We start from the raw sequence: 115,343 nt of genomic DNA, 5'->3' as shown, positions 1-115,343 counted from the left end.
TGATCCAGCAGATCCTCAAGTTCAGGCACCCTTCCACCGTCACACCTAGCCCGTTCCCCCGAATCCTCACCTTCATGCCGTGTCATCGGTCTCCTCCTGATATTCGAAGTTGTTCTTGCTGCGGTATAAACCCCGATCTGCCGGTGTGGGCGAGAGTGTCCTATTCGGCTTCAACAGAACAATCGAAGCAGATCCGCGTATACTCGGCTTCAAGCATTACCCGGAGATTCTCCCGGCGGGTGTTAGTCTCTAAGTCGGTGCTGTCGGTATCGAACTCCAGCTTTTCAGCCGCATACTCCCCAATAGGTTCGCCACAACAGTCACAGATCCCATCATGACGGAACCGTCCCAGGCGTAGCTTTGGTTCGCATATTGCGGTTGAGAGGATCCTCGCGAAAAGCACTCTTACTGCTGCTCTCACACCGTTTCTCTGAAGAACGTCTCTTGTGGTGGGGGCCTTCACAGACCATCACCTTGGTCGACTCCTGACGTTTCCCCGTCAGTGGGGTCGACGATCTTGTCGATAGAGATGTCGTGGTGTCGGGTGTCGCTCACGTGTTCGTCGACGTGCTGCATCCCTGTTCGCTCAGCTGATCCGTAGGCTGAATCGTGATCGAGAAGCCCACACTCGCTACAAACTACCACCCACCAAGGGCCATCGTCCTTCTGTCGCAACCGTTCGCGCAACTCTTCGACTCTTGTCTGATCAAGAGCAAGGTCATCCGGCATCGGTAATTCCACCTGTAGAACCATCTCTCGGCCACGTCTGGGACTCTGCTTTTTCGATCACCTCGCAAGTCCCTTCGATAGCGCCGGCCGCGTAGAGCGTGAGCTCGGCGTTTTCCTTCTCGAGAAGGTAGCAACGCTCGCCGTCCCCCTCGCGACGAACCCGGTACTTCACTTTGTACTCGGACTTTCCGATCGGGACGCCACCGGGTGCGTGCATCTCGTGCTCTTCCCGGATGACTTCTCCTTCCTCGAAAGCCCACTCTTCAGCCTCCCCATCCAGAGCCCGATCAAGGTACTCCTGAAACGCTTGCTTGTACGCCCGGTGTTTCCCGAGTTGGATGTCCGTCTGCCGAGGATCGGCCGACCGGGGACCTCCGCTTTTGTACTGTTTTCTTGCCTCCTCTTTTCGCTCCCGAAGCCATTTTCCGAAGTCTCCTTGCCCGCCACTATGGCCGGCGAGATAGGCGGCTTTGCAGGGTCGACAGAGCGCCTTCGGACCTGGGCCGAGATCGACGACGTCCACCGGCTCACGCTCACATCCACCCGTCGCACACTGATCGTCGACAGCTGAGTCTTGACCCCTCTTCTCGCGGTCGCTGTCGGCTTCTGTCATACAGTCTCACCAGTTGCGCTTGTTTGCCCGGTCTCTCGCCGCATGATCTCGTCGACGATAGCTGAAAGCCGGGCCTGGTTCTCTTCCCAATCCGCCTGTTCGTCCCACTCGATATCTGCCAGTGCTTCCGTCGGGCCGACTCGTAGGAGTCGGCGATCGCTGTAGTCCTTGAGCGGGATCATCTGCTCAGTCGGGATGTCCGTACTCCCACAGTGGCAACACTCCCCCGTGTACCCCACTCCCGGGCGGTCGATGGCCTCGACCCAGCGACAGACTCCACCACATCCTTGATGGATCTTGACGCACCCCTGCCAGATGTTCGGCATCGTCATTTCCCTCCCGTACTGTTCTCTCTCGAATCGGGTGTCTGTTCCTTGGCTTCGTGGGCCAGGATATCTTCTTCCGTGATGAATAGCAGTTGAGACCCCAGCCGAGAGCGGATCTCGTTGATTCGTCCTGCTGTTTGCTCACTACCCCACTCTGGATGTCTCTCGGCAGGATCGGTGGTCACGAACCTGATTGCGTCGCCCTCATCAAATGGCAGATCGTCTTCGTGTATCCAAATACTGGTGGGTGTGTGGGTCCCGATCTTCGCCTGGTACGGTCCATCCACATCGGATTCTTGGAGAATGTCATCCGGGATGTCCTCGTCTGGCCTCCCGTCTGGTGAAGATTGGGCCCGTTCAGTACTGTTCTCAGGCATCCTTACCCCCATCCGACTGCTCTTTTTCCGTGTAGACTTCCCACTCGCCTCTGTCGGGTTCCCACTCGACTGGACTCTGGTCTACTGCCTCGAGCGGTGAATCTGACTCTTTCACGCGCTCTAACTCCTCATCAGTCAACTCGAAGCGGAAGCGGGTCGGGCCGATCAGGTCAACCGTTCGCGTTTCCTCGCGGTCAGTGCCGCTTTTGCAGTTATCGCTCATGTTGTTCACTTTCGTTAGACTGTTCGTCGGCCCATTCCGGCGTTTCATCCCAGATTCGATACCACTCGCTACAGTCTCGACAGTGCCAAACTCCGGGCGCACCGGTCCAACACCGGTCATGATCTCGGTTGTGATCGGAAGGGTCGGCTATGTCGAAACCACGCCAGTCCTCAACCTGCTGTTGAGAGAATCCCAGAAGGTCGTCGTCGGGGTCCACCTGCTTTGCGACCTTTTCTTGGACAAACTCGACGATCGCGTTCAAACCTTCACTCCCCCGTGATGACCGCTTTCCTCTGTCCTAGCTGGCGTTTGCTCAGCATTGTCAGTCATCTCCTATCTGTTATATCTACCCCTCTCTCATAAAGTTGCGAGAGGGGCAGACGGTCCTCGAATTCACACCAGTTCACGTGTTTGTTTCTTCTTCGGCCGGCTCGACGATCGGGCCCGGGGTATGCCGATCAAATTCGCTTTCCTCTTCGATCATGCCGACGACCATCTCGACGGTATCTCTCAAGAGCTCGCGTTCGAGAACTCGCCCTTCGACGACATATCCCTCGATACCGTCGACGTCGGCATCTTCGCCATCAGTGTATTTCGCAACGACAGCGTCGGTCGCTTCCTTGACGGCCTCGTCGAACGCACTGTACCGTTGCTCACCCCGTCGCGCTCGAGATCTCTCCCCCACCGGTCGATCGCTAGCGTCGCCGCAAGAATACCAAGTCTGAGTCGTGGATCTTGGTCTTTCTCGGTCATCGACTGGCCGAGTGAAAGCGCTGCTTGATCCTGATTGCTGAGTGTCATGTGGACATTACCCCGACGATCCGATAAGTGGCGTCTTTGCAGCTATCGCTCATGCGTCGATCCCTCCCCGGTATCGCCAATGACGAGCTCTGAATCGTCGCGAAGGACGGGCGCAACACCCTGAATGTCGTGCTCGTCGACGAGGGCGCTATAAACCGTGTTGGCCACTTCCCGTGCTTCCTCGTCTTCGACATCAATCCCCAGAACCCGAAGGTCGAGGACGCCCTCACTATCCTGATCTGCTTCCTCTGCTTCTGGGGGTGCGACGTGCGCTGGCCGATCGCCTTCGGAATCCCCGTACTGGCTCCCATCGAGCCGTGACATCGCGCTCCCGTCCCGACCGACACCTCTCTCACACATGTTGATCACTCCCCAATCGGCTGGTGGTCGGATGGAAAGAACAGTACTCGCGGTGGTCTGTAGGGGTCGTATAGTAGGCACCGCACTCCCAGCATTGCCGCTGTGACTGTTCGATCTTGGCCTTAAGGTGGCTGCCCCCATCGGTACTTCTCCGCCCCATCATCGGTCAGCCACCTCCGTTTCCCAGACCGAACACAGCTTCGTATGCAAGACGTCGATCACCTCTTCCGGCGGTTTGTTCGACTCCTGGACTACCTCCGGGTCAATGACGCGCTGAGTGGCTGACTGAATCCCCTCATCACCGTTCCGAATGGCGACCAAACCGAACGCGACGATATCGTCGTCTTCTAGCTTCTCAACGGCTGATGAAACCTCTTCGTCTATCGACTCTCCAAGCTGTTCGGCCAGTTGCCGCCCGATCTCGGTGAAGACTTCCTCGTGATTGTCTCCGGTTTCACTCCCACTCATGCTTACTACCTATTTGGTCGGATATAGCTTAATACTTACGGGTTAAAATAGTTTACACGGGCTTTCGCGGTCACCATAGCGACCCAACTCAACACAGAGCGCTATCCGTTCTCTTCAGCGCTGTCGATTGTTTCAAGAATTTTTCGTCCCAGTCCCCGGCCACTACCCGCTTAATCTCGCTAATCGACCGATTCGAGCTCGGATGGGCGGTACTGCTCGAGTTCGTACTCTTCGGTTCTGTCGGAATCGATGGCGACAGTCCGACCGATGATCGACTCGACCGTCCCCACCACTCCAGTTTCCGTCACCTGAACCTGTTCTCCGCGTTCGAAGTGACGCTCGGCGTCGATGGCTGGCTCTTCGACACCAAAGTCCCACGTCTGAATGGTGAGTGATGGGACCGGCTCGTTCTGTTTGGATACCAGTCGAAACAGGTGTTCTTCCCCTTCTACAGGCTGAGGGCGAAGATAAACCGATGCTGTGGTCTCGTCAGCACGCTCGTATTGAAGACCCGGGATTAAGCCCCGCTCTCCCCCTCCCTTGTTCGCATAGATGCTTGCCCGTTCATCACAACGTTTCTCTGGGCTCGGAGTCGCGACGAACATGTCTCGATATTCGGCTACGACGCGTAGTGGCGCCTGATCCCACCAGATCACGAATGCTCGATCCCACGGGTCGTGGGTGTGGATATACTCTTGGTACGGTGTGTCCAGGTCTTCGTGGAGGTCCTGGGCGTCTTCTGGCCCGTGTGAGAGGATGCGGAAGTCCTCAGCTGCATCGTTAATCGCGTCGACGACCGCTGGTATTCCTTCCGGCATCGATCCACCTTCTTCACTCACGGCTACTCACCCTTGTTCTGTCTGCCGCCTTTCGAATATCAACCATCGTGATACTGAATTGCCGGTGCTGCTACAAAAAGTATCAGCGCAGGCCTGTTATAGGAAGGAACTGCTCGATATTCCAATGGCAACTTATGAGAAGGGGATTGAGACAGACATTCGCCACCTTCGGCCAGGTAATGTGACCAAGGAAGGCGTGGAATTCCTGAATGGCCTTGTCGAATTTTTCGATGAATCAGAGAAGGATGTCTACCGACTTCCAGAGGAATGGTCTCATCTTAAAATCTCACCAAGAGGCGGGCGGTCCATTATTGCACTCCCAGATGAATTCGTGAACGAACACTATATCGACTCTCTCCACGACACTCACTATGTTGCTAAAATCTCATACGCACCTGAAACCGAAATATTTCACGAGATCCGTGCTTGGCAGTCTCTTCATGACCATTCCACGTTAGCTTGCCATCTAGCACCGGTAGACGCGTGGGGAGAAGACTTCACATGGTTGGTGATGCGGAGAATAGAAGACTGCCATCCATATCGCATCCCACACATCAATCTCTCTCAAACACTCGAGCCAAACGATTTCAGAGACCTTTTCGAGCAACACGGATGGACGTTGGATGACGCGGATGAGAATACGGGCTATGACCACCTTACCCAGCGGAGTTGTTTATTCGATTATGGAGGGCTGGCCCCGATAGACCCCAAACCAGATTACGATCAAGCGTTCCAGGACGCTATGCGCGAGTCTGAATCAGTCACACTAGCACAGATGGAAGAGCGTGGTGAGGACCGGTCTGATACCTCCTCGTGAAATGAAAAACGGTTGAATCCAAGAGGACTATTCGTCACTGAGTGACTTCGAGAGGCGATCGACTCGTTCTTGGATGTCTTCACGGCGCCGTGTTGTCTCTTCGTCGCGACGGTCAATATTGATCAACTCTCCATCCTCGAGGACGGCCTCGCACACGACACCCTCCTCGTTGCATCCGTCCGGTAGGCTACCGACGTCGACATCGAGTTGCTTGATGATCTCGTCACCGCCCTGGTCCTCGACAAGTAGCACTGCCGTCTCACCGTCGACGATCTCATCGACGACTGCTGTGTAGGTCCCGTTCATGCTGGTGCGACTGCGGCAGCTGGTGAGCTCGCCGGCCCAAGGCTCGGCCCGGGATCGATACCAACAGTGGGATCGAGCGAGTTTGACCCCGACCCATCAGTCGGTTTTTCGTCCAGGATGTCCATCGGGTCAGTCGAGAACTCTTCTTCAGTCGTGACGGTGAAACTACTCCCATCAGATTCGAGGACTACGTTACCGTGGACACCCGTCCAGTACGTCTCGATATCCATCTCAGCAAACCGTTCGAGCGTTTCGGAGTGTGGGTGTCCGTACTGGCTATCATACGCGCTTGAGATCACGGCGATCTCGGGGTCGACCACATTCATGAATTGGGACGAGGACGATGTTGAGGAGCCGGCGTGGCCAGCCTGGTAGACTTCTGAGTCAAGTTTCTCCGGGAACGCTTGGACCATCCGTTGCTCGGAATCACTCTCAGCATCGCCCGTAGTCACGTAACTTGTCTCGCCGTATTCAACCAGGAGGCTGACGGAGTTTTCGTGGATACCATCACCCGCTTCCGGGGTCGGATTCAGGACAGTCGCACTTACTGACTCCCCTTCGAGGGAAAGGGAATCACCGCTTTCCACGCGATACAAGTCGACTCCGTGGTTCTCGACGGCATCGATGTACTCTTCATACGTGTTGGATGTCGAGGTAACTCCGGAACCGTATGCTGCACCGATTCCTTCTCCCTCGGTTTCGAAGTGGTTGATCACCGCTTCGTGACCGCCGATATGGTCTGCGTGCGGGTGGGTTTCAACGAGGTGGTCGATCCGGTCGACACCTTGGGAATCGAGATACTGTAGTACTGTTTCGCCGTCGTCTCGCCACCCACCTGTATCAATGAGAATCGTCTCCCCATCCGGCGTAACGATCAACGTTGAGTCTGCTTGCCCAACATCGATATGATGTATCTCAAGAGTCCCGTCAGTTCTGGGGGTATCGCTCGAATCACCCTCGTTAGCGGTGGTATCTCCCGCTGTCGCTGTCTCACTGATAGCTGCTGAACTTTCTGCTGGTTCACTTGTATCGGTTGTACTGTCGACGAGGGGGGTGTCTTGCGGAGTCGTTTCTAACTCCGCCGATTCTGATCCGAGATCGTCAGTAATGTCGGAACAACCGGCGAACGCAACCAAACACCCCACCAGAAGGATGAGCGCTATGCGCTTTACCATAGTCTGACTCTCTGAAATCTAATTCCTGTCGTCATAAAAGTGGAGAGTATCGCTCAGAGTGGCTCAAGACGACGGTTCCAAGAGGTTCTGGCCGGCCTGAATGACGGCATCCAAGGTAGGTGGATTGATTACTGACGTGTGGAACATCAGGAAGAGCGTCACTACCGCGCCGATAGTGAAGATAGCATTCGTGCCAAAAGCCCGGAAACGGCTAATCAAATACAGCACAATGATCATCGGAAGCGAGATGAGGAACATCGGATGAAGATAGCCCAAGAGTGAGTACGGGATCAGGCTCTCCATATCGATTTCACTTGGGAGAGATGCAGCTATGATGATCGTCCCGAGGATCATTGCTGCAACACCCGAAACGACATCCGCTGAGGCACTCCAGGCAAAGAGTAGCGTCCCGAGACTCAGATTCAGCAGTAGGGGGGCTATGGCGATCACGATGCGTTTCGTGTAGCTTCTCGGGACATCGTGCTCAACGTACCCTGGCGGACTCCCGAACCGGAAAAGAACGACCTTGTTGACTGAAACCCCGGTGAACACGCAGGCGAAGAAGTGCGCGAGCTCGTGAACGATCACTCCGGGAGCCATCACGATAGGCAGCAGGTACCGACGAACGCTAAGCATGAGCCGTCACCTCATTTGAATCGGGGCGGTAGGCCGGTGGTAGATCATCGACCTGAATTGCGGCGTCGACGTCACCTGCTGCTATACAGTCGGCTATTGTTCGTGCGACCCGTAGCTGAACCTCACGTTCGAGACGTTCGATCGGGCCTGGAACGTGATTTGTTTCGACGGGGTCGGTGAGGTGTTTCGCGAGACTGTACCGGTCGATGTGCGAGTAGTCAAGGTGCGTTGCGACCTCGTGTGGTCCGTGCTTTTTGATTTCGTTGGCGTGCTCCGGAATGACGGTTTCCCGGATCCACATCGTTGCCTCTTCTTCACTCTCGAAGGCTGCTGTCTGTTTCATATCCCCCAATTGATTCGGATTTAACTTAAATCTTACGGGTTAAAATAGTATTAGCCGTATTGGCCGCTGAGCGGTGACCCTTCATCAGCGGCCCTGAGACTCGAGCCGACGCTGTCGATAGCATGCTCGAAGTGTGCCTGCTCAACCTTGACCCCTGACGGAACTTCTTCGATTGACGATGGGTCCTTTTTCCCGAAGGTTTCCCTGGCTGTGATCATCGCAGCTTCGCGGCAGACGGCCTCGATATCGGCTCCCGAGTAGTCTTCAGTCTCTTCAGCCAGCTTCTCGAAGCTGACATCTCCGAGAGGCATACCTCGGGTGTGCGCCTCGAAAACTTGCTTTCGAGCCTCGTGGTCCGGAAGCCCGACCCGGACGTGTTCATCGAAGCGGCCAGGCCGGAGAAGCGCATCATCGATCGCTTCCGGCCGGTTCGTCGCTCCGATCACGACCACGTTCTCAAGTTGGTCGAGACCGTCCATCTCGGTGAGTAGCTGAGAGACGATGTTCGTCGACACCTCCGAAGAGTGTGGAGAAGCGCCCCGTTGCGGAGCGAGCGCGTCAATCTCGTCGAAAAAGATCACAGACGGAGCATTCTCTCGGGCCTTGGCGAAGATCTCCCTGACGCGCTCTTCGCTTTCGCCCATCCACTTGCTGTGAAGTTCGGGCCCCTTGATCGAGATAAAGTTGCTCTGCGTTTGGTTTGCGACGGCCTTTGCGAGCAACGTCTTCCCGGTCCCAGGCGGTCCGTAGAGTAGCACACCCTTCGTCGGATCGGTGGAGAGCTCTTCGAACATCTGGGGACACTCTAACGGCCATTCGACCATCTCCCGGAGTCGTTGAATCTGCCCCTCGAGGCCTCCAATGTCTTCCCACGTTACATCCGGGACTTCGGTGAACACCTCCCGCATCCCCGAGGGTTCGATTCCTTTGAGGGCCTCTTCGAAGTCTTTTTGCTTGACTTCGAGATTCTGAAGCACCTGAGCATCGATTTCGTCTGTCTCAGGATCGATATCGGGCCGCACCCGGCTCAAGGAATTCATGGCTGTCTCTTTCACGAGCTCAGCCAGGTCCGCACCGACGAACCCGTGGGTCCGATCGGCGAAGGCCTCGATATCAACGTTGTCTGCCAGCGGCATTTCTCGGGTGTGAACCTGGAGGATCTCCTTCCGACCGTTTTTGTCAGGGACGCCGATCTCGATCTCACGATCGAACCGGCCGCCCCGGCGCAAAGCGTCGTCAATAGCGTCTGGCCGGTTCGTCGCCCCGATCACGATGACGTCACCGCGACCTTCGAGGCCGTCCATGAGGGTAAGCATCTGCGAGACAATCCGCTTCTCGAATTCATCGCTATCGCCATTCGCCCGGTCAGACGCGATCGAGTCCACTTCGTCGATAAAGATGATGGCAGGCTCATGCTGCTGAGCCTTCTCGAACACTTCGCGGAGCCGCTCTTCACTCTCCCCGTAGTACTTGGACATGATCTCCGGGCCAGAGATGGGGTAGTAGTGAGCGTTCACCTCGTTTGCGACGGCCTTCGCGAGCAACGTTTTGCCCGTCCCAGGCGGGCCGTGGAGAAGGAGCCCTCGGGGCGGTTCGACCCCCAGCTTGGTGAAGAGTTCCGGATGCCGCATTGGCACCTCGATCATCTCCCGGATTTGCGTGATCTCATCGTTGAGGCCACCAATATCCTCGTAGTTAACGTCCGGGAGCGCCTCTCCTTCCTGGTTGGCAGTCTCCTTTGCAGTCGGGTCGCCTTGTTTGATCTCGATCTTCGTGTTCTCCCTAACAACGACGAGAGAATCAGTGGGCTGAGTCGCTTCAATAGAGACCGGAATCGACTCGTTTTCCTGCCGAGGTCCAAGTCCCAGAACTACGCTGATTTTCTGTCCAGCCTGGACGACACGATCCTGGAATTCGTCTCGCAGCGAGGGCTCTAAATTCCCCTTGACCGGGAGGTCCTCCGGAATGATCACCCCGATCGCTTGGGCAGGCTCAACGTCTGCGACATCCACCCGGACAGAGTCGTCGATATTGATACCGAGCTCGCTCCGAATTTCTCCGTCAATCCGGATAATGCCCTGCCCTTCATCGTCCGCATATCCGGACCACGCCTGAGCGGTGGTCGCGGTTCCGTTCGGCCCTTGAATGAGGATATACTCCCCGTTGAGCTCGTGGTTTTGGACAAGTTGGGTGTCGATAAGTGCCATCCGCTGCCCAGCATCCTTCTGCTTAATGGGCTTGACAGTTAGATTGAAACTCATAATATATCACTCCATTTAAACTTTTATATAATGATGGGTTGACTCGCCCTCGAGTTTACTTCAGGTCCATCGGCGACCCAGCCGGATCGGGAACGAACACGATGCGGTCTTCCTCCGGGATGAGACCGACCGGACTGTCGTACCATCCGAGAGCATCGACAAGTCCGATCGGCGGGAACACGGCGATCTGTTCCATCTGGTGGCCGGACTCTCCTGAGATCTTCGTCCGACGCTTCGAAACCAGCATGTTCTCCTCGTCGACATCGTCTTCGTCGATGAACGTCATCGCGAGTGCCGGCTGACCCCCTGCGATAGCCAGGGACCACCGAGTCGTTCTCGGCAGATCCTCGTAGTGTCGGTTGTACTGCGTCGGGAGGAACAGCCGGTATTTCTCATATTCCCGTCCAGGGCCCATACGCTTCGTCGGGATTTTCTCCTTCGAGGCGACGTTATCGACCGGGTGGAACTCGTGGATGTGTTCGAATGGTTCCGGGAGGACGATCTGGACTCGTCCCTCTTCAGGGGACAACAGGGTCACCGACGTCTCCCCACCCAGGAGCCCCCGCTCCCGGAGTAGGGTTTTCGGGAACCGGATCGTGAACTTCTCGCCGTTTTTCAGGACGCTTCGAGTGTTCCCCTTCCGACCTTCTCCCGGACGCGCCTCGTAAACGAGATTCGTCTCACGGCCTGCGTCAGCCCACTTCGGGACGATCGAGTAGTTGACCCGCCCTGAGAAGTCGTGGGACTGGGAGAGCTCTCCCAGAGGGAGGTCGTACTGGTCATTCTTTCGGCGCCGAATCTTGCTCTGTGTGGGTTCCAGCTGATCAGCACTCATAGTTAGAGCTCCTTCAAGTACTTCGTGTGGGCGTTTTCGACGTTCATGCCCTTGTCCTCGAGAGTGTCCTCTACCTGTTCAGCGATTCCCTCTCGATCTCCTGGCACGTCGGCCAGTTCCACGACGACCGTCGCGTGGTTGTGTTGACTCATATCTGATTATTCTGGCCCCGGGTATATAAAGTTACGGGTTAGAATAGTATTTAGAGAATTAAAGCGTGGACTGCAAGTCCCGGGCCAACTAGCCGGAAGATATCGGTTTTAGCACTCTCCCACCGACTAGGTGTCATTGATTTATACCGGAGGGATTGATATATTCGTCTGGATGAGTCAAACAGAACACCGCTCACAATGGGGTAAAGGGGCCGTCAAAAGCACGTTCGACCTTGCTGACCAACCAGCAAAAGCGATCGCCGATGCGTTCGACAGCAGAGAGGACCTCTTAGAACACTATCGGCACGCTGTTGACTTCATGGATATAGACGGCGTGGGGAAACAGACAGCCAGCGCCATTCGATCGTGGGTGGAGGAGAACCGGCCCGAAGTGGCTCGAGAACGGAAGGTCAACGACGAAGGGGTGTGTACTGAATTCACGACTGGTCATGGTCTCGATCTCTCTGACCCCGATGACGGTACTTTCCGATTCGCGTTCGTCTGTCCCCGCTGCGCGTCGAAGAACGCTCTAAAAGGAGACCCAGACGAGTTCGCGGGCCGAACGCTCGACTGTCAGGAGTGTCGTTGGGTTTCGCTCCTTGATCCGGAGTTCATCGCCGAATTTCGGGAGGAACACTACGATGGATGATACAACCCCGAGCGAGGACGGAGAAGGGCCGGAGCGGCCGACTTCGTCGGCAAAAGTGAAGGAGAAGGTGGACTGGATTCTCTATGCAGGGGATCGTGAATACGTCGATGCGTCAGAAATCCTCGAGACACCATACGAACGCGAAAGAGGTGAAAGGATCCTCCGAGATCACGCTGAGCACCCTAATGGGGACGAAACCATCCAAAAGCGAGCAAACGCAGCGCTGGACGATCTCGAAGCTGCTAAAGCCTGAAACAAAGATGGAGCCTAGTACCTTCTTCTCGATCGAAGGTGGAGAAGAACCCGTTGTATGGCAGGGAAGCGTCTTCGATGAATCTCTTGGCCACCACACAGATGAATTGTTGTTCTCAAACCCGGAAGCCGCTCTAAACCATGCTGTCGGGGCCCTATCTAAGTACGGCTTCAACGCTACCATCGAGGACTTTGAACGCCAAAATGAACGACTATGGGAAGCATCGTTCGAAGGCGTGAAGGGACAAGTTCTGTGTCCGAAGGTCTTCGACTCGGCGCAGCAAGCGACGGAAGAGTAACTAACCGAACGGTAGTCCTCTCCAGCTAGCACTTCTCGGCCATCCAGTCGATCGCTATCTGCTTGGCCTCGTCCTCAGAACCGGCAGCGGCGATATGTTCAGACCCATCGATATCAGTGATCTCCTCTCCTGGTTGCACACGATCCGTCCGAACACCGTACTTTCCCATCCCAAGTGGGCTCTCGAGGATCCACACGGTGATCGGTGCGGGACAGTCAGCGTCTCCATGTTCTTCCGGCCAGATATCTCGCCACACGTAAATCCGGTCGCCATGTTCGAGCTCTGCCCGGCGAGAGAAGTGTCGGGGATGCTCGCTGCTGGCACCACCGTTCGATTCACTGATTCCGGAAGACATGATTCGAGGATTACTCGTCAGCGAAGGAGCTCAGGAACGCGCGATCGTGGTCACGCTTACATTGTTCGTGAACCCACCGGTACTCTCCCTCGCGTGGCTCGTCCGCGATTGAGACATCCATTGTCGGCTTGTATCCCCGCCCACAGAGCGAGCAGTAGGGCGCAAGTGGCGCTGCTTGGGTCAACTTCGTCCCGGCGTCCCTGCCTCCATTGCCACCCTGGCTACCACTCAAAGGGAACACCTCGATCGTGGGGGAGTTTCTCGAGGACGCCCTGGTCTTGCTCTTGGTCCGGACGTAGATACCGGAAGTTCTGCGGCGCCGTGAGGTCCGGATCGGCTTCTTGTAGCGTCGTGATCGGGACGGGGTCGTCATATGGAAGGTAGCTATCCACGCTGATCGCTGAACCCGTCTCCATACCCTCGAAGTAGTTCCGGATGTCTTCCGGATCGTGCGGCGTCTGTGATACTGTTTGTTCGACGAGCTCGTCGATCGAGGCTTCGAGGACGCGGTGGGTCTCGAAGCCGCCCACGACGGCCTTGGGACCGCCGCTGGCGTATACGACGACGCGATACGGGGCATCGATCGACGGTGGCTGGCGACGATACTCGTACAGCTTCTCGCCCTCGAGAATTGCCTCTGCCCATTGCTCGTCGATGCTCATGAAGACGACTGGCTTGTCTCGAAGCGGGTCGCCCCTCGGTGGAATGGAACCTGGTCGTGACATGTCCGGGTATTCAAATATTGGTCGTTCTCTCGTTTAAATCGGCGCTACGCGGGGCACGCCTCGGGTTCTTCGCCGGGCATCGGAACGTCGCGATCGGCATACGTCTCGGGATCCAGATCGTCGACATACCGACGCTTCGGCCAGACGTTTCCGTTTCCGTCGACGTACTGGGACACCTTCTCTTCGAGCTCGAAGCCAGCAGCCGGGTAGCAGTGACCGCGGTTGCCATCGACGCCGGCGAGCGCTGCGATCCGACTGTACCCGGCGCGTTCGGCCCAATCGCGGGCCTTCGAAATCAGCCACGAAGACATGTTTGGCGGTCGAACCGGGTGGCTGGCGATCCGAGAGATGACTATTTCTTCACGTTCGGCAGCCAAGACACCGTTCTGCGGTGGGGCAAGGACGATCGCCCCGATGATGTGGCCCTCGTAGCGGGCGACGAACGCGGCCTTCCAGTGGTGGACACCCCCGCAAGCGTGATCGACAGCGCCATCCTCATATCCTTCCAGGAACGCATGACCGTCTTCCGCGATCCACGGCCAGACATACGCTCGAAGGTGAGGTCGTCGATGCCGTCCGGTTCCGGGATGCCCGTCTCTTCCAGAAGATCGATCCACCGCATCTGGCGGCGATCGTCGAAGTCCATCATCTCCGGGGGTTCCAGCGCCCACTCGGTCGTGGCGACCATCTTGCTGTCGCCCTCGCCGGTCGCGATGGACACGGCGATCTCGCGGGCGTCAATCCGGGCGATCCCCTCGCCGAAGTCCACGAGAGCGAGATATTCGCCATCCCGGCACTCTTCCATCTCGGCGATGCGTCCACGGCGGGTTTCCAGCTGGCGCATCCCCGCCTTAGACGTGCGATCTTGAGTGTGCCAGACGTAGTTCCCGACTGAGAGCCTGACCATCTGGTCGTCCGGGCCCACCGCCGCCAGCGTTCGCGTCGACGGCGACGGGCCACCGAGACGAAAGCCCCACCCATCGAATCGATTCGTTGTGTCGTGACCGAGGTAGTCCCGGCCGTCAGTGTACGATAGCATGGGTACTCACTCCGGCTTGATCCGGTACTCCGTGACGGTCGTTTCCAGATCCTCCGAGCCGTCAGAGACCTCCGAGCGGGTACCATCCGGGCCGACGACGAACACACCGACACGATCGACCGTCGCCTGATGCCTGTCGCGGAGTTCAGTGAAATGACGCTGGACGCGGGTATCATCCGGGTCGGAAACTTCCACCCGGAGCTCGTGGTGATGCTTCAGAACCTCGTCGACGCCGTTCGACTCGCACCAGGACTCGTGGACTGGTTCGACCCGATCAGTCGCCGACAGACGGCGGAATTGATGCTCGTATTCGTCGACGACTTGGGACGGCGGCGGTGAAGTGCAAGAGGTTGCAGCCATCATGTGACCTCCCTGTACTACCACGTTGGAGCGGCTTTAACTTAATACTTACGGGTTAGAATAGTATCCACATTCGGATCGGCTTCAGCTCGCCCCCAGGCTTCACTCGCCGAGGCGGCCCTGGATTTCGTCGATAGCTTCGGCGATCTCGTCTTCCACGGTGCCGTCTTCTTGGGCGTCTTCTAGGAGCGAATTCACGTAGTTCCGGTTCACAGCAACACGGTCGATTCCGAACGTGTGAAGCCGATGCTTGACCTCCCGGAGTTGTTTTGGCTCGTGAACAGCCGACTCGTCATCATCCTCCACCCCCTCGACGACAGTTTCCAGGGGTTCCCGGGGGAGAGCGACAATTCGGTCGTAGAGAGCCGTCTCTGCTTCTATAAGGGCTTCTGCGAAGTCACCGACCCACCCGACACCGTCCCGAGGATGGTTGTTCCAGGCGAATTCCAGGAGGCCCTGAACGTGATCGCCATCGAGCTCGACCCGGTCGGCCGACCCGGAAACGTACTGATCGTAGTTCCAGAAATCAAGCTGTTCCACCATCGAGGTGACCGTTTCAGGCGAGAGGGCCACATTCGATTCCGAGTTTTCGATGACGACCGTTTCGGGCCCTTCCATGCCAACAGCTGCCTCACGGCCTAGATCGTCCTCGCCAAGATACAGCGAGTCCCCCTCTTCGATCGGCCACTGCCGAGTGATCGTCGCCAGCTGCGAGGGTGAGAGAACGATCTGCTCCTGGACATCATACGATCCACTACCGCCATTCTCGTGAATCAGAATGTCGCCATCCTCGTATCGGATGATCTCTGCATCGTTGATATCGCGCTCGTTGATTCGTGCTGCTTCGCCAGATGCCGGACTGGAATTCGTTGCCATGTCTTCGTGACCCCCTGTGTACTACCACGTTGGTCCGATTCTAACTTAATTCTTACGGGTTAAATTAGTATTCGGGTATTTGGTAAACCACGCCGAATGTCAACATTGGCTGTTTTGAGGTTTATCCGCTCTACTTACTGGAAAGAGGATCTGAAAAGCTCACATCGAGAGTCTGACCACGCGATAGCTGTTCGGCGAGATCAGCGTCTTCAAGCCGAAACAGTACGGTCCCCTCGTTTGTATCGATCACAGTTGCCCGAGCCTCTGTTCCCTGTAATGCGTCCTCGATATCATCGAGACGTGTGAGGATCTCTTCGACGGGGCCCTGATCGTCTCCGGTCTCAGACCCGCCGGCATCAGCGCTACCTCCCTGGGCTTCTACGATTGGCTCGCCCATCTCCAGAGCCCGTACATCAATCCCGGTCTCTGTCGAGAGGCGATCGAGATTAAGTCCTTCTGCTGCCAGATCGATGTCTTCGTGACGCTCGACTGTGGGGAGTGGCATCTCAGTCGTGTCGAGAGTGCCATTCGCTCGATACTCGGTAGAGAAACGGGGTTTGACCCGCTCGATTGTGGAACGTGTCACCCACGGCGGCCCTTCCCACCCATCGTCGAAAAGAGTGTACGGGTCGCCATCCTCAATTGCCCAGACGAAGCTGTTGTATCGGTCTTTGAACCGCCGACCGCCTTGCCCCTGCTGATGCGTAATAATGACGTGAACGGGCTCAAACTCGTGTACGACGTCGTCGATCGTCTCCTCAGTCGGGTGGTTCCGAAGGGTGTAATCGTGGATGGTACAACTCGCCGACTGAATGGGGTCAGACCCTCCGTCTGTGACTTGAACTAGTGTCGCCTCTCCTCGATCACCTATCACATCGAAGATTTCCTTGCTGCTGCCAGCGACGGGAGAGGCCGGACCAGCTATCGTGATCCGCTCGGGGCCGAGAAGGTCGACAGGGTCGTCGAATTCTGGGACAGCTTCGACCTCAGGGTGATCGTAGCCAAATTCTTTCCATAACTGAGCGACGCGGCCCGCAACAGTGATCGGATTCGCCACCCTGCTCACTTTGGACACTTGAGCGAGCAGATACGCGAGTTGGATGCCATTCGTCCCGCTAGCCGTCACAAGAACAGGAGAGCCGGCGTCCGCTCGGTTCTTGATCGTGGAAACTGCTTCCGTGAGCGTATCTTCGTAGTCATGTGAAGTTGCGCCGGTTATAAAGACCGCATCAGCGGGAATGTCCGTCCGAAACCCAGGGTAGCCGGCGGCCCGCCGAGTCGTGAAGTCGCCAGTGGCCAGTAAGTGGTAGTTCTCCCCATCCTCTCGGAATTGTATGTTGAACCCGCACGCCCCGGGAGCATGGCCGGCGGGGACCGGATGCACACGGGCGTCTTCCGTGACCAGCCTCCAGCCGGTCGTCGGCTCTAGTGACTGACGGATTTCGTCGGAATGTGAAAGGTCTTGAGACGAGAGATCCAGCCGCGTCTGGAGAGCCTTGACTGTCTCAGGTGTCGCGAACACCGGGGCACCATCACGGAGATTCGAACCGAGGGAACAGTAGTGATCGAAATGCGCGTGAGTCAAGAGTACTGCATGAAGATACTCTCCATCGTCCAAGAGAGAATCGACGTCCACCCCCTCGCCAGAATCCACGAGGATACACGTCGGCTGATCGAGCCCGTTATCACCGTGTAACCTGATGAGATAGGACTCCCGTCCGTGGCGGGGATTAGCTATCTGGAACGAGACGTTCATACTTACGCACCCCCATCTGGATGGATTACAGGACTGGTTTCGAAATTACCGTTCCAAAATCCGGGTTTTTGTAGATAAAAGCGGTCGAATACAGTTACAACTCGCATATCTCTGTTTCTCCCCCCTCGAATAAGTATTTCAGCTACCGTCAAGTCAGCGGGGTCACGAACGCCTCGAAACCGTCGGCAGACCAATACTGGACATGGGCGTCTTCGATCTCGTCCGTAAGGGGAGCTACATTCTGGTGGGATTCCCCTAATCCTCTTTAACGTAGTTCAGGCCAACGGTACGGTTAACTACCTTCATACACCGGGAAGAATAGGTGATAGATATGACGGCAAGGAATGTCAACACGGAGTTCGTCGACTTGTTCGATGAGTTCTATCGGGATTACTATCGCAACGAGGTCGGTGAACTTGCCAAAAAATATCCGAATCGCCAGAAGTCACTGGTCATTGACTGGAAAGATCTCCACCAGTTCGACCCGGATCTCGCAGAAGACTTCCGGACCAAACCGGACCAACTCCAAGAGTACGCCGAAGAAGCGCTACGGTGTTTCGAGTTCCCAGTCGACGTGAGGCTCGGACAGGCTCACGTTCGGGTGAAAAACCTTCCAGAAAAGACGCCTATCGATGAGATACGGGCCGAACACCGGGGGCAACTCATCAGCGTTCCGGGGACTGTTCGGTCTGTCAGTTCGGTAGTTTCCTACACAACAGAAGCCGCATTCGAGTGTCAGCGGTGTGGGGCGCTCACGCGGATACCACAAGGAATTACGGCAGGAGATTTCTCAATCTCAGAGCCCATCGAATGCCGTGGATGTGAGAGAGACGGGCCGTTTCGCGTAAACTTGGATCAGTCGGAAATGGAAGACCGTCAACTGGTTCGCCTCGAAGCTGCTTTCACGGATAATGCTCGGGAGTCGCCTGAAAGCATTGTCCTGGTTGCGAGTGACGACACGGTTGGGGACGTCCAGCCTGGCGATACCGTACTGGCCAATGGGGTCCTCAAGGTGGTCGATCCCAGCGAAGACAGCTACTTCGACGCGACCATCTCTGATAAATACGTTTCACTATTGAGTTATGAACACGTCGAACCAGAAGATCTCATCTACCTTTCGGAGGACGACAAAGATGCGATTCTTGATCTCTCGGAAGCTGACGACATCTACGATCAGTTCACAGAAAGTGTAGCCCCTCACGCCCCCATCTCAGATGAAATTAAGCTGGGTGTGGTCCTCCAGATGTTCGGCGGTGTAGAGAAGACTCTCGAGGACGGGACGACCCTCCCCGGTACGATCAACACTGGAATCGTTACAGATCCCGGAACCTACGTCGACGAAGTTGTGCGGTATGCCGCCAGATTGAACCCGAAAAGCATCCGCGTAGATGGAACGAATACCACGCAAGTCGGACTAACAACAGCCGCATACCGGAGTTCGGGCGGGTCCAAAAACTGGGCTCTTGATGCCGGCGCACTCGTCCTCGCAGACGGGGGGCTTGCTGCCATCACACGGGCCGATGAGCTCAGTTCAGATGCGGCAGCCGGTCTCGAAAGCGCCCTGCGAGAACAAGAGGTGCTTGCCAGCAAAGGAACCGCTACTCGCGCCCTCCCTGCGGATGCCTCCGTTTTGGCGTCAGCCCGCCCCAAACACGGCCGCTTCGGCGAATATGAGCCGATCGGTGAACAGGTGGGCCTCGACCCGGATGTCATCTCTCAGTTCGATCTACTGTTCATACAAACAGACCAGCCCGATGCTGATGGTGACGCCGAGGTAGCCAGCGATATTCTGGACGCCTCACTCGCTGGCGAGGTTCAAGCGCAAGCCAAGAAGGCTGATGCCTCGGCATATACCGACGAACAAGTCGAAAAGATCACGAGCGAAGTTGAACCTGAGATCAACCCCCATCTCTTCCGAAGTTACGTCGCCTATGCCAAACGTAGCTGTTTCCCCTCGTTGACGGAAGATGCCAAAGCAGCCCTCCGGGATTTCTTCGTGGAGTTGCGGTCTCAAGGCAAGCAAGAGGGCGCTCCTGTACCGGTTTCGATGCGAAACCTGGAGTCACTGGTGAAACTCGCCGAAGCCAGCGCGCGAGTGCGACTGTCCGATACCGTGGAAAAAGAAGACGCCGAACGGGTGATCAGACTTCTCCGGTCTTCGATGGAACACCTCGGCATTGATCCGGAAACAGGAGAAGTCGATGCCGAGGGGGCTCTACGTGGCCTGTCGGAAGAAGAGCGTGAACGGCTACAAAATATCCGGGGAGTCATCCACGAGCTCGAAAATAAGTTCGACGAAGGTGCTCCCGTCGATGTAGTGGTCGAAGAGGCCGAAAAGATCGGGATGGAACCCAGTAAAGTCGAGCAGGAAATCGAGAAGCTCAAACAGCAAGGCGATGTCTACGAACCCCGAACCGACCACCTGAGAACGACTTGACATCCACCTCCGCCTGAAGGCGGAGGAATCCCGAGCGTTGGGATATTAGGGTTTGCAGTCTCCCTGTTCTCTCGGTGTGAACCGTCCGCTCTCGCGATCGAACAGGTAGACTCCGGGCTGTGCCAACCAGCCGTTACTCATATCCCCGGTTGGGGGAGTTTGAGTTATCTTTCGTCGGATGTTCACCGCTCCGTTCACGTCTGCGTTCATCGTCGTCTCGCACGACGAACAAACGTACAGACCACGCTCCACACGGTTGCTATCTCGAATCTGCCCGCAACACGAACACGTCTTAGAGGTGTTCTCCTCGTCAACGCGGTCAACGAGGATGCCGTATTCCTCGGCCTTGTATTCAAGTAGACGGGCGAAGCGGTCGAACTCCCAGCCGTGCAACTTCTTGTTCCCCGACGCTCCCCAGTTCCGTGACCCGCCGTCGTCGTCCTCTCGAATCTCACTGAGGTCGCCAACTGCTATCTTCTCCACGCCTTCCTGGACACACCGCTCAACGATGTGTTTCGAGAGCGTGTGGAGGAAGTGGTCTTTGCGCCGGGAGAGTTTCCGACGAGCCTTCCGCGCACGCTTACTTGGGCCGTTCTCGCCTTCGGTCTGGTACTCCTCGCGGGTGAAGTAGTGCTTGTCCTCTTTCAGCACATTCCCCGGATACAACTCCGAGGGACCGTCCTCGTAGTCGATAGCGAGGTAGTTGCTAATGCCGAGGTCGATACCCGCCGTCTTCTCGCCGGGGGCGTCCTCGACGGGAATTTCCTTCTTGCAGACGAGATGGAGTTCCCAGCGGTTGCCGTTCCAGACGGCACGCACTTGCTGGATGTTCTCGACTTCTACGTCGGGGCGAGTTTCGTACTCCGCGAGGATGTAGTCAGACCGATTCTCTTTCAGGTTGAAGCCTTTTGAGAGCCGGAGTTGGCCGTGCTTGTCGTCGTGTTTGATACCCTTCTGTTTCCACGTCACGGTCGAGCGTGGATGGTCGTTGCCACGTTTCCGGTAGCCCGGTGGGTTGTTGCCGTCGTCGGAGTTGTACCAGCCCGTGAACGCTTCAGCAAGTTCTTCAAGAACTCGCTGACTTGACTGAGAATGCAGGTCACTGTAGCGTTCGTGGTCTTTCAACTCCGATTTCAGTTCGGCTTCGTCGGGTATTTCGCCATCGTCATCCCACCGTTGTTGGATATAGTAGCGACCAACGTTCCACAGTTTCGATGCGGCAAACCCGCACTGGTCGAGATCGTCACGAACTTGACTGTGGTTCGTGATGCGTGCGACGTAGGTGCGGGTCGTCTTCAGCATCGTACTGTGTTCATAACCAGTTATGAAACAGAGTGTATTAAAGTATGTGTTTGACGTGGAATATCCGGCCTGTCGGAGTCGGTGGAAAGAGTTACTGAGTGACGGCGCGTATCCACGCCGTGAACGGCGTGGTATTGCGCCTGTTCAGCCTATAAAGCACGATCCACTTACTCACTCTCTGTCTTCTCGTAGCTGATTCTGATGTCGAGGACAGCATTCACCGCTTCCACGAGGTCCTCCGGAGTTTCGACGGGAGACGACGCGTCGTCGCATTCCCCGAACATCCGGGATTCCTCGAAATAGAGGGTCTTCGGAAGGCGAAGGCCATCTTCTCCCCCACTGCCCTTCGGATACACGACGGTCCCCTCAGTATCCGCGAGCGTGGGATGCTCAAGAAGTGATTTGTGCGTCGTCGGTTTGTCAGCGTAGGGTACCCGACCATCACCCATCTTCCGCCGCCCATGAACCGTGATGCCTTCGAATCCGACAGTGATCGAAAACACATCCGCACCGCTGTCCATCTCGATCTCATCATGGTCGAGCGGGTTCTGTTCGACAGTGAGTCGAAGGCCGTCTGCCTCCACTTCGGGAATAGCGTCACTGAACATGATAGTGAGCAACTCCCGAACGAGATCTAGTTCGGGCTGCGTTCCCTTGGATACGCTCATGTGTCACGCCTCCATCTCCGCTACGGCCTCCTCTTCGCCGATCGGGAGATCGTCCAGGCAGCGTTCGAGATCGTCGAGCGCGTAGCTGACGGTCTCCGGGTCATCCGGGCGGTTTTCCCGGATCGTCGACACCGTATCGACGATCGTTTCCAGCAGCTCCCGCTCGACGGGGACAGTATCGGGCGTCGATGCCATCCCATGACCCTCTGACTGAACGTCCGAGTCCGGACGATGAACCTCTTTCTGAACCGTTGCATCGCCGGCGTTGGAATACCACTTGGTCACCGTGCCATCAGGATCAGCACGATACTGGCCGAAAGCGGCCGGGAAGCGGAGTTTCGTATTCGAGACGACCTGGATCACCAGCGCCGACTCGAGGAATTCGGAAAGTCGCTGAAGGAACTCAACCGTGTCGTCTTCTCGACGGCGAGTATCTGAGTGGAAGTCTCGATCGCCCTCTTCGTTGATGATCTCGAATCGATCTTTCCGAACCACGGGTGCGAAATCCGCATACCCGCAAATGCGGAGATGCGGAACACCCCCGTTCGGCTCGCGATCGACTTCAGCCGTCGTTTCGCCGTGGGGACCAGTGCCGTAGACGTACTCGTCGAGTAGTTCATCGAGCTCGTCGACGCGATCCTGGTCGATCTCCGGGTCGTTGCTAACCGTCACGTATTGAGCTGTAGCCATCGTTGTTGACCTCCGGTGTATTACCACGTTGGGACGGGTCTAAGTTAATACTTACGGGTTAGAATAGTATGCTGTGGGGGAATGTTTATCTCCCTCTGATCTTAGTAATGAAGTGAGCGCCCAAGCGCCTGCGTGTTGAGCCCGTCCGACCATGCCCCTCGATGGGCGTGGGGGCGGGAATTGGCGCCGCTCCAAACCGGTGAGCACCCCCTTGGTTGATCTGATATATACTATTCTAACCCGTAAGTATTAAGTTAGACCCGTTCCAACGTGGTAATACACCGGAGGTCACTACGATGAACCACATCAATTCAGCCTGGGGGGATGGCCGATGGGCGTGACACCCGATATTCCGGACGGTACACCCCATGAAGTGAATGGGTGGACGCTCGATCCGGAACCATACAACGGGCTCCCCTGGTTCGGGGACGACGGCCGGGTGTCGGTGCTCGTTTCAGCTAGCATCTCGGGGAACGTCTACGCGAAGGTCAACGACGAGCGCGCAAGTGGCGCTTACGAGTACCTACTCGGTGATGGAGATGAGTCCTACTCGCTGGAACGGGCGGTTTCAGAGGTAGTTGGGTGGATGGAGCGGAATGACCCTGAAGAGTGGCACCACCCCCGGCTTGAACCGTCTGCCTTCGATATTCCAGAGGGATACAGCCTGGATATCTACTCTCTGGGTAAGCAGAAAACGTCGATCCGCTACGAACTTGATGACTGTCCTGAGGCCGTTCGTGTGGTCCGTATCCGGATCGAAGGCTACGATTCGACGGACAATTGGACGGTGGAAATCAATCGGACGCCGATCACCCGTGGCCACGGCGAGGAGATCTGGGACCCGGAGAAGGGGACCGATCTTCTCGACGTACTCGCTAGGGTTCGGCGCGTCGCGACGGCGATCGAGGCCAATCCGTCGACGGTGACGGTTCCGGATCGTGGCGAGCTCGACATCGAACAGTTTACCTCGAACGCTCCGACGCCGTCGCAACCGTCCAGCGGGCAGATGGAACTCGGTCACTTCGGAGGGGAAGCATGAGCCGGCCAGAACAGCTTCCGCCGACCGCTGCATCCCTGTATTGTGGTGCCGGCGGGGATATGTACGGCCTCCAGATGGCAGGGTTCGACGTCCAGGTAGGCGTTGACGTGGCCCCCTCAGCGTTCTATTCGGTCAAAGTCCAGATTCCGGGGGCCGCAGCTAAGAGCCACGACTGCTCTGATGTTGACCCGACTGTAGTGCCTCACAGCGCCGGTGGGGACGGGAATTGGGCACCGGGCGAGATGATGTTCGACCGTCCGGAAGAGCGTGACGAGCTTCACCTGCTTTTTCTAGGGCCGCCCTGCCAGGGCCTCTCTCAGGCCGGCGGAGATATAGACCCCTACGATCCCCGGAACGAGCACATCTTGGCTACGCCGGAGTGGATTCGCGTCCTCGAACCCCAGGTGGCGATTATTGAGAACGTCGACGCTCTCGTCCGGGATCACGGAAACCTCCATTCCATCGTGACGGAACGCCTCGAGGACCTTGGCTATAGACACGAAACGATCTGTCTTGATGCAGCCAGCTACGGCGTTCCGCAGCATCGGTCACGGGCCTTCATCGTGGCTGTTCGCGAGGATATGAACAAACCAGCTACCTGGAAGCCGCCAGAGAGGTATGCAGACGATCCTGGCGTCGATGCCGGCGAGGAAGTCCGGCCTTACGAGACGGCACGTGACGCCCTCGAGGACCTCCCGCCGGCGATGGACCCGCACTCGCCCGTGACGGATAACATCCATACTGGAACACGCTTCGACGGCGACCGACGGGTGACACCCCACGCCTGCGGGGAAGAGATCGAGATGGATGATGAAGCAGTCTGGATGCCGCCGAACCATATCGCTCACGACCACAGTGAGGACCACCGGAAGAAGATCGCGCAATACCCGCTAGGACACTCAGGGTCATCAGTGACCGAGCGTCGGCTTCACCCGGACGAGCCGGCGCCGACCATGACCGTCTCGAACGGGACGCCTCCGGTCCACTACCAGGGGGCGACACCCCCGGTCAAGAGTGAATCCGAAGTTGACGACCGGGTGCGCCGGCTGACCGTCCGTGAAGTGGCCCGTATCCAGACCTTCCCCGATCACTTCTGCTTCCCCGGCCTAAAACGCGACCGCTACCGGCTGGTGGGGAACGCCGTGCCGCCGCTCCTCGCTGCTCACCTGGGAGCCTACTACAGAAAGCAGTGTATCGAAGTGACGGACGGTAAAACGCTGTCAGGCCAGACGAAGCTGAAAGAGTTCGCCTGATCCCTAGGGCCTGTCTATTCGATGTACTGTTCTTCCCACTCCCGCCGTGCTTGAATTTCCCGCCGACCCCGCTTCGTGACCATGTAGTAGTTCGTTCGGCGATCCTTCTCGCCTTTCTCGACGAGTCCTTTGTCGACCAGCGTATCTAAGTTCGGGTAGAGTCGGCCGTGGTGGATCTCTTTCTCGTAGTAGTCCTCGAGCTCTTCTTTGATGGCAAGGCCGTGGGGTTCGTCTTCGCCGGCGATCACGTACAACAGGTCACGCTGGAAGCCTGTGAGGTCGTACATATACGAGAAGGGTTAGTACCAGGTTTAAATATATTCTGAAGCTGATGCATAACCCCTGTCAAGAGATGTTAGCCATCGTCACTCGGGCTCTTCGAATTGCTGCCTTTCCCACTTTTGTCGGGCCTCAAGCTTCTTTACCCCTCGTTCTGTCAAATTGTAGTAGTTCGTCCGCCCATCCTTCTCGCCTTTCTCGACGAGGCCTTTGTCGACAAGGACATCGATCGTCTGGTACAAATTCCCGTGGAGGACATCCTTCTCGTAATACTCATCCAATACTGCCTTGACTGCAACACCGCTCGGCCTGTCTTCGCCCGCAATCGCATACAACAGATCTCGCTGAAGGGTGGTCAGATCGTCCATATCTTAGATAAAGAAATATAGAAGAGTATCATTCTTGTCATTCATTGGTAAAAACTGTAGGCAACTGGTTCAAATTCTCAGCTAGTGGGGGTAGTCGTCGATTGCGTCGTCCCGATATCGAACCGCTCCGTTGTCCGTGGATCAAGCATTGGGCCGATCTCTCGGACGATCCCTGGATTCGGTGGAAGGTCCGGAATTCCAGAGGAACGGGCCTCGGGGACGAACGTCCACGAGTAGTAGTGCGTCCACCCGTCCATATCAGACAGGTCGATATCGTCGACGACGATGTACTCGTCTGCCTCGGGATAGATATCCCGAAGCATGTCCACGCGCTCCCGGCGATCAGGACGGTCATCGAAGCTGAGCTCGTCAGAATCATCAGTCGCGTCCGGGTGGGCTTCGAGGATCTCCGGGATGCCCGGAATTTCCGCCTCGGAAGTGAGCATCTGGTTGCCGGTCGCGTAGACGAGATGCTCCGTATTGTGGGCCAAATGGGCGATCCACGCCAGCGGGACTCCCGGCCAATCGTCATCTGTCGGTGGGTTCGACCCGACAGTATAGTCTCGATCGAACGCGAAGACGATGCTTCCGTCACCCGTTCGCCCCGGCTCGTGGAGATCACATGCCTGGGGCGGTGTATCTCGAATCATATCTCTAAATCCCAGTTACTCCAGTATAAATCCGAAGGCGAAATGGCGTTACTCTTTGCTCTCGTCGGCGATTTCGACCCCGTCACTCGCGACATTGAATGCTGTGTTGACATCCGGATTGACGGTGTCTCCGCAATTTGAGTGTTCAGCTAAGAGGTGCTGGCTGGAGAAAAGAGCTGGGGACGGAAGTCTGAGGATAGGGCGCTTTAAGGGGCCGCCAAAGGTGACGAGTGGGCAGAGGTAGTTCACTGGTACAACGGCGTACTCTTAAACCGGATGGGTGGGTATATTTAGAACGTGCCTCTCGAGGGCATCTGATCTGATAAATTATGAGCAGGTCACCAGATCCGTTTGATGCCGATGATGCTGAAATACCGTGGTCGCCGATCGCGGCAGAACCTAGATCGACAAGCGAAGTTGTAAATCGATGGCAGATACTCTTCGGGCGAGAGCTCTCTGACGGGTGGGAATATGCTCAGAAGGTCATCGACCAAGCTGATCTAGAAAGCCCCAACATCGATCTGGATCGTGAGGGGACGTGGGCCCCTATCGGAGCGACGAATGATAGAAACGGATGGCAAGTTCTCTTTGCTCAGTATACAGCCGATGGGTGGGTGTTCGCTCTCTCAGAAGGGAAAGATCAGCTCCCGCACATGGATTCACGGGGTCAAAAACACGGTGAAGACAGGAATCAATAACATGCTTAGCGGCCGGCCTTCAGGCTAGGATTCTCTCACTAAATAGGTAGGCAGTACGTGCGAGATGGCAACGATGGGCCGAAAACCGGAGTAGGTTCTAGAACTCGTTACAGACCGGCAGCCCGATCGTGTTGAACTCGCTCATGTCCTCAAGCGTGCCGGGGATTTCGTCGAGACTGATTGTCTCGGAGACGAGCTCGGTCGGATCGAGTTTGCCGGTGCGGATCATGTCGAGCATCTCGGGGTAGTGCGACGGCTGAAGACCGAGTGAGCCGTAGAAGTCGATCTCAGTCGCGACGAACAGGTCGACCGGAAGCGGGATCTCGCCACTCTCTTCTTCGGTCGTCAGCCCCAGCTGGACATGACGGCCGTTCTTCGCCAGCGAGTGAACCGCGTTCCGGGTCGTCTCTTCGATGCCCAGAGCGTCGACGGACACGTCGGCACCGCCGTTCGTGATCGCGGTGACCTCGTCGACGGGATCCACTTCGTTGGCGTTGACCGTCTCGACAGCGCCTAGGTCCTCTGCCTTCTCGAGTTTGGCATCGTTGATGTCGACGCCGATGACATTCGCCCCCAGAGCGTCAGCGATCTGGACGCCTGAAAGACCGACTCCACCCAGACCGTAGATGACGACGTCTTCCCCCCGCCCGACATCGGCCCGATGGGCTACGCCGTGGTACGAGGTCATGAACCGGCACCCGATGCCAGCGGCAGTCTTCGGATCGATCGAGTCCGGGAGCGGGACGGCGTTCACGTCAGCGGTTGGGATGTGGACCTTCTCGGCGAACGCCCCCGGAGCCTCGTCCGAGAACCCGAGACCGATGTGGTTCTCGCAGATGTTCTCGTGGCCGGTCCGGCAGAGGTGACAGTGACCACAGCCGAAGTTGAAGGGGATCGCCACCTGCTGACCGACTTCGACTTCTTCGACCTGTGGCCCGGTCTCGATGATCGTCCCCACCGGTTCGTGACCGAGAATGTGCGGCGGTTCGGGTCGGTAGTCGATCCAGTCCCAGTGGCCTTGCCAAGCGTGCCAGTCGGATCGACACACCCCCACGCTGTCGATTCGTGCAACGGCGCCGTCCGGTTCGGGCTCCGGATCGTCTACTTCTTTGACTGTCAGCGACTCTTGGAATGCCTCCATTACTGCTGCCTGCATATCAACTGGATTTGAAAGCTGGAAATAAGTTAAAAATTAGGGGTTAGAATAGTTTCTGGATTCGGGCTCTAAATTTGAACCCGGTAACGAAGAAAGGCGATAGCTACGGCCTCTCGATGGAGAATAAGATCGCCACAATATCTTCAAACTGGGTCCCCGACCTGTATTTATAAGCTTTCGAAAGATGGTATTTAAAAGGAGTTTCAGAGATGGGCGAAATATAGTAGTATGTCTGCATTTTCTCCCCATCGAACATTTATAAGATCGTGAGAAGAACAATATTGTGAACAATGACAGGTTATGTTTGTAGTATCGCCGGGGCAAAGGGCGGGGTAGGGAAGACGACGACCGTGGCGAACGTCGCGACCACACTTGCATCGAACGGTCACGATGTCGTTGCAGTCGATTCCGATCTCCAGATGGCAAATCTGGGGGAGATGGTAGATGTGGACTTCGAGCATAGCATTCACTCGCTGCTAGCGGGTGAAGCGTCGCTCAAAGAGGCTCTCGTTGAGGGTCCTGGTGGGTGCCTGTTCCTTCCGGGAGAGAAAGATCTCGAGGCCTACGCGGATGCAGAACCCGAAAAGCTACAGAACATCGTAGCAGAACTCCAGTCCGAGTTCGACGTCGTGCTCTTGGACACTAGCGCAGGGCTTTCTCACGAGGTTCTGGTCCCATTCGGACTTTCAGATGGAATTCTTGTTCTGTCTACGCCTCGGCAGTACGCCCGATTAGACGGCCAGAAAACCATCGAGATGGCCGAACGTGTTGAGGGGGACATTCTCGGGATCCTCCTCACGCAGGTCGATGGTGATAGCGAGGTGGAAGAGACGATGTCCTCGTTCGATTCGTTCGATGCTCCCCTCATGGGTACTATCCCGCGAGACTGCGAGGCGACAAAAGAAGAACCGCTCGTCCTGAACAGCCCGGGTACGGATATCGCCGAAGCTTATCATATCCTTGGCGAATCGCTGACCAAGATCTTCCTCGAGGGTAGGGACAGTGAAGAGGTCGAGATGACTTTCAACGAAGCTTGGTTCGATTCCAGCATCGATATCCCAAACAAGGACGAAGAGGAGATTGGCGGGTCTTTCGAGATCTTCGGTTGACGGTTTTCGTTTCTTGAGTAGCGCTGTTGGTGCTTGGCTCGAGATCGTGTCTACCGTCTACCCAGTAGACGGTTTTCGATTTATCCACAGAACGCTGAGATCAGACGCGGAAAAGAGATTACTCCGGCAACAACATGACGACCGAGCTCGTATTGTGGTAGCTGGTGTACTCTTCTACGTCCGAACAGATTTCTCCATACGTCTCGAAGCCCGCGAACGGTGACTGAACTTCGTCACTGATTGCGGTGACCGCTTTGTCGAAATCGTTCCCCAGAATCGTGCCACGGCAGATACAGTCGTAGACGAACCCACCAGCGATCTCTTCCCCATCCGAACGAGCGACAGCATCAGATGCAGCCTCACGAACACAGTTGATCTGGTCCTCAGGGCTACTGTGCATCACACGAAGTTCAGTTCCTTCGTGGACTTCGACAGCGAATTCTAGAGCGCCACCCGTTGTTTCGGTCAGGCCAGGCCAGCGGATGTTGTACCCGCTCGTCGAGATCATCTTCTCCTCGATATACTCGCGGAGTCGTGAAACGATCCCTTTGTCGTCGGCTTCTTGATCAGGCTCAGACTCGATCCCGAATTCGTACCGGGTGAGCATCATCGAGAGCTCATCTGAGCCATCCTGAAGCGTATCGACATCGATACCGTAGGTCTCCTGAGCGGACTCGCGAATCGCCTCCTTCCACACCTGATATGCTGGTTCGTCGTTGAGTTTGTAGACGGTGCTGCCCTCCGCTTCCGTGACGGTCATCGGTTCAGAGATGGGTTCATGACCGTGGTTGACCGTCATCGGAATGGGGTTCTTGGAGGCGATCAGCGTGTACCCGACGGCATCGCTCGCGATCTCCCCATCCGCGAAAACAACGGTCTCCTCAAGTTGGAGATCATCCCCAGCTGCTCCGCCGGCGAGTTTCACATCGCCATCGAAGTACTTCAGAGACAGCCGTGAGACCGTGTTCCCGATTCCGGATAGTCCGTCGTGAAGATTGATCGCGGCACGATGCGGGTACTCTTCCAGGCGAGGATCATCCAGACGAGGAAGATCGTTCACGGCCTCGAAGATCGCCTCGTGAGGGTCCTCGGTGAGCCCAGTCGACAGACTCGTGAAGAACTTGAGCGTGTCCGAGGCGACGAGGGATACTGTGACGCTTCCAGCTTCGACACCAGCTTCGGTAAATTCCCCCGCAGCAGAGGCCCCGAAGAGTGTGGCTTCATCACCGACGATATCACGAACACCGTCGAGGACGTTCTCGTAGTCGTATTTGCTCGACGTGAAAATCTGACAGTAATCGACTCTCTCTACTGGTAAGTCATCCAGCGCTTCCGAAGCGGCCTCACGACCGACGAGGCGACCATTTTCACCACTCCCCTGTCCCGTACTGAATTGCGTGCTTAGAGCCATAGTATCTATCGTCAGTTATGGATGAACCGCTTGTTTCCGGTTCTCCACATCCAATATCCACCCTGATGGTATTTATATGAAGTTGTGTTTTTCAAATGTTAGATACCCTTCCAAGTGGCTTCCTCTCGCTTGTTTTCAGGCCGGCGACCGTCGACAGTCTCGGTATGCGTTTCCCGATCGGCCGTGATCATACCCGACTGATCGACCGATAGCTGCAACCTGACATAAACCATCTTGGCCTGTACCTCCGAAGACAGCGATACACGGCTTGAACGACGGGGATCGAACCACGTCCGAGCAAAGCCGACGACACGATCATTCCGAGGCCGGCGATGCACTGGCTTCCCCCGGCGGGCCATCGGCCTGCCAAGATGATACTCCACGTCCGTCACCTCAGCTTCGAACGTTTCCCCCCACGGGTCTTCGTAAGCCATCTGGCCAGTGATCTGACCAGCATCGCGGACGACACCCGAGAGGCGCTTGAGGTGATATCCTTTGATCCGGAGTCGCCGACCGTTGACGGTCTCGAAATGGTGGAAGCCGTCGGAAAGAGTCACGTGCGAAGCGATCTCGATGTCGAATTCCTCGGCGAGTGCCGTCTTGGCGAACGAGATCCCCTTACGGACCTCCTTGACGTCTTCCGGGACAGAAAGGTCAGCCACCTCGTGACGGGGGTGACTATCCAGGTCGAAGCTGTCCGGGCGCTCAAGATCGACAGTCGTGAAGACGAACGCGCCCTGACCGTTCCGAACGATGAACGGATGCTTCCCGCACCCGATCACCTCTGTCTCCGAAGCAGAGAACGAACCGCCACCAGTCGCCGCCCGGACAGCTGCTTCCAAGCGCCGGGGTGTGGCCCCGACACCGAAACTGCCGTTCGCCGCCGTCACGCCGCCAAGGTACCCCTCACCTTCCTCCTCGAAGCGAGAGTAATAGACAGGAATCTCGATCTCCTCGTCGCGGTGCTGCTCGAGATACTCGTCGAGGCCGCCGACTACGTACCCGAATTCGTTTGCCCGGAGGGTTCGATCCCCACCGACAGACACCACTCCAGGATTTCCCCGGTGGCTCACGTCAGGCATGACGACGTCCAGCCCCGCCATCGATGCCGATTCATCCTGCCAGGAATACTCGCGATCTGGGAGATCCGGTTGAAACCCGGTCGGCCCTGTCTGGCCCTCGTACTCGGTGAGAGTGGCTTGGCTCATCGTGTGACCTCCGTGTACTCCCTCGTTGTATCGGTCTAAATATAAATCTTACGGGTTAAAGTAGTATACTATTCGGGTATGTAGTGACCGGTGGGTGCCGATATTTACGGTTCAACGAACAACATTCGCATGAGGGAGAACATGCCTGGACGTCTGAATCGAGTCGACCTTGCCTCTGATCTCGAGCTCGTCATCCTAGATACGGCGATGACTGAACGGCCCGCCCACATGGAAGGCTGGAAGCACCGCAAGAACGGACTCCATATCGGTGAACTTCACAACGTCTTGACCCACGTCGATCTCGATCCCTTCATTTTCGACGAAGTGGCCGTCTATGAGGATCTATTGGACGATCTCAAGATGTTCGATAGTATTGGCTTCTTGGGAAGGTTCGATATCGAATCGCGAATCACACTCACCTCAAAGGGACAGAGGATGGCCAAGATCCTTCGCAGCGAACTCGACGAGGATCAAGCCGAAGCTGTCGCCGAGGCCCTCACGGAAAGTCAAGAAGCCGGCCGTCTACCGGACTCAAGTGATCAAATATTGCTCGATGCCGACGAGATGCCGCCTACGGGTAATAGTGAATAGTCAGTCCGCTCGCCGGTAAGCTGGTCACTGTTGAAAGCCTACTCTCCCACGGCGTGACTGGCAGTCCTGGCCCCTCGAACGCCGCAGCCCGGCGGCGAGCGTGTATCAACACGCCCCTTTACGGTCGAACACTCGAGGAGCGCCCGAATCCTTCCGCGTACCCAACAGGCGGGGTCGCCACCTGCCAGGGGGCTATACGCACCCTCTGAGGGCACGTGGCTTCGAGGCTGGTACCACCGACATCACGCCGTGTTGTCCCGCCGGACCGCTCCCGGGACAGAGATCGTCGACACGCACACGCCATTCGGTCCTGAAGGGGTACCGGGTCTGACGTGTGGCCCTTGCGGGTCCAAGATGCTCTCACAGTTCGGCTATAGAAAATGCAGCTTTGAAAGAGTACGTGGGATTTCCAAGCATGTGCGGAAGATATGTCGGACCCAGCACTTTCATTGACACTAATCGCTCTCAATCGCGACCGGTCACCTTCCGGATGCAAGAAGAGCCAAAGGGCCCGAGTTCCCCAGAATCGAAGCGGATGAAATGCCCCGTGGAAAGGCCGGAGCCGCAGCGACGGCACGTAAACTCTCCCTCTTTGGTGACGACCTGACTTTCGAAGTTGACGTAATTGCCACTTTGAGGTTCAATCGTCGCCTCCTCGCGATCGATGATGCCCCGTCGCTCAGCAGTCTCCAGGATCTCCCTGGTCAGCCGTGGTTCGGTCGTGATCGCCTCGAGTCGGTCGATTGCCTCGGCGACCGACAGTTCGGGCTCCTCACAGTGGGCCAGTAGTTCAACGCCCAGTTCCACGGGATCGTCGTCGGTCACACTCCAATATCGAGCCCTCAGCGATATAAATCGCCACCCGTCCGCAGGGACAAGCGCAATCGATTGCAGTAGCGGTAGAAACAGACAAGTGGCCTCTATCCAACTGAAGTGTAGAGATATTAATCAAATCCGAACGGTACATCACCCCCATTATCTTTGAGGTATTCGACAGCATCCTCAACACTTGTCAGACGAATATTCTCTCGAGCCCCGCCACCGTACTGTTCGACTGGCTCGGACCCGCTCACCATTTCGTCGATAAGGGTCTTTGCCTGCCCTTCAGCATGGGAAGGAACAGCCCATCCGACGACAGTATCTATCTGCTTTTTATGATCTCCCACCACTCGATTTCGGAGCATTTTCCGAACGATTCGATTCTTGATGTCTTGATTGTCCATCCCTTACAGTGTTGTATTAGTGCTACATCTATTTAAATATGTTCATTCAATACTACACCCTTGGTTTACCGATTCAACAGATTTATAGATGGGGAAGCCAATATATCCTATATGGCCGAAATAGCTGACGAACACCAAGGGGAAGATCAAGGCGAAGCCTTCGCTGAGGGGACGCCACTCGTCGAACTCTTTGGAACACCGGCCCGAGCTAAGCTACTCAGCGTATTTGTCGACGAACGACAGCAAGATCTCAACCCTAGTGAGCTTGCCCGACAAGCTGGGGTAGCCAGAAGCACGGTCTACAACCACCTTGAGGACCTAACGGACCTAGGTATTGTCAAAGAAACCAGGGAAACCGGGCCAAGCAAGCGCTACAAGCTAGACACCGACGACGAAATAGCTGAACTGCTCTACAAACTCGATGGGGCCATGCTTAGTCGGTTGCTCTCCTCGTAGAGTAGACATGAAAGGTCACGATGGAAGACAACGACCCTATCCAGGCGCTCATGCGACTCTACGGCGCGACGACAGAGAGGACCTGATCGCCGCAGGGATTGAACATGAGTGAAGTCGAGTGTTGGGTTTGTGGGGAAACGTTCGGCCGTCTACCGCTCCATATGAGAGTACACGATGAGAAGGAGATTAGAGAAGCCCTTCTAAGCGAACTCCGACGAGTCGCTGAGGAGATTGGCCGGACGCCGACGACGCGAATAATGGATGATCCTGAGATAGATTCCCCGTCTTCTGACCCGTACAAGCAGAGATTCGGTTCTTTCAATGGTGCTCTCCGGGAGGCAGGGCTTGAGCCGAATATGGAGGGGAGCTGGGGTGTGAGTGATGCAACTCTGCTGGAGGAGGTCGAAAGGCTCAGCGAGGAATTGGGACATGCCCCACGCCAAGATGATATGGACGAACGTGGAACATTCGCTTCCAAGACGTTAGAGGACCGATTCGGGTCGTGGAGTGAAGCACTGCTGGCGGCTGATGTGGACGTTTCTGACCGAGGGATCGTCGTCTCAGAGAGGGTTCTCATCGAGAGTCTGCGCGATCTTGGCGAAGAAATTGGCCGCGCACCCTCGGCGAACGAGGTCCGAGAACACGGCGAATACGCCCTTACTACCTACCACCGCAGGTTCGAGTCTTGGATAGCAGCCCTCGAGAAGGCCGGTTTCGACGTACACCCTGGCCGGCCAGACGTATTCCCAAGCGGCGAAGACCACCCGGCGTGGGAGGGTGGTTCATTCGACTACGGACCTGGTTGGAACGCAGCAAAACGCCGGGCTGTCCGAGATCGCGACGGCCGGAAGTGTACCCAATGTGGGATGGCTGAAAAAGAGCATCTCGACAAACACGGGACGGTTCTACACGTCCACCATATCGTGAAGGCCCGGAAATTCGACGATGATGAGGCAGAAAAGCGGAACGCAATGGTGAACCTCACTACTCTCTGTCTCGGTTGTCATTCGTCCACTCATAAAGGCGAGACAGTAGTCCCTACTCTCAGTCAGTAGGAGCACTATAGCTGCTCAACCATTCCTAGGGCGTTCCCCATTGTCGGTGTTAAGGTCTGATACACTCTCTTGGGGGCAGGACCGGGGACTGTGGGACAGTGGTGAACTAACCAGTAGACGTACTGCCACGGCATCGCCGACCGGACGCCCTGCTTTCCCCACCCGGCAGGGACGCCCTTGGCCTCTGCAAGCGCGTTTGAAGATTGGTCGTCCCCTTCTCGTGTGCTGACCGCGACTTCCGGCTCTCCATCCAGATACGCATCCGGGCACGGGAAAGTTGTCTCGAAATGGCGAGTGAGATCGAACGGCAAACCAAAGGCTAAGCCATTGATCCGGACATTGGCATCTAAGTCTCCGATTTTCGTTGCTCTCGGGGTACACTCGATGACGTAGTTGGGTGCAATGTCTAAGAGAAACTCCCGGAGTTCGTCGGTGATACGCGGGTTCGCTTCGAGCGCTGCTTCTTGAGAGCCGTAGTAGGTCGGGCTGAGCGACGAATACGCCTGGCAGGGGAACGAGCACCAGACGACGTCGGCAGTGAGCCCACGCAAGACTGGAAGGCCGTACTCGTCGTCGACGACGTTCCGGGGCACCCGGATCGAATCGTATCCGCCCGTGGGCATCCCCACCTTCTCGGCGAGGTCCTCGAAGGACGGATCGTCCAGGAGGTCAGCCTGTGCGAATCGCCCGGGGTACGTGTCGCTGTAATCCTCGATGTCGAAGCCAGCGAACACTCGTGGCTCGATCGGGAGCGGGGCCTTGTCGAACAGCGAGAGACCGACGCCCCCACGCCCACTGAAGAGATCGACGACCTGGAACTGCCACTTCGTCGTCCATTCCTGGGGAACGTCACTTCGGTCGAACCGGGGTGTCTCCCGAAGTTCGTCGGGTCGGCTCATGCGAATCCCTCCAGACTGGCCTGCTCGGCGGCTTTCCCCCCGTCCCCCTCGTCTGTGATGACGTTCTCGTCCATCGCTTTGTCTACCCGCTCACTGTGGGACTGACGCACCCGGTGGCCACTCGGACGCTTGCATTTCTGGCCTGCCTCGGCACCACATTGCGGGCACGGGACCTCACGGGCCTTCTCGTCGGTTTCGTCCGCCCCGCCCCGCTTGTTCCGGTCGTTGTCGTCAGCTATCTCCTTCATCTTCTCCCGGAAGTTGGCCCGCCGCTGGCCGAACGTCCCTTTGTACCCGTCCGGCGAGTCCCACTGGGTTGTGTCATACCAGCCGTCGGCTGCGTCCTCGAGGACGAACCACGCCTCCGGACTGGGGTCGTCGGCGTAGATATTGACGAGATGGTCGGTCGTGGGATGTGGCGCTTCGTCGACGTCGTCGAGTGACTCTTCAGCGCAATTGCAGGCGACGACAAACCCGCCGTCCCCCACCTTCATGATCCGAACTTCCGGGCCAGGGACCGAGTGCTCTTCGCCGGCAAGCGGACACTCGTATCGGACTGGAAGGTTGGTCATGGCGAACCACCCACCCCACTGACGACGCCACGCGTACCGGGACGGTTCGCTTGGTCGGTCGCCGGCGAGGGTGAGACTCGGCCGTACTTCGCGTGCTGTCGAAGCAACTCCTCAACGTAGGCCGGCGGGATCGCCTCGCGAACCTCTTTGGTCGTGAGGTCGACGTCCGACCGGAAGCCGTGGGCTGCCCGGTACCCCTCGACCGGCGTCTCCCGATCGCCGATGCAGTACTCGAACCCACCATCCGGGTGCTCACAGTCCGTCCCGTGAGCGAAGAAATTAGTCTCGAAGAGCCGGTGCTTCTGGACGCCGAGACCGAACGCCCCGCCGCAGAATTGAACCGGGTTCTCGAGATGCTCTTCGGCGCCGGGAACGTTCTCGATGATCTTCACCGGGGCGTCAATCGACGAGAGAAGATCCCGGGCGACCGGGATCAGGTTCTTGCCGTCGCGACGGAACTGAACGTTCGTCGCGAACTGGCAAGGCGGTGACGCCCAGATCACGTCGACGATGCCGGCGGCGACGAGCTCGTCGACGATCTCCGGAAGCCCCTCTTCGAGATTCCACTCGAGAAAGTGACCGGGATACGTGTCGGCCTTCGACCCGTCGATGTCGATCCCAAGCGTCTCCCAGCCTGGGCCTCGGTGGCCGTAGCTGTGGAGGGTGCGAGCAACGCCGCCCACACCGCAGAACAGGTCGATCGCGAGCGGGACTTGGTGTTCATCGTAGTCCGCAAGAATCCGCTCACGAAGCGACTGAGCGTCCGTATGAGTGCGCCCACAGTCGTCGATAGCTACGGCCATGTTGAGACCTCCGATGTACTACAACGTTGGAGCGGTGATAACTTAATACTTACGGGTTAGAATAGTATCCAAGTGCCGGGGGTCGCCTCCCTGCCGGTCTGTCCGGGCACACTTCATTCTAATTTAACCCGTAAGTATTAAGTTATCACCGATCCAACGGAGGTATAGGAGGAACTACGATGGGGAGTCAGACTCAGCTTCCGACCGGCGTTGATGCTCAGCACGTCAGCGAGGGCGGTAGTGGTATTCGCGAAGGCCAGTACGATTACGCTACCCGCCTCGAGGATTTCCAGCCGATCGCCGAGGCTGTCCGTGGGTTCGATCTCGACCCGTGTGCCTCAGACACGTCGACGCTGGCCGAGACCAATATCCGCAACGAGGGCGGCCTACTCCACGACTGGGGACAGTACGGAACGGTCTGGCTCAACCATCCGTTCGCTGACCCTGAACCGTGGCTCAAGAAGGCCGTCGAGTCCGACGCCGACCTCGTCGTTGCACTCTCAAAGGCCGACCCGAGTACTGACTGGTTTCACGAGTACGTGCTTGAAGCCGGTCTGATCTGCTTCCCCGAAGAGCGCTTCAAGTTCGCGGGGTTCGAGAAGGGCGCGGACTTCCCGATCGTCCTGACGGCATTCGGGGAGTTCCCGGCTGCGCTTCGCGAGCATTTCGAATCGCTTGGCTGGGTTGCCGTCGACGGTGACGGGTTCAACGAGATCCGGCCGACATCGAACCCGGTCCTGCCGGACATCAGCCGGGCCGACCGGATTCGTGTTCGCTTCCCCGACCCCGTCGAAGTGGGGGATAAGCACCGCCAGACAGTGACGCTAGTTCCGCTGGTTCGTCGAGAGCGGGATTCAGGTGTGTTCGAACTTACGGCCGTGTTCCAGCACGATGACGGCACAGAGACGTGGTTCTCTCTGAGTCAGTCGGGAGACGGAAGCGAGGTGATCTGCCGGAAGCACGACCGAGAACACGGGTTCGAGCACGTTTTCGTCGATCAGATCGTCGTTCCGACCAACCAGCGAGGGACCCACCCGCCGTCATCGGCCATGCATGTGCGGTGACGACCTGCGTCGATGTTGTTTTTGCAGTATAGTCCGCCGTCTAACTTCATCGGCTCCAAGTTAGACGGTGTAGGGGCGTTCTAAGTTTGGTCAACGGAGGGTTCGATAAAGTTAGAGAACGAAGTGGGTGGCTCAAGCGAATTCCTGGATGCCAGCTTGTCGGATCGTCCGGTTTGCACTCTCGTCGCGATTGCTGCGCTCCCAATTGTCGCGGTTGTTCACCAGCGTTCGCTTCTTCTTGAACCGCTCGTAGTACTCGTTTGCAGCGTCCTCGACCTCTTCGACACCAAGACGTTCCAATATCGGGCGCGTTTCGTAGCCGTAGAGCTCTTCCAGCCAGAGGTAGTCGCCGCTGTCGTCTCGCTTCTTCTGAAGGCCGAGAAGGATCGTCTCGACCTGGACGTCGAACGTTTCCTCCGGGAGGTACATGATCGGGCCGGCGAAGTTCCCCCGGATCACCTCTCTCAGAGGCTTGGTCACACCAGTCGTCAACGCGGAAAACGGTAGAATGAACGTGAGCCAGCCGCCGGGCTTGAGCAACCGAAGCGCTTGCTCGAAGAACGGGGCATACAGCGGGAATTGCCCTCTCGCAAGGTCGAACCGATCACGGTACTCCTCACGCTTCGGCTCAGGAATCCGCTTGTAGCGCGTGTATGGTGGATTTGCCAGCACCCAGTCGAAGCGACCTTCCGGCGGGTCCAGGAGGAAGTCACTCTCTACGAGGGTGATCTCCGCATCTGTATGCCGCTCTCGGAATTCTGCCAGCCGTTCGGGATCGGATTCGACCCCGACGCACTCGGGGACGGGGTAGTCGAATTCCGGGTTCTTCCAGTTCTCCCCCTCCGTACAATACCGGCGGACGGCGTCGTAGAGGTTTCCCTGTCCCAGTCCTGGGAGTAGCAGGCGCCCGCCACCTTCAACCTCGCTCGGCCGCTCAGCACCGAAGGCTACTGAGGCCGCGTAGTCAGCCACCGGCGCCGGCGTCGGGACGAAGCCGTTCTCGACTGGCATGTGTCACCCTCAGTCTGAAAGGTAGAGATCCGCGATCTCCCCGTAACGGTTTTCGAGATCGTCCCAGTCAACGAGATCGTCGTATTCGTCCCGAACGGTCCCATCCTCGGTCAGCATGTCGTCGACGAACGCTTCGACCTTTTCTTCCACGGGCGCATTCTCAAGACCACGTTCCGAAGCGAGGAACTGAACCCCGCAACACCCTTGTCCGTCTGAATTGAGCTCCCAGAGAAGGAGTTTTCGGCGACCGTGCTCGGCGAGAGCCTCTGGGATGGTAGTGAGAACCCCTTCGTCCCACTGTTGGGCTAGTTCCCCTAGGGGAACGCCGCCTTCGCAGACGTCGTCGCTGTCGTAGGCGATCGTGATGGTGTGATACCAGTCAGTCGAGTGGCTTGCCGTCTGTGTCGCCGTGAGGCTATACAGGATCTCGGTGATCTCGCCGACGTAGTTCCCGGCCCCATCGAATAGATCGACGCCACGTTCGAACGTGACCGGCTCTCCCGCACTCGTCTCGAACTGTACGGCTTCGAGCTCGGCTTGCTCTTCACCGTCATCAACAGTGGACCCCGATTCTTCGTCGATCAGCTGCTCGGTAACTTCCGGGTCTGATGTGACGACTTTCGAACGTTCAGCCATCGTATTGACCTCCATTCCCCTATTGAATCGAATATAACTTAAAACTTACGGGTTAAATTAGGTTTCACCGGCCCGCGCCCAGTAGTCTCTCAGCCAGTAACGGGATCCTGAACGACCGTTCTGTATACTATTCTAACCCGTTAATATTAAGTTAATCCCGTACCAAGGTGGTACTACATCGGAGGTCATTGACGATGGAAACCGATCCCCTCGCGACATTTAGCAAACAGACGATGCAGGGTAAATGGATGTGGGAGATTCACGAAAAAGTCGGGGAAGAGAACGTAGTGACTGGGGTCCAAGGCGATGAACCTCAGAAGACGACTACGACGGTCTACCGGGGCCGTGTTTCGTCCCCGATCACCCGCGGCCAGGGTAAGAGCGATTGGGAGCACGGCACGTTCACGGCAGACGAACTTCGAGAGTGCGGGGTTCAGCAAGACAGTGGAGAGGAAAACTTCGAACTATGAGCCAAGAATCCCCGCAGAAGAGTTCTGACTGGCCGGTTTCAGTGAAGTCTGTCGGCATGGTCCCACCCCGCCTTTCCGACGTTCTCCAGGGTGGGGCGAAAGGTACTGTCCGTGAGAAGGGTGCGATCGAGCTCGACGATCTCGATGGCGTCCATCTTGCCCTCAAGAACCCGGAAGCTGTAGCAGAAGGCACCCGTGTTCAGGTGAACAGTCGAGGGAGTGCGTGTACGTCTCTGGAAGAGGTAAAGCGCCGCAAGCGGGAGAAGAAGGCCGAGAAGTTCTTGAAGGCCCGCGAACGGCGGCAGAAGCGGAAAGAGGCCCGCCAAGAGGCAGAAGCGTTCTGGGATCAGTACGATATCCCGTTCGAGTACGACGTCGCGATCAAGGGCCGTCGTTCTGGCTTGCTCCGTGGCAGCAGCGGGACCGGGCGGGATAGCAGCACTGTCGAGCACCTCTACGTCCTGGAAGCGTTCGAAGATGGACGTCTGAGCCGTCCAGAGGGCGTCTACCTCTGTAACAACGAGGCAAACCTCCGTTTCGACGATGGTGAGCGCCGGCAAGACGAGAACGGTGAGTCATTCATTCCGCCGGTGACCTGTCAAACGTGTCTCGACCGGATGGAACGGTGGAAATGGAGGACCAAAAGTGAAGGGCGAGATGAGAAATACTAACGCTTTCTGGGTGGAAGACACATTCACACCTTTGATCGCGACGCTCTAGAGATACCATGTCACTGCTCTTCGATCACGTCATATCAGACTTCGACCCGGACCCGGAGGACCACTATACGATCATAGAGGGGGATCTGGAATCGACCGGTGAAAGGATTCCAGTCAAACCCATCATCGACTTCGCCGGCCAGCGGGGGCTCACACATCCGAATCCCGACGACGATTACGTCTGTATCCCGTTACACGGCGAGAATCGGGCTAAGTTGACGGGTGAGTTTCTCGCATACGGGGACACGAACATCCACGGGGAGGTGATCATCTACCTCGAGGATGGCGACAGAGAGGCAATCGAGATCGACGAGTTTGCCCAGACTCGTCTCGCTCGCCGTATCCGCTTTTGGCATTCAGACTACCAGCCAGCGGAGTTTCCCCCGAGCTTCGATCGGCCGGTGAACGATCGCGAACCGCCGTCGCGACGGATCGACCCCGAAGAGTTCGTCGAGGACCTCGAGACCCACGTCGTCGACGAGCGTGACGCCACCCGGGAAGGGAATCGAAAACAGGCCCAGACGTCGACGCCACGGGAGATCTTCGAAGCGAACGGGGACGCCATTCCGGCTCTTGAGTATCTCGACGATCAAGGGCAGACGATCCGGTTCAAAGCCCAGGCTCTCGATCGAGACTGGCACAGTGATCGTGAGAATTGGGCATACTACGTCCCGTCAACGTTCGGTATCTACCAGGGGAACGAGGTACTCATACACGGGCCGACAGACACCTTCCCCATCTCTGCAACGGTGGCCAATATCCGAGGGTTAGACCTGGAGGTCAAGGTTCAGTGGGTAGACGTCGACTCTCCATCGCAGGTTCGGTCGACACTGATGAACGGTGGGGAGATCGGCATGTCCGCCCTGTTGAACCCTGTCCCGACGGAACGAGAACTGGGGGCGATCGATGATCTTCGACACGATCCCATGCTCGAGGTCCTCACCGGACAGCGGCCACTCACGTTTTCACACGCCGCAGCGTCCAACTCGGAAACTCTGGACCCGGAACTAAATCAGGAGCAAGAGATCGCTGCCGAGCTCGCGATGCTCGCCGACGACGTGTTCTGCATCCACGGTCCGCCGGGCACGGGGAAGACGCGGACCCTGATCGAGATTATCCGCCGAGCGGTCGACGCCGGCGAGCGAGTCCTCGTCTGTGCCGACTCAAATCAGGCGGTCGATAACATCGTCGTCGGAGACTCGACGCCAGATAGCCCGGACGAGTCATCACTACATTCCTATGCTCAGCACGGCGCCGAGGAGCTTACACTCTACCGACCCCGGGGAGGACAGCACTCTTCGTCCGATCTAGTTGAGCAATACAGTGACTTCGAAGGGCTTGCCGACGTCGTCGCGACGACGAACAATGGCGCCGCGGAAGTCGCCGGCACGTTCGATCTGGTCGTTCACGACGAAGCAACCCAGGCGACGGTCCCGTCATCGTGTATCCCGCTCACGAAAGGCGATCGTATCGTCCTGGCCGGCGATCACAAGCAACTCCCACCGTTTCGATCGACCGAATCTCCTCCGGACTCTGAGTTGGGGATGTCTCTGTTCGAGCATCTCTACGCGTCGGGCGGCATCTACGAAGGTGTCGGGATGCAGCTGAAGACGCAGTATCGGATGCACCGGGATATCGCGGCCTTCTCGAATCGGGAATTCTACGACAAAGAGCTCCGAAGCGGCCGCACTGTCGATTTACTCTCATCACGAGACGAAGCGATCGAGGCGTTCAATATCGGCGGATCCGTTGCCGTCGACGAACACTCACGATCGAACGAGAATGAGGCAAAGATGGTCACGCACCTCGTGACCGATCTACTGGACGATCTCCCGCCGGGGGATGTCGGAGTGATCACCCCCTATCGGGCTCAAGTTCGGGAAATCCGGTCGATGCTCGAGGACCACGTTTCGGATGATATGCCCACAGTCGACACGATCGACTCCTTCCAAGGGAGCGAACGCGAAGCTATCATTCTCTCACTCGTCCGATCGAATAGTGAAGGCAAGCTGGGCTTCCTCAGTCGTGATCCCGACGGACCACGACGGTTGAACGTAGCACTCACTCGAGCGAAACGATACTGTGCCGTTGTGGCTGACCTTCACACGTTCCAGTATACGGACTCTGAAGATACACCGGGGCCTATCCGATCGTTCCCCGATCATTTCCAGGATACGAGCCGGGTGCGCGATGTCGACCCTGCCTTTCTGTCCGTGTGATAGTGATCCGAGAACGCGGTTGGTCGTTTAGAGACCATAGCTCCGAATTCGTCGGCACCCCTGAGTCCATTCTATGATACGTTGTATTTAAGATAGATTGTCGGATATCTTGGTTTATGGGTATTGCCACCGCTTCGACGTCTGATCTCTACTCGGAGTACGACATAAACAAGACATATGATGATCCAAACAGCTACTCTCGCGGAAAGTCCTACTACGGTAAGGGGAAGTACCCATCCGATTGGTCGAGGCGTCAAGACGCAGTTTGGGAACGGCAGAATTACCGATGTGGCCGGTGTCAGCGGTACAAAGGAGATACTACCGGCCCGTCGGAAGTCCACCATCTACACCATCTCTCAGACGGTGGGTCAAACGAACTGTCGAATCTTGTCGGACTCTGTGCGGATTGCCATGCTCTGATGCACCCAGATATTCCAGATACATCTGGGCGCTATGAGAACGCTCCCATGTACCCATCTGACGACGGGGACTCTCGAGTGGCAGTGATACGGAAGGCTGGTATAACATATCGAGAGGCAGTAGATATTGGACTTCTGGAAGAGCTGAGTAGCCCTAGCACAAACAAGTATGCTGTAAATGAGGCAACCGCTAATACTAGTTCTAGGTACGCGAGGAATGCTGAAGATCGTCTTTATTACTACTTGAAGGGGAATGGATACGTCCCTCGAAGCAACCCCTTCCACGAGCTTGAGGTTGACGTCAAATTATCCGGCGTGAAAGGATTAGTCCGGCGCTGGTCACCAGAGGTTTCTGTTGAATCTAATGCTGAACTGATAGAGGAAGACCCGGACAAAGATCCGGGTTCTGATGAACTGGAGTCAGACCGGGATGAAGACCTGGTCTCCGGTGATTACCTTTTCACACCCGATGCTAGCTACGCAGATGTAACAATCACTGAAGGCGACGGACAAACTACTACGGAGTCGGTCAGATTCTCGGGGAGATCGTCTCAAAGAGAGGTTTCGGAGACAGTCGCTCCGCCCCCACTAAGGAGAGATGCACCTTCGTATGTGATTGATACGATCATCTACCTCGCTACACGGGGACTCGTTCCCGGTGCTATCCTCACATACGCCGCTCCGCAATACCTTCCAACTTCGCAGTGGTGGACAACGTTGCCAGCCTATATCCTTCTGACTGGACTGTTGTGGCTCATGCTACGGGCCACCTTCCGGCTGTGGCCCTCCTCGTGACGCTACAACAGCTGAATCAACACGGTGAGTGAGGGTCCCTGGAGGGCGAGGTTAACGACCGTCGGCTGAATTTACCAGTCGAATTACCCATCAGACCGGCGTTCTCGGGCCTGCTTCTTACACCGAGTGCATTTCGATGCGAACCCTTTCGGGAATGTCGGAATATCCTTCGGCACTAACTTGCTCTTCCGGGAGATTGAGGTTCCACAAAGCTTCTCTGGATCGTCCCGAGAAGAGCCCTCAGCGGGAAAATGTAGGTCTGAAGAACCGCGGGCACCTTCTGTTCTATCCGCCGCTTGGACTGTGATCCAGAAGGGGAGATGATTTCGATACTCATCCTCATCGAGGGCTGGAAGGGTGGCGTAGAAGCCTTCGGGAACCGTGTCCCCTTCAGGAATCTCAGGTGGGGACTGCCCACCATCGGTAGAGGCCATAGACAGAATCGCTCGTAGCCGTATATAAAGGAGCGCGCACAGTCCGAGGGGAAATGTGATAGGGATTTAGAATATACAAGCAATTGATGAACGATACGACCCATCCACCAAGCTGGTTGGATCTGAACGAAGACGAAAAAGTCGTTCAACAGGATCGTCCATCGATCATCCCGTACCTGTTTCAGTGTGTGGTCGGGATCGTAGTCGCCCTATTTGGGCTGTTGATGCTGGCAGGTATGAACCTATTAGGATTCCCTGGACCGTTCCCTCGAGGGCTAACTGGAGGTCTCCTAGTTCTCCTTGGTGTTCTCAACTTAGGAGCTCAACTTCTGGACTGGTATTCGAGCGAATACGTGGTGACGACAGACGAGATATACGAAAAGAAGGGGATCATCTCGGGACGGTTCGCGGTTTACCCGCTCACCTATTCGAGTGTTCAAATCGACGATATCGCCAATACAAGTGTTGAGAAAGGGTATTTCGGGCAATTCTTTAACTATGGGGACGTTTCAGTAGTTCCCTCGAGCGGGACGTATCTCTTTCTCAATGACGTATGGGATCCTGATCATTTCACAGAAACCATCAGGAAGGCCGCAGACGGCTATAGCGACGCCGATTGAACGTTCAGCGCCTTACGGATTGGATTCGTGCCGCAGCTGAATCTGGATGTTGTCGATAGACATGGAGATGAGCCTGTCATAGAATCTGTCTCATAGCTTCTCACAACCCGGTTCGTTTCCTCGCTCATAGTTGGTGATTGCAACGATAACCCGGAGACAGAGCGCAACGAACACTTCTGTTCGTGCGTGGACGCGGCCTCGGGCGCGAACGTGCCCGAGGCCGCAGTCCTTGACTGCGTCGTTGGTTCGTTCGACGCCTGTCCGGTTGTTGTACGTCTCGTCCAAGATGGATTGTTTCAGCTGCACGTCCTCGCTGTGTTCCTCGATGCGGTCTTCGACCCTGTACTCGATGTCTTTCGGGTCGTCAGTGTTTCGCGGATTGTACGGAGCGATTGGCACGACCCCTGCAGCCAGCAGGTAGTCGTGCCAATCGAGGAGATCGTAAGCGCTGTCTCCAAGCATCCAGATGGGTGTGTCGACGGCGAGCGCGTCACGCGTGACGCGCATCGCCGTCTCCTGATCCGCTTGCTTGGTTTGGGTGAACTCCGCTGCTATCGGGATCTTTGCGCCAGTCGAGACAATCGTACAGCCGAAGCCGTAGTAGTACTCTTCGGCTGTTGGATCGTAGTTCCACGAGGCGGCGTCGTTGTGTTGGATCGCCTCGACGTGTGTCGAATCGATGGAGTACGTGGAGTCGAGCAGGCCGCGGGCAGCGGCCTGCTCGACGAGCCTGTCGAAAATATCGTCGATAACGTGTTCGAGATCGGTGAGAAAGCGATCAATCGTGTCTCTAGATGGCGGTTTGTCGAGCCCGCAGTAGTACCAGACGAGGCCGTGCTGGAGTTCTCGTGTAACTGGACGTGTCCCGTAAACATCCTCGTAGTAGCAGTGGAGAAAGCCGCGAAAGAGGTCTGGTGGTTTGTGAACTCGTGTTCGCCCCCGTTTCGAGGGGGCGAACACGTCGTACTCCAACAGAAATTCGAACTCAAGATGTTCGAACAGTGGTACCGTCTCAGTAGCCGCGACATTCAAGAAGTCGTCTACCGAAGCTACATCTTGCAGGGTTGCGCTGGTGTTGGACACACTTTCCGCACCCTGCTGCTTCGTACGTGACCCTTTCTATGACAGGCTCATGGAGATGGTTAGACGATCGCCAAGACGTCGGATATTAGTTTCGGCTGGCCGGGTCTCGGAAGCCTGGAGTGTCGCATCCTGAGGGGATTCCCCTTGGACGTACAAGTAGGCCTGTCCTCCGGCTTGAATCCGTGGAAGGCGTGTCGAATATGTCGTGGAATAGCCCCGCCGAACCTCAACCTGAGTCGATTGAGGTATATCTCCACCGGCACGGTTCTTGATCCGAAGGACCGTGCCCTCTTCTGAGGTGTCCACGGTATCGACGACTATCTCGGGAATATGATCCATGCTCTCAGGGAGTAGAACATCAACCGAGCCATATTCGTCTAGATTGTACTCGGCGAGGGGGGCATCTCTTCCTGGGACAGTGATCCTCGAGGTGAGAATTAATCCATCGCGGGTAACGTGAAGGGTCGATTCAAGTTTCGTTTGGGACCCATCGAGACTCGCATTCGTCTCACCGCGGAGTCTGATGACTTCCCTATCCTGGTACGTTCCCTCGCCGACCTTGCTGTAGTTGAACAGTTGGTGGGTCTGATTTAGATAAGTCTGCGTGACGTAGCGCCCTGCCCCCTGAGGATACTGCGAGGTCAGACCCCCCTGCGTCCGTAGATATTCGGGTGGACCATCGCCGGCTGGAGATGTGTAGACTTGGACGTAACTGCCGTTCTTGAAGAATTCCATCCTAGATCGAGTACCGTTCTGGAAGTCTTTCCTCAGTCGGAGAAGATACTGATCGGTATCGGGCTCATTCGCCAATTCCAGGTAAGCTACCTCCGACCGGAGTGTGAGATCGACGATCTCGGTATAGTCCGATCGGATCTCGAAGTTGGTGCGATACGAGGAGTCGTTCAGGTGGGAAAAGTGGGAGTGAACCAACTGAGAGGCGTTGGTAACACCTGAATCGGATACGCCAGGCCCCGTTGGCGAAGTTGTCGTAGATGAGGTCCCGGTGGGTGTGCTTGATGACGAATCAGTTGGTTCTGGAGTCGGGGTTCCCGTGGCCGTACTCTGATCAGTAGGTCCAGATGGAGTCCCCGCACCAGTGAGCTCTCCACACCCAGCCACCGTAACGAGGGCCACAACGGCGAGGACGGCTACGATCTTCCGGTTCATGGCAGTCTAAATCCTCCTTGCTCGTTTTGTAGTGATTGTGACTTCGTGTCAGTTGTCTCGCTCCTCGATCAATTGAGTGATGGTTTCCCCCCGAGGTGACGTGATCGTCACCCGATACCGAACCGCCCCACCGGCATCCAGGTGTTCCTTTTCGATTGTCGTCTCATCTGGATCGGGAAGCTGAAGCCACGCCTGCGCTTTGAGTTCCCGAACCCGTTCAGTCACCTCGAACGGGGGAATGGAAGCAGATGGTGGAGCCTGTCTCTCGAAATCACTAGGAGGACCAGGGTGCTCATAGTCCTCCAGATGGCCTCGCTTGAGCTCCTTCCACTTCCGTTGCCCCTGATGCCACCGGTGAATCCGGGATCCTGCCTTCTCTTCGAACGTCTGAAAGTCGCAGTGTTCGGCCACCGAGAAGGCCAAATCCACATGGTCTCGCTCGTCAAGACTCTCGAGAAAAGCCTGGACAGCCTTCATCTCAGCGTGGAACTCTTCCGTCTTCCGTCGTTGTTTCTCCACCTCTTCCGGCCCTGGTACAGCTGCCCTCTGCTGCTCGTTTCGAATATTCTCAGCGACGTCATCCGTGGCTCGCTGATTTCCGTTTGGTGTATGTCCTTGCATGAACCTCACCTCGTATTACCACGTTGAATTGGTTTACACTTTAAGCTTACGGGTTAAAACAGTATACTCCGATTTAAACTTCGATAGGATCAAACCCATGACGAGATATGAGTAGCGACAAAATGGAACGAGATGGGGCCGTCTGGGGAAAAGTGACAGAAAAAGGCCGTATTGGGGCAGGGATTCTCATACTCACGGCGGCTGTACTCCTTATATTCAGTGCCACCTCACCCGCTATCGCCGCTCCTGACACCGAAGTCACAGCCGCTACGTCAGCACCGGCTACGACCGTTCTCGACGGAGAAGGGCCGCCTGCTCAGGGCGGTCTAGAAGACTATCAGACGTCAGCGAACTCGACAACAGTCCACATCGTCTACTTTTACTCCCCTAACTGTCCCCACTGCGAAGATACTGAGGAATTCTTCGCGGCGATGAACGAAACTCACGATCTCCAGATCAGGGAATACCGCGTCCAACTGAATTCGGAAGCTTTCAGAGAGTATCTTGAGGAATACGATGTCCCTGAACAGCTATGGGGTGGCACACCCACTGTCTTCATCGACGACGGATACGCAGTTGGCACCGAGCAAGTGAAATCTCTGGTAAACCAGACGATTGCTGAAGGTGGGACAGACACGTTCCCCACTCTATCAGGATCGCAATCACTTGGTGGGCGATCGCTTTCACTTGGCCTGATCTCTACGCTAGCCACCTTGGCTGCCGGCGACGCTGTCAACCCCTGTGCGCTCGCTGTCCTGTTGATCCTGTTGACCACCGTCCTCACCCGTCATCCAGACAATCAGCGGCGTGTACTCGCCAGCGGCCTGGCGTTTTCTCTTTCTGTGATGCTCACGTACTTCGTGATGGGATATCTCCTTATCAGCGGGCTCAAGACCGTCGCATCGATCTCTGCGATCGATCTCTCCTTCATTCGCTACGCCTTCGGAGGATTGGCTGTTGTCTTTGGCGTATTGAACGTCTACGACTGGATCTCGAGCGGGAGCTCACTCACACCCGAAGTTCCCGAGTCCTGGAAGCCGACGATGCAGCGGTATTTGACCGAACCACTCTGGGAACGACGGAGCGTCATCACCGGCTCAGTGATCGCTGGAATTCTCGTGAGTCTGTTCCTACTACCCTGCACTAGTGGGCCGTATCTCGTCGCTGGTGGCCTGCTTGCATCCGTCCCCTGGATCCAGGCCATCCCGGCCCTGATTTTCTACAACTTGCTATTCATCCTCCCGATGGTGGGGATCACGGTCGCCGTCTCGAGTGGCTTCGCAGCTGTCGAAGATATCTCGTCGTGGCGAGAGGAGAACATTCACCGTCTGAATCTCATCGCCGGCATCATCCTAGTGGTTCTCGGCGCTCTGATCGTCTTTGGTGTTCTCTGATCCAGCGGTACCAAAATCAACCGCTCAACAGCACTGATTTGGAATCAAACCGACGGCAAAAGCAGACTACAGCCGGAGTTCTTCTGGAAGGTCTTCTCGATCAATCGGTACAATTTCGCCCTCACGGACTTGCTGGGCGAAGTCCGTGGACGAAATGGATACCACCTCGTCCGGTTCGTGCTCGTTTCGAACGAGAACAGCGTCCGTCACAAGGTCCTCGATGGCCATCAGGGTGGATACCGTGGAAGACGAGTCCCGCTTTTCTTTCCATGCCCGGTTCTCCGCCTTGGCGACGTTGACTGTGCTACCGTCCGGAAGTGTGTATTCAGTTTTAACCATCGTAGCGCCTCCTACCTACTACCACGTTAGATCGAGTATAACTTAAAACTTACGGGTTAGATTAGAATGCGCGGGAAGTTACCGTTAGAGGTGTATCAGCGTGCTATCCGTAGGTCGAATCCAGCCCTACCCGACCTGCTCTGCCTGGAAATACCTTTGCGGGGCCCCGCTACAGAAGTTCAATTGTCAGCGGTCTTGGATCCCGCTTCTAATGGAACTGTCCGAGACTTATAGTAGTCCCATGTCTGATCGCCTATTTCTACGCCGTTCTGGTCGTCTACCTCGATATCTTCAAACGAAAGGGTGTTTTTCCACCACTTTACATATCCTTCCTGGACACCTGCCTCAATAGACCGAGGTACGCGAAGCTCTCCTGATGTCACCTCGGGCCATCCGTACCTAAACTGGGTGACTGTGCCAGTTGATGAGATAACCAGGAACTCAGATATCTCCCCTTCTCCACCTGTCACAGTAGGACCCATTGCTTCATCTGAGAATACCTGCCCAGTTTCAGGAATCCGGACCTCAGTGATCGATTCTTTTTGAGCGAACTCATTCAATTCAGAAGGTTCGAGCGGCCGAATCGGGAGGGATTCCGCAGCTTCACCCCACACTTCCGCTGATTCGAATTCACTCATTGTCTCGCTGTTGTACTACAGGATTACCTGAAATTCCCCTTCGGACCCCGTCAGTCAGCAATTCTTGACCCATACCAGTCCATTGTGGGTGGACGATATAAATTATTCATACCCCAATGCCTGTTTCGCGATCTTGAGTTGATACACTCGTCCGTCCCAACCCTCGATATCCATATCTTCTCACTCTCGGAAGGCAAGGAACGACCAGAAAGGGGTGGCCAGACGGGGCCTCAGATGGTCGGACAGTGGCGTTCTTTCCTGTGCCTCTGACGTCAACTCGGCGGCGCTACGACGGTCCAGGTGACGTTTCCAGCCTGGCCCTCACCAGGCATCTAAGATTTTCCCGGCTCTCTATTTGAATGCGAGGGGGTCGGTCGAACACTTCGGAGGTCAGAATCTAGGCAGCTACCTCGAGGATAGGCTTCGATCTCTGAGCTACTTTGCCTCGTAGACGGTGACCCAGTTCCCACAATTAGGGCAGATCGTCGATCGCTGAATTTCACCCTCATGAATCGGGTCAGACTTGATCTCTTCGTCACATTCCGGACACGTGAAGGTCTCTAAGGCTGTATTTTTACTCATAGGCCAAGTTCGGTGTGGGGTCGGCGAGTATCCACCTGTCCCGCAGGGACGACCATCTCTGTTGCTCCAATCGAGATCGACCCGATTTCTCCTGCATCCGTTGTATGATTCATCTGTGTTCGTACTTGAAAATCGGTGCCGTTCGATATGATCACTGTATCGCCGTGGGTAGCAGTCCAATACGTTTCGACGCCAGTCGATTCGAGACGCTGCATTACCTCTCTCGAGGGAGAGCCATGCTCGCCGTTCTGACCGCTAGAAATGATCGTGGCTGAAGGGGCGACCATCTCGAAGAACAGATCAGTCGAGCTCGTAGACTCTCCATGATTGCCGACCTGGTACACGTCGGCGTTTATCTGATCGGGGTACTGGTTGGCCATTCGTCGTTCTGCCTGCCGTCCTGCATCACTCGTGATCAGGTACGTGAAGTCGTCGTAGTGGATGGAGAGGGCCACACTATTCGTCTCTGGTCCATTGCTGTCAGTGCCGGTCCTGGGCGGGTTGATTACTGCAACCCGTGTTTCGGCGCCGAAAGGTAGCTGGTAACCTGAAGCAACGTTGTATCGGGCAAGATCGTGTTCCCTGAGGGCGCTGGTGTATTCAGTGTACGTTTCGGAGCTCGTGGAAACACCTGATCCATATGCTTGACCGATGCCGTCATGATTTGTTTCGAAGTGGTGAATCACCGCAGCGTGGCCGCCGATATGGCTGGGATCCGGGTTTGTCGCCACGAGATGATCGATACGACTGACGTTAACCTCCTCTAAGTAGCTGATAACCTCAGATCCGTTTGCCTCTCGGGGACCTGAGTCGATCAACATCGTCTCTCCATTCGGTGCTATCACCAATGTCGACGACCCGTCACCCACATCGATATGATGGATCTGAAGATCTTCGAGTGCTTTGGGAGTGGAGCCAGAATTCTGATCCCCCGACAGTGAGACATTAATGTCCGGGCCAGACATGATATCCTCGAAGGACTTCTCTTCTGTATACGTCCCCGGAACATACTGACCACACCCAGATAGAGTGATTAGAATCGCGACCCCCACCGCAAGGATCACACGCCACTGCCTCCGATGTAGACCTGGACCACCCATCATATGCCTACGTTGCATATCATCGAGTAAAAGTGATCGTCTCTCTGACCTCGAGGGTCCGAGGTGTCAGTGATTGGGTTCTCCAGATGAGTCGTCCTCGACAGGGAGATATGAGGGGCGGGGACGACTGTCCACAGGGCTGAAACCCGTTCGCTTCCTGGCCCGGCCTCGTTCGGCGAGATCATCTAGGAGAGATCTCACACTCCGTTCCGTTCGGCACTCAGGATCGAATTCCGCGACCACAGTCGCATGATATCCAGCGTTTCCTGGATCGGGGTCTGTAGATGGGTCCTCAGCTGCCCGTTTGAGGGCACGTTCTATTGTAATTAGTCGGCGCTCCAAGTCATGTTGCTCTTCTTCTGTGTTGCTACTGGACATGGTGGTCAGAGACGGGATGCTATTCTGTCTTTTTAACGACGAAGGCATCCATTGCGAGAAGCTGAGTAGAAAGATCAGCCTCGACGTCGTCGTCCATCTGGTCAGCCGTGTAGTAGTGGACTTGCCTGACCGCCTCACGTAGACCAGGATCTTCCGGAAGGGCACTCAACGGATCCTCCCCCCAGAACGAAGAGGGGACCACGTAGACGACCTGGTCCTGATGCGCTACTGGTTCCATCGTGCTCTGTTCCTCGAGGAGTTCCGATTTCTGCTCTGCGACCTCTTGAGTCGCCTCAAGGGCATCGACCAGATCGTCTACGGTGACACTCCTCTCGGAGACTGCGTCGACGATGTGTTCTGTCTGGAAGATTTCCATGCCTGCGGGTGCGATGGTATCTTCCTGGGACTCTTCGCTCTCCGTAGATTCCTCCGACCTGTCCGTACCAGATTCGGCTTCACTACCCTCCTCGAATTCGCGACGCATGGCTTCCCATTCGGACTCGAAGGCCACAGCATACAATCGAATCCGGTCTGGCATTGCTTGGGGCCAGAAAATTAGCGAATCAGTTCCATCGTATTTCTCAAGCGGGACAGAAAACTTGGATTCCAATAGCCTCCGTGCGATAGACTCGGGAATATTGATGTGAGCGGCAGTCTCTTGGCCGGAAATGGTCCGAACATTGGGGGTCGAAGAGGTGTCTTCGTCTTCGTCGACGTAGTAGAGATCCAAGACGGGGATACCATGCGGGTCAGTCGTCGCGAGGAACTGGACTTTGTCCCCAGGATCGACTGGTGAGACTCGCAGCGGGCGGGTGATATTCACGTTGAATTGCGGATATCCTTCGGACCGAGATACCGATAACTGATTGAACCGGCGCCGTTTGTGACTACCAGGGTACGGCGGATGGTACATTTCGGAATCGACATCCTCACGAGCCTGCTCCGAAGAGTAACCATCCTCGATGCGTTCCTCTACTTCCCGGAGAGACTCCCACTGTTCAGGCGGTAGCGAGTATAAGAGAGTGTAACCGCATTCCCGACAATACCAATCACCGTGGATGTTGAAGAGGCGAGATTCGGCCTCACCACAAACGACACACTCTTCTTCATCTGTGGAAGCAGGATCAGACTCAGACATTGACTCTACCAAAGGTTGTGAACTATGCATGGGTAACTCCTTTTCTTGACTCGTCGACTGGTTGGGTTTCTGAACGACCACCTGACCACCATCGGCAAGGGGAGTACCTCGAGATGACGTCTGGGACGAAACCAAGATCCTGTTCGAGTCGAGGTCCTCCATCTCCTCTACCGGAGACCGGATGACAGGATCCGCAAACTTCTGGCCTTCGAGCTCGGTCGAGTGGTTTCCATCCTTTTCTTCCTCCCCCTCGGTCGGTCCCTTTTCGCGCTCCTCGATCATCGCCTCGATATCGCGGCGAGACTCCCGAATGGTGTTCGGAGTTGAATTGGAAACCTCCGCGAGTTCGCGCTGAGTCAGCCGATTGGACACCACATAGGCCGCGCTGGCAGCGAACGAAAACGGATTGCGGCCCTGTGAAACCGTTTTTTCCCGCGCCTCTTTGACGAGCGAGAGCACCTCCTTCCGCTCGTCAGCGGTCAACTCGGTGTCGATCTCAGAGAATACTCGGGGAACGAACTCCACCGGGTCCGGAGGGGCTGCCCCAAGGCCGATCTCGCGAGCCATCTTCAGGTAGGCGGTCCGAACGTCGCTGAGACTTTCCGTCGTCTGCTTAGCGACCTCTTCCTGTGTTCGGGGGACATCCATTACACGACACGCCGCGTAGAGAGATGCCGCAGCGTACTGTTCGATAGAACCTCCAATCAGGAGATCGTCCTCATGAGCCTGGGTGAACAGTTCACAGGCGCGATCGCGAACACTCTTGGGGAGATCGATGGTCGAGACGAGACGTCGGATCTCCATGAAGCCAGCAATCCGGTTCTGGCCTCGTTTTTGATCCGTCTGGGCCTGCTTGTGCCAGCGTTTGTAGCGCTTGAAGCGTCGCTTCTTGCTCGACGAAAGCGTCGAGCCCGTACCGTCAGTGGAGGTATCGAACGTCGTCGAGAGCCCCTTGTCGTGCCTGGCGACAGTCATCGGCGCACCGACGCGTTTCTTCTGTTCCGTGTTGGCCTCATCGTCGAACGATCGCCAGTCAGGCCCACGGCGAATCCGTTGATCACCGACAACTAGCCCGCACGCTTCGCAGACGAGCTCGTTCTCAGATTCGCGGAGGTCGCCGCCGCACTCCGGACACCCCGAGCCGTCCATCGAATTGCCCCGATACGCTTCAGTCGGAGCTCCGGAAACCGACGGGCCGCTCAACCCGTCGGCGCTGTTAGGCGCACCATCCGACCGTCCGTAGAGGGACCCCACGCCCTCGTTCTGGCCATCAGTCGACATGTGTATGCGTCGGAACGTCTTATACTTAATTCTTACGGGTTAAATTAGGTTGTGGGGGGGAACGCTGTCTAAGGACAGTCCGAAGCTCACATGAAGAAGGGGCAGCCCGGCAGGGGTAGGAATCTAAGATTACGATTTCCGGTAGTCAGTGTCACCAAGCGCGTTCTCATCGAGTACGTAAGGACCAGACAAGGCTCCGGTTAGCAGGATGAACACCCAAAACACGACGCCGATGTTGAGCTATGCCAAGCTGGAAGCAAACCGAATCGCCTTCACTGTCAGATCCAGGAGAAACGGGCAATTGCCCTCAACTCGTCACGGATCCGCCGGAACAACGACGGGCTGGGATCGGTCTACGACTTCGAAATAGTTCGCCAGCCCGAGTTCAGATACGAGCAGATCGGCCTCTTTGTTGTGAGCCATTTTGGCCGCTGCGACGTGATCCTCCGGCAGATCAAGGTGTCGGGCAATTTCGTCCCAGGTACCACTCGTGGGGAAGAACACAGACCGGCCATCTCCAGTAATCGACGGGTCCTGCTCGCGATCGTCGAAGAACGCTTCATCGAGAGTGGCGATTTCTTCGAGAGTCTCCCAGAGCTCGTCCAATTCGATGGAGCGACTGTCGGCGACCATCTGCACGACGTCTTCACCCAGTCCAACTTCATAGACTGAGCGAGCGCTATCGGTTTCCATCGTCGGAAACCCTTCTTCAGAGGGGTTCCAGCCGCCTTCCTCTCCGTCAGGGTTCCGATCTTCGACGGGAAGGAGACGGCCATCTTCGTCGAGAATCCCACTGGCGAATCCAAGCGGATCGACCTCGACCGCAGACAGGGACCCTTCTTCATCTGGATACGGCTCAAGCCAGAAGACCAAGGGGTCGAACATCGGATCGTACTCGGACGGGTTGATGCCCAGGAGGGAGAGGACTGAAGACGGGAGATTGACACGAGAGTCAGTCATGACGGTATTCGCGTCATCAGGCCATTCACCGTCTTCCTTCTCGGCCTCAATGAGGACTATCGACCCGATTTCCTCATCGAAGTCATAGACGACCTTGTCCTTGTGCTCGAGTCCGGCCTGCTCAGCTACCTTACCCAGATTTAGGTATACCGTCCGATCCTCCTTCTGTAGCTTCCGAAGATTGTTCTGGGTGTTCTCGAGCTTCAGGCGAGCGCCAGGTTCCTCACTTGCAGATTCAGTAGTATCGGTCACAGTCATATTTTGTTCCTCCATGTGTTGAGTGTGTTCTTGCCTTCACTTGAACGTGGAGTGATGGTATAAAAAGTCTTTCGGTAGTGGTTGGGTTGGAGATCGCTAGACCAGACGGTCCCCACTAGCAGCTGTCACCTGAATCAATCACATGTGATATTTTGTTCCGGGAACAAGAACGGAGATGTATGGCTTCCCGGACAGTGAGAGTGGGGACGGGGGTGGGGGTTGTTGTATATGTGCTTCTTGTCAGCCTCTTTTTAACTCAGTCCAATATGGATCCGGTAGCCGTGGTACTTTGGATGGTTCCGATCGTTTTTGGCACCACGTACTCTCTTGGATTCCTGTATGAAGTGGGGAAGAGCGCCCGATCTGGTGTCAAGCAGATCATTGAAGAAGAAGAGTCAATGGGTGATGCTCTCGAACGGATAGTGATCATCGTGATCGGCCTGACGATGATGTTGATGGCCGGCGGGCTAATTGTTCTCGGGAGGTCGTTCACTGAGTACACCGCTGGAGTCCTTCTCATTGGGGGGACCCTGTTAGTATCTGGCTGGATTTTGAAGGGAGTTATGGCGACACGTCCCCTGAATGACGAAGAGATCTCAATGTGCGGAGACGGTTTCGTATCAGATATAAAATATCGGGTCGTTACGGGACAATACGGTCAAAAGCCGAATGGGCTCTCTGCCGGCGTTCTACCCTCCGATAGCTCTGTTCTCCTCACGGAAGAAGCATTCAAAGTTTTTGGTCGCGTCGCAAAGCGATCTAGAGTTTGCCTCTGGTGCTCTCAATTGAGAGGTCACAGCTCATTGCTGTTTTGGTCGATCGCTGGAGCAGTTCGTCAAGGAACGACTGGTAGTACTCTGGATCGGCGTACTTCACCAGCCGAAGCTGGAGTATCGCCTCTAATCCCTCCGTTGTCCAGCGCATCCACTGGTTCTTGCAGCGCTTGCTGACTTCTCCCATCAGCCGTTCGACGGGGTTCGAGGTCCACGGCACCTCGAACCCCTCGACAGCCTGCTCGGCAAACGTCACAATCGACGGCAGCCACCGCCGTAGATACCCCGCAGCCTTCTCTGACCCGTACTGATCCAACTGCCACGCTGTCTTCTCGATACGCTCGGTCGTTCGCGCGATCCGCTCGCGGATCGCCGCGAACTCCTCGTCTGAACGGTGCTTGGCGACCGAATTTTTCAGATGGAACACCTCATCGATCACCTCCGAGACGATCTCGTTCCGTCGATCCAAGGAGAACACGCCATCGTCCCAGAGGTTGTAGTCCAGCGTTCGGCCGACGTGGACAAGATCGAGTTGGTGATCGCTGTATTCGTCGGTAAAGGCCGTAACGATGCCGTCATCAGCGTCACTGACGACTGTCGCGTCGTCAGTGACTGCGTCGATCTCATTGAGGTCAGCTGCTGTCTCGTCCCAATCAGCGTTCACCGAAAGATCCAGCAAGGAGCGTGACTCCTCTGCAGTATCTTCGCCGAGCGTGGCTTGGACGGAGTGGTACGAACGGTCGTCGTCTTGACTGTGACACTTCGTGCCGTCAGGAATAACCGCATCAGCGTCTGTATCAGCGACACAGTCGGGAAGGAACTGCTTGAGCTTACTGCCGTACTTTCTCGCGCGGCGGTTGATAGTGGTCGGCGACGGCATCTCCGAGAGGATGCCGTCGCCGTGGTCAGCAGCATCACGATAGCTGAGCGAGGTAGCGAGATCGACACTCTTGGCGGCTATGTCCTGCTGATAGCGGTTTTGCCCGTCGAAGCTGAGAACATCTTCAACGGGCCGGAAGTAGCTGGCTTCGTCGTGGTCAGCGTCGGTATCCTCGACGTAGTGGAGAGAAAACTCGTGCTCACCGGCGGTTGTGACAGCTGTGCGAGTATCGGTTCCAGCTCGTTGGAATCGCTGATCACCATTGCCGTGAGCGTGTTTCTCGCCACAGAGCGCCTCGACGCGGCTCGCGTCGAGGCTCTCGACCAGTCCTTCGAGAAGAACTGACTCGACGTTCTGGTCAGTGATGAACTCAGCCAGCGCGGCCAGCGGTATCGTTTTGTCGTCGTCGATGCTAACAGTCAACCGCACGTCGATTGTGGCGTGCATGGGTCACCTCTCAGGTTGGACACCAGAGGCGACCCGTTCCTCACGGGAGCCAGTTGCTACTGAACTCTAGAGGACTTTGCGACACGACCAAAAACTTGTGAGACGTGCAGCGACACCGTCTGTACTGAGCACGCCGCCGAGTGCGCGCACTGCGACGGGTGGCACTGTACGGATCACACGGTTGTCTGCGACATCTGTAATGACACAATCGGCTCAGATCACGCCACCGAATGTACTGACTGCGGCGACATTGTCTGTCCAGCCCACGTCGAGACTTGCGTAGACTGCGGCGACCAATTCTGCACCAATCACGCCACTACGTGTGTAGACTGCGGCGAGCAGTTCTGCTACGACGATCTCACGAACTGCGCAGACTGCCACAACTGGACGTGTGACGACCACAGTACCATGTGCAGCGAATGCGGCGAGCAACACTGCTCGTCACACTCAACGACCTGTGCCGAGTGCGGAGACACTCGCTGCGTCACACATGCAACCGAGTGCCCGCACTGCGGGGACGACTACTGTCCATTCCATCTCGACGTCTGCGATCACTGCGACGACCCATTATGCTCGACCCACCGGAACGACTGTACCGCCTGCGACACAACGGTCTGCCCCGACCACGCTCGCGACTGTCCACACTGCGGGGAAACATTCTGTGTTGACGATATCGTTGAATGCGAACACTGTGAACAACCGTGCTGTGACACAGACGCCCAGACTTGTGACACCTGTGGCAGCGCGGTCTGCCCATCACATGCGAGCCAATGTAGCGACTGCGGCTCCGTCACCTGTCCGGATGACATCACGAACTGCACTATCTGTGACGCCACTGGGTATTGCCCCGACCATATCGTGCAGTGCCACGACTGCGGGGACGCCTTCTGTGCTGACCATTTCCTCGATTGCACCGGCTGCGATGACCTTGTCTGTGAAGCAGACGCAGTTCATTGTACTGACTGTGACCAGCCGTTCGCTGCCAGCCATACCCAGGCGTGTACAGCCTGCGGCGAACCAGTCTGTGAATCCGACCAAATCACCTGTTCCGCATGTGGCGAACCCCGGTGTAGCGAACACGCAGTCCCCTGTGCAGAAGACGGCGAGCTGTTCTGCGAGCGCCACCTGGATTACTGTGCACACTGCGCTAGCAAAACGGAGGAACCGTCAGCACAGCTGTGCACGGACCACCTCAACACGTGTGTCGTCGGCGACGAGCAGCTTTGTGACGAACACACCACTACTGCCCCAATCAGCCAGCAACCCATCTGTGACGTGCACGCCGAGACTTGCGAACTTTGTGAACAGCGATACGCGCCGACCTCATTAGAGGACGGCCGTTGCGAGACGTGCATCTCGATCGGAGAGACGACTCACTCCATTCCGGACGAGCTCGTAGACGAGTTCCGATCGGTTCGCGGCGCAGCGAACCGCGCGTATCTCATCGTATACGGGAAACACCTGCTCAAAGCTAACCAGATAGTCGTCGTCGATCGAGCGACTAACGAGGTTGTACATCGGCGAAATGTCGGCGTCATCGATCGACTCCGTGGGGTGTTCACATGAGTCAACAGCAACATCCTCAGTGGTATCAACCAGGATCGATCACCGAGTCCATTCGACGCGCAATCGAAGACAAGGCGATTACAACTGAACAAATCGTCGATGTCTTTGCAACGCACGAACTCGACGCGCCCCGTGACCGGATCACGACCCTCGTCGAGAATGCTCGCGATCAACTCCCCGACAACATTGAGACAGCGTCGTCCCCAACCGACACGGGCCCGCGACGAACCTCGCCATCACGGATTGTGTCTACCGCAGACATAGCATATCTCAACGCTCATGATTTCGCTCGGATCCTTGGAGCCACTCTCTCCCGCTACGAGGGAAGCTTCCAGACACCAGAAACAGTTGACGACGTCGTCGTGGATCTCTTCTGGAACCGCCAGCACACGACCGTCGCAATCAAAACTGCACCCACCGACCCGGGGTCCACCCGCGGCAGTGACATCGTGCACACAGTCGCAGAGGGGAATACCACTCCGGCGACGGGCCGCGGTGCTTCGTCGACCGTGATCGTTTCCAACTCGTCGTTCACCGATGACGCCCACGAGGTAGCAGAGGCCCAAGAGATCACACTCATCGAGCAACCGACACTCGACCAGTGGTTTACTGACGTTCAACTCTCCCACGAAGTTCTCGGCACAATCGTTGAACAACATGACCTAACCCAGGAGGAATACGACGACATCCTCAACGACCTTCCACCACTCCCGTCTACCCTCCAGGAGATCGACCCACTGGATCGGCAGCCCCCGAATATCGAACCAGCAGCGAGCACACTGAACCGAGAATTTACCCACGAAACACCCTCCGAGACGACCGGGTCAAACACGTCTCGCGACGACCAACAATCGGAGTCCGACTCGGCGCCCGAAGACAGTACTGAATCAGTACTAGACACTGCCCCAGAAGAACACGGCAAGCATGGCGTTCTGTACGCGGACCCAGATGAAGACGGTGATGTCGACGCATTCGATCGCTTCGCAGCTAAACTCACGGAGGACTCAGAATGACACTTACATTCGAACAAACCCCAACAAAGGTACCGATCAGCGAGGACCAAGCCGTCTCAGTCGCACCGGGCCAACCGTGGCCGTCCGCGTACCGTGGTTCACAATACAGCCTCGTCAGCGACGACGACTTTGGCGACGACGTTGTTCTGAAATGGGAACAACGCGACCTTTCCATCCACGCGGATCCGCCCACTGACCTCTGGACCGCTATGAACACAGCCGGGAAAGAAGACGGCTACGGGAGTTTCCGCGTCACCGCCCAGGGAGAAGTCCTAACGAAAGTCAAAGCCGACAACTACGCGAACACCGATCAGGCCCCCGTTTCCACCGGCTGGATCCCGGCCTATCTTGGCAAACTCAACGGCACACTTGATTTCGGCTCCGTCGATACCGACCCAGACCCACCGGAAAACGGGATCGCAATCTGGCAGGGCTTCCCGTTCAAACACGGCGAACGGTGGGCAGTCAGCCACGATGATCAACTCATCTGGAAGTGGCGTGACTATCGATTCACCTCAATTTTCGACCACTCCGAACTCATAGCCGCGTACGACGAGTACCGCCCGAATCCCGGCCGGCTCTATGTCACTGAACACGGCCACATCTGGATTAACGTCCCACATAACGACGTCACACAAGCCAAAGGGAACGAAGTCCAACAAGCGATCTCCACCTGGAAACAACGCGCCGAAACCAACGACAATACAAGCACACTCCGCCTCGTCAACCGCCGACTCGTTGCTACAAGCCAATCAGACGACCCCGCAGACGGCCACCTCCCAATCCACCTCGGCCACCTCCGTGACTTCGACGATGGTCTCGTCCCCCGACCAGTCGTTGACGACGACGAATACTTTCTCGAAGTTGGCCAATACGAAGAAGTCTGGGAGTAGGCCTTACGAACGATTGTTGTACCATGAACAACGATCTTCTCACCCATTTCCACGCTTTCAAGCTATCTTTCAGACGACGTCATCAACAAATCCATTGAATTCGAAGACTCAAGCATCGAGCAATCCCTCGAGAAAGTCCGTACCCATTTGATGTGGTTTGGTCAAGGTCCAACAGACAACACAGTAGCCGATTCAGATACACTTCGCTCGCTGTTGTTTCCCCAGCCCATACTCGATGATATCTATCGTGGAACGGGGGGCCTCTGGCACCTCTGTGATGTCTTTCCATCGACGCAGCAATTGTTACTGATATGATATAATATCAGTCTCAGTGAATATATGTTTCTACGGCAATATCGAAGGAACCCGTGTTAATTGCTTCTCTCATTTCAGTGGAACTCCATTCACATCACATATCCATTCGTGATGGATTGGTCCATTCAGATCTTCTCGCCACCAGGGTGTCCGTTAGTGACGAGGACGACCCTTTTTGTTACGTCAGGCAGGACTCAGAGTATGCCAATTCAACGGGCCCGCTCTATCGACGATCTCTTCGAGGCGGTGGCGGGCTACGATCTCGTGTTGACGGTCGACGCGCCGCTCAGTCTCGCGCTCAATCGACGGTTAGACCACCCACGGCTCGGTCGGTTCGCGGCCACGCCACAGATGCTGGCGGCTGACGAATTTCGTCCACAGGATCAACGAGAGCTCTTTCTTGCGGTAATCGAGAAAGCGACCCTTCCCTGGAAGCAGGCCGCCCATCTGGTCGAACTGATCCTCGGTTGCTGGGAGGAGACAGGTGATCGACAGGCGATCCTCGAATTCGAACGCTATGATACACCGGCAACACGTAAAGTACTCGACGTCATCGAGTCTGTCGAGAGTGCGCATCGCGATCTTGAGGAGTACCGGATCGACGACGACCGTGAGGTCGCCGTCATCGGCGAATCCCAGTTCAGCGAGCTGGACCGGTCGATCCTGCCCGCCGAATACGACGTGATCGACCCGCTCACGAGCGAAGCGTTTGACCTGCCGCCGTTCCACAGCTTCGCGTCCCGGACGGCGATCGTCGAGGCGATCGTGGACAACGTGACCAGCGACAACGCCGAGGACGTGGCGATCGTCATGGACCGCGGCGGGCCGTTCCCCGCGCTGATCGAGTCGGCACTCGAAGCGCGAGATATCCCCTTCTACGGCGGGCCAGGCTTCGCCGACGACGAGGGACTGCGGACGTTCCTCGAATTGCTCAGGCTGGCCCACGCCGATTCGAGAGCGCGCGTCGGGGACGTGCGACCGATCGCTCGCGGACTCGGAATCGACCTCCCCGTCGACGACGAGGACAAACTCCTGGCTGAACTCGAGAGTGCGGCGGCCGAACCGATCCAGGCGTTCTGCGAGAATGTCGGCGAATGGACCTTCGGCGAAGCGCTCGCGGAATTCGAGGGGCTGTCGGACCGGTCGCTGGACGCCGTCCGTGACGAACTCGACGTGCTCGGGCTGGCGGACGAACCGGTCACGGACGACCGACTCGACGACCTCGCATTCTATCTGGGTGCGTTCGACGTGCCGATCGACCGCGAGGACAGCGGCGTGCTGCTCGCCGACGCGAACACCTCGACGTACGTCGACCGGCCCGCCGTCTTCTATCTCGGACTGGATGCCGACTGGACCCACCGGGTCATCGATCGGCCGTGGATCGACACCGAACGGAAAGACCGTGAACACCTCCGGCAGTTCCAGTTGCTCCTCCAGAACGGTCGCGAACAGTACTATCTCGTCCAGGCAACCAGCGCCGGCGAGTCGGTCCGGCCGTGTCTGTACTTCCACGACCTGCTGGACGACGACATCGAGACGTTCGACGACTTCGAGACCATCCCGCACACCTATCGGCGAGGGGATGGATCGACCGGTTTCGAGCACGACCCCGTCGCCGCAGCGCCCGAACCGATCGAGACGATCAGCCAGTCGAGTCTGTCGACGTTCGTCAACTGTCCGCGCGAGTACTTCTTCGACCAGCTCGTCGAACAACCCGATCGGGACTACTTCCGGAAAGGGAATTGCTTTCACGACTTCGCCGAGTTCTACGTCAATCATCCCGACGTGATTGCCGACGCGGATCGAGCGGAGCTCACCGATCTTTTTCTCGACGAACTCCGGCCATTCGTCGATCAGGTTGATCGTGACGTCCTCGAAACAGAATTTGCCGTGGGGCTCGAACTCATCCAGCGATTCATCGACGAGAATCCGCCGATCGAGCGTGACTACGCCGGGTACACGGCGCTCCCCTTCGAGAACGTGGTCGCCGAGCACTTCGACCGGCCCGTCGACTCGCCGATCACCGAACAGTGGTTCGAGAACCGCTCGCTCGGTGGGAAGGGCAAGGTCGATCTCGTCCACTCGCCGACGCAACTCCTCGATTACAAGAGCGGGTCGGCGAACTCCGCGTCACAGGTCGTGGATCGCTCGTCGATCGAGGAGATTCACGACAAACCGGACTTCCAGGCGCTCCTCTATCTTGCCCACCAACGACGGGTCCAGCCGGGCGAACCGATCGACTTTGTGTTCTATCACTTCCTGGATCTGGTCGACGACGCCATTACCGGGACCGCAGACATCGAGGACGCGCTCGTCCGCGTGACGTACTATCCCGAGACGTTCGACGAGTGGGCGGGTACGCAGACGGCGTTCGACGCACTCTGTGAGGGCGTCGCGGAGAGTAATGATCGACGGAAGACACTCGAAAAGCTGGGATACGACGCGTATGCCCGGTTTCTCAACGGGCACGCGTTTCCCGACGTCGAGGAGAAGGACGAACTCCTCGATACAGAGTTTGCGGACGCGTTCGTCAGGTACGCTCGCGACCGCGTCGGCGAGTACAAGTACGTCACGTCGGGGATCGAGAGCGCGCTCAAAACGCTGCTCGATCTCCGTGGCGAGAACTACTTCCATGACGACCTGGAGGCGTTCGAGTCGTTCCTCGACGAGCAGATCGATCTCATCAACGACTACCGCGAGTCGTCGTTCCCGGTCGGCGATCCCAACCTGGATCGCGTGACCCATCGCGACCTGCTGTTGACCGAGGAGGGCAGCGATGACTGAACCCACGCCGAACGCCCGGCAGCGCGAGCTGATCGAGGCGACCGAGGGGATTCACGTCGTCGACGCCGGCGCGGGGACGGGCAAGACGTTCGCCATCACGCGCCGGTATGCGAATCTGCTCCGGGAGGGCTACGAGCCCGAGGACGTACTGCTGGTCACGTTCACGAACAATGCCGCCACGGAGATGAAAGAACGCGTCGTCGCGCGGTGTGACTACTCGATGTCCGCACTCCGGGACGCCCCGATCAGCACGTTCCACAGCTTCTGTCACGACCTGCTGCTGGAATACGGGGCCGACGCGCCGTCGTATCTGGGCATCGACGATCAGATTACCGGTTCAACACAGCTGCTCGAGAACGAGGTCATCGAGGCCGACCGCTTCCGGACCTTCCTCTCGCAGTTCGTCGACACGCATCCCGAACACGAGGCCGTGTTCCGCGTGCTCAACGACCCGACATCCCTGCTCGAGCTGATCAGAGAACTCGCCGCAAAGGGTGTCTTCCCCACCGTGGACGGTTGGTATCGCGACGGCGAGGCTTATCTGGACGGGGATTTCGAGGCCTTTGAGGAGGTCTTCGCCGAGACGAACGCGCCGAACGAGGGTGTCAACGGAGCCACGCAATCGGACCTGCGGGACTCCCTAAGCGGCTTCGAGCGCGATCGCTGTTTCCTCCCGGACGCACCCAGCGAGGACGAGTTGCGAGACGGTTATCCCTCGATCGACGCGAAGTGGGCCGAGGAAGCGTTCGCGGAGGATCGCGAGGCACTGAAGGATTTCGTCCACGATGTCTACGTCGAGTACATCCAGTTCGCGCTCCGGCGGAACTACCTCACCTTCAGCTTCCTCCAGCTGTTCGCGTTCGTCCAATTGTGTGAGGATCACGCGCTCCGGGAGTCGATCGCCTTCGAGCAGGTGATGGTCGACGAGTTCCAGGACACCAGCGAGATCCAGTTCAAGCTGGCACTGCTGCTCGCCGGGACCGACAACCTCTGTGTCGTCGGGGACTGGAAACAGTCGATCTACGGCTTTCAGTACGCCTCAGTCGAGAACATTCGCTCGTTCGAACGTCGACTGCGGGCGTACAAACGCGAACTCAACGGCGAGCACGAACGCGTCGGCTTTCCCGTCGAAGAGGTGAACACGATCCCGCTTCGGCGGAACTACCGCTCGACACAGTCGATCCTGGACCTCTCGCGGCACGCGCTGACGGTGCCCGCGACAGGCAGCGAGTCGGTCGATCTGACTGTCGAGGATATTGACGGACTCGAGGCGGCGACTGATCGGGACCACTCGACGATCGAGGCGTTCGCGAGCGCGACCGAACACGAGGCGATCCTCGACCGGATCGAGACGATCGTCGGCAACGACGCCTACGCAGTGGGGGACGAGAACGGTGATCTTCGCCCGCCGAGCTACGACGACATCGCCGTCCTCACCCGGACGCGACGCTTCGGGCGGGAGTTGCAGACCACGGCCGACGAGTTCGACGTGCCAGTCGCCTACGAGGGCGGCGTGAAGCTTTTCGAGACCGATCAGGCGATCCTGTTGCTCGCGTGGCTCCGGATTCTCGCCGACGAACACTCGCGACGTGGCTGGGCGGTCGTCCTCGAGCGGGCAGGGTATACGCTCGCGGAGGTCGAGCAGATTCTCGACGAGCGAGCGTATCCCGACGCGATAGTCACATTCCGAGAGCGACTCGCGGCGATGGAGTCGATCGGGGCGATCGCCCGCCAGGTCTTCGAGCGCTACGGATTTGAGGACGCCTACGCGAGTTCGCTCGTCGCCCTCCTGCAGGACGTCTCGGACGGAACGACGCGGAATCTCGGCGGGATGATCCGCTTCATCGAGCGGAGTCTGGAGGCCGAGGCGACTCACGAGATCGACGACAACCCGGGCGGCGACTCGATCACCGTCCAGACGATCCACGCGGCCAAGGGGCTGGAACATCCGATCGTGATCGTCGCGAACGTCAACCGGTACAGCTTCCCGCCATCGGGTGGCGGCGACGACCGGATTCGCTACGAGGATCCGATCGGCCTGCGCCAGACGAAGATCTCCGCGACGGCACACGGCCGGCCGCACCTCTACGACAACTGGCGGTATCGCGTGCTCTCGGCGTGTCTGGGTCGTGACTACGACGAAGAGCGCCGTCTGCTCTACGTCGCGATGACGCGAGCCCAGGATCACCTGCTCTTTTCGGCGGGCGCGGAGCCGAGTCCACTGTTCGAGAACCTGCCGCTGGAACCGGAGTCTGTCGAGCCGGACCTCGAGGCGGCCGGGATCGACCGGACCGAACAGACGCGATTGCAGGTGTCGATCCCCGAGCCCGACGTGCCGGCGGGCCAGACGCCCCACGCCCTGATGGACGACCGCGTGTTCGAGGAGCGTGCGGACGGTCGCGGGATCGAGTTCGGGAATCAGGTTCACGAGTTTGCCGAGCGGTACGCTGCCGGTGAGGAGATCGAGCCCGCGAGTGATGACGAACGGCAGGTGCGAGAGTTTATCGATGGGCTGGAGGGGGAGTTGTATGTTGAAGAGGACGCGTATCTTCCGGTGTCGGTCGGCGATCAGCAGGTGACGATCTCCGGCGTGATCGACCTCCTCTGTGTTTCTGAGGAGCGTGTCGAGATCGTGGACTACAAGACTGATCTCACGCGGGACGCCCATGGGGAGTATCGCAAACAGCTAAGCGTCTATTATCACGTCGTCCGGCAGTTGTATCCCGATCGGACGGTCTCGGCGAGTCTGTTTTATACGTCACGAGGGGATCGCGTTGAGGTGGAGGCACTATCGACAGCGGAACTCTCGGCATTGATCGATGTCGAACGTGAATCTGCTACGACTGATGACATTGATGACTCGCGGATCAGATAGCTGACGCACCAACAATGACTGTCGCAAAACTCACATCGAGTATGTAGTCCTCGCCCTCTTATCTAATGCAGTTCCCGGCTGTCTCGGAGTGGATACCTAGCGATGACAAATAGTAAAGTGGGTTGGTTGACTTCACCATGCTATGAAGAGGAAGCCAGAGGGCAATGACGGACTGCCGTCTCTTTCCCGTACGTTCTCTCCCGAGGAAGTCAACATGGATTTGACCATGTGCGGCCTCTTCCCTGATCGAACGGAAGAGATTGCTGAGTTGTACCGTGTACATGGGAACTGGAACGATGTCAAAGACATCTGGTTCGAGGAACGACGTTCGAACCGCAGCACGAGAGGGAGTTCCCAGAAAATATATCGTATTCTCTCATCACGACTCAAAAATACACCAGCTCGCCTTCCCAACCCGAGTGACCTCCCAGCTGTGCTGAATACATGTTCGTCTTCACAAGACAAAGCGCAAGTTCTCTACCCCTATCTCGTCGCCGACGACACGCTCGTTAGATATGTCGTTCATGAATACGTCCGACGGCTCTCCGGGGAGTATTCCGAACCACTTGACTTCTCTGATGAGACGCTTAGAACTATCCTGAACCAGTTTGAATACGCTGACGGGACATCGTTTGACTACGCCGACTCGACAACGGAGCGATGGTGCGAAGGATTCCGGTCGGTAATGCGTGAAATCGGCGTCTTGAAGAATCAGCAAACGATCGTCGGCGATCCGCCATCGCTCGGAGAGACGCCACTTCTCGTCGCAATGGGCTATTCGTACGGGGAAGGCGAAGATGAGTGGTTTGAATCACCAATCGGTCTTCAGTACCTCTTCCAGCCGAGTGCTCGTTGGGAAGAACTCTACAACAGGGCAGCGGATACGAAGTCCTGGGAATTCGTTGAACTCCATGGAAATCTGCAACTACGGCCGAATGAGGAGCCGTACTCATCGATTACTAGAGAGGGAGGTGAATGATGGTAGACACAACATGGTTTGAAGATTTACCAGAGGACTTCGAGGAATCGGTACGTATCGACCGCAAGAACCAGTCTGCAGACGAAATGCAGCACAGGAAACAGGCCATCGAGTCATATCACGTCACGGCTGACTCCCAACGCTTCCTTGAGGACTTCGTCAACCGACTTCTCGGCGAAGCCGAAGATATGCGGTCGGGATCGAACTACTGGCTGTATGGTTATTACGGGAGCGGAAAGAGCCATCTGTTAACAGTTTTGGACGGGCTGATGGATACCCACTGGCTCCAAGGCCGCTCCGACGAGGTTTGGAAAAACCTCGTTCCGGATGGGTCAACGAGCGAAGACCTCGATTCGCTCCGTACCCAGTGGAAAGCCGTTCATTCCAAGTATCACGTCATCCCTGTCTCCGTCAACCTACTGAAGTATCAGGGCCAGAAGCAACGCAGCTTTAGTGAGATCGTTCTTCGGCATGCCCATCAGAATCCGGCTCTCACGGGCGTCGAAGACAATATCTCAACTGGCTTGTCCTCCCAGCTTGATGTCGCATACTTCGAAGATTGGTATCAAACGACCGAATCCTGGCCGGAACGACAGGATAGAGCAGCATCAGTCGTCGAAGGAGTGACGCCAGACCAATCACAGTACGAGTGGAGAACTGATGAGCTCTGGACCGACATCCAGCAGTACAGTGCGCTGTCCGATGTGGTGCTCCCGGAGTTGTTCGAGGGCGTAACGGGTACACGTGACGGCTACACCGACCTCCAACCCTCGGATATTGACCCAGAAGAGGTTGTCAGTCGGTTGGAATCATTGCGTCAGGAACGTGAATCGGAGCTTGAGGAGCCAGTCAGGCTCGTTCTCCTGCTCGACGAGGTGAGCCTCTTCATCGGAACCGACTTCGAGCGGCTCACAGAGCTGCAGACGCTCGCGGAAAACGTCGACGACATCGGAGACGGCGACATTCAGCTCGTTGCGACGGCGCAGGCAAAAATCGAAGACGTCCAACCCAAATTCGCGGCCCACGGGGCCGATTTCAGTATCGTCAAAGATCGGTTCCCTCATCGGTATCAGCTCCCAAGCAAGCATGTCGGGGAGATCGCCAAACGTCGGCTCTTCCAGAAGTCTGACGCGGGCGAAGATGAGGTTCGGCGCATCTTGGCTGACGCCGACGTGAAACCGGCTGAGTCGCTCGTGTACAACGAAATCAAACAGAACACGAAGCCGGCACTCGATGTGGTTGATGCTGAGGATCTCGTAGAGTTCTATCCCTTCTTGCCGTATCACGCCCCGCTGTTCCTGGAAATCCTGTTCAACCTCCGCCGAGAGGCAAACGACCCGGCGAAGTCCATCTTCTCGGGGACTGCCCGTGCCATTCTCGCGCTTATGCACGGGTTGCTGGACGACTGGATCGACGAGGGCAAGGAAGACCATATCGTCTCGCTGGTCGATTTCTTCGAGTTGATTGAGCCTGAACTACGTGAGATTTTACCGCAGGATATGCGGGTTGTCGAGGGCGCTGAAGAGACGACCGGCATCGCTGACGAGGTAGGTGACGACGAAAGTGAGCTTCAAGAGTTCGACCTCGATGTAGCGAAGGCGGTCCTCCTACTCCAGCACGTCCACGAAATCGTTCCCCTGAACGAGGGGAATATTGCGGTCGCCGTCATGGACGACCTGAACGGCCAATCGTGGATTAGCACGACCAATCGGGTCGAGGATTCACTGGATCGACTGCAGAAGTTCATTCGACCGACACAAGACGAAAGTGGGGCTCGCTATCGGTTCGCGACACAGGAAGAACGCCTCATCTACGACGAGACCGGGGAGAATGAAGCCGACCCCGACTGGGACGACGTCATCGACACTTTGGACGAACATCTCTGGAATCGCATCACTCAGGACCTATCGCTACCAGAGTCAGTCCCCTACGGAGAGTCCAGTGACGAGTACCCCGTTTCGTATCACTTCGGACTCGACGGGACAACCTTCGAGAGCAGTATTGAAGCTGAAGGTGGGCTGGACATCGACATCGATGTGCAGGGCGTCCGCCCAGACAAAGAACCAGAGCAAACTGACGAGGACACGCTCTATTGGGAGATCGACACGGATGGCCTCCAAGATCTTCGCAAACGAATGATTGAGTGGTGGGCGCTTCGCGACGCAATTGCTACGCGTGACGCCCCACCAGCCGTCGAGCGTGACCTCGAACAGCGTGCCAACACCGTTCGAAGTAAGCTGACGAGCGCAATGATGAGTGGCTCCTATACCGTGAAAGATCGGACGGACATCGGTGGTCTCTCGAAGGCGATCCAAGCCACTGTCGACGTCGCCTATCCCGACGACTTCCACCCGATGATGCTCCAGGTCGACGAAAGTCGGCTGCGAGAATTACGCGAACTCGACAGCGATGCACCGCTCCCGCCGTGGGCACGGACGATTCAAGTCCCCTCGTCGAACCAGAATGGTGCGCAGGGCCAACAAACCATTCAGCGAAACGTTATGTCTCTCACTGGTCGGCAGCTGAAAGACCGCGACGACGGACTCAATATGAACACCGTTCTGGACGGGATCGTCGAGGAGAAGCCATTCTACGACGAGGCCCGGCCTGCACTCTGTGCGATCATTTGGGGATTCTGCCGCGAGGGGAGACTAGTGCCAATCGACGAGGACGGAAACACGCTGGAAGACGAATCCGTCTTGGACCTCGACAGCCTTTCGACGACGAGACTGAAACTCCTTCCACGGACTAACTTGGGCAAGCTACTGGAGGAAGGCGGATTCAAGGAGACGACTGAAACAGTTGCGGATGGTCTCATTCACCTCCAAGAAACTAACCAGCAGATTCGCTCGAAGCTGACCGGACTTCGTGAAGACGTCACGCTAGTGGTCGACACTGACGTGCGAACCAACGAAGTCGCTGGCTTACTCAATGCGTTTGCTGATGAGCTGGCGGAACGAAGCAATGCTACCGAAAACCGGATTTCAGCCGTCAAGTCACAAGATGGCGGTATCGAGGATGTCATCGACGAGACCAACGAGGCCCAAGAGTGGGTCGAAGAGGTAACCGACGTCTGGAACCGGCGTCTTTCGACACTACAACAGCTCGACGCGGTACTGACGGTTCGAAACCGTCAGTTCGACTGGGTTGACGAGGACGCTCAAGCTTCTATCGAGTCCCGCTCATCTGCGGTCTCATCGTTCGATGGTGAGTGGTGGACGACCGATGGGTGGAGTACACTCTCCGGAGAATTCGTTCCCGACCTCGCACCCGAACTTGAGAGGTCGTGGAACGCGTTCGTTGACGAACGAGGCCTGCGTGAACTAGTCCGTCGTATTGAGGAGCATCCATGGATTCTTTCAGCTACTGATCTCCCCGCAGGCGTCCACGTCGCCTTCGAAGGCGAATACATCACTCCGATGCGCCACCTCCAGCAGTGGTACGAAACCATCGAGAGCGCGATCACGGTGTTGTCTACCGATGCTGATTCAGACGCCATCGTCGAGATTACTGACGACGTGGCGCAGTTAGAGCCGCTCGCTGAAACTATCGAGTACAATCCGAGTGAGCTGGATGGCCGGCTCGATGAACTGTCGTCTATCGTTGGGGATCGAACGCCGGACGATGTCGATCAAATCGGCATCGTTCCTGACGATCGGCAGAAACTGAATCGCCGGCTGGAGCGTCTCGTGGAACAGCAAGATCTTGAGATCGAGGAGACTGACGAAGGGGTGATCATTCGATGAGCCAGACGAGTTCGTCGCCGTATCGTGAATTCAAGGAGAAACTACGGACGTTCGCTCAGGGGCAACACGGGATTCGTAATCCGTTCGTTATCGCTGCTGTCGACCCAGCAGTCGAGCATCGGGTCGCAGATAGGCTCGCGACCTGGTCCGATGGACGAACGAAAGCCCCAGAAATCCCAGACAACGTAACCGTCCAGCCGATCTGGCTTGACGAACTCCTTCCACGGACCGATGTGTACAAACTCCTCGTCGACCTGGGTGAACCCCTGGCTGAACTCGAGGGAGATACGTCGCCAGATGAGCGTATCGAAGAGACGATGCAGGACCGGCTTGCTGTAGAACTCGTTCAGCAAATTGTCGACCACGAGCTCAGCGAAGCCCAGCTGGAGACCCAGAGCCATGTGGTTCTCTTGCTCAATCTCGGCAGTCTGTATCCGTTCACCCGTGCATCGGAACTGCTGGACGAGCTTGACCGTCGGAACGTAAAGTCCACCATCGGAATCCCGTTCCCGGGGGACATCGTCGGCGGGAAGCTGAGCTTCTTCGGCGGTGAATCACGCCATTACTACCCCGCTCACCAGATTGACGGCCAGATCCGGGGGGTGCATCTCCAATGAGTATCGACGATCTCTTCCACAGCGATCCGACGCGACAGCTCGAAGAAGTACAGAAAGTCAACGCTCGCGAACGAGCCGAGACTGACGTGAGAGAGTTCTATGAAACTGACAGTGCCGAGCAGGTCCTCGAAACGCTCGGCGAAGGTATCCAGACCCATCCCGGTGAGGCCGCGCGGTTCCTCTACATCCACGCGACGTTCGGTTCCGGGAAGACCCACCTCCTGAAGCTGGTCGGCCTCCTCGCTGACGACGAATCCGAGTTCGCCTACCTGGGTGATCGACTGGCCGAACAGTGGCCGGGGTTCGACGAACTCCAGCAGTCAATCACAGACTCTCACGTGGACCGCCTCAAGCCAGTTTTCCTCAACCTGCTTGACCGCGATGCGTCGAAAGAGCCGCCGCTGCCGTTCCTCATCTTCGAGGCGATTGGTCGGGATCTCGGATATCCGACCGACCCGAACTGGCTGCTCGAGTGGGCCTGGACGCTGGATATGGAGTACGATGGGGTCTGGGAGCCCCTTCAAACGTTCGAGCATGACGGGAAGACATTCGACGACGTTCTCGCCGAACGGGCGTCCCTCCGCAGCTGGCTCTACGAAGCGTTGCCGGCGATGGAAGAAACGTCCGGAACGGAGCTCAACAGTCGTTCGGGCGTGAAAGCCTCCATCGAGGCCGCAGAAGCGGATGTCGATCCAGAAGAATTCGATCCCGAGGACCTCGTCTCACGGGTCGAGACTGCAACGGAGGCTCTCAACGACGGCAGCAAACGGACCGAACTGCTGCTCGGCTTAGACGAGGTGGCACTCTTCGTCGGCGACAGTCGCCATCGCTATCGTGAGTTCGAGGAGACGATGGAGGCACTGCAGCGTGGGCCCAACACGGTCGTGGTCACCACCGGACAGTACTCCCTCCCGGATACTCGGGAGAGTCTCATCGGCGAGCCGCCCGAAGATCACTGGACGTATCAACAGGTACGGCTTGAAGGAGCGGACACCGAGATCATCGTTCGGAAGCGATGGCTCCAGAAGTCGGACCCCGAGGGACGCAAACGTGTCGAGTCGCTGGTGGCGTCGATGCCCGATCTCTCACTCGAGACGTACTCGTCGGTGACGAGCGCGGATCCGGACCCAGTCGAGGCCTATCCGTTCCGCGAGTACGATCTGTCGCTCCTGCGGGCGGTGATGCAGGAACTCATCACGCAGGGTCGCTCGACCGATCGCGACTACATTCAGGGTCGAGCACTGCTCGTCCTCGTTCGGTCGCTGTTCACGAAGTTCGGGTGGGCGTCGAAGGAGGAGGGCTCGCTCGTCACGTGGGACGTCCTGTTCGACCTGTTGGTCGAAGAGACCACGTACCTCCCGCTCTGGGTCCAGGAGATGATCGACAACACGCTCGTTCCGACGTTCGACGGTGAGGAGGATGCGTGGGAAGTCCGCCTCGCGAAAGGACTCTACCTTCTGAACCAGACGCCCGCTGTCCCCTCGACGCCAGCAAACCTCGGTCGGTTGATGGTCGACGACGTCACAGCGTCTGTTGACGATGTCGTCGAGCGAACCGAATCGGGACTGGAGACGCTCGTCGACAAGCAGAAGGCCCTCACCGAGACGAACGACCAGGGCGACGAGGTGTACACGCTCGTCTCCGAGGAACAGGAGAGCATCCTCAGTCGTGCCCAGGACAAGGCCGCAAAGATCTCGCCGCATCAGCTGTCGGCGTGGGTGGAAACGCGGCTACGGGAGAACGATGCGTTCTTCAGGAGTGACGGCAGCCGCCACGAGGTCGATGTTGGCGACGAGCGCCTCGTCCCACTACGGTACGAGTACTCCATCCTCGAACCGGTCGACCGAGCGCCGTCACCCGAGTACGACGCGCTTCGCGTTCGTGTGCTGGCCGATGATCACGATACCGTATCGGAGCAGATCGAGACGTGGCAGGACGTGAACAACGGTCGCGACGGTGGGGAGCACATCCTGATTACCGTCGACGTTCCGGAGACGATGCTGGAGCGGATTCGGAACGTCATCGGTATGGGACAGGTGTTGGACGAGGAGACCGAATCCCACGAGGAACTCGAACGCGAACACCGTGCCGACAAACGCCGCCTCGAATCATCGGTGACGGAGATACTCGAAGATGCGTCGGTGTACACGGTAAACCAACACCGTGGGGCACGCTCGAGCGTGCTTGACACCGTCGTCGAAGACCAGGTCAACGCTGTCTTCGGATCGTCTCGAAAGACGCTCTCGCGGCCGCTCGTCGAAGTCGACGACGCGAAGGCGATGGCAACGTTCTTCCGCGGTAGCGGTGAGTGGCCGCTCTCAAGCGCGGACGCAGCGATGCTCGGCGTCGACACAGCCAGCGGGGAAGTCGCAGATACGGGCTGGTGTCGCGAGTTCATCGAGACGTACGAGGCACAGAAATCCGTCGACGTCGAGACACTCCTCCAGCAGACTCAGACTGCCAACGGCGACTACCGCGGGACGCCACAGGAGTCGATCGCGGCGCTACTCATCACACTTGCGACTTCGAATGAGTCAGTCGCACTCAAACAGGATACCGAGTACGTGTCTGATCCCGCCGCCATCGGTCGACAAGTGCGGACCAAAGGGGGACTGACGTCACTCCAAATCCGCTTCAATGCAAATATTCTCCCGCCAAATAAGGTAAAAGACCTCGTTTCGACGGTGCTCGGTGAGCAGCCGTCGGGTGACGGACCAGACGAATGGTTGGGCGAGCTCGGCCAGTGGGTCAACGAGAACAGTGCGACTGTCAAGCGGACGCTGAAAGGCGCCAGCCGTGAGTTCGATGTGCCGCTCAGCGCCTTCGAGGCAACGGTCGATCCAGCCCTCGACGAGGACGAGCTTTCCACGTCCGACCTCGAAAGTGAGGATGATCTCGAAACGGTACTCGAGGAGGCGAAGATCTTCGCGAACGCTCGTGAACTCTTCGGCGTCAGCGAAGACGGGACGACACTCTGGGAACGCTTCAGCGACGAGCTCGACACGATGACCTCGCTCTATCCGAACGCGTCGATCACTGCCAGTATGCGAGCAACAGCGGAAGGCGAGACTGTCCCCAGCGTTTCGACGGTCGAGTCACGGCTTGAGGACGCGAAGGGACATCGCGTCGACGAAACCTCCGCACAGTTCCGTCGAATCACAGGTGAGACCGTCGCTGACTCTGACCCGGAAGCCATCTGTGACGATTTGAGCGCGTGGCTCCGATCGAACGAGGACGACGTTCGAGGAATCGTCGATGGTGCTACTGATGAGTTCGACGACATCGTACTTGGCGACCTAGAGGACGTCTTCGAAGCTGTGTGGGCCGGTGAGGATCTGTCGGAAGGTGATGTCGTCGACTCCGCTGTCGTCCAACAGGCCGAGACGTACGAGCAGGTTCGCGACCTCTTCGACGACTCTGACGGTTCGGCTCTTTGGTCGCAGCTACGGGCAGCAGGCGAAGAGCTGCGTGAGGAACACCCAGAGTCACCAACGACCGAGTCCGTCGAGACTATACTCGCCGCTTCACGGCCGCCCTCAGAGCGACGAGTGCGCCAGCTCATCGAGCATGCAAAGGACCCTAGGCCGCCAGGTGCGGACGACGATGCGTGGGCCGAACTTCAGATGGTCGCCGAAGAGTTGCGCCAAGAGCTTCCGAACGCCGACGTGACCGATGAAGTTACGTCAGCTGTTGATGCCGAAAGTCGGCCGAGTGAAGAGCACGTGAGTGAACTGCTCTCGGAATCGAAGGCTGTGTTGGAGCGGATGCAGGGTGTGAAGGGTCGTCTTGACGATTTGGAGGAAGGGAATATCGTACTACTTGAGAAATGAACTGAAGAATACTACCCTTCCTACTTCTTTCCGAGGGAGTGGGGTTTAATTTACACAAACTGAATAATATCTGTCAGCGATGGGGCTTCAACTTCACCATGTTGGAAATTGAGAAAAAGCATCTCCCTGAGAGCTGGACTGAGGATGAGATGAGGACCTACTACTGGAGAGTAAGTCGCCTCGCTGGAATCGTATTTGCTGTCGGAATATTCCATTCAGGAATCACGATTCTCCCGTCGATCGTACCGGGAATCTCCCCCATGAATACAGGCAACCAGCTACGGTTGACCGGAATCTGGTCCTCGATCATACTCACATTCGCCCTCTTTACGGTCTACAGGGATATGGCCGAAACTCAGGAAAATCAAGTTGCCGAGCTTCGACAAGAGCGAGAGTTACAGGATGAGCTCGGGGATATACAAGATCAACAGACAGAATTAATGGAGAAACAACAAGAACTGATGGAGAAGAGCCACCAGCCTCTGCTCGAGGTTGTCGGGGCCGAAACATACGATGCTTTTGTTGCTTATAAGCTGAGGAATATCGGTAGAGGTCCAGCTACCGACCTGAAGTTGCGGGTGCACATCAAGGTCCCCGAAGAGAACGTTTCCTTTGCCACAGGCCCGGACAGCCTCACACATATTGAGGGACTGGGTGACATTGAGCCCACTGAATCGATGGCCGAATTCTCTGATACAGAAATGTCTGAAATATCGAGCCTGACCGATGGGCAGACGGGGGTTATGTCGGCAGAAGTGTACACCTACGGTCCGAACCGGACACTGGAACTCCCTCCTGACTCCAGGGCCAGAGGGATTGACGGACTCGTGAGAGACCACGTGCAGAGCGACATAGAAATTATCTACCAGGAAGAGGTGGTTTTCGACCACTTGCTCACAACAATCGGCAAAGGGAGACTCTACCTTCACCCCCGAACCTTCCAGGCCGATGGAGAGACCCCTATCTCCAACCTGCTTGCCCGGGAAGAATCCTCGAAGATGAACATGCGCAGGGCGGCGATGGTCGGGTTCGAGACTCCTGGACTCCGGTTCGATGACTGATTAGCCTCTGTCGCACACGGGACATTACAATTCTATTGGTGATACATTCGATTGGTCGAGGAAAGGACTTTGTAATGCGTACGAATAGTCAGCCAGCATGACGAACCCGCTCTTCTCGACGTATACGCAGGGGGAGAACCGCGTGACGTCGACCTTACTCGCGGTGCTCGAACACGTCAACAGCCGTCTGGGCGAAGACATCCTTGAGGCACTCGTCGACGAATCTGACCTCTCACTCGTGGCATTTGACAACCAGGTGACAGGCGTGGAATCCGTCCCGGACGCGGCTATTCGGGGGTCGACAGCCCTCTGGTTCGAAACCAAGACGAGCCGAAACGCCGTCCGACAAAGCCAGCTCGAAGACCATCTTGAGGCCTTGGATCAAAATCCGTCAGACCTCCAGCGCTTGATTGTGCTCACACCCGACGAGCGTGTCCCCAGCGAAGTCCAGGCGATCGACGATGATCGCCTCGTATGGGCGAGTTTCGATACGCTGGTCGGTACCCTCGAATCGGTGCTCGAACGCGACGTGGGGAGTGCTGAGGCGAGTATGTATGTTCCGACCGAGCGCGAGGCATTCCTGTTGCGGGAACTGATGCGGTTCATCTACGACGAGCAGCTCGTGAGTGGGAAGGAAGACCGTGTCCTCGTCGTAGGTGCACGACGGGCGTGGGACGAATACCACACCTACGACCACTACTTCTGTCAGCCCAACCGCTCGTTCAAACCGGTGTCCCACCTTGCGTTCTACAAGGACGGCGAGATCAAGGCCGAAGTCCCGCGGGTAACCGGAAGCATCGAGAGCATCACCCTGGACGAGGAAACGGTTGAGGACCATCCGGATCTCTCCAACCACCAGGAGCAGTCGTTGCTCGAGTCAGTGGAGAAAATGAGTGAGAACGAGTCAGAGCGGTATGGGGACACGCAGAAGGTCCTGTTTCTCGAACCTGTTCTCGAACTGGATAGAGCAATCCAGAACGATAAGACAGCCAGCGACTCGAACCGAACTGTCGCGTTCGTACAGGGTCACCGGTACGTGTCATTATCGACGCTCCGAGAGAACCCACGTCACACGACTGAACTGGAGGAGTGAGCGCGCCTAAGCGAGAGCTCAAAGGTCTTCGTTGGAGTACGTGTTCCCCTCACTAGCGTAGACGACGTACCCCTCCAGTTCGTGTCTGAAGGAATGCCATCGATCTCATCGAGAGACTCGTGGGTAGCCAGCTTTTCGAGAGCGTCTCCCGGTGGACTGTTGTAGTCAAAACGAACGAGGACGTACCCCTGATTGGGATACATCGCTTCCCATTCGCGTCTGTCGGCAGACAATCCCGATGACTCGTCCTCAGGCATGGCTCAGCATTCGTCAGAAAGCTCTATGATTGTTTTCCCGAAAGGAAACTCGGCACTGACGGTCTCGAATCACAGGAGTTTATCGACCTGATCCTGGAGATGGAGAAAGGCTTCTTCGTCTTCTTCAGCAGTACGTCCGCCCGTGACGACTACTTTTCCGCTGGAGAAGACCAACAAGACACAACGAGTAGAGTCAGGTCGATAAATCAAACCGGGGAATTGCTCAGGTTCGTATTCTGTATCTTCTAACCCTAATGCGATCATCAATGCATTGAGTTCAATATCCTTCTGTAGATTCCCAACCGAGACCACGTTCTTGACCTCGAGCGAGGGGTCGCTGAAGTCCAGTCCCGTCTCTGTGAGATAGGACAAGTACCGATCGTTGACCTGGTGCATTTTGTCGAAGTCATCACCACCTCGGAGAATGTATTTCCCAGACGTATACAGAATTACGAGCTTGCCATCCTCTTCGAATCAAAAAAAAAAACGCAGCGTTGTTCTCGGGATCGTAACGAGCAACGGGCAACTCTGAGTTACTGGCAAGTTGCTCAATGTCTACTTCAACCCCTAAATCGCCTACTGCCGCAATGTTCACAACTTCAACCGCCAGTTCACCCATCGCTCGAATACACCGGTCCAGTAAAGATTACTCTGGTGGATCGGATTGCGTTTAGTTAGGTGAAGAGGAGGTCAGAGTCGTTAAAATACCTTTTCAAAGTCCTGCGACCATCTACTAATGAAGAGCACTTGCCATGGTTCGTGAACTTCAAAGTAATTCTTACCCTTGTGGAATCCCCGGGTTAGTATGAACTACGAGGATAATGGGCGTTAAACTCGCACGGTTGGATGAGGAGGTAACACCAGCCGAGTTAGAGGAATATTCTCTTGAAGTATCCAATATCTCGGCCTCCTTCGAACTTGACGGAGAGTATGATTTAGAACGACTTTCCGAGGACCTAGTAAATAGTGAATACGAACCAGATCACCACCGAAGCCTTATCTACAGATCACCCAACGTCGGTAGTTTCACAGTTCTCCTTCCACCCAGAGGAAGAGTCAGTATAGCTGGAGCAAAGAGCGAACATGAGATTAAAAGAGGTGTTCAAGAATTCGTTTCTGAGTTAGATTCTTTAGGACTTAACGACGATTATAGAGATATTCGAATCGAGAACGTCGTCGCCACTGGAGATGTTGGACAAACCGTCGATCTAAATGCGGCAGTCATTGCTCTGGGACTGGAGTCTACAGAGTACGAGCCAGAGCAATTCCCGGGCGCAACATACCGTACAGAAGAGGGTGTCGTCCTGATATTCTCGTCGGGGAAAGTAGTAATCACCTCAGTTCTTACGTATCGTGAGGTTCGTTCCGCGTTTCTGGGAGTCCAGGAGAAGCTATCTCAGATATAGCGAGCTCCAGCGAGTAGGTGTACCGTCATTTATTAGCCAACATTGAAGACCCTGCTGTTACTCGAAGAGACTACACAGATACCCTATGTCAGGCGATTCTATCTCCCAGCGAAAGGCCCAATTGGACAAGGAAGAGCGCGAACACCTCGAAGACGTCGTCACCGAGATGCGCGAGCGCGTCGAGGACAACGTCGATTTCCAGCTCACGCAGAAAGGTCTCGACGAGAAACCGGACGAGCCTGAAGCACTGGACGAGGACATCCAGGAACTTGTCGAGGCCATTCAACTCGAAGCGGTCGATGGCCACACCTGGGACGAGGCGTTCGCGGAGTACGTCACAGGCGTCGGCTACACGATCGTCAATCGACTCGCCGCCCTCCGGACGATGGAAGTCCGGGACTTCATCGACGAGGAGGTCACCGTCTTCAAGGAGAACGGCCTGACACCTGCCGCCGAGACGCTCGTCCACGAGGAATTTCTGCTGGAGGACGAGGCGATTCTGACGGCTTACCAGAACAAGTGCGAGGAACTGGGAAAGGACATCGAGATCCTGTTCGATACCGACACGCCGTACAGTCTCGTCGATCCGGACGTCGATACCTACGAAGACCTCGCTGGAATGCTCGATGAGATCCCCGACGAAGTCTGGCGGGCGGACGACGTGCTCGGGTGGGTCTACGAATACTACAACCGGCCTGTCGTCGAGGCCCTCGATGCCAAGAACACGCTCGAGCCGGGAGACGTCGGCCCGGCGAACCAGTTCTATACGCCCCACTGGGTCGTCCGGATGCTCACCGACAACTCCCTGGGGAAGCTCTATCTCGAAGCCACGGGCAAGGAAGACACCGTTCCGGAACCCGAGGCGCTCTCTATCGACGAGCGCAAGGAACGAGCCACGACGCCCGACGCCGCCCCGGACGTCCCCAGCATCGCCACGTACCTCATCCCAGACGACGAGGACCAGGCGGCCCCGGAGTTCGACGATCCGTCCGAGCTCCGGGTCATCGACCCGGCCTGTGGCAGCGGGCACTTCCTGCTGTATGCCTTTGACATCTTCGAGCGCATCTGGTGGACCGAACGGCCCGACGTTCCCCGTGAGGAAGTCCCGGCGAAGATCCTCGAGCACAACCTCTACGGCGTCGATATCGACCTCCGGGCAGCACAGCTCGCGGCGTTCAATCTCTATCTGAAGGCCCGCGGGCGTGCCGAAGCCGAGGGTTCTGATGCGTTCCAGATGCCGAACGTCGGGATCGTCACCGCGGATAACCGCGTCGCAGAGATCGAGGAAGCCGAGGCAGTGCTCAACGAGATCACCGGCGAGGGGACCGACCTCTGGGACGCCTTAGAGGACATCATCGAGACGTTCCAGACGACCGAGGCCCTGGGGAGTCTGCTCGACGTGCAGGGAACGCTCGAGGAGGCCTTCGACGCGAGTAAGACCCAGTCCGAACTCACCGACTACCACGATCGCGCTCACCAGTCGCTGCACTCCTTTTTGAAAGCGCTGCAACGGGCCGTCGAAGAGCAGACGTCGGACTCGTTTGGCGAGCAGAACCTCCGGAGTTTCCTGCACCTGCTGGTGGTGTTGACACAGGAATATGACGTTGCGTTGATGAATCCGCCGTACGGGTCTCGGGGAAGGATGCCAAAGCCGGTGCGTGAGTACTCAGAAGACCACTACGACTACACTCAAGAGTACTACATCAACTTCTTCGAGGCGTGTGATCGTCTTGTCTCTACGGACGGCCGGATCGGTATGCTCGTGCCTTGGTCGTTCCTGTTCAATCAAACGTTCGAATCGTTCCGCTCCGACTTTGTGGGTGAGCGCGGTTCATTCGACTTCCTTTCTGAGTTCGGATACGGGGTTTTGGATAATGCGACGGTCGGAACCGTTGGTACAGTCGTCCGAACCGGAAAACGGAGAAGTACGACTGGAACATTCATCCGACTTCATGACCGTAATAAAGAAGAGAAAGAGGCAACTTACCTGAATACTGCCTTCGGAGAGATAGGGGATTCTGTTAACAGGTACTTCGAAGTTGAGCTAAACGAGTTCGATCAGGTCCCAGGAACCCCAATCTGCTACTCGTTGCCGCCTGAGGTCCGAAGCCTCCACGACACAGACCTGAAAATCGATCCGGACGTTCCGGGCATCCCTGGAGAAGGAATCGGCGACGTGAAGCAGGGACTTGCGACAGCCGACAATGATCGGTTCCTTCGAAAACAGTGGGAGGCTAAAAACGACGCTTTCAAACCATTCACGAATGCGGGGGGTGATGTTTGGACGTTGCCTGAGGTTGACGAGGTCATCAACTGGACTAATGGTGGCGCCGAAGTCGATCGAGCTCCGAACTCTGTCCTCCGTAATATGGAATACCAGACTCAGGAGGGATTAACCTGGGCGTACATAAAGCGAACCGGTCGTCGATTCGGATATTACCCCCCTGGAGGACTGTTTGGCCATGCGAGCAATATGCTATTCACAGGTGATATCGACCCGTGGCTCCTCCTCGGAGCAGTGAACTCCGATGTTTTCCACGGGTTGATGCTCTGTTTAACGCCAGAAAGGAAGTGGGAGTCTGGCTACATCGGTATGCTCCCCTGGTTTCCCGATCTGGAAGGTAACGACAAACTCCGCGACAATACAAGGGAACAATACGACCTTTTCGTCAAACAGAACGTGCACAACATGGGAAGTCCCTACTACGTCGGCCCGGAACTCCTCCCCGAGAGTGCCATTTCCGGATTTTTCTACACACACCCACACACCGAGGAAATTTCGTTTGAAGCCTCGGAGTTATTCAACACGGGCGATGCGGACCAGACTCTCACAGAAGTTGCTCAAGAAGCAGAGAAAATTCGTCGCCATCGACAGAATCGAATCCAAACCCTCGCAGAGGAGATTACGAATATTGTCGGTAACGCACTCGGTCTAAGTTCATCGAGCCTTGAGAAAGTCAGAGAAGAGATCTTCCTAAGGACCGTCGAGAAGCCAGAAGATAGGGAAGTTTCAGATCCGGATTCGGTTAGCGGTACCCCGGACGACTTCCCGGAGATGGTGAAAGATCTTCTCCTCCATCTCACACTTAAAACCGTCCACAAGTCCGACGACGGCGTTGTCCCAATCTCCAATGTCGAAGACCAAGCCAACCTCCTCACCCACATCGAGAGCGAGTTCGAACGCATCTGGGGCGAGCACGCCGACGCCCGCCTCGCGGAAGTCGATCAAGTCCTTGGAAATCAGACCGCAGACGAAGAGGCGTATCCGAATCTTCGACAGTGGCTCGAAGACGATCTCTTCGAGTACCACGTCTCAAAGTTCGACCGGACGCCGATCCTCTGGCGGTTCACCACCGAGCGACTCGTCTCCGATCCTGAGGGGGAGGGCTTCGCTTGCCTGGTGGACTACCACCAACTCGATGCGAACGTCTTCGACCGCCTCCAGAACCGGTATCTGGAACCGCGGAAGGCCCTGCTCCGGGAACGCCGGAGTGCGGCCAACCGCCGCCGGAGCGACGACTCCCTGTCGCCCTCCGAACAGTCCGAAGCCGCCGCAGAGTACGCCCGCTGTGAAAGCGGGCTGGAGCAGATCGCCGTCTTCGAAGATCGACTGGCCGACCTCGCCCAACCCGACCCCCGCGAGTGGCCCGCGGCGAATCAGGACCGCGCCGCGGAGGCCGCCGAGTTGGTGGCCGACTTCAGGGAACAGACGACCGAGCGACTCGAGACACTGGATCAACTCGCTGCTCTCGAGGACGTGGACATGGAGGATCTGTTCAGCCCCTCGTTCTACGAGACGGTCGAGGAGAACCGCGAGGAGTGGATCGACGCCCTTGAGGATCTCGAAACCGCCTTCGAGGCCTACGCGAATGATGGCTCCGAGCCAGTCGAGGCCCACCTGTACGACCTCTTCGAGTACTACGAGGATCTGGTCGGCTCGAGTCACTACGCCAGCAACGGCATCCTGTTCATGACCTACTACTTCGACAACTTCGAGGAGGTGGACCAGACGAATCTCGGAGATGGGGGTGCATCCCGTCGTCAGACGTTCAAATCCGAATTGGCGAGCGGGATCGAGGACTACCAGGATCTTGCAGATGAAATCAAGGGCGTCTGTGATTCGATGGCGAGCGATATCTCATCCGAATGGAGTGACCGAGCGCTGTCGGAGATCACGACCGCGGGCTACCAGCCCAACCACAAACACGGCGTCGAGATCAATATCACGCCGCTGGCCGACGCCGAGATCGTTCCGAAAACTGTCGATGATCAGGTCCTGTAGCCGGCCCAAAAATCCGATTTAGCCCTCAGATCTGTTATACACCAAACTTATGCCCATCCCAGTGTGAACTAGCATAGAGAGTAATGTCCACACCAGAATCCTCTACGGATCGTTCTATCGATCTCGATGAGGATGATTGGGCGGAACTGAAGGAGATAATCCTGGAGTTCCTCTCCAAGTACGACGCGCTCTATGAAAAGCGAGTGCAGAAGCTGATCTTCTACGGCGAAATCAAGACTGCCGTCAAAACCGGACAGCGGCTGACGGATGCGACGTTCATGCCGTACGATTATGGCCCCTATTCCAGAACGGTGACCGACGCCCTCGAGGAGTTGTCTGAGGAGGGCCGAATCTCGATTCGGGACAACGGGCAGTACGCGACTGCGCTCGAAGGTGGAGACCTATCTCCGAAAAAGAAGTACCTGATCGAACGCTTCCACGAGGAAACGAAGCGAATGAGTACCGACGAGTTAGTCGAACGTGCGAAGGACACCTGGCTCTGGAAGAACTTCGAATACGCAGAGGAGATGGATTTTGCGACGTATATCGACGAGGTGATCATGTCGCCGGAACTCCGTCACCGTTTGGAAGACCCCGATCGGGACCCTGTTGAGGACCCGGATCCCGAACGACTCCTTTCGTAATCGGATGTGCGAGATTCCAACGGACACTCCGTGGGAGATTAACTGGGATAGAGACTTCGAAGCGACCGTCGAAGAACTCAAACAGAGCGGCTCGTTCGACGCATACCGGAAGCAGATCATCCGGATCATGCGCAATCCAGTTCGCGAAGGATCGTACAAGTCTGAAAACCTGAAAGGACTCAAAACAGCCCACGTCCCAGGGAACCGCCAAGACATAATCTGCTTTGAGATAACCCCCGGCATCAACGACGAGTCACAGCAAAGCGATATCGAGGAGCTGTATTTTCATTTCATTACCCACTGGGACAACTACGATTCAGCACTGACACGTCGGAGTCCCGCAGATCAGGAGAACGAGTTCGAGATTCGAATCCCGTATTACGGCGGCCCCTTCGATGTTGAAAAGGTAATTCACACCGTCCACGAAGCTGCAAAAGAGTACGACAGCATCTGTGTTGCCGAACAGGAGTGGAAAGACGAATACGTACTGATGACTGGTGAGGCCGATCCGGACGACAGAGACGTATTTGATGACATACTCCCGGACGCTGCAACTATCGAATACGACGATAGCACGCTGTTTTGACCCTCGGATCGTGTCCAAAGGCGCAGACCAGCTCTCCCAGAATAGTACGACAGAGCTGCCAGTGGTCCCCTCCTGCAGGACTATTCATTCGACTGCAGAGATGACCCGCCCGATATGCGGGAGACTCTGTTGGCCTCGTTTTTGAGACACATTAAAGGCAATTGTGTGGGTGTGTTTGTATACGAACCCACCAGCCATGGTATGTGCCATTCAAGCGAAACAGTTCTCTCTTTCGACTGAGACGCGATTTGTTTATCAGCTCGTAACGGGCCTGAAGACGGAATATTCTGCGCACAACTGGGACGGATAACAATGCCAGCAACGAAAACTCTTCACCAGGCGGCCCGCGACACCATCGAGAACGCTATCGAGGAGGCTCCCGACGACGATCCGGTCATCATCTGGTGGGACGACGGCGGTGACCTCCGAGAAATCGTTGAACCCATCAGCCGTGACCTCGGCTGTGACTTCCACGCGGCAGAACACACGCCGCTCGAACTCCGTGCCGACGCTCCACGCGAGACGACCGTCTGGTACGTCCCGCAAGCCCGGACCGACGACGTCGATTGGTTCCGCGACGTCGAGAACACCGGCGGTGTCGTTGAGGCGCACATCGGCAAACTCGCGGCCCGCTGTTTCGGGAACGATCGCTTGCAGGCGGGCACGGTTCGGACGGCCTACGGAGACGCTGAAGGCGTCGAACGCGAGCAAGTCGCTGACATCCTTTTCGAAGCCCTCAACGGCGACGGCGGGTTGCCGGACCTCCAGAGCCTCCAGACCCAGATCGTGTTGGATGGTCACGACGATCCCGTGGCGTTCGTCCTGGAACACGGTGTCGAGAACCTCTCCGAGGAAACCGACAAACTGGCCGAGATCCGGGACCTCCTCGTGGACGAAGGCGTCGCAGCCGTCGAGGGCGTCACCGACGAGCAGACGCTCGTCGAGCGCACACGGCGGTGGGCCGTTGCCGAGTGGCTCGTCGACGAAGGGCTTGAGAAGTCACTCCTCGATTCAGCATACCAGCCCAAACAGAGTTCCAGCCTCGGAATTTCCAGACCGAAACTCCAGGCTGTACTGAGCAAGACTGAACGTCCAGCAGAGCTGGCCCTGACGTATCTCGATCCGAACGCTCGCTTTTGGCACGACATCCTGCGCACGTATGACGATCCGTGGGAAATCGCCGACTGTCCGGTCGATGCTTCACTGGAACACGAACTGTGGGACGACTGGACTGGCTCGTTCGGTGCCGGCGACTACGAGACGTGTGCAACTCGTGCCTCCCGCCGTCAGCAACGGCTTGAACAGACCTACGGTGACGTTCCGTGGACGCACGTCTGGGAACAGGCAGTCGAGGTCGCCAAACTCGCACAGGAACTCGAGACGTGGGAAGAACGCGGCGATACGACCGACGTTGTCGACCTCTACGGCGACATCGACGACGGCACCTGGCAGATCGATAATGCCGTCTTCAACCTCATCATCTCGGGTGAGCCGGAGCATGACCTCCCTGAAGAGCATCCTGCGACTGCTACCCTGAACGACCTGCGCACGTCGCTGACTGAGTCGCGATACCTCGATTACCTCAGCGACCTTGGGGATCTCGTCGCCGACCAGATCGAGGCGGGGTCACCGTTCGTCGGTGAAAACCACGTGCATCAGTTTTTCGACCAGGAACAAGATCACCTCCAGAGTGGCCAGAGCGTGGCCTTGTTCGTCGTCGATGCGCTCCGCTTCGATCTCGCGCACGAACTGGCTGAATCCGTCCGTAATCAACTATCCAGCCTCGAGGTCGACGAGACCACCTGGGTCGGTACGCTCCCCTCGGACACCGAGTTCGGTAAAGCAGCACTCACACCCGGCAGTAAGTTCAGTTTCAACATCGAACTCGAGGATGGGGAGCTGAGTCCCGAACGAAACGGTCGGGAGATCACGAACTACCAGCGCGAGAAGATGCTGAAGGACGATGGATGGAGTTACATCATGCAGAGCGAGGACGATGCCTTGGGGTGGAGCAATCCACGTGTCGCGTTCTATTGGAACGATCTCGACAAGGCTGGTGAGGAGGAATTGACCGATTTCGAGGGCGTGTTCAGCGATCGGATCGATGCAATTGCCGGGATCATCTGTGAGAAACTCGGAAACGAGAGCTTCGATCGGGCATACATCCTCGCCGATCACGGCTTCGTTTCTCTCCCGCAGAGCGTCGATATCGATGACATCTATCCGCCGGACGAGGCTGAGGAAGTGACGCGTCGGTGGGTTGCCGGCAGCACCCTCGACGAAGATGCACCTGGTGTCCTCCTCGATGAAAAAGCTCACCTCGGCTATCTCGATGACGACACGAAAATAAGCGCACTCGCGGATCCGATTCAGCGGTTCCGCAATCAGGGACTACCCGATGCCCGGTTCCTCCACGGTGGGGCCCTCCCACAAGAATTCGTGCTCAACTTCGTAACGATCACGCAGGAGTGACTCCTATGGATGACTTCGATCCCGGTGACCGGATTCTGCTCAACGGGGTAACCGCCGAGGTCATCAAGACCTACTCCGTCGGAGATCTGGACTATCTCCGGGCATACGTCGAAGACGAGGGCGTCAAGACCGTCTGTATCGACGACATAGAAGTCGAATCGAAACGCGATCAAATGGGGGAGTTGAGCGCGGCGTCAGCTGACCAGTTGCATCCAGACCACGACGCCGTCTCGGCAGAGTGGTTCGACTTGCGATCACAGGCGCTCCGTCTCCAGATCGCTCACGAACAGGGCCAGTTGCTGAGTATCTCGAACTCGCTGGTCCGCCTCGAACCCTACCAGCTCGACGCGGTCAACTGGGTCATGCAAAAACTTCGCCAGCGTGCACTCATCGCCGACGACGTCGGCCTCGGCAAGACCATCGAGGCCGGCCTCATCCTCAAGGAACTCGCCGCTCGCAACCGCGCGGACCGTGTTCTGTTCGTCGTTCCGGCCCACCTCCAGAAGAAGTGGATCCGAGACATGGACCGCTTCTTTGATCTCGACCTCGTGCCTGCCGACCGGCAGTGGGTCGACGGGGAACGCCGCCGACTCGGCGAGGAAGCCAACATCTGGGACCAGGAACACCAGCAGTTGGTCACGAGCCAGGCTTTCCTCCGACAGGACGAGTTCCAGCCCCCCCTCGAGGAAGCGTTCTGGGACGTCGTAGTGGTCGACGAAGCGCACAAGGCCGCCAAACGAGGCGAGTCCCCCAGTAAGACGTCGAAGATGGTCGAACGAATCGCCGGCAACTCTGACTCCCTGTTACTCCTCAGCGCAACCCCCCATGACGGTAAAGGCGAAGCGTTCCGTTCACTCGTCGAGTATATCGATCCGTTCCTCGTGGCCGAGGATCAAGACCTCTCGACGGATGCCGTCGACCGCGTGATGATTCGTCGCGGGAAGCAAACGTTGTACGACGATCACGGCGAGCGCATTTTCCCAGACCGTGAGGTCAACACTGTGCCCGTGGAGATGACTCACGACGAGCGGCAGTTCTATCAGGCCGTTACTGAATACGTCCAGAACGTCTACAATCGCTCCGAGAAGCTGAACGAGCCAGCGGTCGGATTTGCGATGGCACTAATGCAAAAACGCCTCGTCAGCAGCATCGGCGCCATCCGAGCGACGCTGAGTCGTCGCTTGGCGGACCTCGTCGATGAGCAGTCAACCTCCACTAGTCTCTCGGAAGAAGCCTCCGCATATCTCGACGGTGAAGATCTCGACGAAACGGACAAACAACGAGCCGAAGAAGAACTCTCCGCGCTGACCGTCACCGAGAGCGATGCGCAACTCGAAGAAGAGATCGAAACCCTCCGAGACCTCGTTTCGCTCGCCGAGGGCATCTCCGTCGATTCAAAGGCCCAGAAGGTCCGACGCTACATCCAGCAGCTGCTAGAAGAGCAACCCGACGAGAAACTCCTCCTGTTCACCGAGTACCGGGACACATTGGACTACCTCCTTGACCTCGTGAAGAACGAACCCTGGGCCGACGAGATTCTCGTCATCCACGGTGACGTCGACAAGGAGGAACGTGCTCGCATCGAGGAGGAATTCAACCACGGCCAGTCCCGACTGCTGTTCGCAACCGACGCAGCGAGCGAGGGGATTGACCTCCAGCACAGTTGCCACATCATGGTGAACTACGAGCTGCCGTGGAATCCGAATCGCCTCGAGCAGCGAATCGGCCGGCTTCACCGCTACGGGCAGGACAAGGAGGTCAAAGTCTGGAACTTTACCTTCGAGGACACCCGCGAAGGCGAGATCTTCGAGATGCTCCAGAACAAGGTCGAGAACATTCGCGATAAACTCGGCAACACGGCTGACGTGCTGGGGATGCTCGACGACATCAACGTCGACTCGCTCATCATGGAGTCTATCCAGAACGACGAACCGGCGAGCGCGACCAAGGAAGAACTCGAGGAGCTCATTGACGAGCGTCAACGCACGCTCCAAGAGTGGTACGAACGAAGCCTCATCGATACGAGTACGTTCGATCAAGAGAGCCGAGAGAAGATCCAGGAAGTGATGGACGAGTCCGAGGAAGTCTACGGAACGGAGGCAGATATCCACGAGTTCGTCGAGCGCGGCGTCGAGGCACTCGGTGGTGATGTCGAGAAATCCGGGGACCATCTCTACAGGGCAAAATTGCCTCGCTCCCTTCGACAGGGAACAGACGAGGAGTACGGGCCGTTCACGTTCAGCCGAGACTTCGCGATGGATCACGAGGGTATCGACTACGTCTCGCCGGATGACGATCTGGTCCAGCGACTCATGCAGCAAATCCTGGATAGTGACCACGGCGATGTCGGCCTGAAGCTCCTCCCGTTCGTGGACGAGCCCGGTATTGTCTACAACTACCGGGTTACGTTCGAGGATGGAACGAACGAGCTCATCCGCGAAGAGATGATCCCCGTCTATGTCGATGCTCGCCACCAAGACCCACGACAGCAACTCGGTCAGCGTGTTGTCCAGGGAAACAGTATCAAAGGGTCACCCGACGCTGACCGTGTTCGATCGGTGATTCAAAGTCAGGAGCAGCTGCGAGAAGCGGCCGACCGATACATCAGTCAGCAGGTCGCATCCTTGAAGGAGGAATTATACGAACGCCGTCGAGAGGAAACCCAGCAAGAATTGGATGACCTTGAAGAGTATGCTGAATCCGAACGCCAACGGATTGAGGAGTTTATCGATGAGTACGAGCGGAAAGCAGCGGCTGGATCGGATATGGATATCGCGATCCGATCTCAACAAGAGCGGCTGAACAAACTTGAACAACGTATTGAAGACAGGCACCAAGAACTGCAGCGGAAGGCTCAGGTCATCTCACTCGCGCCTGAAGTCGAAAACGTTTGCTTAGCTTTCCCGGTCTGATCGGCTCCCGGATGGGCTGAGAGCGGTTTCCTTTATCCGCCTCAGACTGACTTCCGTGAGGGCTTCTCATAAACGTCAACGGAGACCACCCGCTCAGGTGGATAGTACGAGACGGGTACGTGACCACCCTCGAGTTCGCTGCCGTGTGACGGGCCGATACATCTGATCCATCCCTCGTCCACAATCTCCCAGTGGTCAAATTTGCGCTCTATCTCGCTTTCGCCGTGCTTGTCCACGAGGTGGACGATCACGCCTTCGGTTTTGTCGTCTACCATATTCGACGTATCGCAGACGTGTCTGATTAGCGTTCTGTAGTCGTTTGACGGAATATTAATTAAATGATAGGATTTTGCATCTCAATGGAGGATATCGAACGCATGGAGATCTAAGACAGCGAGAAGGGAACTACAAAGAATGGAAGAACACACTCGAAAGATCATTAGTCCGACGCCGTTTGGAACCGCTCCCGGAGTACTTCTTCCCGCTCTTCGAATTGTTCGACATCATCCTGCAGATCATCGCTGATGTGTTCGATACTCGCGAGTGCGCGCTCTCCGTCGAGTGACGTCTGTGACTCTCCGTCACTCCCGGCGTCCAACTGATTCTCGTACTCTTGATGGACCCGCTCGATCGTCCGCTCGGGATTGAACAGAATGTCGTTCGCAATGCGGACGTACTGATCGAGAGAGCCGCCTTCCTTCCCCTTGAAGAAGTGCGTCAGCGCGTACGTCGCTCCGGAGTGTAGCGTCCACATATCGATCTCGAGGGGATTCGGAGCATTGGCCTCGGCGTCGCCCGCCGCCCGCTCCGCGAGATACTCCGGGAAGCCGAGCAGCGTGTAGAACTCCGTGGTGGTGAACGGGAGGTCCGAGAAATCGAGATCGATCTCCTGGGCGTCCCGGATGAACTCGAAGAGGTCGTTCGCGACGAGTTCGACCTGTTCGAGTATGCCCTCCCACCAGGTCTGGAAGTTTCCCACGTCGCCGACGTGCTTGACGACCTCCTTGTCGGTGAGCGAGCGCATCGTGTTCGAACAGTAGCCGTCCTGGGCGAACCCTTCCACGTACACCGCATGTTCGCCGAAGAAGTCGTACCCCGACGTCACACCCATCGTGATCGGGTCGCTTTCCCGATCCGGGAGCGTCACTTCGAGGCCGTCGAACATGACGTCCATGTGGACCTCGCCACCGCCACGATACCGACGAATCTCGCCGAACATCACGTCGCCGAGTGACTGCCCGTCGATGGTCTCCTCGCGCAGCACCTCCTCCAGCGGGCCGTACACGTCGACGGGATTGATGATCGCGTAACTGTCCGTCGGGATGTGGAACAGCGGCTCGACATCGTCCCCACCACGCCCCTGCTCTCGAAGCCGCGACGGCTCGACGACCGCGTTGAAGCGTTCGGTTTCGACCCACTCGTCGCTGTAGGGATTCCGGTAGGCCACCGTCGTCTCGATCGCCTGGGGCAGATCACGAATCGCCTCGGTGAACGTCACTGGCTCGTCGACGAGTTTCTGTTCCGCGTACCAGTTGGGAAGCTGTGCATCCGATCGGCCGTCGAGACCCGCGAACACGGTACGGGTTTCTGGGTCTTTCATCTCGTAGTCACCTCGCGAAGGACGCTCGTCGTCGGCCAGCTCATCTCGCGCGCCCTGCGCCCCTCTTGAGGGCACAACAAACGATATCGTGCAGGAGAACACCGAGAAATCCCTCTCAGAATGACGCCCGGATCAGGATCAGACGTTTAAGATCGCTCGAATAGAAGGGGAACTATGAGCCGTGCGGACGATATTGAAGAGGTCCAGCGACAGGATATCCTCCTCACCGAAGCGATGCTGGGATACGACATCTTGGTTGCGGGGGAACGCGCGGGGAATATCGAGGGGATCCCGGGCCAACTTGAGTATATCGAGATACGCCCGTACTGGGAAGGGAAAGGAGTTGCCCGAGCAGCGGTGAATGCGTTTATCGAACTGAGTCAAGCACATGGTCACTCGACACTCACGACGAACAATGCTGTGCATCCTGCTATGGAATATATCCTCGAAACAGAGGGCTTCGAGGAGCGTTCAGACGATATTGGTTGGATTAAGGAAATCTAAATGAGCTGTCGCTATCTGCGACGCAAGACCAACAAGAACTGGGAACACATTTGAGAGTGGGAACAAAAGCAGTTACACTGTATGGCTGTCCTGGACGACCTCTCGGGGTTCGAGTTTGAGGACCTGATAGAGGACGTCTTCCGAAACCTCGGGTACGAGGACGTCCGGCAGGCCGAGCGGACGGCCGACGAGGGTCGAGACGTCATTATGGAGGAGGTCGTCGACGGAACTCGCCGGGCGATCGTCGTCGAGTGCAAGCACACCGGAACGGTCGGTCGACCAGTCGTCCAGAAACTCCACTCGGCCGTCGCCACTTTCGACTTCGACGGACCCAGGCGCGGGATGGTCGTCACGACGGGGCGATTTACGAACCCGGCCGAGGAGTACGTCCAGCGTCTCCGGGAGAACGACGATCCCCATCCCATCGAACTCCTCGATGGCGAAGACCTCCGGGAGATCGCCGACGAGATCGGCCTGGACCTCTACAACGGCCGCATCGAGATTCTTTGTGATGAAGCCCTCCGCCCGTACGACCCGGCAGCCGATGTCGAGGCACCCGTCCGGGAAGCATTCCGTAATATCGAGAATATCGACGCCGGCGACCTTCCGCCGCCGCACTCACAGGTGCTGTTTCGGCCGGTTGTTGCCATTACGGCCGATACCAACGCCGTCTTCGAGACATCTGTCGGCGAGATCCACCGGATCAACGATCGGACGCGATTCGTCGTGCACGCCGAGCGGGGCCATCCGCAAGTGGCTGACGACGATGTCGCGACGCTGGTCACGGAGAATCTCCACGCGACGGTTGATCTCGAGGAGGATCGCTTTGCGGAGATCTTCGACGAAATCGAGCAGCGGCGGTTCGGCCAGACCCAGACTGAGTACAAGGACTGGGCTGTCGACCGGTTGCAGGACTATCACACGACGACGGTGACCTACACCGGCGACAACAACGTCACGTACAACAAAACCTGCGAGCCGAATCTCTCGGACATCTCGGTCCAGTCGATCGAACCGGTTTACCTCCCTGAAGTTCGCCAGGTGACCGATCTGGGGCAGTATTCCTACCCCTACGAGTACTACGCCGCCGGCCCCTCACGGACGACTCGTGAGGACGGCATCCATCGTTGCGTTCACTGCGAGACCAGTGGTGTGGAGGAAACCTACACGTACTGTCCCAACTGCGGGGCGATCGCCTGCGACAGCCACAGTAAGACCGAACGGGTGGAAGGTGAGCCAGTCTGTACGGGCTGTGCGGTCACCGAGCGGTTCGCGCTGAAGACGAAGTACTTCTACGACGAAGAGAACCTCCAAGCGTTCCGCGAGGAGTATGAAACCATGCCGATCCACGAGAAAGCCATGGAGAACAAACCGCTGATCGGGGGCGGATTCGTGATGACGATCCTCGCGATTGTCGGTCTTCTTGTCGCCCTGGGCGTAATTTAGTCGGCGTGTAGCAATTCGTCAAAACTCCGCGAGACTGCGATTTTTCGTCGGCGCTACCGCTTTCCCCACCTGGATGAGTTCGAAGTTCGAAAGGTCGCCATCAACACCTTCTCCGAGTAGTTCCCGAAGTTCATCATCCAGTGACAGGACCTCGATCGCCGTCAACGGTCGCTGGGTGAGTGCGTAACTGCTGGCAAATCCCGTGGGGCGAACAACGAGGACGGAATCGGCTGATGCGTCCTTGAGTGCGAGTTCCGCGTCGCGGTGGGTGTGAACGACGGCATCGATCTCTTCGACCGGAAACAGGACGGACGCATCTCCGTGGTCAATGTATCCACCTGCATCGGTGAAATGCCCTACACTCATCATTCCTAGGTTAATGATTACTTTAACTTATTTCTTGTGGCGACCAAACTGTTATACTCGGAGCGGCACCGATTCGAAGCGATGGTTCAGGATCGGTACGTCTGTACAGCAGACGACCTCGCGACGCAAACGATCGCGACAAAACCTCCCGACGCGTCCGTTGCTGAGACGAGCGAGTGGCTCGAAGCTGAAGGCTTCGACGCGGCACCAGTAAGTGATGGGGAAGACATTCGAGGATATGTCGTTTTGGAGGAGCTACAGGTTGCTCCGTCCGACGACCGCATTGTGGATCATACAAATCCGATAACGATCGAAGAGATCATCTCAGCTGACGCCACGTTCGAAGAAGTGCTAGCGGCGCTCTACGAGGAACCGTTCTATTTCCTCGGTGGTCAAAATCGCTTGACAGGGATATTGACGCGAGCGGATCTGAATACATCCCCAGCGAGGATGCGCCTGTTCGATCGAATCACGTTACTCGAGGATCGGTTCCGTGAACTCATCGTCGACGTAGCGCCCGACTGGAAAGAGCGAGTTGCACTCAATCAGAACGTGGTTGAGGACATCAAAGAGCGACACGCTGAGGCCCGTCGATCGAATATTGAACTCGACGAAATTCACTACGCACAGTTTTCGACACTCGCGACGATCGTCAGCGATATCGAAGCGTGTTGGAAAGCCTGTGGATTTTCGAGCGATCATCGGGCGTCGAGCCAACTTGATGACTTGACCGAGTTGCGAAATGCGGTTGCACATTCCCAACAGGTCATCCAGAACACCGAAGGTGGATTAGGGGAGGGGCGAACGATCGGTACTGTAGAACAAACGTATACGACTCTTGAGAGTTGTCTCGAAAACCTCTCGTCATGAGTCTCAGGGATTAGTCTTCAGGACCCTGGAAAGAGAGTTATAAGCACCTATTGAAAGATCTATTTTTCCGCTGTACAACACCATAGACACTATTTGGGGTCTATTCGAGTCGCTGGAGCTCTTGCCAGCGGTCACGTACTGTGTTCGGTGAGACGTCTGCACACTCTCCAAGGGCACACTGCGTCACGCTTTCGTCACCTCGCTGAATCGCTTCGTACAGACAACCGGCTGCCACTCCGATGGGATTGCGACCGTTCGCAAGACGATGGTTCTCCGCCTTCTTCGCCAATCGCTCCGCCTCTTGACGCACCTCTTGGGAGATACCCAGTTCTGACGCCAGCCGAGGCACGTACTGCTGCGGTGACGGCGGGACCGTGGGCAGCCTCAGTTCCCGATTCAACGCCCGATAGGCGTTCTCGACTCGGTCCTTGTTCACCCGTGCGACCGCGCTCACCTCGTCGAGCGTCCACGGAAGCCGATTGCACCGACAGGCTGCGTAGACACTGCCGGCTGCCATCGCCTCGATCGATCGCCCGTGAAACAGGTCCTCGCTCTGAGCGCTCCGGAAGAGATCACACGCCTGGTCGTCGATCACGTTCGAAACGTCGAGTGCACTCACGATCCGACTGACTTCGGAGAGGCCGTGGGCCAGATTTCGCTCGCTCTTCGAACGGAAACGCGCTCGACTGTGCTCACGTCGGAACCGACCGAGTTGCCTGCGCTTCGATCCCGAGAGATCGTTGCCCTTTCCGTCGGTCTTCCGGCCGATCTCCGTCGAAATGCCGCGATCGTGCCTCGTCGGCGTGAGGGGAGCACCAGTGCGTTCTGGATTCGTTCGGTCGTCCTCGAAGGATCGCCATTCCGGCCCATGATCGATCGGTTCTTCGTGGAGAACCAGACCACAGTCCTCACAGACTGTCTCGATCGAATTCGTTCGAACCTGGCCACCACAGTCCGGACAGCCGGTGTTTGATCCGCTCGGTACGTCTTCGTCGAATCGATGGTCGTAGCTATCGCTGGTCGCCATGCGAATCACCGAATTCACGAGGGACTCAGTGTGTCTCGAGCCCCTCGCCCATCGCAGGGGCAGAAAAACCGAACCGGGAATATGATGGCATCAACACGTTCTAATCCGCCAATGAGGGTCTCCACTACGTGGATCTACGAGAATCTAGTCCAACTGGAGGCCAACCGGCCCGCCGAACCCGGGGGCGAGGTTCTGTTCGGCCTTCGATTGCCACCGGCCACGGGTCTGTTCGCGCCGCATCCGGGCGAGTCGCCGGCGCTTCTGTGCGGAGAGTTCGTTCCCGTTCGCACCTGTTCTGCGCCCGAGTTCGGTCGAGAGCCCTCGGTCGTGACGCGCTGCTATCAGCGGAGCGCCCGTCCGTTCCCGCTCGTCCTCATCGTACGCTCGCCACTCCGACCCATTATCGAGGCGTTGCTCTTCGATGACGAGGCCGCAGTCCTCGAAGACGGTTTCCTTGACGTTTGTGGTGACGTGGCGGTCACACTCCGGGCACTGATTGGTACTCGAATCTGTTTTTGACGTCCTCATCGAATCCAGTCCCGTAGACGTCTCTAATTGCCATAGTCATCGCCGATGTACTCGGAACTCGCTGTCGTCGCGACCCCTTCACCCATCAATGGAGATATGAAACATATTTCAAAAAACGAGAGTAAGTGAGACTGAAATAGACTCAGCTCTCTAACTGAGGTCCGGATGATCTGAACGCTCAAAGTAACGTTGAGCAGGTCGCGCTGTCCCTCGTCTGAGTCCATCGCGTAGTTCTTGAGCTTCCTTGATATGGACCATCCGTCGGGCTTTTCCGAATCTAGTTCGGAACTGGATTGCTTTTCCGTACTTTGCTTTATATGATCCAGCAGAGTGATTATATGTTGGCGGCGAGCTCGGAATGCCGGAGATATCATGAAGTTCGCCCCCATTGCGTGCCAGCACTTGGTCTAACTCTTCTGCATTCACTTCCCGTGCAGCACCATATATTGGGATAGTACCGTACTTCGAACGTTCATCAATCCCTCCCCCTCGGCGATTATATTCGAGATTGCCATTCATCAGGCTGGAGAATGTCTGAACACCGTGATCAGTTAGATACATTCCGTAATAGCCCGACCGCGGGAGAATGACCGGAAGATGCTCTTGACGTGCCAGATTGACGACTTCCGTAACGAAGCTCTCGAGTGCTTTTTCATTCCCTTTGTTCCATACCCGACCTAGATTTGAGATGGTGAGGGCCACGCCGGCGTAGGATGCGCTCTGTATTTCTGATTTAATGGCTTGTTTGATCCGCTGGGCGTTGCCATTATCACTTGGCTCGAAAACCCCCTGATCGATGTAGAAGTGGAGATATACCGTTACTGACCCACTTGAGGGTTCATTCCATTTTGTCTCAGCCAGCTGTCTCATATAGCTATTAAGTCCCAGTGTGCGGCTGATGACGTCTTTCCCGGTCGATTTCATCACTGGGGGTACAGGTGGAATGAGGGCAGTATTAGGTGCGTTCCCTGCGTCCTGAGCGAGCGTCTCGAAGTACTCTGTAAACCCTGAATCCGCTCGTTTGTCCCGCCAGGCTTCGTGGACTTTGCCACTATTTTGGGACTGATATTTCATAGGGACAGCGAGGTCCTTGCTCTTCAGCAAGGCCTTCATTTGAGCTTCTATGAAAGGCTGGAAAAAGCGGGGTAGTTTCTCAATTGCGTCTTTGTAGTTGCCATCCCGTAGTTCACTGTAGAAATCGCGTGAACGAGCCTGATCGCCGCGGAACGCGTAAGTAACCAAATTCTGAGGGCGAGTATAACGGAATAGTTCAACAGGTTCGTAATAGAAGAACGGGTGCTCGGTTACTAGCTCTCGAATGTCCTCTCGAACCTGTTTGAAGCGTGGCTTTGATCGAATATCTTGCCACCTATGTCCCGCTACCATCACCGGACTGTGGGACTCCAAAGCGTCACGTGCGAAAAGTAATGATTGGAGACCCTCTGGACCGCTTACTTCTGGGGTGTAGAACGGTGCCTCAATCCCTGTGACTTCACTAATCCGGACCTCATCAAGGCCTTGCTCGTTCTTTTGGATGAATTTGATATCTTGCATTATTCTTCAGCCTCCTCAGCAAATTCTTGCATCTTTTGGAAGACTTCATCAAGTGACGACATCGGGAAGATGACCGCTCCTTCTGTGGTTTCACCTTCCATCAACGAGAAGCGCTTCTCTGTCAAGTGGAAATACAAGTCGTCATTCTTCCCTTTTGCCAGCTGAATATCCAAAATGGTGTCCCCGTCCTCAATTCGCTTTTTCCCAAACGAATGTAGGGGCTTTCCGTTTGGATAATAGAAGTAGGTCTGCTTGTCACGCTTTTGCCGGTACACTTCACGGAGCTGTCGCAACCGAGTCAAATGTTTATCAACAGTATTGCGCGCGAGCCCAGTAACCTCCATTATCTCGCTCACCGTGATCCCATCCTCGCCAAACTTTCGGACTGCACGTCGAACTTTGTCCTGTGATAACGTGTCGCTTTCATTATCGCCAAACCCCTTTATATCCGGGTCATCATCCGATAGGTCTTCGAGTGGGTCCTGTAATTCCGAACCGAGTTCCAATGCCGATATCTCTCCATCTTCATCATCGCGACGGTTATTTTCTGACATTGAACAACACCATATCACATGGTTTAGTACAACTACTATAAAAATCTTTGCCAACAGAGCGATGGCATTCTGATTGTAGGCGCGATATCTACCCAATAGCTTTAATATCCTTCAACAACGATTCGTCAGTAACCTGTCGGTCCTCCCGACTTGGTACATGCCGCCACGAAAGACGCGCTCGACCTGCGATGGTGTTGGCGCACGGAGCAGGTCGATGCATCGCCCCGATGACCAGCCAGCGAAGCCACCGGGGATTAGGCTCCCCGAGGTGCTGGGGTCACCCGGACTAGACTACTATCAGTCTGGCCGGGTGTTAAGCGTTGCTCCACTCCTCCGTGTGGCGTCCCACATACATGAGTGAGGATTCCAACCCCGGCGAAAGCCGGAACGACGACGGTAACGCCCCCCGAAACAACAAGCAGTACGTGGTCTTCGTTGACGGGACGAAGGCCAAATTCGAAGATTCGACCGTGGATGCCCGCGACTTGATCGCGATCGTCTTCCCCGATGGTGCTGACGCGTATGACCTCGTGGCGCTCCGCGGCGAAGGCGGTCCGGAAGAAGCAGTATTCGCACCGGGCGACACGGTTCACCTCGACGAACAACACCGCAAGCACTTCGACACGAAGGGCGACGGACGGAACTACGTGTAAGATATGGCGACGGACGACTCTGCAACTGGGAGCGCTGACGCGGTTCCTACCATCCGAACCTACTCCCAGCACGATGAGCTTCTACGCGACCGTTCAGATCGGTTCCAGGACGGATTTGAGACGCTTCAGGCCCACCCGGAAGTAACTCCGAAGTTGGTGACGGTCACCAATGACGATGACCCAGGCGGGGGTAACTTTGTATTCATTAGCTTGGGCATTGTCAACGTTGGTCGATTTGCCAACTACAACCACGATAGGGCCGAAGTGTTCATCCGAGTACCCGACACGTTCCCAGCGGGTCAAAAGTACGGATTCGCCACTGATCCAGTTTTACGCATCGATGGCCAACTCCCGACCAACACACAGACCGATCGAGATCACGCGGAACCACTTTGTCGCGCTCTCGATGTCGATCAGGTTCTGTATTGGAGTCGACGGTGGGACTATATGAATATCAACGAGCAGGGGAGTCCCGACCAGATGCAGGCCGCGGTTCCGTGGATGAAACAAGTGCTGCGTACGCCAGTGGAGGGGCAGTAACGATGTCCACCAACCGTCCAGACCGGCTTACGGACCGTAGCTATTTGCTACAATCTGCGGACGAGTTCCATTTGGCTTTATCTGAGGAACAGCAGACCGAACTTGAGCGTATTCTCTTTGAGGATGCTCGAACCGAGCACGAATGGGAACGAGGCGTTATCTGTGTCATCACACGCAGTAGTGGCCAGGACCGGGTGTCTTTTCTAGTACACGACATCCTCGATCCGGCTGATGGCGACATCAATTACGGTGGGAGTGTTCAATTCGATGCTGACTACCGGTACGAGGCAGTCGCTCGCGCCCGGGAAGTTGGCGACGCAGCTGGACTTTTATATATTCACACCCATCCGAACCTGACAGGGGACGAGACGGCTTTTCCAAACCCGTCTGTAGGTGATCTAAACACAGCTGAGAAAGACCTCTTTGAAGACGCCAATCGTCTTGGAGATGAGGCACCGCTCGGAATTGCTATCGTGAAAGACACCTCGCGTCAGTGGCGAGTCATCGGCTACGAGTTCGATACTCCAGATACGGCTGATGACGTCGGGAAGGCGGCGTATTCACCGTCATCAGCCCGGACTTTCGACGCGGATTGTGTACGTGTCGTGGGCGAATCACTGCGTGAATACCCGACGTCTAAAAAAACCGATGGCGTTGCAGGTGCGGCGGCAGCTATCTCACTGGATACACAAGATAGCACTATTGAATTGTGGGGTGAGGATGGACAGCGGCAGTTGAATTCACTTCGTGTTGGTCTTGTCGGCGCTGGTGGGGGTGGCTCAATTCTCGCTGAGCACCTCGCTCGGATGGGTATCGGTGAACTCGTCGTCGTTGATTTCGACAGAGTTGAGCCAGCGAATCTTAATCGTGCCCAGGGTGCGAGTCGGGCAGACGCAGATGCGCGACGTCCCAAGGTCGATATAGCCGAGCGCCTCGCCCAACTTGGTGGGACTGCACCCGGATTTTCCGTGGACGTCTACGAAGCAAGTGTTGTTGAAGCCCGACTACAGTACGGCGCTATTGACCGGCTGCTTGATTGCGATGTTGTTATTCATGCTGCCGAAGGTGAGTGGCCCACCCGAGTTCTTGACGAAATGGCTCACGCTCACCTTGTGCCGGTAATTAGCGGCGGATCGCACCTTCACAACACGGGTGGGGTACTAGACGAGAACGCCTATGCACAGGCAACTATCGCAGGTCCAGGGCAGCCATGCCAGAACTGTGCCCGTCACTGGCGCGAGACGGCTGCTAATGACGAAATGAACAATCCCGACGCGACGGGGCCTGGGGACTATGGGTTGGATGAAGGCGCAGAGGGTGCTGATGAGACCACTGGCGAGGATCGGGAGCCTAGTACAAATGCAGTCAATCTCATCGTCGCTGGGATGGTAACGCTCCGGCTACAGGATTACGTACTCGGTGTCGCCGGCGGCCAGCGTGGGATTCGGCGGTTTATGCCCGGCACATGGTCGATGGAGGAGGGCATTAGTAGCTGTAAACCAGGCTGCCCGATGAAATCACTCTTAGCTGACGGCGATACTCACCAACTGACCCTCTCTAATGATCCAAAGTACGCGAAAATTCGTCGAGACCTGAACGGAGGTGATGAGCAGTGACAACGATCACGACGGTTGGAATTTCGGCTATGATTGGAGTACTCATCGGATATGGGATTAATGAGATATTCGGAGGGAGACGCAGTTCGATAGGGGTTCATCGTCGAGACGGGCGACTGTTACCATTCTGGCCGGGGTTTGTATTCTTCTCTATGGTTACGATCGTAGCGGCGTTTACAACAACGGCTGTCTCAGAATTTCTTTCTGAAGCATTCTCAGGACTTGGTGGTTTCGTATTAGCTTCCGGAGGAGTTGCATTCTTTCTGACAGTCGTGAGCTATTCGAGATAGAGCATATAGTAGACCTCCTGCTAAACCGATTTTCTTGTATAAAATTCAAGGATTGGGTTGTGGCTGCGCGCGCAGCGACCGGAGGGAGCGAGCACGGAGCGGAGGGTGGGGAGGTGGGCCGTGGGGCGAGGCGGCACAGAAGTGATAAGAGACGATTTTCAGTTCTTTTGTCTCTGTCTGGTCGTTCTTACCACTCGTGCTTACAGTTGGTACAGGACATCATGACACAGACCGTGATCGAAGGATCCATGCCGTCGACGCGCATTCGCAGGTGATTGACGTCGGTACTGCCACATTCGGGGCATCGGTTCGTCGAACACATCGTTGGATGCGAAGCCACGTCAGACCGTGGCTCCCGCACCCTTTTCGGGAGTACACAAACGTTACTGCAGGCAATTGCGGTCGACACTAATAGCAGAGAGAAAGAACGACAAAAAGATGGGCCTGTTGTCAAAACCGGCTACTCCCACCAGCAGTCCCGTTCGGGGAACTCGATCCGACTGTGGTAGGTCACAGCGACCGAACACCGTCCGTCGTACCAGTTCTTCTTGACACCGTACATCCGAACGGTCTCGCCCTCCTGAACGATCTTCGGATCTGATTTTTTCCAGCTCGTAAACTTGATCGTGCTCGTTTCGTCCACGATAAGGCCGACCTGGGCTATGGCTGGGTCGGAGGGAGCCCACAGCTCGATCACCTCACCCTCGATGTCCACCTCGTTCGACTGCACGTCCGGCACGTCTGCGATCGGGCAGATCACACCGGGTTCGGCTTTCCACTCGTCGATCGTCTCGAAGACTGCCTCCGTGAGATCCTGTCCACGGACCACCCGCTCGGCCAGGACCCGGGCGATGGCCGCTCGTCGAGGCCCACCGTCGAACCGCTTCGCGATCCGATCAGCCTCCCGATTCACCGACGCCAGTTCGTCCTGCGACAGTCGCTCTCGTGGGTCCGACCTCTGTCGCTCGCGTCGCAACTCCCGCCGATCTTCGATGACGACCTCACGCGTCCGTCGTGCTCGCCCGTCCTGAGACGTGAGTTCCGCCTGCGCGCTAATGTGCTCGAGTTCGGCCTCCCGGGCCTTGATCCGCTCTTCCTGTTCCAGCGTAAGGTGCGAGAAGTCCTGCACCATTCCGTCCGGGTGATTTGAATCCACCTTGGCCTGCGTCTCCTGTTGGACCGACGGCCTGAACTCCGGCGTGTCCTCGACGACTTCACCGACTCCGTCATTTCCGCTCCGCTCGCGCGTTGGTTCGAGTGCCTGTGCATCGACCGAAACTTCATTAGTCGATAGCTGTTTACCTGACATTGGAATCACACCAGATTCCGAAGGCGCTCACGCGCCACCACCGCGATGTTCCAGCATCGCGGTTTTCCACGATGACGACCGACAGAACCGTCTCTGCGCTCTCGCTCGCGCCTTCGCGAGCGCCCCTTTGGGCGCGAGCGAGAGCGCCCGAGGGACGTGCACAAACAGCCGCGCGCGCTGACCCGCCTGGAGCGAACGTCCAGCGGAGTAAGCGTGGCGGGATGAGCACCGACCGGAGCGCAATCCCCCGCGCTTACCCGCTGGCGGCAAACCGGACGCCCGGCAGGACCCGCACCCACTGGAGCGGAAGCCCGCCCGGAACGGTCGGTGCCGAGTGACGCGTAGGGTGGCAGCGGCGAGCGTGGCGAGCCATATTCAGTCCGCCCTAATCACCAACCGATTACACAGAAAATCACCGCTTACCAGGTTCTATCGTGGACAGTGTCCACGAGGAGTTCGCTACCCAATTCGGAAAAACAAATCTTCGATCGGATCGTCACTCGCTCGACCGTTCCGCAGACAGATCGGAGCCACGCCCGAGTCGCTGAAGTTTGCCCTCCAATTGCTCGATCCGCTCGTTTTTCTCCGCCAGTCGTGTCTCCAGGTTGGCGATCCGCTCCTTCAGCAGGCGATTCTGTTCGATGAGATGAGTCCGGCGGCGCTGGCCCTCGAGGTCAGTCGGAGACGCGCCAGCGTCCGCTCCGCCAGTCGGATCGTAGAACTCGTCGACAGTCCCGATCGCTCGTTCGATCGTCTTCTCGCCGTAGGTGCTGCCGTCGGCGTAGTGGACTGCGTCCCACTTCTCGCGCATCAACCCTGACTGGCGGAAGAGACGGTCGATCTGCGAGCGATCGCCACCCGTCCAGAACGCCAGCAGACAGCACAGCGCCATGTCGGCCTCGGAGTGGCTCTCGTAGCCCGCCGTCCGTCCGTTCCAGAGGTCCTCGAACTTCCGGTTGTTCTCGGCGCTCCGAGCTTTCTCCAGGACCTCCGCGTCGTCCAACTGTGCCTCGGCCCCCGACGCTTCTCGCTGTGATGGCGATACAGAGACCGAATCGTCTATCCTCTCCGAATTCGAGTCGTCCTCTCGAACGTACACGTGATGGACCGCTTCGAGTGCGTCTTTTCGATGGGCCACTCGAGTCGGCGTCTCGTCGATATGCTCGCCAGTGACGGTGAAGAACCGGGCCGTATCGTAGAGTTCGACGCTTCCACGCCGGTTTCGACCGTCCGGCAACTCCCCTTCGACGATGACGTGTACCCCGGTCCCCGATGGAGAGACCTCCGTGTAGGAGTCGAGGCGCTCGACGATATCTCGCGCCGTCTCGTCGAGTTGTCCGTCCGGATCCCGACAGTCATCGAGATCGACGCCGACGAACGGCCCCGCTTCGCTGAAAACGAACCCGACTCCTTCGATGTCTTCGCGATTGATCTCCTGCCAGGCCGTCTCGAAGGCCGTCCACGTCTCCGCGTCAGTAGTCGAGGCGAACTCGTCCGTAGCCGGTTGGACCGGCACCTTTGTCGCTTTCCCGTCTCGCGTCTCTTCCCGCCAGCAGATCCACTGCTCTCGATCGCGCAATCTCTCGGGGATCGCCGCCGGTTCGATCGCCGGTTCACTACGCTCACTCATGGCAGCCACCCCTCGCCTGCCGAGATAGACACTCGCCTCCGCGCTCGATCGTTCGCTCTCTTACTCCCTGGATAGTTCCCTCCGTTCCGACGCTCTTGCCCCACCTATTATTGGTCGGTTTCTGGCGTAACTGGCGAAACGAGACAGCGACAATCGCAAGATGTGACGGCATTACGCGATGGCGCACCCCTCGTGGTCGTGTTTCAGCATTCGAGGGAGTACTGTAACCCGTCGCTATCGATCGATTCAGGGCGTAGAGCCGCCGATTGACTCTCCACACCTCGTTTCGATACCGTAACCTCGGAAGAACCGACGCCTCAGGCACTGTCATTGCCGGATCCCCCCTGAAGGTCGATCCCCGCGTAACACCGGACTGTCGTACCATCGCGGTTCTCCGCCGTCCGCTCGAAGCTGACGTGATTGCTCAATCGCCGGGCGAACCAGTTCTTCGACTCGACGGGCAAGCCACGGTCCTCGGCCCACTCGCAGTAGGCATCATAGACGGCGGCCGTCGTGACTGTGGCGTCACCGTCCTCCCGGAGACGCTCGGCCGCGAACACGCCGATCGCTGCGTCCGGGTCATCTGCGAGGTCGGCCCATCGATCAGCTTCCTCGGTGGAGTCCGCCGTTCCAGTCTCGAACTCGGTCAGGGTGTCGAGCGATCGGATCGCCCCGTCCTCGAAGACGACCGGTTCGTCCAGGTCCCCGCTATCGCCGGGAACGATCACGGTCGCGTACGCTTCGGCCCCGAACGCCGAGTCGCCCAACTCGATTGCGGGAACGAACGGCCGGCGCACGCGAACCCAGTCCGCCTCGAAGGCGTCCCGGGAGTCGTAGACGTGTGTCTCGCCGTGCTCGCGAACGGTGAACTCGCCCGATCCGGGGTCGTAGCTGTAGAGCGCGGGGAATCGGTCCTTCGACGGGTCGGTTGGATCGTCAACGCGAGCGTGATCGGTCCCCTTGCCGTCGCGAAGCACAAACTCGTCGCCATCCTCGACCCAGACGGTCCGTCGCGATCCATCGGTTACCGGCCGGACGGCAGTAGCGCCACCTTCCGCTCGGGCCCCGCCACCGAACGTGATCGACTCGTCGGTGATGTAGAAGTGGGTCTCGCCGCCCGTCCGTCGCTTGACGGGCGGATTCAGAATGCCGTCGAGGCGCTCGGCCCAGTGGGTCACCGACTCGACGCCAGTCTCGACGACGAACAGCGGGATGCACCCGTCGTCCTGCGCTCGGCGGAAGTTCCGGAGCACCTTCGCCGGCTTGTCGGGCGTGGTCGTCTCGGCCTCGACGTAAAATTCGACGTCCAGGTCCGGGTGGAACGCCGTCGCGTCGGGGCGATCGGCGCCGTCCTGCTCCTCGATCGTGACGGTGAATCCGAGCGGCGTCAGCGCCTGCTCGATCTCGGCGAGCATGGCGTCGTGGCGATCCCCGCCGGCCGCTCGAACGTCGCCGGTGTCGATGGCGACGGCGTCCTCGCCCGCGTCGGTCAACCGGGCGACGACCGTCTCGCCCGAATCGTCGAGATCTACGTTGATGAGTCGCGACCGCTCGCGCACGTCGGCAAGAGTCTCGTACTCCGGCGGTGGCTCTTCTACGTCGGCGGCGTCGTAACAGGCCCGGAGTTCGTCGTCCACGTCGGCGACCGGCACCCAACCGTTGGTCTCGTGCTCGCCAGTCCGCATCTGGACGATCCGGATCGCGCTCGCCAGCGCTCGATCCAGACCGCTATCGTCCGCGCCGAGGATCTCCCGGACGGCGTCGGGCGTTCGATCGACCGGCAGATCGTCGTCTTCGGGCACGCCGTACTCGGCCGCCGTTCGCTCGTGGACCCGTTCGAGGGCGTCCGCGAACTGCCGCTCCTGGCGGCGGTCGAGCGGGTCGTCGCTTTCGGGATGACCATCCGGGATCGGCAGCGGTTCGAGACTGAACGGTTCGGGCCCGGTCTCGCCGAAGGTCGGACTCGGGAGTTGGGCGATCCACTCGCCGCGCGGGAGCGACCGGATCCGGTTGGCGAACGCTGCGGGGTCCATCTCCTCGTGGGCCATCGCCCGCGCGATCTCGCGATCGACGGCGATCTTGCCGACGAGCGTCGTCGCCACGTCGTTGAGCACGTTGAGATACACCTGATGGTCGCCCTCAGCCTCGATCTGCTCGGGGAACTGCAGGGAGAGACCGACCGAGAGCCCGAAACTCCGGCCTTTCTCCAGCAGGTCGTTCATCACGTCCGAGACGACGACCGACGCCGCCTCGTCAACGAGCAGGTTCACCGCGTAGTCCTCTGGAAGTTCATCGACGGTCCGATCGCGGGTCTCCAGGGCATCCTCGAGGTTCGTCAGGATCACGCCGGTCATCAGTCGGGCGGCCTCGTCGCGGAGGTCGCCGAGGTCGAAGAGGACGACCGTGTTCTCGTCGAGGACGTCCCGGAAGTCGAAGCGGGGCTCGGTGTTGTCGAAGATCCGCCGCAGGTGGGCGTCCTGAGTGACGTAATCGAGGCGGTTGCTTACCCCGCCCATGACCGTCGCGAAGGTGTTCGAATCGAGTTCGAGCTGGCGATTGATCTTCCGCTGGACCTCGTTCTGACTGGCCTGCGGGGCTTCGCTGATGTCACCGTCCGGCGGGCCCGCGGCCCACAGTTGATCGAGGACGTGCTCGAGTTGCGTGTGGGCGAAGTAATCGACGGACTCGCGGTAGAGGCCGTTCTCGCGTCCGTACTCCTCGTCGAACAGCGCCTTGACGAGGTACTTGATCAGGTTCGGCGCGACGATAGCCTGCTCGTAACGGTTTTCGCCCATCGCGAGTTTCAGGATCTCCTCGTAGTGATCGGCGACGTTCTGGACGGCGTCCACCCGCGCTCGGCCGGCATCGAGGTCGCGCTCGATATTGAAGAACGAAAAGCCCGGCAGCACGTCCGGCACGGGAAAGTGCAGGACGTTCGCCGCGAGGTCGTCGGCCCCGAAGCGGGCGGCGTGGGCGCGCATGTAGTTCTCGCTCATGCCGTCGCCCTTCGGGTCGATCAGCACAACCGGACCGTCGGTTGCCTCGTATAGCGAGAGCGCGTCGTTGACCAGGGCCTTGGACTTGCCGGCGCCGGTCGTCGCCGCCCGGAGGTAGTGCGTCGTGAGCAAGCCTGGCGGGACGCGCGTGGGTTCATCTTCGGGTTCGCCGTTCTCGTCGAGGGCGTACCCGATCGCCATCCCCTCGCGGAACTGGTCCATGTGGTCGGCCGTCGGCCGGGGAAGCGGCGACCGACTCTCGGGGTTCGCCTCGGCACCGCGACCGCCCTCGGTCGTGAGCTGTGTCGAGGGCGGGACGACCGTCACGTTCGCGAGTTCGTCGGCGTTGAGTACGAGGTCGGGCCGAATCGATCCCCATCGACCGGTGGTGATCTCGCGCTCGCGAAAGCGAGCGAATGCGCGGGTGGCGCGGCGCTCCTCCAGCCAGCCATCGCTAAGTCGCCGCCCCGTCACGCCGTAGTGCGTTCCCGAAAGGTGATCGAAGGTAGGCACGAGGTCCTCGAGTAGCCGATCGATTGCCTCGCTGTCTTCGTCGTCTTCACCCTTCTCTTCGTCAGGAACGAGAGCGAGCGCTCGCAGGTTCGCGGTGAACGTCCGTCCGGGCCGTTTGTTCTCGATCGAAGTCACACGCTCGCGACCGCCGGGGTCCTGGAACTCGTCCGCATCGACCGCATTGCGGTCGGCGCCGGCCCCGACGAAGAGTTCGCTCAGGAATCGATCGAGGAGACGATCTTCGCCGTCGCGCAGGCGTCGTTCGCGGGCCCGAGCGTCTGCCGTCCAGTCGGGCTTGCGCTCGAAGAGTACCTGGAACGCGACCGGATGGTCGGCAGCGGTGAGTCGATCGATCAGCGGTGCCAGCGGCGCGCGGGAGTGGTCATCGCCCTGCCCGACTGTGTCGGTAAACGCCGGAATCGTGGTCATCCAGTCCCGCGTGCGTATCGCGTCGCCGACCCACCGGACGCCCCGGGGCTCGAATTCGTCGATCACGTCGCTCTCGCGGTCCTCGACTTCGCCGTCAGGAACGAGGCGGGCCATCGGATCGACCTGCGCGCGCTCGACGACGAACGTCGAGGGATACAGCGTCCGGAGTCGCTCCTCGAATGCGTCGAGACGCCGGTCGGCGCCGTAGTAGAACTCGACCGGTTCGTCGCTGCCGGCGCTGATCGTGAGAAACTCGAAGGTGGGTGGCCCGCCGTCTCCGAGCGAGTCGAGACCGGCAAGCAAACCGCCACTATTCGAATCGAGCGCATGCAGCGCGCCGAGTTGTTCGACGACCGTCCCGGGCGCGAGGTCGCTCCGGAAGGGCGTGACCTGGACGTACTCCCGCGTCATGTCCCCGACTCGCCACCTCCGTCGAAGTCCCCGCCGCCGTCGATCACGCTCGCCTCGTAGTCGCTCGCGCGGATCCGCAGCGGGAACCAGCCTTCCTGATCGATCCCGATCAGCGCCTCGGAGTAGCCGTCCTCGTCCTCGCCGGCCTTCGCCGACGTGACCCAACTCGCCTGCCGATCGTTCAGGTCGAACCACTGTGCGATCTTGTCGTCCTCCTCGTTCACGCGGTGGAGCAGCGTGATCGAACAGAGATTGGCGATGGTCCGGGCCTCCGGCGTGAGCGCGAACTCGCCGCCGGTCTGCGTGACGAACTCCAGACTCAGATCGAAGTGCCGGCTGTGCCGGACGGCCGTTTCCAGGAAGTCCAGCGACGAGGCGTCGTTCATCAGGTAGTGGGCCTCGTCGATGGTGAACACGACCTTCTTCTCGGTCTGCTTGACGCGCTCGTAGACGCTGTTGAACAGCACCTGCATCGTCAGCGTCGTCTCCGCTCGGCCCTCCGCGCCCTCCTCCTGGTGGAGATCCAGGTAGATGACCTTCGAATCCAGGTCGAACTCGGTGGGCTTCGCGAGGTTGGCCAACGCCCCCTCATCACGGAACGACGGTCGCAGGTCCTTCAGCAGCGACTCGGCGTCCTTGCGGACGGCCTGTTTCTCGCCGTCGGTCTCGTAGCCGAACTCGCCGGGATCGGCGGCGAAGTCCTCCAGCACGGCGATCACGTCCCGGATCGTCGGCGACGCTTTCGCGTGGGTCGCCGGATCGCGCGTGATTCCCTGCCGGCGGTAGGCCGCCTGCGTCGCCCGGCGGAGCGTCTGACTGCGCTCGCCGAGCGGGTTGTCCGCGACGTGCTCGAAGAACGTCCCGAAGAAGGTCATCACCCACGTGATCTGCTCGCCCCACGGGTCGAGGTCATCCACCGCGTTGAGGACGTGCTCGGGCGTCGGCTTGATCTCCAGCGGGTTCAGCCTGCGCGTCCCACCGACGGTGATCTGCTCGCCGCCGAGGGCCTCGCTGACGCCCGCAAACCCCCGCATCGGGTCGAGCATGACGACGATCGTATCCTCGTCGTACATCGCCCGCCGAACCAGTCGCAACTTCGTCGCGAAGGATTTGCCCGCGCCGAGGCGGCCGATAATCATGGTACAGTAGCCGGTTTCCCGCGCGAAGCGATCGAGGATCAGCGGGCTCTCGTTGAGCGCGTAGGTGCCGTATTCGATCCCTGGCTCGGCGAACGCACCGGAAACGAAGGGGAACATCGCGCCGACTGCGCCGCCGAGCATGGGCGTCGTCGCGTCCAGCGTCTCGTCGAACTCGTCGGTCGCGATCGGACTCGCTGCGGTGAGCGCGTCCAACTGTGACCAGCGCGGCGCGACGGGCGTCAGATTCGCTGGCGCTCGCCGCGCAGTCGTGATCACGTCGCTGGCGTCCGCGTCGTCGCGGTCCTCGCCCCGAACGGCGAGATACGTCGAGATGTCGAAGGCCTCCATCGGCGTGTTCCGGAGGACGTCGTACATCTCCTCGTGGTCGGCGAGGTCCTTCTCGACGCCGCGGGAACTCGCGCGGTGCTTCTCGGTCAGATACTCGAGGTCGGCCTGGAGGTCCTCGATCCGGTTTTCGAGGGTGTCCAGCGTCGCCTGCGTGTCGCGCGGATCGAGGTGAATGCTCACGTCGGTCGTTCGCGTTTCGGCGGCCGCGTAGACTTCCTCAAGGAAGCCATCCATCGGCGCGTCGGGATACTCGCCGGCCCACAGCGTCTTCGCCCACCGATCGCCGGTCCGGATCGCGGCGGGCGTCCGCTCGATGGCCGAGGGTGCGACCAGCGACTGGTGGATCTCCGGGACGGTGCCGACCGCCTCGTCCGACCGGTCGTACTCGACGGTGACCGCTCGCGTCTCGCGGCCTTCGTCGCCGTCGTCGCTGTGGCTACTGTCGGACGCTCCGTGTTCGTTTTCGTCTGGCTGTTCGTCGTCGGTTCGTGGGAATGGAAGCTTCTCGCGAATCATGAGTCAGTTCCTCCAACGAGGGGCGTGGTTCGAATGCGGTGGGCCAGATCGCCGTGTTCGAGGTCGCGACCGGCCCAGAACTCGCCGATGACGCGGGTGAACTCCGTCGCGTCGATCCGACTGGCGTTCACGTCCTCGATCCCGCGAAGGCCACGCTCGACGCGTCGGAGACGCTCGTCGAGTTCCTCGGCCATCGCGGCCTGCTCGGCGGCCTTTGGCGGCGAGGTCGCCGCCCGGACGAGCGTCCCGATCACGCGCAGGTCGGCGATCTTCTGGACGATCCCGTCGCGCTCGAAGCGGACCTCCGCCGGCGTGACCGGCACGACAACGTAGTGGTCCCGGATCGTCATCTGCCGGCGGACGAGTTCGTCCTCGTACCAGGCGACGTAGTGTTCGATCAGCGCCTCGAGCTTCGGGTTCGCCTCGACGTCCGGATCGCCGAGTCGCGACTCGTAGGCGTCGAGGTACTCGTCGGCCGGGAAAGACTGGGTCGTCGAGTAGAACTGCACCGGAAACTCGACGGTCGTGTTGACGAAGTCCTGGAACGCCTCGGCCTTCGACTGCCATTCGTCGTCGGTCGCCAGCGCCATCGTCGCCGGTTCGACGTGGACCGCGCCCACGAGTGCGCCGTCGGTCCGCACGACGGCGTCGTGCTCGGGCAGGACGCGCTCGACGTGCGTGTATTCCTTCGCTTGCTCGTGGTCGAGGTTCGAGTCGCTCTGGTGGAATCCGACGAACTGCTCCAGCCAGTCGAGGCTGTTGGTGTAGCCGGGCGTCAGGTAGACGAACGTCGCGCCGACGGCGATCCCGACGACTGCGAGCGGGATCGTGAGCACAGTCACCGAGATACCGGCGACCGCGAGGTCCGTCGGCAGGACCACCTGCGTCAGCAGGATGACGATCACGCCGGGCATGCCGGCGACGATGAGGTCGGTCAGCGAGTACTGCCCGAGGAGTTGCGTGTCGGTACCGAGTGACTTCGGAATGCGTTTGGATGGGTCCGTTCCGTTACTCATTGCTCTCACCTGCAGAACCGCTGTCGTCGCTCGCGTCGCCGTTCGATTCGCCCGTGGTGTCGCTGTCGCGCAGGGTGTCGCGACTGCGGTCGCTTCGACTCGTGTCGCGGTCACGACTCGTCCCGCCGCTGGAATCGCTACTGCTACCTTCGTCGGAACTTCGGCCGGACCGATCGTCACTGCGGTCGCGACCTGAGCCCGTGGTCGTCGAGCGACCGCCGCCGTCACCAGAACCGGCGTCACCGCGTCCGGCGGCCTCGTCAGTCCTCGACTCGCGGTTTCCGCCGTTGCTTCGTCGATCAGATCCGCCGTTGCTCCGCCGCCCCGATCCGCCACCATCTCCGTCGTCACCGCCGCGACGGAACCGTTCGCCGAGTCGTGAGCCGGTCCGGTTCACCCGCCGACCGGCCGCGTGGGCCGTCGAGTCGCCCGAACCGAACACTGTCTGGCCGTCGGTCCTGACCGCCGGTTCGTCGCGAACGCCGCGGACGAAGTTCCGACCGGCGTGGCCGGCGCGCTGGACCTGTTCCTTACCGGTCGTCGAGCGCCGGCGTGCTCGCTGTGCCGAGACGTGGCGAGCCGCCCGGTCGGCCATGAACATGATCGCGCCGGCCTGCCAGAACAGCACGAACGGCGAGAGTACCGCCGCGAACGGCACAACCAGCGCCGTCAGCCAGGTACCGATCCCGCCGGCCGAGAGACTGGCGCTCTGGCCGAGCAGGCCCCCGACGCGAAAGAGCAGCGCGACCGGGACCGACATGAACAGGAACGGCACGTAGAATCCCGCGAGCTTCTTCATGAACCGCGAGACCAGCGTGAACGGCCCGACGCCAGGCACCCAGAGGACGATCAGGATCGGCATCAGCAGGACGAACAGGTACAGCACCAGCTGTCGAATCAGGTAGATCAGCCCGATGATGACGAAGAGGGCGAGATCGACCGACAGCGAGATGACCAGCCCGATGACGCCGATGGCCGCGAAGGACGCGGTCTCGAACAGCGCGATCTCCTCGAGTGAGGGCAGCAGGAACTTCGCCAGCGCGTCCATAAATCGCAGGGACAGCGCCGCCAGCCACCACCACGAGAGGATCCCGATCAGTCCGGAGAAGGCGCGCTTCTTGAGCTTCGAGCGGTGGTAGTTGCTGAACAGGTGGCTCGTCGATTCCAGCAGGATGACCACGCCGATCGCAAGCCCCCACAGCGACAGCGAGAGCGGGACGATCGTTTCCCAGTAGTAGCCGTGGACGGCCGGCCACGGCTACTACTGGGAAACGATCGTCCCGCTCTCGCTG

The 115,343-nt window shown here is 57.6% G+C and carries 107 protein-coding genes and 3 pseudogenes (1 of these 110 running past the window's edge); 40 read left to right on the top strand and 70 right to left on the bottom strand.

Annotation, left to right across the window (positions count from 1 at the left end):
- The 10 genes from BN2694_RS13930 to BN2694_RS13880 form a co-directional block, all read right to left on the bottom strand.
- Positions 1-86, bottom strand: the beginning of a protein-coding gene (locus BN2694_RS13930; protein WP_135666645.1) for a hypothetical protein. Its footprint begins 334 nt before the window's first position; 86 of the gene's 420 nt are visible here — the first part of the coding sequence; its start codon is at positions 84-86; the stop codon falls past the left edge of the window.
- 373 nt (positions 87-459) lie between these two features.
- Complete coding sequence (locus tag BN2694_RS13920) at positions 460-729, bottom strand: hypothetical protein (protein ID WP_135666642.1); 270 nt, start codon at positions 727-729, stop codon at positions 460-462.
- A complete protein-coding gene (locus tag BN2694_RS13915) occupies positions 719-1,342 on the bottom strand; it encodes a hypothetical protein (protein ID WP_135666640.1) in 624 nt (207 codons plus the stop codon). The genes BN2694_RS13920 and BN2694_RS13915 overlap by 11 nt, the downstream gene beginning before the upstream one ends.
- A complete protein-coding gene (locus BN2694_RS13910) occupies positions 1,339-1,668 on the bottom strand; it encodes a hypothetical protein (RefSeq protein WP_210408984.1) in 330 nt (109 codons plus the stop codon). Before BN2694_RS13910 ends, BN2694_RS13915 begins: the two co-directional genes overlap by 4 nt.
- A gap of 2 nt (positions 1,669-1,670) precedes the next feature.
- Positions 1,671-2,045 (bottom strand): hypothetical protein, encoded by a 375-nt coding sequence (locus BN2694_RS13905; RefSeq protein WP_135666638.1) that lies wholly within the window; start codon positions 2,043-2,045, stop codon positions 1,671-1,673.
- Positions 2,038-2,268: a hypothetical protein gene (locus BN2694_RS13900; RefSeq protein ID WP_135666636.1), complete on the bottom strand. Its 231-nt coding sequence runs from the start codon at positions 2,266-2,268 to the stop codon at positions 2,038-2,040. The genes BN2694_RS13905 and BN2694_RS13900 overlap by 8 nt, the downstream gene beginning before the upstream one ends.
- Before the next feature lie 403 nt (positions 2,269-2,671).
- Positions 2,672-2,953, bottom strand: a complete 282-nt coding sequence (locus BN2694_RS13895) for a hypothetical protein (protein ID WP_135666634.1) — start codon at positions 2,951-2,953, stop codon at positions 2,672-2,674.
- 158 nt (positions 2,954-3,111) lie between these two features.
- The gene (locus BN2694_RS13890) at positions 3,112-3,429 is read right to left on the bottom strand and encodes a hypothetical protein (protein ID WP_135666632.1); all 318 of its coding nucleotides are present in this window, start codon (positions 3,427-3,429) and stop codon (positions 3,112-3,114) included.
- 159 nt (positions 3,430-3,588) lie between these two features.
- A complete protein-coding gene (locus BN2694_RS13885; protein WP_135666630.1) occupies positions 3,589-3,897 on the bottom strand; it encodes a hypothetical protein in 309 nt (102 codons plus the stop codon).
- A 179-nt stretch (positions 3,898-4,076) separates the two neighbouring features.
- Entirely contained in the window at positions 4,077-4,736 is a 660-nt protein-coding gene (locus tag BN2694_RS13880; RefSeq protein ID WP_244605467.1) for a hypothetical protein, read from the bottom strand.
- A gap of 64 nt (positions 4,737-4,800) precedes the next feature.
- On the opposite strand from BN2694_RS13880, the gene BN2694_RS13875 reads away from it, so the two are divergent.
- Positions 4,801-5,553, top strand: a complete 753-nt coding sequence (locus BN2694_RS13875; protein ID WP_135666628.1) for a hypothetical protein — start codon at positions 4,801-4,803, stop codon at positions 5,551-5,553.
- 27 nt (positions 5,554-5,580) lie between these two features.
- Here the strand turns inward: BN2694_RS13875 and BN2694_RS13870 are convergent, their stop codons facing one another.
- From BN2694_RS13870 to BN2694_RS17215, 7 genes are all read right to left on the bottom strand, one after another.
- Complete coding sequence (locus tag BN2694_RS13870; protein ID WP_135666626.1) at positions 5,581-5,859, bottom strand: DUF3006 family protein; 279 nt, start codon at positions 5,857-5,859, stop codon at positions 5,581-5,583.
- Positions 5,856-6,764: a ComEC/Rec2 family competence protein gene (locus tag BN2694_RS13865; protein ID WP_280176689.1), complete on the bottom strand. Its 909-nt coding sequence runs from the start codon at positions 6,762-6,764 to the stop codon at positions 5,856-5,858. Before BN2694_RS13865 ends, BN2694_RS13870 begins: the two co-directional genes overlap by 4 nt.
- Before the next feature lie 333 nt (positions 6,765-7,097).
- Positions 7,098-7,670, bottom strand: a complete 573-nt coding sequence (locus BN2694_RS13860) for a metalloprotease family protein (protein WP_135666622.1) — start codon at positions 7,668-7,670, stop codon at positions 7,098-7,100.
- The gene (locus BN2694_RS13855; protein ID WP_135666620.1) at positions 7,663-8,013 is read right to left on the bottom strand and encodes a hypothetical protein; all 351 of its coding nucleotides are present in this window, start codon (positions 8,011-8,013) and stop codon (positions 7,663-7,665) included. Before BN2694_RS13855 ends, BN2694_RS13860 begins: the two co-directional genes overlap by 8 nt.
- 50 nt (positions 8,014-8,063) lie before the next feature.
- Positions 8,064-10,274: a CDC48 family AAA ATPase gene (locus BN2694_RS13850; RefSeq protein ID WP_135666618.1), complete on the bottom strand. Its 2,211-nt coding sequence runs from the start codon at positions 10,272-10,274 to the stop codon at positions 8,064-8,066.
- Between the two features lie 55 nt (positions 10,275-10,329).
- Positions 10,330-11,109 carry a hypothetical protein gene (locus BN2694_RS13845; protein WP_135666616.1) on the bottom strand — a complete coding sequence of 260 codons (780 nt, stop codon included), beginning with the start codon at positions 11,107-11,109 and terminating at the stop codon, positions 10,330-10,332.
- A gap of 2 nt (positions 11,110-11,111) precedes the next feature.
- Entirely contained in the window at positions 11,112-11,261 is a 150-nt protein-coding gene (locus BN2694_RS17215; protein WP_167880045.1) for a hypothetical protein, read from the bottom strand.
- Between the two features lie 172 nt (positions 11,262-11,433).
- Here BN2694_RS17215 and BN2694_RS13840 point away from each other — a divergent pair, with 172 nt between their 5' ends.
- The 3 genes from BN2694_RS13840 to BN2694_RS13830 are packed head-to-tail and all read left to right on the top strand — an operon-like array spanning position 11,434 to position 12,461.
- Positions 11,434-11,910 carry a hypothetical protein gene (locus tag BN2694_RS13840; RefSeq protein ID WP_135666614.1) on the top strand — a complete coding sequence of 159 codons (477 nt, stop codon included), beginning with the start codon at positions 11,434-11,436 and terminating at the stop codon, positions 11,908-11,910.
- The gene (locus BN2694_RS13835; RefSeq protein ID WP_135666612.1) at positions 11,903-12,163 is read left to right on the top strand and encodes a hypothetical protein; all 261 of its coding nucleotides are present in this window, start codon (positions 11,903-11,905) and stop codon (positions 12,161-12,163) included. Before BN2694_RS13840 ends, BN2694_RS13835 begins: the two co-directional genes overlap by 8 nt.
- A 7-nt stretch (positions 12,164-12,170) precedes the next feature.
- On the top strand, positions 12,171-12,461 hold the full coding sequence (locus BN2694_RS13830; protein ID WP_135666610.1) for a hypothetical protein: 291 nt from the start codon (positions 12,171-12,173) through the stop codon (positions 12,459-12,461).
- A 25-nt stretch (positions 12,462-12,486) separates the two neighbouring features.
- On the opposite strand, the gene BN2694_RS13825 is transcribed toward BN2694_RS13830, so the two are convergent.
- The 8 genes from BN2694_RS13825 to BN2694_RS13790 all read right to left on the bottom strand — a co-directional run bounded on the left by BN2694_RS13825 (position 12,487) and on the right by BN2694_RS13790 (position 17,572).
- Positions 12,487-12,816 (bottom strand): hypothetical protein, encoded by a 330-nt coding sequence (locus BN2694_RS13825; protein WP_135666608.1) that lies wholly within the window; start codon positions 12,814-12,816, stop codon positions 12,487-12,489.
- 10 nt (positions 12,817-12,826) lie between these two features.
- A complete protein-coding gene (locus BN2694_RS13820; RefSeq protein ID WP_135666606.1) occupies positions 12,827-13,048 on the bottom strand; it encodes a hypothetical protein in 222 nt (73 codons plus the stop codon).
- Entirely contained in the window at positions 13,038-13,541 is a 504-nt protein-coding gene (locus BN2694_RS13815; protein ID WP_244605465.1) for a hypothetical protein, read from the bottom strand. Before BN2694_RS13815 ends, BN2694_RS13820 begins: the two co-directional genes overlap by 11 nt.
- Before the next feature lie 44 nt (positions 13,542-13,585).
- Positions 13,586-13,852, bottom strand: a complete 267-nt coding sequence (locus BN2694_RS13810; RefSeq protein WP_135666604.1) for a hypothetical protein — start codon at positions 13,850-13,852, stop codon at positions 13,586-13,588.
- A 41-nt stretch (positions 13,853-13,893) separates the two neighbouring features.
- Positions 13,894-14,580, bottom strand: a complete 687-nt coding sequence (locus tag BN2694_RS13805) for a hypothetical protein (protein WP_135666601.1) — start codon at positions 14,578-14,580, stop codon at positions 13,894-13,896.
- Between the two features lie 6 nt (positions 14,581-14,586).
- Positions 14,587-14,940 (bottom strand): hypothetical protein, encoded by a 354-nt coding sequence (locus tag BN2694_RS13800; RefSeq protein ID WP_135666599.1) that lies wholly within the window; start codon positions 14,938-14,940, stop codon positions 14,587-14,589.
- Positions 14,941-15,042: 102 nt separating this feature from the next.
- Positions 15,043-15,816 carry a hypothetical protein gene (locus BN2694_RS13795; RefSeq protein WP_135666597.1) on the bottom strand — a complete coding sequence of 258 codons (774 nt, stop codon included), beginning with the start codon at positions 15,814-15,816 and terminating at the stop codon, positions 15,043-15,045.
- Between the two features lie 130 nt (positions 15,817-15,946).
- Positions 15,947-17,572, bottom strand: coding sequence for an MBL fold metallo-hydrolase (locus tag BN2694_RS13790; RefSeq protein WP_135666595.1), 1,626 nt, complete (start codon positions 17,570-17,572; stop codon positions 15,947-15,949).
- Between the two features lie 331 nt (positions 17,573-17,903).
- Here BN2694_RS13790 and BN2694_RS13785 point away from each other — a divergent pair, with 331 nt between their 5' ends.
- Complete coding sequence (locus BN2694_RS13785; protein ID WP_135666593.1) at positions 17,904-20,009, top strand: minichromosome maintenance protein MCM; 2,106 nt, start codon at positions 17,904-17,906, stop codon at positions 20,007-20,009.
- A 45-nt stretch (positions 20,010-20,054) separates the two neighbouring features.
- Here BN2694_RS13785 and BN2694_RS13780 read toward each other — a convergent pair whose 3' ends face one another.
- The 3 genes from BN2694_RS13780 to BN2694_RS13770 form a co-directional block, all read right to left on the bottom strand.
- Complete coding sequence (locus tag BN2694_RS13780) at positions 20,055-21,311, bottom strand: RNA-guided endonuclease InsQ/TnpB family protein (RefSeq protein WP_135666591.1); 1,257 nt, start codon at positions 21,309-21,311, stop codon at positions 20,055-20,057.
- A gap of 167 nt (positions 21,312-21,478) precedes the next feature.
- Positions 21,479-21,979: a hypothetical protein gene (locus tag BN2694_RS13775; RefSeq protein WP_135666589.1), complete on the bottom strand. Its 501-nt coding sequence runs from the start codon at positions 21,977-21,979 to the stop codon at positions 21,479-21,481.
- Between the two features lie 3 nt (positions 21,980-21,982).
- The gene (locus BN2694_RS13770) at positions 21,983-22,669 is read right to left on the bottom strand and encodes a hypothetical protein (RefSeq protein WP_135666587.1); all 687 of its coding nucleotides are present in this window, start codon (positions 22,667-22,669) and stop codon (positions 21,983-21,985) included.
- Positions 22,670-23,000: 331 nt separating this feature from the next.
- Between BN2694_RS13770 and BN2694_RS13765 the strand changes: the two genes are divergently transcribed.
- Positions 23,001-23,708 carry a hypothetical protein gene (locus tag BN2694_RS13765; RefSeq protein WP_135666585.1) on the top strand — a complete coding sequence of 236 codons (708 nt, stop codon included), beginning with the start codon at positions 23,001-23,003 and terminating at the stop codon, positions 23,706-23,708.
- Positions 23,705-24,961 (top strand): DNA cytosine methyltransferase, encoded by a 1,257-nt coding sequence (locus tag BN2694_RS13760; RefSeq protein ID WP_135666583.1) that lies wholly within the window; start codon positions 23,705-23,707, stop codon positions 24,959-24,961. Before BN2694_RS13765 ends, BN2694_RS13760 begins: the two co-directional genes overlap by 4 nt.
- A gap of 14 nt (positions 24,962-24,975) precedes the next feature.
- On the opposite strand, the gene BN2694_RS13755 is transcribed toward BN2694_RS13760, so the two are convergent.
- The 4 genes from BN2694_RS13755 to BN2694_RS13740 all read right to left on the bottom strand — a co-directional run bounded on the left by BN2694_RS13755 (position 24,976) and on the right by BN2694_RS13740 (position 28,112).
- Positions 24,976-25,248 carry a PadR family transcriptional regulator gene (locus tag BN2694_RS13755; protein WP_135666581.1) on the bottom strand — a complete coding sequence of 91 codons (273 nt, stop codon included), beginning with the start codon at positions 25,246-25,248 and terminating at the stop codon, positions 24,976-24,978.
- A gap of 78 nt (positions 25,249-25,326) precedes the next feature.
- Positions 25,327-25,608 (bottom strand): PadR family transcriptional regulator, encoded by a 282-nt coding sequence (locus BN2694_RS13750; RefSeq protein ID WP_135666579.1) that lies wholly within the window; start codon positions 25,606-25,608, stop codon positions 25,327-25,329.
- Positions 25,609-25,685: 77 nt separating this feature from the next.
- Entirely contained in the window at positions 25,686-26,258 is a 573-nt protein-coding gene (locus BN2694_RS13745) for a hypothetical protein (RefSeq protein WP_135666577.1), read from the bottom strand.
- A gap of 795 nt (positions 26,259-27,053) precedes the next feature.
- Positions 27,054-28,112, bottom strand: a complete 1,059-nt coding sequence (locus tag BN2694_RS13740; RefSeq protein ID WP_135666575.1) for a zinc-dependent alcohol dehydrogenase family protein — start codon at positions 28,110-28,112, stop codon at positions 27,054-27,056.
- A 290-nt stretch (positions 28,113-28,402) separates the two neighbouring features.
- Between BN2694_RS13740 and BN2694_RS13735 the strand changes: the two genes are divergently transcribed.
- Positions 28,403-29,221, top strand: coding sequence for a MinD/ParA family ATP-binding protein (locus BN2694_RS13735; RefSeq protein ID WP_135666573.1), 819 nt, complete (start codon positions 28,403-28,405; stop codon positions 29,219-29,221).
- Positions 29,222-29,339: 118 nt separating this feature from the next.
- On the opposite strand, the gene BN2694_RS13730 is transcribed toward BN2694_RS13735, so the two are convergent.
- Together BN2694_RS13730 and BN2694_RS13725 are read right to left on the bottom strand one after the other, a co-directional pair.
- Positions 29,340-30,632, bottom strand: a complete 1,293-nt coding sequence (locus BN2694_RS13730; protein ID WP_135666572.1) for an FIST signal transduction protein — start codon at positions 30,630-30,632, stop codon at positions 29,340-29,342.
- A 98-nt stretch (positions 30,633-30,730) separates the two neighbouring features.
- Positions 30,731-31,840: a hypothetical protein gene (locus BN2694_RS13725; RefSeq protein WP_135666570.1), complete on the bottom strand. Its 1,110-nt coding sequence runs from the start codon at positions 31,838-31,840 to the stop codon at positions 30,731-30,733.
- A gap of 129 nt (positions 31,841-31,969) precedes the next feature.
- Between BN2694_RS13725 and BN2694_RS13720 the strand changes: the two genes are divergently transcribed.
- A complete protein-coding gene (locus BN2694_RS13720; RefSeq protein WP_135666568.1) occupies positions 31,970-32,431 on the top strand; it encodes a hypothetical protein in 462 nt (153 codons plus the stop codon).
- A 465-nt stretch (positions 32,432-32,896) separates the two neighbouring features.
- Here BN2694_RS13720 and BN2694_RS13715 read toward each other — a convergent pair whose 3' ends face one another.
- Together BN2694_RS13715 and BN2694_RS13710 are read right to left on the bottom strand one after the other, a co-directional pair.
- On the bottom strand, positions 32,897-33,256 hold the full coding sequence (locus tag BN2694_RS13715) for a DUF5830 family protein (RefSeq protein ID WP_135666566.1): 360 nt from the start codon (positions 33,254-33,256) through the stop codon (positions 32,897-32,899).
- 119 nt (positions 33,257-33,375) lie between these two features.
- Positions 33,376-33,654 (bottom strand): hypothetical protein, encoded by a 279-nt coding sequence (locus tag BN2694_RS13710; RefSeq protein ID WP_135666564.1) that lies wholly within the window; start codon positions 33,652-33,654, stop codon positions 33,376-33,378.
- Between the two features lie 111 nt (positions 33,655-33,765).
- On the opposite strand from BN2694_RS13710, the gene BN2694_RS13705 reads away from it, so the two are divergent.
- Positions 33,766-34,110, top strand: a complete 345-nt coding sequence (locus tag BN2694_RS13705) for a helix-turn-helix domain-containing protein (RefSeq protein ID WP_135666562.1) — start codon at positions 33,766-33,768, stop codon at positions 34,108-34,110.
- A gap of 104 nt (positions 34,111-34,214) precedes the next feature.
- Positions 34,215-35,165, top strand: coding sequence for a homing endonuclease associated repeat-containing protein (locus tag BN2694_RS13700; protein WP_135666560.1), 951 nt, complete (start codon positions 34,215-34,217; stop codon positions 35,163-35,165).
- Between the two features lie 5 nt (positions 35,166-35,170).
- Here the strand turns inward: BN2694_RS13700 and BN2694_RS13695 are convergent, their stop codons facing one another.
- From BN2694_RS13695 to BN2694_RS13685, 3 genes are read right to left on the bottom strand one after another with little or no spacing between them, the layout of a single operon-like run.
- On the bottom strand, positions 35,171-36,064 hold the full coding sequence (locus BN2694_RS13695) for a hypothetical protein (RefSeq protein ID WP_135666558.1): 894 nt from the start codon (positions 36,062-36,064) through the stop codon (positions 35,171-35,173).
- Entirely contained in the window at positions 36,061-36,636 is a 576-nt protein-coding gene (locus BN2694_RS13690) for a zinc finger domain-containing protein (RefSeq protein WP_135666556.1), read from the bottom strand. Before BN2694_RS13690 ends, BN2694_RS13695 begins: the two co-directional genes overlap by 4 nt.
- A complete protein-coding gene (locus BN2694_RS13685) occupies positions 36,633-37,439 on the bottom strand; it encodes a DNA cytosine methyltransferase (RefSeq protein WP_135666554.1) in 807 nt (268 codons plus the stop codon). The genes BN2694_RS13690 and BN2694_RS13685 overlap by 4 nt, the downstream gene beginning before the upstream one ends.
- A 179-nt stretch (positions 37,440-37,618) precedes the next feature.
- Here BN2694_RS13685 and BN2694_RS13680 point away from each other — a divergent pair, with 179 nt between their 5' ends.
- Positions 37,619-38,503, top strand: coding sequence for a DNA N-6-adenine-methyltransferase (locus BN2694_RS13680; RefSeq protein ID WP_135666552.1), 885 nt, complete (start codon positions 37,619-37,621; stop codon positions 38,501-38,503).
- A 132-nt stretch (positions 38,504-38,635) separates the two neighbouring features.
- Here the strand turns inward: BN2694_RS13680 and BN2694_RS13675 are convergent, their stop codons facing one another.
- Positions 38,636-39,514 carry an Eco57I restriction-modification methylase domain-containing protein gene (locus BN2694_RS13675; RefSeq protein WP_135666550.1) on the bottom strand — a complete coding sequence of 293 codons (879 nt, stop codon included), beginning with the start codon at positions 39,512-39,514 and terminating at the stop codon, positions 38,636-38,638.
- Positions 39,515-39,523: 9 nt separating this feature from the next.
- On the bottom strand, positions 39,524-40,150 hold the full coding sequence (locus tag BN2694_RS18050) for a hypothetical protein (protein WP_342210815.1): 627 nt from the start codon (positions 40,148-40,150) through the stop codon (positions 39,524-39,526).
- 194 nt (positions 40,151-40,344) lie between these two features.
- On the opposite strand from BN2694_RS18050, the gene BN2694_RS13665 reads away from it, so the two are divergent.
- The 5 genes from BN2694_RS13665 to BN2694_RS13645 all read left to right on the top strand — a co-directional run bounded on the left by BN2694_RS13665 (position 40,345) and on the right by BN2694_RS13645 (position 45,826).
- Positions 40,345-40,620 carry a hypothetical protein gene (locus tag BN2694_RS13665; RefSeq protein WP_135666548.1) on the top strand — a complete coding sequence of 92 codons (276 nt, stop codon included), beginning with the start codon at positions 40,345-40,347 and terminating at the stop codon, positions 40,618-40,620.
- A 56-nt stretch (positions 40,621-40,676) separates the two neighbouring features.
- Positions 40,677-41,291, top strand: a complete 615-nt coding sequence (locus tag BN2694_RS13660) for a hypothetical protein (protein ID WP_135666546.1) — start codon at positions 40,677-40,679, stop codon at positions 41,289-41,291.
- Positions 41,292-41,347: 56 nt separating this feature from the next.
- Positions 41,348-43,558 carry an AAA domain-containing protein gene (locus BN2694_RS13655; protein WP_135666544.1) on the top strand — a complete coding sequence of 737 codons (2,211 nt, stop codon included), beginning with the start codon at positions 41,348-41,350 and terminating at the stop codon, positions 43,556-43,558.
- A gap of 116 nt (positions 43,559-43,674) precedes the next feature.
- Positions 43,675-44,772, top strand: coding sequence for an HNH endonuclease (locus BN2694_RS13650; protein WP_135666542.1), 1,098 nt, complete (start codon positions 43,675-43,677; stop codon positions 44,770-44,772).
- 520 nt (positions 44,773-45,292) lie between these two features.
- The gene (locus BN2694_RS13645) at positions 45,293-45,826 is read left to right on the top strand and encodes a PH domain-containing protein (protein WP_135666540.1); all 534 of its coding nucleotides are present in this window, start codon (positions 45,293-45,295) and stop codon (positions 45,824-45,826) included.
- Between the two features lie 90 nt (positions 45,827-45,916).
- Here BN2694_RS13645 and BN2694_RS13640 read toward each other — a convergent pair whose 3' ends face one another.
- The 3 genes from BN2694_RS13640 to BN2694_RS13630 are packed head-to-tail and all read right to left on the bottom strand — an operon-like array spanning position 45,917 to position 48,697.
- Entirely contained in the window at positions 45,917-46,909 is a 993-nt protein-coding gene (locus BN2694_RS13640; RefSeq protein ID WP_135666538.1) for a transposase, read from the bottom strand.
- 36 nt (positions 46,910-46,945) lie between these two features.
- A complete protein-coding gene (locus tag BN2694_RS13635) occupies positions 46,946-48,076 on the bottom strand; it encodes a hypothetical protein (protein WP_135666536.1) in 1,131 nt (376 codons plus the stop codon).
- Positions 48,077-48,124: 48 nt separating this feature from the next.
- A complete protein-coding gene (locus BN2694_RS13630) occupies positions 48,125-48,697 on the bottom strand; it encodes a hypothetical protein (protein ID WP_135666534.1) in 573 nt (190 codons plus the stop codon).
- Between the two features lie 107 nt (positions 48,698-48,804).
- Here BN2694_RS13630 and BN2694_RS13625 point away from each other — a divergent pair, with 107 nt between their 5' ends.
- Positions 48,805-50,091, top strand: a complete 1,287-nt coding sequence (locus BN2694_RS13625) for a GAP family protein (protein WP_135666532.1) — start codon at positions 48,805-48,807, stop codon at positions 50,089-50,091.
- A gap of 66 nt (positions 50,092-50,157) precedes the next feature.
- On the opposite strand, the gene BN2694_RS13620 is transcribed toward BN2694_RS13625, so the two are convergent.
- From BN2694_RS13620 to BN2694_RS13590, 10 genes and pseudogenes are all read right to left on the bottom strand, one after another.
- Positions 50,158-50,430: a hypothetical protein gene (locus BN2694_RS13620; RefSeq protein ID WP_135666530.1), complete on the bottom strand. Its 273-nt coding sequence runs from the start codon at positions 50,428-50,430 to the stop codon at positions 50,158-50,160.
- Positions 50,431-50,609: 179 nt separating this feature from the next.
- Positions 50,610-51,068, bottom strand: coding sequence for a hypothetical protein (locus BN2694_RS13615; protein ID WP_135666528.1), 459 nt, complete (start codon positions 51,066-51,068; stop codon positions 50,610-50,612).
- A 435-nt stretch (positions 51,069-51,503) separates the two neighbouring features.
- Complete coding sequence (locus tag BN2694_RS17210) at positions 51,504-51,650, bottom strand: hypothetical protein (RefSeq protein ID WP_167880044.1); 147 nt, start codon at positions 51,648-51,650, stop codon at positions 51,504-51,506.
- Complete coding sequence (locus tag BN2694_RS13610) at positions 51,647-52,714, bottom strand: ComEC/Rec2 family competence protein (RefSeq protein WP_167880043.1); 1,068 nt, start codon at positions 52,712-52,714, stop codon at positions 51,647-51,649. Before BN2694_RS13610 ends, BN2694_RS17210 begins: the two co-directional genes overlap by 4 nt.
- Before the next feature lie 433 nt (positions 52,715-53,147).
- The gene (locus tag BN2694_RS13605) at positions 53,148-54,833 is read right to left on the bottom strand and encodes a transcription initiation factor IIB family protein (protein ID WP_244605464.1); all 1,686 of its coding nucleotides are present in this window, start codon (positions 54,831-54,833) and stop codon (positions 53,148-53,150) included.
- Between the two features lie 3 nt (positions 54,834-54,836).
- Positions 54,837-55,415: pseudogene (locus tag BN2694_RS18170) on the bottom strand (transcription initiation factor IIB); the annotation flags it as partial.
- Between the two features lie 447 nt (positions 55,416-55,862).
- On the bottom strand, positions 55,863-56,780 hold the full coding sequence (locus tag BN2694_RS13600) for a hypothetical protein (protein ID WP_135666522.1): 918 nt from the start codon (positions 56,778-56,780) through the stop codon (positions 55,863-55,865).
- Between the two features lie 744 nt (positions 56,781-57,524).
- Positions 57,525-58,865: an ISH6 family transposase gene (locus BN2694_RS13595; RefSeq protein WP_135666520.1), complete on the bottom strand. Its 1,341-nt coding sequence runs from the start codon at positions 58,863-58,865 to the stop codon at positions 57,525-57,527.
- Between the two features lie 213 nt (positions 58,866-59,078).
- Positions 59,079-59,246, bottom strand: coding sequence for a hypothetical protein (locus tag BN2694_RS17205; protein ID WP_167880042.1), 168 nt, complete (start codon positions 59,244-59,246; stop codon positions 59,079-59,081).
- Between the two features lie 375 nt (positions 59,247-59,621).
- On the bottom strand, positions 59,622-59,855 hold the full coding sequence (locus BN2694_RS13590) for a hypothetical protein (protein WP_135666517.1): 234 nt from the start codon (positions 59,853-59,855) through the stop codon (positions 59,622-59,624).
- 572 nt (positions 59,856-60,427) lie between these two features.
- Between BN2694_RS13590 and BN2694_RS13585 the strand changes: the two genes are divergently transcribed.
- The 10 genes from BN2694_RS13585 (at position 60,428) to BN2694_RS13540 (ending at position 79,637) form a co-directional block, all read left to right on the top strand.
- On the top strand, positions 60,428-61,444 hold the full coding sequence (locus BN2694_RS13585; protein WP_135666515.1) for a restriction endonuclease: 1,017 nt from the start codon (positions 60,428-60,430) through the stop codon (positions 61,442-61,444).
- The gene (locus BN2694_RS13580) at positions 61,441-62,337 is read left to right on the top strand and encodes a hypothetical protein (RefSeq protein ID WP_135666513.1); all 897 of its coding nucleotides are present in this window, start codon (positions 61,441-61,443) and stop codon (positions 62,335-62,337) included. The genes BN2694_RS13585 and BN2694_RS13580 overlap by 4 nt, the downstream gene beginning before the upstream one ends.
- 516 nt (positions 62,338-62,853) lie before the next feature.
- The gene (locus BN2694_RS13575; protein ID WP_135666510.1) at positions 62,854-65,436 is read left to right on the top strand and encodes a PD-(D/E)XK nuclease family protein; all 2,583 of its coding nucleotides are present in this window, start codon (positions 62,854-62,856) and stop codon (positions 65,434-65,436) included.
- The gene (locus tag BN2694_RS13570) at positions 65,429-68,311 is read left to right on the top strand and encodes a UvrD-helicase domain-containing protein (protein WP_135666508.1); all 2,883 of its coding nucleotides are present in this window, start codon (positions 65,429-65,431) and stop codon (positions 68,309-68,311) included. The genes BN2694_RS13575 and BN2694_RS13570 overlap by 8 nt, the downstream gene beginning before the upstream one ends.
- A gap of 214 nt (positions 68,312-68,525) precedes the next feature.
- Positions 68,526-69,290 carry a BrxA family protein gene (locus tag BN2694_RS13565; protein ID WP_210408998.1) on the top strand — a complete coding sequence of 255 codons (765 nt, stop codon included), beginning with the start codon at positions 68,526-68,528 and terminating at the stop codon, positions 69,288-69,290.
- Positions 69,290-73,036 carry a hypothetical protein gene (locus tag BN2694_RS13560; protein ID WP_135666504.1) on the top strand — a complete coding sequence of 1,249 codons (3,747 nt, stop codon included), beginning with the start codon at positions 69,290-69,292 and terminating at the stop codon, positions 73,034-73,036. Before BN2694_RS13565 ends, BN2694_RS13560 begins: the two co-directional genes overlap by 1 nt.
- Positions 73,033-73,653, top strand: coding sequence for a BREX protein BrxB domain-containing protein (locus tag BN2694_RS13555; protein ID WP_135666501.1), 621 nt, complete (start codon positions 73,033-73,035; stop codon positions 73,651-73,653). Before BN2694_RS13560 ends, BN2694_RS13555 begins: the two co-directional genes overlap by 4 nt.
- Positions 73,650-77,483 (top strand): hypothetical protein, encoded by a 3,834-nt coding sequence (locus BN2694_RS13550; RefSeq protein WP_135666499.1) that lies wholly within the window; start codon positions 73,650-73,652, stop codon positions 77,481-77,483. Before BN2694_RS13555 ends, BN2694_RS13550 begins: the two co-directional genes overlap by 4 nt.
- A gap of 98 nt (positions 77,484-77,581) precedes the next feature.
- Positions 77,582-78,544: a hypothetical protein gene (locus BN2694_RS13545; RefSeq protein ID WP_135666497.1), complete on the top strand. Its 963-nt coding sequence runs from the start codon at positions 77,582-77,584 to the stop codon at positions 78,542-78,544.
- Between the two features lie 97 nt (positions 78,545-78,641).
- A complete protein-coding gene (locus BN2694_RS13540) occupies positions 78,642-79,637 on the top strand; it encodes a hypothetical protein (protein ID WP_135666495.1) in 996 nt (331 codons plus the stop codon).
- Here BN2694_RS13540 and BN2694_RS13535 read toward each other — a convergent pair.
- The 3 genes from BN2694_RS13535 to BN2694_RS18165 all read right to left on the bottom strand — a co-directional run bounded on the left by BN2694_RS13535 (position 79,613) and on the right by BN2694_RS18165 (position 80,513).
- Positions 79,613-79,894 (bottom strand): hypothetical protein, encoded by a 282-nt coding sequence (locus BN2694_RS13535; protein ID WP_135666493.1) that lies wholly within the window; start codon positions 79,892-79,894, stop codon positions 79,613-79,615. The genes BN2694_RS13540 and BN2694_RS13535 overlap by 25 nt on opposite strands.
- 69 nt (positions 79,895-79,963) lie before the next feature.
- Positions 79,964-80,290, bottom strand: coding sequence for a TATA-box-binding protein (locus tag BN2694_RS17450; protein ID WP_210408983.1), 327 nt, complete (start codon positions 80,288-80,290; stop codon positions 79,964-79,966).
- Positions 80,291-80,303: 13 nt separating this feature from the next.
- The gene (locus BN2694_RS18165) at positions 80,304-80,513 is read right to left on the bottom strand and encodes a hypothetical protein (RefSeq protein ID WP_210408982.1); all 210 of its coding nucleotides are present in this window, start codon (positions 80,511-80,513) and stop codon (positions 80,304-80,306) included.
- Between the two features lie 202 nt (positions 80,514-80,715).
- Here BN2694_RS18165 and BN2694_RS13525 point away from each other — a divergent pair, with 202 nt between their 5' ends.
- From BN2694_RS13525 to BN2694_RS13500, 6 genes are all read left to right on the top strand, one after another.
- Positions 80,716-81,300 carry a TATA-box-binding protein gene (locus BN2694_RS13525; protein ID WP_135666491.1) on the top strand — a complete coding sequence of 195 codons (585 nt, stop codon included), beginning with the start codon at positions 80,716-80,718 and terminating at the stop codon, positions 81,298-81,300.
- 85 nt (positions 81,301-81,385) lie between these two features.
- Complete coding sequence (gene pglX / locus BN2694_RS13520) at positions 81,386-85,582, top strand: BREX-5 system adenine-specific DNA-methyltransferase PglX (protein ID WP_135666489.1); 4,197 nt, start codon at positions 81,386-81,388, stop codon at positions 85,580-85,582.
- Between the two features lie 83 nt (positions 85,583-85,665).
- The gene (locus tag BN2694_RS13515) at positions 85,666-86,226 is read left to right on the top strand and encodes a Panacea domain-containing protein (RefSeq protein ID WP_135666487.1); all 561 of its coding nucleotides are present in this window, start codon (positions 85,666-85,668) and stop codon (positions 86,224-86,226) included.
- A gap of 4 nt (positions 86,227-86,230) precedes the next feature.
- Positions 86,231-86,812, top strand: coding sequence for a hypothetical protein (locus BN2694_RS13510; protein WP_135666485.1), 582 nt, complete (start codon positions 86,231-86,233; stop codon positions 86,810-86,812).
- 312 nt (positions 86,813-87,124) lie between these two features.
- Positions 87,125-89,284, top strand: coding sequence for a BREX-5 system phosphatase PglZ (gene pglZ, locus BN2694_RS13505; RefSeq protein ID WP_135666483.1), 2,160 nt, complete (start codon positions 87,125-87,127; stop codon positions 89,282-89,284).
- A gap of 5 nt (positions 89,285-89,289) precedes the next feature.
- Entirely contained in the window at positions 89,290-92,196 is a 2,907-nt protein-coding gene (locus BN2694_RS13500; RefSeq protein ID WP_135666481.1) for a helicase-related protein, read from the top strand.
- Between the two features lie 41 nt (positions 92,197-92,237).
- On the opposite strand, the gene BN2694_RS13495 is transcribed toward BN2694_RS13500, so the two are convergent.
- Entirely contained in the window at positions 92,238-92,471 is a 234-nt protein-coding gene (locus BN2694_RS13495) for a hypothetical protein (RefSeq protein WP_135666479.1), read from the bottom strand.
- 164 nt (positions 92,472-92,635) lie between these two features.
- Positions 92,636-93,796, bottom strand: coding sequence for a hypothetical protein (locus BN2694_RS13490; protein ID WP_135666477.1), 1,161 nt, complete (start codon positions 93,794-93,796; stop codon positions 92,636-92,638).
- Positions 93,797-93,970: 174 nt separating this feature from the next.
- On the opposite strand from BN2694_RS13490, the gene BN2694_RS13485 reads away from it, so the two are divergent.
- Entirely contained in the window at positions 93,971-94,300 is a 330-nt protein-coding gene (locus BN2694_RS13485; protein WP_135666475.1) for a hypothetical protein, read from the top strand.
- Positions 94,301-94,381: 81 nt separating this feature from the next.
- Positions 94,382-95,746 (top strand): restriction endonuclease, encoded by a 1,365-nt coding sequence (locus BN2694_RS13480; RefSeq protein WP_135666473.1) that lies wholly within the window; start codon positions 94,382-94,384, stop codon positions 95,744-95,746.
- A gap of 18 nt (positions 95,747-95,764) precedes the next feature.
- Here BN2694_RS13480 and BN2694_RS13475 read toward each other — a convergent pair whose 3' ends face one another.
- Positions 95,765-96,112, bottom strand: a complete 348-nt coding sequence (locus BN2694_RS13475; RefSeq protein WP_135666471.1) for a hypothetical protein — start codon at positions 96,110-96,112, stop codon at positions 95,765-95,767.
- Between the two features lie 81 nt (positions 96,113-96,193).
- On the opposite strand from BN2694_RS13475, the gene BN2694_RS13470 reads away from it, so the two are divergent.
- Positions 96,194-96,982: a CBS domain-containing protein gene (locus BN2694_RS13470; RefSeq protein WP_210408981.1), complete on the top strand. Its 789-nt coding sequence runs from the start codon at positions 96,194-96,196 to the stop codon at positions 96,980-96,982.
- A 100-nt stretch (positions 96,983-97,082) separates the two neighbouring features.
- Here BN2694_RS13470 and BN2694_RS13465 read toward each other — a convergent pair whose 3' ends face one another.
- From BN2694_RS13465 to BN2694_RS13450, 4 genes and pseudogenes are all read right to left on the bottom strand, one after another.
- Positions 97,083-98,009, bottom strand: a complete 927-nt coding sequence (locus BN2694_RS13465; protein ID WP_135666469.1) for a transcription initiation factor IIB — start codon at positions 98,007-98,009, stop codon at positions 97,083-97,085.
- A gap of 171 nt (positions 98,010-98,180) precedes the next feature.
- Positions 98,181-98,571, bottom strand: a pseudogene (locus BN2694_RS13460) (TFIIB-type zinc ribbon-containing protein); the annotation flags it as partial.
- A 116-nt stretch (positions 98,572-98,687) separates the two neighbouring features.
- Entirely contained in the window at positions 98,688-100,091 is a 1,404-nt protein-coding gene (locus tag BN2694_RS13455) for a hypothetical protein (protein WP_135666467.1), read from the bottom strand.
- Positions 100,091-100,645: a winged helix-turn-helix domain-containing protein gene (locus BN2694_RS13450; RefSeq protein WP_135666465.1), complete on the bottom strand. Its 555-nt coding sequence runs from the start codon at positions 100,643-100,645 to the stop codon at positions 100,091-100,093. The genes BN2694_RS13455 and BN2694_RS13450 overlap by 1 nt, the downstream gene beginning before the upstream one ends.
- A gap of 353 nt (positions 100,646-100,998) precedes the next feature.
- Here BN2694_RS13450 and BN2694_RS13445 point away from each other — a divergent pair, with 353 nt between their 5' ends.
- The 3 genes from BN2694_RS13445 to BN2694_RS13435 all read left to right on the top strand — a co-directional run bounded on the left by BN2694_RS13445 (position 100,999) and on the right by BN2694_RS13435 (position 103,744).
- Positions 100,999-101,298 (top strand): multiubiquitin domain-containing protein, encoded by a 300-nt coding sequence (locus tag BN2694_RS13445; RefSeq protein ID WP_135666462.1) that lies wholly within the window; start codon positions 100,999-101,001, stop codon positions 101,296-101,298.
- A gap of 542 nt (positions 101,299-101,840) precedes the next feature.
- Entirely contained in the window at positions 101,841-103,454 is a 1,614-nt protein-coding gene (locus BN2694_RS13440; RefSeq protein ID WP_135666460.1) for a HesA/MoeB/ThiF family protein, read from the top strand.
- Positions 103,451-103,744 carry a hypothetical protein gene (locus tag BN2694_RS13435; RefSeq protein ID WP_135666458.1) on the top strand — a complete coding sequence of 98 codons (294 nt, stop codon included), beginning with the start codon at positions 103,451-103,453 and terminating at the stop codon, positions 103,742-103,744. Before BN2694_RS13440 ends, BN2694_RS13435 begins: the two co-directional genes overlap by 4 nt.
- 460 nt (positions 103,745-104,204) lie before the next feature.
- Here BN2694_RS13435 and BN2694_RS13430 read toward each other — a convergent pair whose 3' ends face one another.
- From BN2694_RS13430 to BN2694_RS13400, 6 genes and pseudogenes are all read right to left on the bottom strand, one after another.
- Positions 104,205-105,053, bottom strand: coding sequence for a DNA-binding protein (locus BN2694_RS13430; protein WP_135666456.1), 849 nt, complete (start codon positions 105,051-105,053; stop codon positions 104,205-104,207).
- Between the two features lie 538 nt (positions 105,054-105,591).
- A pseudogene (locus BN2694_RS13420) lies at positions 105,592-106,683 on the bottom strand (phage NrS-1 polymerase family protein); the annotation flags it as partial.
- A gap of 317 nt (positions 106,684-107,000) precedes the next feature.
- A complete protein-coding gene (locus tag BN2694_RS13415) occupies positions 107,001-111,032 on the bottom strand; it encodes an ATP-binding protein (RefSeq protein ID WP_135666452.1) in 4,032 nt (1,343 codons plus the stop codon).
- On the bottom strand, positions 111,029-113,035 hold the full coding sequence (locus BN2694_RS13410; protein ID WP_135666450.1) for a VirB4 family type IV secretion system protein: 2,007 nt from the start codon (positions 113,033-113,035) through the stop codon (positions 111,029-111,031). The genes BN2694_RS13415 and BN2694_RS13410 overlap by 4 nt, the downstream gene beginning before the upstream one ends.
- On the bottom strand, positions 113,032-114,051 hold the full coding sequence (locus BN2694_RS13405) for a hypothetical protein (RefSeq protein ID WP_135666448.1): 1,020 nt from the start codon (positions 114,049-114,051) through the stop codon (positions 113,032-113,034). The genes BN2694_RS13410 and BN2694_RS13405 overlap by 4 nt, the downstream gene beginning before the upstream one ends.
- Positions 114,044-115,231, bottom strand: coding sequence for a hypothetical protein (locus BN2694_RS13400; RefSeq protein ID WP_244605462.1), 1,188 nt, complete (start codon positions 115,229-115,231; stop codon positions 114,044-114,046). Before BN2694_RS13400 ends, BN2694_RS13405 begins: the two co-directional genes overlap by 8 nt.
- Between the last annotated feature and the right edge of the window lie 112 nt (positions 115,232-115,343).

Source organism: Halorhabdus rudnickae (assembly GCF_900880625.1).
In the GTDB taxonomy this organism is placed as follows: Archaea; Halobacteriota; Halobacteria; order Halobacteriales; family Haloarculaceae; genus Halorhabdus; species Halorhabdus rudnickae.
This window is presented reverse-complemented; position numbering and strand designations above follow the sequence as displayed.

Excerpts from the sequence above, each read along its gene's own strand:
- BN2694_RS17215 (WP_167880045.1), bottom strand. The coding sequence starts at position 11,261 with ATGAGTCAACACAACCACGCGACGGTCGTCGTGGAACTGGCCGACGTG.
- BN2694_RS13745 (WP_135666577.1), bottom strand. The coding sequence starts at position 26,258 with ATGATTCGAGATACACCGCCCCAGGCATGTGATCTCCACGAGCCGGGG.
- BN2694_RS13905 (WP_135666638.1), bottom strand. The coding sequence starts at position 2,045 with ATGCCTGAGAACAGTACTGAACGGGCCCAATCTTCACCAGACGGGAGG.
- BN2694_RS13700 (WP_135666560.1), top strand. The coding sequence starts at position 34,215 with ATGAGTGAAGTCGAGTGTTGGGTTTGTGGGGAAACGTTCGGCCGTCTA.
- BN2694_RS13675 (WP_135666550.1), bottom strand. The coding sequence starts at position 39,514 with ATGCCAGTCGAGAACGGCTTCGTCCCGACGCCGGCGCCGGTGGCTGAC.
- BN2694_RS13500 (WP_135666481.1), top strand. The coding sequence starts at position 89,290 with ATGGATGACTTCGATCCCGGTGACCGGATTCTGCTCAACGGGGTAACC.
- BN2694_RS13650 (WP_135666542.1), top strand. The coding sequence starts at position 43,675 with ATGGGTATTGCCACCGCTTCGACGTCTGATCTCTACTCGGAGTACGAC.
- BN2694_RS13515 (WP_135666487.1), top strand. The coding sequence starts at position 85,666 with ATGTCCACACCAGAATCCTCTACGGATCGTTCTATCGATCTCGATGAG.
- BN2694_RS13890 (WP_135666632.1), bottom strand. The coding sequence starts at position 3,429 with ATGTGTGAGAGAGGTGTCGGTCGGGACGGGAGCGCGATGTCACGGCTC.
- BN2694_RS13765 (WP_135666585.1), top strand. The coding sequence starts at position 23,001 with ATGGGCGTGACACCCGATATTCCGGACGGTACACCCCATGAAGTGAAT.
- BN2694_RS13605 (WP_244605464.1), bottom strand. The coding sequence starts at position 54,833 with ATGGCTCGCGAGATCGGCCTTGGGGCAGCCCCTCCGGACCCGGTGGAG.
- BN2694_RS13780 (WP_135666591.1), bottom strand. The coding sequence starts at position 21,311 with ATGCTGAAGACGACCCGCACCTACGTCGCACGCATCACGAACCACAGT.
- BN2694_RS13410 (WP_135666450.1), bottom strand. The coding sequence starts at position 113,035 with ATGATTCGCGAGAAGCTTCCATTCCCACGAACCGACGACGAACAGCCA.
- BN2694_RS13565 (WP_210408998.1), top strand. The coding sequence starts at position 68,526 with ATGGATTTGACCATGTGCGGCCTCTTCCCTGATCGAACGGAAGAGATT.
- BN2694_RS13885 (WP_135666630.1), bottom strand. The coding sequence starts at position 3,897 with ATGAGTGGGAGTGAAACCGGAGACAATCACGAGGAAGTCTTCACCGAG.
- BN2694_RS13525 (WP_135666491.1), top strand. The coding sequence starts at position 80,716 with ATGGGCGTTAAACTCGCACGGTTGGATGAGGAGGTAACACCAGCCGAG.
- BN2694_RS13440 (WP_135666460.1), top strand. The coding sequence starts at position 101,841 with ATGTCCACCAACCGTCCAGACCGGCTTACGGACCGTAGCTATTTGCTA.
- BN2694_RS13815 (WP_244605465.1), bottom strand. The coding sequence starts at position 13,541 with ATGTCACGACCAGGTTCCATTCCACCGAGGGGCGACCCGCTTCGAGAC.
- BN2694_RS13725 (WP_135666570.1), bottom strand. The coding sequence starts at position 31,840 with ATGAGCCAAGCCACTCTCACCGAGTACGAGGGCCAGACAGGGCCGACC.
- BN2694_RS13575 (WP_135666510.1), top strand. The coding sequence starts at position 62,854 with ATGCCAATTCAACGGGCCCGCTCTATCGACGATCTCTTCGAGGCGGTG.
- BN2694_RS17210 (WP_167880044.1), bottom strand. The coding sequence starts at position 51,650 with ATGAGTAAAAATACAGCCTTAGAGACCTTCACGTGTCCGGAATGTGAC.
- BN2694_RS13705 (WP_135666562.1), top strand. The coding sequence starts at position 33,766 with ATGGCCGAAATAGCTGACGAACACCAAGGGGAAGATCAAGGCGAAGCC.
- BN2694_RS13755 (WP_135666581.1), bottom strand. The coding sequence starts at position 25,248 with ATGTACGACCTCACAGGCTTCCAGCGTGACCTGTTGTACGTGATCGCC.
- BN2694_RS13635 (WP_135666536.1), bottom strand. The coding sequence starts at position 48,076 with ATGAACCGGAAGATCGTAGCCGTCCTCGCCGTTGTGGCCCTCGTTACG.
- BN2694_RS13810 (WP_135666604.1), bottom strand. The coding sequence starts at position 13,852 with ATGTCTTCGTGGCTGATTTCGAAGGCCCGCGATTGGGCCGAACGCGCC.
- pglX (WP_135666489.1), top strand. The coding sequence starts at position 81,386 with ATGTCAGGCGATTCTATCTCCCAGCGAAAGGCCCAATTGGACAAGGAA.
- BN2694_RS13840 (WP_135666614.1), top strand. The coding sequence starts at position 11,434 with ATGAGTCAAACAGAACACCGCTCACAATGGGGTAAAGGGGCCGTCAAA.
- BN2694_RS13720 (WP_135666568.1), top strand. The coding sequence starts at position 31,970 with ATGAGGGAGAACATGCCTGGACGTCTGAATCGAGTCGACCTTGCCTCT.
- BN2694_RS13600 (WP_135666522.1), bottom strand. The coding sequence starts at position 56,780 with ATGGAGGAACAAAATATGACTGTGACCGATACTACTGAATCTGCAAGT.
- BN2694_RS13430 (WP_135666456.1), bottom strand. The coding sequence starts at position 105,053 with ATGTCAGGTAAACAGCTATCGACTAATGAAGTTTCGGTCGATGCACAG.
- BN2694_RS13540 (WP_135666495.1), top strand. The coding sequence starts at position 78,642 with ATGACGAACCCGCTCTTCTCGACGTATACGCAGGGGGAGAACCGCGTG.
- BN2694_RS13445 (WP_135666462.1), top strand. The coding sequence starts at position 100,999 with ATGAGTGAGGATTCCAACCCCGGCGAAAGCCGGAACGACGACGGTAAC.
- BN2694_RS13735 (WP_135666573.1), top strand. The coding sequence starts at position 28,403 with ATGACAGGTTATGTTTGTAGTATCGCCGGGGCAAAGGGCGGGGTAGGG.
- BN2694_RS13850 (WP_135666618.1), bottom strand. The coding sequence starts at position 10,274 with ATGAGTTTCAATCTAACTGTCAAGCCCATTAAGCAGAAGGATGCTGGG.
- BN2694_RS13590 (WP_135666517.1), bottom strand. The coding sequence starts at position 59,855 with ATGGCTGGCAGCGAACGGCTGGTCACAGTCAGTACAATGAACTGCGTC.
- BN2694_RS13680 (WP_135666552.1), top strand. The coding sequence starts at position 37,619 with ATGGGGAGTCAGACTCAGCTTCCGACCGGCGTTGATGCTCAGCACGTC.
- BN2694_RS13795 (WP_135666597.1), bottom strand. The coding sequence starts at position 15,816 with ATGGCAACGAATTCCAGTCCGGCATCTGGCGAAGCAGCACGAATCAAC.
- BN2694_RS13560 (WP_135666504.1), top strand. The coding sequence starts at position 69,290 with ATGGTAGACACAACATGGTTTGAAGATTTACCAGAGGACTTCGAGGAA.
- BN2694_RS13920 (WP_135666642.1), bottom strand. The coding sequence starts at position 729 with ATGCCGGATGACCTTGCTCTTGATCAGACAAGAGTCGAAGAGTTGCGC.
- BN2694_RS13405 (WP_135666448.1), bottom strand. The coding sequence starts at position 114,051 with ATGAGTAACGGAACGGACCCATCCAAACGCATTCCGAAGTCACTCGGT.
- BN2694_RS13800 (WP_135666599.1), bottom strand. The coding sequence starts at position 14,940 with ATGGCTGCAACCTCTTGCACTTCACCGCCGCCGTCCCAAGTCGTCGAC.
- BN2694_RS13805 (WP_135666601.1), bottom strand. The coding sequence starts at position 14,580 with ATGCTATCGTACACTGACGGCCGGGACTACCTCGGTCACGACACAACG.
- BN2694_RS13620 (WP_135666530.1), bottom strand. The coding sequence starts at position 50,430 with ATGGTTAAAACTGAATACACACTTCCGGACGGTAGCACAGTCAACGTC.
- BN2694_RS13790 (WP_135666595.1), bottom strand. The coding sequence starts at position 17,572 with ATGAACGTCTCGTTCCAGATAGCTAATCCCCGCCACGGACGGGAGTCC.
- BN2694_RS13685 (WP_135666554.1), bottom strand. The coding sequence starts at position 37,439 with ATGGCCGTAGCTATCGACGACTGTGGGCGCACTCATACGGACGCTCAG.
- BN2694_RS13900 (WP_135666636.1), bottom strand. The coding sequence starts at position 2,268 with ATGAGCGATAACTGCAAAAGCGGCACTGACCGCGAGGAAACGCGAACG.
- BN2694_RS13760 (WP_135666583.1), top strand. The coding sequence starts at position 23,705 with ATGAGCCGGCCAGAACAGCTTCCGCCGACCGCTGCATCCCTGTATTGT.
- BN2694_RS13455 (WP_135666467.1), bottom strand. The coding sequence starts at position 100,091 with ATGCAAGATATCAAATTCATCCAAAAGAACGAGCAAGGCCTTGATGAG.
- BN2694_RS13625 (WP_135666532.1), top strand. The coding sequence starts at position 48,805 with ATGAGTAGCGACAAAATGGAACGAGATGGGGCCGTCTGGGGAAAAGTG.
- BN2694_RS13830 (WP_135666610.1), top strand. The coding sequence starts at position 12,171 with ATGGAGCCTAGTACCTTCTTCTCGATCGAAGGTGGAGAAGAACCCGTT.
- BN2694_RS13655 (WP_135666544.1), top strand. The coding sequence starts at position 41,348 with ATGTCACTGCTCTTCGATCACGTCATATCAGACTTCGACCCGGACCCG.
- BN2694_RS13535 (WP_135666493.1), bottom strand. The coding sequence starts at position 79,894 with ATGCCTGAGGACGAGTCATCGGGATTGTCTGCCGACAGACGCGAATGG.
- BN2694_RS13695 (WP_135666558.1), bottom strand. The coding sequence starts at position 36,064 with ATGAGCCGACCCGACGAACTTCGGGAGACACCCCGGTTCGACCGAAGT.
- BN2694_RS18165 (WP_210408982.1), bottom strand. The coding sequence starts at position 80,513 with ATGGGTGAACTGGCGGTTGAAGTTGTGAACATTGCGGCAGTAGGCGAT.
- BN2694_RS13835 (WP_135666612.1), top strand. The coding sequence starts at position 11,903 with ATGGATGATACAACCCCGAGCGAGGACGGAGAAGGGCCGGAGCGGCCG.
- BN2694_RS13770 (WP_135666587.1), bottom strand. The coding sequence starts at position 22,669 with ATGGCTACAGCTCAATACGTGACGGTTAGCAACGACCCGGAGATCGAC.
- BN2694_RS13785 (WP_135666593.1), top strand. The coding sequence starts at position 17,904 with ATGACGGCAAGGAATGTCAACACGGAGTTCGTCGACTTGTTCGATGAG.
- BN2694_RS13485 (WP_135666475.1), top strand. The coding sequence starts at position 93,971 with ATGAGCCGTGCGGACGATATTGAAGAGGTCCAGCGACAGGATATCCTC.
- BN2694_RS13630 (WP_135666534.1), bottom strand. The coding sequence starts at position 48,697 with ATGCAAGGACATACACCAAACGGAAATCAGCGAGCCACGGATGACGTC.
- BN2694_RS13690 (WP_135666556.1), bottom strand. The coding sequence starts at position 36,636 with ATGACCAACCTTCCAGTCCGATACGAGTGTCCGCTTGCCGGCGAAGAG.
- BN2694_RS13550 (WP_135666499.1), top strand. The coding sequence starts at position 73,650 with ATGAGTATCGACGATCTCTTCCACAGCGATCCGACGCGACAGCTCGAA.
- BN2694_RS13710 (WP_135666564.1), bottom strand. The coding sequence starts at position 33,654 with ATGGACAATCAAGACATCAAGAATCGAATCGTTCGGAAAATGCTCCGA.
- BN2694_RS13595 (WP_135666520.1), bottom strand. The coding sequence starts at position 58,865 with ATGCACGCCACAATCGACGTGCGGTTGACTGTTAGCATCGACGACGAC.
- BN2694_RS13740 (WP_135666575.1), bottom strand. The coding sequence starts at position 28,112 with ATGCAGGCAGCAGTAATGGAGGCATTCCAAGAGTCGCTGACAGTCAAA.
- BN2694_RS13585 (WP_135666515.1), top strand. The coding sequence starts at position 60,428 with ATGAGTCAACAGCAACATCCTCAGTGGTATCAACCAGGATCGATCACC.
- BN2694_RS13570 (WP_135666508.1), top strand. The coding sequence starts at position 65,429 with ATGACTGAACCCACGCCGAACGCCCGGCAGCGCGAGCTGATCGAGGCG.
- BN2694_RS13495 (WP_135666479.1), bottom strand. The coding sequence starts at position 92,471 with ATGGTAGACGACAAAACCGAAGGCGTGATCGTCCACCTCGTGGACAAG.
- BN2694_RS17450 (WP_210408983.1), bottom strand. The coding sequence starts at position 80,290 with ATGCACCAGGTCAACGATCGGTACTTGTCCTATCTCACAGAGACGGGA.
- BN2694_RS13915 (WP_135666640.1), bottom strand. The coding sequence starts at position 1,342 with ATGACAGAAGCCGACAGCGACCGCGAGAAGAGGGGTCAAGACTCAGCT.
- BN2694_RS13845 (WP_135666616.1), bottom strand. The coding sequence starts at position 11,109 with ATGAGTGCTGATCAGCTGGAACCCACACAGAGCAAGATTCGGCGCCGA.
- BN2694_RS18050 (WP_342210815.1), bottom strand. The coding sequence starts at position 40,150 with ATGGCTGAACGTTCGAAAGTCGTCACATCAGACCCGGAAGTTACCGAG.
- BN2694_RS13555 (WP_135666501.1), top strand. The coding sequence starts at position 73,033 with ATGAGCCAGACGAGTTCGTCGCCGTATCGTGAATTCAAGGAGAAACTA.
- BN2694_RS13855 (WP_135666620.1), bottom strand. The coding sequence starts at position 8,013 with ATGAAACAGACAGCAGCCTTCGAGAGTGAAGAAGAGGCAACGATGTGG.
- BN2694_RS13730 (WP_135666572.1), bottom strand. The coding sequence starts at position 30,632 with ATGGCTCTAAGCACGCAATTCAGTACGGGACAGGGGAGTGGTGAAAAT.
- BN2694_RS13470 (WP_210408981.1), top strand. The coding sequence starts at position 96,194 with ATGGTTCAGGATCGGTACGTCTGTACAGCAGACGACCTCGCGACGCAA.
- BN2694_RS13465 (WP_135666469.1), bottom strand. The coding sequence starts at position 98,009 with ATGGCGACCAGCGATAGCTACGACCATCGATTCGACGAAGACGTACCG.
- pglZ (WP_135666483.1), top strand. The coding sequence starts at position 87,125 with ATGCCAGCAACGAAAACTCTTCACCAGGCGGCCCGCGACACCATCGAG.
- BN2694_RS13480 (WP_135666473.1), top strand. The coding sequence starts at position 94,382 with ATGGCTGTCCTGGACGACCTCTCGGGGTTCGAGTTTGAGGACCTGATA.
- BN2694_RS13660 (WP_135666546.1), top strand. The coding sequence starts at position 40,677 with ATGGTCCCACCCCGCCTTTCCGACGTTCTCCAGGGTGGGGCGAAAGGT.
- BN2694_RS13615 (WP_135666528.1), bottom strand. The coding sequence starts at position 51,068 with ATGAGTGAATTCGAATCAGCGGAAGTGTGGGGTGAAGCTGCGGAATCC.
- BN2694_RS13825 (WP_135666608.1), bottom strand. The coding sequence starts at position 12,816 with ATGTCTTCCGGAATCAGTGAATCGAACGGTGGTGCCAGCAGCGAGCAT.
- BN2694_RS13910 (WP_210408984.1), bottom strand. The coding sequence starts at position 1,668 with ATGCCGAACATCTGGCAGGGGTGCGTCAAGATCCATCAAGGATGTGGT.
- BN2694_RS13665 (WP_135666548.1), top strand. The coding sequence starts at position 40,345 with ATGGAAACCGATCCCCTCGCGACATTTAGCAAACAGACGATGCAGGGT.
- BN2694_RS13510 (WP_135666485.1), top strand. The coding sequence starts at position 86,231 with ATGTGCGAGATTCCAACGGACACTCCGTGGGAGATTAACTGGGATAGA.
- BN2694_RS13860 (WP_135666622.1), bottom strand. The coding sequence starts at position 7,670 with ATGCTTAGCGTTCGTCGGTACCTGCTGCCTATCGTGATGGCTCCCGGA.
- BN2694_RS13645 (WP_135666540.1), top strand. The coding sequence starts at position 45,293 with ATGAACGATACGACCCATCCACCAAGCTGGTTGGATCTGAACGAAGAC.
- BN2694_RS13415 (WP_135666452.1), bottom strand. The coding sequence starts at position 111,032 with ATGACGCGGGAGTACGTCCAGGTCACGCCCTTCCGGAGCGACCTCGCG.
- BN2694_RS13490 (WP_135666477.1), bottom strand. The coding sequence starts at position 93,796 with ATGAAAGACCCAGAAACCCGTACCGTGTTCGCGGGTCTCGACGGCCGA.
- BN2694_RS13545 (WP_135666497.1), top strand. The coding sequence starts at position 77,582 with ATGTTGGAAATTGAGAAAAAGCATCTCCCTGAGAGCTGGACTGAGGAT.
- BN2694_RS13450 (WP_135666465.1), bottom strand. The coding sequence starts at position 100,645 with ATGTCAGAAAATAACCGTCGCGATGATGAAGATGGAGAGATATCGGCA.
- BN2694_RS13775 (WP_135666589.1), bottom strand. The coding sequence starts at position 21,979 with ATGAGCGTATCCAAGGGAACGCAGCCCGAACTAGATCTCGTTCGGGAG.
- BN2694_RS13750 (WP_135666579.1), bottom strand. The coding sequence starts at position 25,608 with ATGGACGATCTGACCACCCTTCAGCGAGATCTGTTGTATGCGATTGCG.
- BN2694_RS13870 (WP_135666626.1), bottom strand. The coding sequence starts at position 5,859 with ATGAACGGGACCTACACAGCAGTCGTCGATGAGATCGTCGACGGTGAG.
- BN2694_RS13580 (WP_135666513.1), top strand. The coding sequence starts at position 61,441 with ATGACACTTACATTCGAACAAACCCCAACAAAGGTACCGATCAGCGAG.
- BN2694_RS13475 (WP_135666471.1), bottom strand. The coding sequence starts at position 96,112 with ATGAGTGTAGGGCATTTCACCGATGCAGGTGGATACATTGACCACGGA.